Source organism: Chitinophagales bacterium (assembly GCA_019694975.1).
Classification (GTDB): Bacteria; Bacteroidota; Bacteroidia; order Chitinophagales; family UBA10324; genus JACCZZ01.
Window position 1 is genome coordinate 1 of sequence record JAIBAY010000007.1, and the last position, 115343, is coordinate 115343.

The window sequence follows — 115343 nt, forward strand, 5'->3', positions numbered from 1 at the left end:
TGGGAAGCTATGCCGAACTACAAATAAGTCATGCCGAACTTGTTTCGGCATCTTTGGAACTTCATCAGATCCCGAAACAAGTTCGGGATGACTTACCGGTAGTTGAAGTTTTTTTTCCTGATGCTTCCGTTGCGATGGCAAGAGAATTGAAATCATTCTCTTGATCCCGAAACAAGTTCTGGATGACTAATGCGTTGTTCAGTACAATCTATCCAAAGTAACAATTGACAGCGCAACGCATCGGTTTATTCCTGCCGGCAAACAATTTTGCTGCTGTACACCCTGCCTCCCACTTCCGTCCGTACAATATAAATTCCGTCTGCCAGGTTCATTGTGATTTCATGCTGCAATACTCCATCGTTGACCATAACCCGCTGAGAACAGATTTTCTGTCCGAGCGCATTAATCACTTCCACGATAGCCGATGCACTTTCATTTTCCGACAGATGCAGGTAAACATTGAATGAACCACGGTTTGGATTCGGGTAAATATTAAATGTTGCGGGAGTGATGTTATCTTCCAATTGTTTTTCCAGGCAAGTGATCCGCTTGATTTTAGTAATAGCGGAAGTACTGGAGCAATCAAAATTATTGGTCTCCGTTACTTTGAAACTACCTGCTTTTTTTGTCTTGTAAGTGGATTGCGTTTCACCGGCCAGTATCACATTATTGCGGTACCAGGTATAGGTAATGCCAGGTCCTGTGTTAGCCGTGAGTGTCACCTTCACGTCTTTGCATTCTGTTACAGTACCAGCAGGACTAATGGTTGCGGTAAGCATATTTTCATCTATCTGCCCGTCGCAGTCATCATCAATCAGGTTGCAAAGATCAGGAGCTCCGGGATATATGGCTGCATTAGCATCGCTGCAATCAGAACCATTTGCAACATAACCTGATGGCGCATCACAGGCAAGCGTTGATATGCCGGCATCTCCAAAGCCATCCTGATCGGTATCAGCATAAAATAGCTGCTGAATTCCTTCATCCACCAGTCCATCGCAATTATCATCCGTACCGTTGCAGGTCTCCGCTGCGCCGGGATAAATGGAAGGATCATTATCATTGCAGTCCGTTGATGAAGTGAATCCATCACCGTCATTATCCGGAGCACTGATGGCTGTTACTGTCCCATCGAGTGTAATATTCAATACCTGCAGTGTGCCTGTTGTAGCAGATGCACTGAATCCGTAAATCCGCACATTAACGGCGCCGGTTGTGGTAAAGCCCATATTCCAGGAATAGTTCAGCACATTACCACAACTTGCATTCTTAGGTGCATGATCGATCCCTTCATCGGTCCATGTGGCTCCGCCATCTACACTGTATGCAAAGCGCGTGAGTGCAGGGCCGGTTGAGCTCCGCCTCAATCCTACCCAAAATGTCTGAATGTTGAGCTGATAACCGGTGTTGGGCATAACAGTAAACTCAACCGCTTTCAAACCGGTATTGAATACTGTGGCATTAGAGAATTTAGTAGCGGAAAATCCGGAAGCACAAGGTGATGCCGGCACAATGGCCCCGTTTACCCTGGTTAGAGAGGATCCTGTTGCATTAACATCCACAACCGATGGCAATCCGTTTATGCTGTTGGTGTAAATATATATCTGAGCATGCGCAATAACCGGCAAAAGTGCATAGGCAAAGAACGCCATAGCGGCGACAGTTTTGTAAAAAGAGTATTTCATAGCGAGTGGGTTTAGAGATTAAATAATTCGCTGCTCAATATAATAAAATGAATATGTATTTAATGCGGCTTTCAAAAGCATGGAGCAGTTAAAGATGCAGGCACGATAGCCTGATGGGAATTGCCGGATTACTTCCGTTTCGGAGATGCTTTTGCCGTTTTGTTAAACTCCAGCGCAAGGGAAATCCAATAAGCAAGTTTCTTCCTGGTATTGAGGGCTTCTATATCTACAAAAACATAGCCCTTCATAATTCTACCGGTAAAGTCCATGGGCCGGCAACCCTCTTTTTGCATCACCTCTTCATACTTTGCAGGATCGAGGCGAACCATCAGTCTTTCTTTTTCCACACCGACGCACATCTTGTCATTGACCATGAAACAGCGTCCGCCGAACATGCTCTTCTCTTCTACATTGTCATGTGTTTCAGCAATAATTTCCCTTACACGGTCAGCTAATTTCTGGTTGTAAGCCATAGATGTTTTTTAATGGGAACAAAATAAATGAACAAAGGGCAAAAGCAGCGCAAGTAATGTACATCAATCAGTAAAAGTTCCAAAATGCCAGAGGATTCCGGAAGGATCATGCACAAAACATTCTTTGCCCCAAGGCATTTGCCTCACCGGTATGAGGCGCACGCCTTCATATCTGGCAGGTAAATCCAGCAACTGCAATTCCTGCCAGAACAAATCCACGTCACTGACCTCCAAAAAAACCATGGTGTTGTCAATCCAGTCTTTCACATCGGCATCCTGCAGGTAAAATCCAAGGCTGCCGGTTTTGAAATAGGAAAGATTGTGGCTGATGATACTTTCTTCGAATCCAAGATCATGGTAAAATTTACGCGACAGGGTAAAATTCCTGGCGCCAATGAAGGGCCGGATGGACAATGCGCTATGTTTCATGTTGTTCGGCACAGAGGATGATAAACATTTTCAATGCAAAGAAATACTACTGTTTCATAATACAAAATATTCTAAAAATCACTCCTTCTTTACGTTGTTTCAATTACGAATGAAACAACAGCCATGCCGGGCATGAAGCTTAATGCAATACCATCAGCTTTTGCATCTTTACCTCTTTGCCGGATTTTAATACACAACCATAGCAGCCATCAGGTAACGCTTCTGTGTTTATGCGCACCTGCGTGACTGTTGCATCCATAGTTGCTGCGCCGCTTATCTCCTGCAGCACCCTGCCGGATAAATCGGTTATCAGCAGGGTAAAAGGCATATTGCCTGATGAAAATGTAACCAGTGTTTCGGATGATGCAGGATTGGGATAAAGGCGCATGATATCCGGAGCGTCCGTTTCATTTTCAGCTTCCTGCTGTGCAGTCATCAAACGAAGATCCGATGGATTGTATTTACTTATTGAACAGGTATTAATGTAACCGGTGAAGACCGATCCGGACTTTGCCGTAAAACCCGGCAGCAGGTTAATGTATTCGCTGCCTTTCACCGTCACATTCGCACCCGTATTGATGATTGTATTACAGGGTGCTGCATAGGAAGCGTTGAGTACAGTGGCATTGGAAACAGCTATAATGCCTTCTACTACCTGTGTAACCGGAAATGAATAGGTTCCACAGATGGAACCCAGTGCCGTCTGTGCATAATGCGCAATGCCAACCGCTTTAAAAGCCTCGCCAACAGTAATCACCGTGGGAGAGCAGCTGCCATAGAGATCAATCGCTGACTGGATAAAACAATTGCGCGTTGTAACAAAATCATCATCACCATCAATATAATGCATCATGGCCTGCCAGGCAATATCGTACACATCCCATTTTCCACCTTCCAGTGGTATTACCGCATAGGATTCACCTAAGTCGTTGGTGCCTGATCCACCTTCGGCCATCAGGTAAAAACAATAATCCAGCACGGTACAGTTGGTATGAATGCCGCCATCATCACTGCTGCCGGTATACCAGTAGTCACCGAAATACGTGTCAGGATAGCCGTACAATTTTGGATTGTCGTAGTGCCGGACAGCGCCATCCGATTTTTCCGCTCCAAGCTTCCAATCCACCAGCCCTGACAGGTTAGAAAATTCTCCGAAGAGATCGCAGAGCGCTTCATTGACTGCGCCGGCTTCGCCTTCCATGTCTAATGCATCAGGATGTGCATCGTTGATGATGCCATGGGTAAATTCATGGCCGACGATGTCAATCGTATTAAAATCATCCTGTGAGTTGAAGTAACTTGATCCCCTGCCAAGATTGATGTTATCCAGAAAACTGTTGAAAGACGCGGAAGTGGTATAAGGCTGATTATTCTGATCATAAAAAACCACTTCATTGTAAACATCTACCACATCGCCCGTTCCGGAAAATCCTTCATGATCAAATGATATTTTGAAAGCATCCATCACCTGATCTACTGCATACAGTGAAGTGAATCCCATCTGCATGCCATTATTCCATGGAAGCAGAATGCCACTGAAGCAATACGGATCGCCGGTAGCCGCATCACGGGAATACTCTTCGCTGTTGGTGAGCACGCAGTCATCATAGCTTGCTTCTGAGACATAGCCGTCATAACAAGATTCATCGCTTACTTCGAGGAACTGCTCCCCGTTAAAGGTGGTTTCAAAATCCTCCCAATAGTTAACGCCTCCACATGCAAATACAAGATCCTGCGTACGCAGGACTTCACCGCTGATGGCATCCACATAAACAGCTTCCGTACGCACAGGCTCCTTTGCTGCAATCACCATTCGCCAGGCAAGCCGGTAGTCATTCATAGGTTGCCGTTTTGTCTTTACAAACAACAATTCAGGCTGCGGATAAAGTGTAGCGTTTTCGTCTCTTTTACGTAAACGGTAATGGCCTTCTGCAACAGGGTCTTCCCACAGGTAAACCTTAGCAGGCACCGCTTGTAAAGCATACTGAATAGCCTGCTCCGGCGAAACGGCGGGCAATATCTCTGCGGGAAGGTTTGTCGCTACCTGCCCGTTGACAAGTGAAACACTGCCATTTCGCTCATGTACTGAAAGTTCAATGCCTTCCACCCTGATGCCATGATGGTATTGCGTAAAGCGAAGGTGCCTGTTGCCTGCCTTATCAATCCGTGTATTCCACCGGCGCATTTCATCTGCTTCTGTTAAAGCAAACAACTGCGGGTGCATGCTGAAGATATGTTCAGCATCAACCGGTGCCTGATTCCTGAAGAGCCACCATCCCTCAGTGCTTCCCGGGTCGAGGAAATCAGCATATGCATCAGGGACCGTATATCCATCTGTTGATCCGGATGGCACCTGTGCTTCGCAGTGAAGCACGAAAACAATCGGTAGAAGCAGCAAAGTGGCGGAACAGTATTTCATGGGTGTTTTATTTTGAAAAAGAAAACATTCAGGCAGTTGCAACGTGAACAATTGTGTAATTGAATGCTGCCAATTTGCGCAAGTCATTTCCCGCTGCAGCAGGCATCCTTACCGTTGTGCATCCGAAGATCTCCATCCTGGCGGATGCCATGCAAAACCGTTTGGTGAACGGCGGGTTTCATTTGGTGAGCGTAGCATGCGGCATTTTAAAACAGCATTTTCTCAGCGATTATTTCTATCATGAAACTTGCTAAAAAAATAAACCTTCCGGTTTGAAGGCCGGAAGGTTTACCCGTTCTACTGCCGGATTATACTGCTTTCTTTATTCTTTAATCATCGGTAGGCTGGTCATCATTCTGCCCGGCATTATTATTTGAACCGTATAAACACCAGACGCAACAGCATGCAGGTCAACTTCTTCCATATTCATTCCACTGCTGCATGTTTTCGTCAGCGAGTATATCAGCCTCGACTGCATATCCAGCAACCGGATGCTTACCGAACCCTGATGTTCATTATTGAATGAAATATGCAGGATCTCTGATACAGGATTGGGATAGAGAACCGCATCACTCTTCGCGCTCATGCTGTTCAATTCACTCATGCGTGCTGATGTGGTGAATGACAGTTTCTTTGAATATTTGCCTGTTGACTTGTCATCATTCGCAGTATCAACCATGGCAACCTGCCATTCGTACGTTTTGCCGGCTGTCAGGTTGTTGACCGTCATGCTGCCGATGTTGCCATTTGTTTTCTTTTTGGTCCATGGCGGAGTGTCTTTCAGGCGATACCGCACAGTGTAATATTTCGCGCACGGTAAAGTATTCCATGTGAACTGAGCGCTGCTTGCCGTGATATTGGCGGTGGCTGTATTTTTCGGGCCCGGCCCTATCTCCGATTCTTTGCTCGCACCAAAACAACTGCCCGTTGCGCCATCAGCGAATGCGGTAGCTGTGTAGAGTCCGGAAGTGAGGTTAGAGAAAGTAACTGCACCACTGCCATTGGTTAGTGCAGGAATGTTGAATGGCAATCCAAATCTGTATAGCTGCACCATATACGGTCCATTGCCTCCGTCGCACTGATAAGTGATACTGCTGTTGTTGCAATTACTTCCTATATCAGGATTGGCCGTTATGGTTGTATTGCAATTCACCTGTGTAAACGAATCTGTCAGCGAATAGGTGAAGAATTCATTTGTACCGGTGGAAAATATTTTAATGTAATAATAAGCCGGCGTAAGTCCGTTAAGGTCTACCGTCAAGGTTCCGGTTTGATAATAATTGTAATAGATGGCTGCGGCAGCAGTATCCTTATAGATGGCAATGGTGAAATACCGCTGACAATTGCAGGCAAGGCCATTTGCTTCCGTCATCCTGATTCTTAAAAACCCGCTTCCTGTATAGTTGATTTTCCACCAGTCAGGCTGATCATACTGGCCGTCGTAATAGAAATTAATATGGCCGGTTACAGTACCGTATGAAGGCATCGTCCTCGCCTGAGCAGCATAATTGTTTGGTTCCGCATCTGCTGCATAAGCATAAGTGGAGAGTGTATTGGAAATAGTGTAGGTAGTGAATTCACCATTGTAATTGGTGCAATATACTTTTACAATATAAGTGCCTGCCTTCAGGCCATCCGTTACCAAGGTGTTACTGTTCAGCCAGTAGTTAACTACCTGAATAGGTGTTGCTCCATTGTTATCATAGAGAATTACCGACAGGTAGGAACCTCCTGTGTTGAGCAGCGTAATATCAAGTTTTCCATCTTCGGCAGTGGTAATGGAATACCAATCTGCCGTATCCCTTGTGAGATTGAAATAATAACCCACATGCCCGGTCAGTGAACCTCCCTGCGGTAAAGTAACCGCGTTTGTTTTGCTTCCATTAGGTTCTGCATCATTAGCACCTGTTGCACTTACCAGTGCGGCGTTGATTGTATAGGGAGCAAATGCACTATTGTAGTCGGTGCAATAGACCTTAAAATAATAAGTACCTGCAGCAAGTCCGTTGGTTGTAAGTGTTTGTGTCGAATTGTTATAGTTGAATCCATTTAATTGCTTCGTACCGTTGTTATCAAAAAGAAAGAGGGAGAGATACTGATTGTTAACGGAGGCCAGTGTCAGGTTCAGTTGCCCGTCTGCAGCTGTAGTTACTTTATACCAATCCATAGTGTCTCTTGCCACATTATAATAATATCCGGCGTGGCCCGTTTTGGTTTCTCCGATATTGATTGATAATGCTGCCGACGGACTGTTATTCGGTTCAATATCATTGGCAACGGTTGGAGTTATCAGGGTATCTTTAATGATGTATGGAGCAAAATCGTCTGGGTTGGTACAATAAATTCTAAAGTAATACGTGCCGGCTGCAAGCCCATTGGTATTAAGTGTCTGCGTGGAATTGTCGTAGTTGAACCCATTCAAAACTGTTGTGCCATTTTTATCATACAGGAAGAGAGAAAGATAATGCGCATTGCCCGAGCTCAAAGTGAGGGAAAGTTGTCCGTCACTATTGGTGGTTACTTTATACCAATCTGCAGTATCGCGCTTCGCGTTAAAGTAATAACCCACATGCCCGTTTAATGTACTGTTTTGCGCCAGGGTGATAGCCTGTACGCTTGAACCATTAGGTTCCAAATCGTTTGATTGTGATGGTACGGTGAGCAAATCCGAGATGGTATAAGATGGTTGTTCACCGATATTTGTAGCATACACTTTAACGTAGTAGGTTCCCTGCGCCAGCCCGTCTGTATTCTGCGCTGTAGTGCCATTCACATAGTTCACAATATAATTGAGCCCCGTTGTTCCATTGTTGTCATAAAGCTGGTAACTGAGATAAACGCCATTAGTGGATGTGAGTGTGAGGCTGATCATGCCGTCTGCATTGGTGCTGATTTTCCACCAGTCCACATCACCGCCCGGCGTCACAGCGCCTGTATTGTTTCCATTCAGTGCCAGTTTATTGGCTTTCGACTTTGTATCGTTCGGTTCTGTTTCGGTTCCCGCTGCAGTAAACCAAAGCAAAGAACACAAAACAATAGCGAGTAATTTATTTGTTTTCATAACCTTGTATTTAGTCAATACAAAATTATGTTTGAACTGACCGGTCAAAAAATGATCTGCATCAGTTTATCTTTTTTCAGGCGGGCGTTTCAACAACTGTGCCCGGAGAAAACCATGATGTGATTCAAAGCGATATGCTGGAGGGTTTTTATTTATATAGCATCTCGTGCAACGGCTCGTTTTATTCATCATCTGAGAAGGTATAACGGTAGTACGATATAATGTAATTGCGATCGCGTGGAGCCTTCATGAGATGCTGAAATAAATTCAGCATGACGTGTGGCAGATTCAGCATGACGTGTGGCAGATTCAACATGACGTGCGGCAAATTCAGATTCACGTGCAGCAAGTGCAGCATAGTATGCAGCAATAACGATCGCGTGGAGCCTTCATGAGATGCTGAAATAAATTCAGCATGACGTGTGGCAGATTCAACGTGACGCACGACAAATTCAGCATGAAGTGCGGCAAATTCAGATTCACGTGCAACAAGTGCAGCATGGTTTGCAGCAATAGCGATCGCGTGGAGCTTTCATGAGATGCTGAAATAAATTCAGCATGACGGGTCGCAGATTCAACGTTACGCACAGTAAATTCAGCGTGATGCACAGCATATTCAACATGACGTGTGGCAAATTCAGATTCACGTGCAACAAATGAAGCATGGTATGCAGCTATAGCGATCGCGTGGAGCCTTCATGAGATGCTGAAATAAATTCAGCATGACGAGTGGCAGACTCAACGTTACGCACGGTAAATTCAGCATGACGTGCGGCAAATTCAGATTGGCGTGCAACAAGTGCAGCATGGTATGCAGCAACAGCGATCGCATGGAGCTTTCATGAGATGCTGAAATAAATTCAGCATGACGGGTCGCAGATTCAACGTTACGCACAGTAAATTCAGCGTGATGCACAGCTAATTCAGTATGACGTGTGGTAAATTCAGATTGGCGTGCAGCAAGTGCAGCATAGTATGCAGCAATAACGATCGCGTGGAGCCTTCATGAGATGCTGAAATAAATTCAGCATGACGGGTCGCAGATTCAACGTTACGCACAGTAAATTCAGCGTGATGCACAGCAAATTCAGTATGACGTGTGGCAAATTCAGATTCGTGTGCAACAAGTGCAGCATGGTATGCAGCAATAGCGATCGCATGGAGCCTTCATGAGATGCTGAAATAAATTTAGCATGACGTGTGGCAGATTCAACGTTACGCACAGTAAATTCAGCGTGATGCACAGCATATTCAGTATGACGTGTGGCAAATTCAGATTCGTGTGCAACAAGTGCAGCATGGTTTGCAGCAATAGTGATCGCGTGGAGCCTTCATGAGATGCTGAAATAAATTCAGCATGACGGGTCGCATATTCAACGTTACGCACAGTAAATTCAGCGTGATGCACAGCAAATTCAGCGTGATGCACAGCAAATTCAGCATGACGTATGGCAAATTCAGATTCACGTGCAACAAGTGCAGCATGGTATGCAGCAATAGCGATCGCATGGAGCCTTCATGAGATGCTGAAATAAATTCAGCATGACGGGTCGCAGATTCAACATGACGCACGGTAAATTCAGCATGACGTGTGGCAGATACTTTAATGAAGCATTAGCCGCATCCTGAGCGATGCAATTTTTATTTACACTCAAAAATGAACGCTAAGATTGCCGCGAATCTATCGCACCATGTCCTAAAGCAATTCATGTTATGAAACTTCATCGCTGCAGCGGAGTTCCCATTGCCAGGCGGATCGCATCACCTCTTCCAAAGAACGGGATGGTTTCCAACCCAGCATTTTCTCTGCTTTCGTGATATCGGAATAGACTGCTATTGCATCACCTTCACGGCGGGGGCCAAGCCGGTATTTTAATGCAATGCCGGTAGCCTTTTCAAAGGCATGCACCATTTCCAAAACACTTACACCATTGCTTGTACCAAGGTTAATGATATCAAAAAAAGAAGGTGATTCCTGTTTTTTTCTTACCAGAAATTCAAGCGCCAGCACATGCGCATCTGCCACATCCATTACATGCGGATAATCACGGATACACGATCCATCCCGTGTAGGCAGGTCGCTTCCAAACACGACAAACTCCGGTTGTTTTCCAATTGCGGTTTTCGTGATGGCAGGAACGATGTTCTGTGGCTTCTCTTCCATCGGCTCACCAAGCAGTGCAGATGCATGCGATCCCACCGGATTAAAATAGCGCAGCGCAAGGGCATAGCATGGGAATGCCTTCACAAAGTCTTCTATCATCATCTCGCCCCAGAATTTGGTTCTGCCGTAGGGTGATTCCTGCTTCACGACAGAGGTATCCTCCGTCACCGGCAGCCGTGCTATGTTTCCATACACTGAACTGGAGGAAGAAAAAATGAGATGCGGAATTTGGAATTGCCGCATACATTCCATGATATGCACCTGTGAGAAAAGGTTGTTATGATAATACATCAGCGGATCAGCCACTGATTCACCCACCATTTTGTACGCGGCAAAGTGGATAATGCCTGCAATGTCTTTTTCCTGACTGAAGACGTTCGTCGTGACCTGCTGATCGCACAGATCCACTTCATAATTCCGGAAAGTTTTGCCGGTAATCTGTCTCACACGGTCGGGCACATAACTTCTGCCCCGTCGCATATTATCAATGCTGACCACATCAAACCCTTTGTTTAGCAGCGCCACAATAGTGTGCCCGCCGATGTAACCACAGCCGCCTGTCACCAGAATTTTAATGCTCATGCTTCCTGTCTTTTGCCTTCAATGATACGGAGAAAATATATGGCATGAAATGATACGTCAACTCTTCAAAACAGATAATACTCCGCCGATGCTTGCAGGATGAAGCATTAATATGCAACCACTATCGATCAGTTAAATGCATGCGCTGCTTTGCTGGAGGAGAAGGTTTTACAATCAAAAAAAGAAAGAGTGGTGCAGGATGAGTGATATTTTTCCGCATATACCGGAATCTGAAAATGAAGCATCAATCGTGTAAGGTGCTAACAGGTAACATTAGTGGCATCACTAACAGCTTTTCCATAAATGGATCAAAGCGATTTGTCATACAGCTTAAGCATGCCATGATATCTGCTTCCTTATCTTTTCCGCAGCCATTCATAAAATGCCGGAAACATTTTACGCCAGCTGCTTTCAGTATGCGTGCCCTTTTCGCTGATGCTGACGACAACTTTGCAATGCATGTTTTTCCCGATGCTGTCGCTGACGGCTTCTACCAGTTCCACCATATTTTCGCCTTCATTTCTTCCGCCATAGAAATAGTAGCGCTGATGTTCATGGCCGTTGGGCGGCGTGGCATCAATCTGCGCCAGCAAATCCGGCACGAGCCAGAAGGAAGGAGAGATTACGCCTATCGAACCAAAAACTTTGGGATAATAAAGTCCCGCATAAAATGAAATCAGCCCGCCGAGTGAACTGCCGGCAATAGCCGTATTACCCGGCCCTGGCATAGTCCTGAAATTTTTATCGATGTATGGCTTCAGCACGGTAACCAGAATATTCAGGTACACTCTTCCCAATCCAATGCCATGCTCCTCGGTGTTATTGGGATTATATTCATTGATGCGGTTTTCACCGCCATTGTCAATGCCAATCACTATGCCGGCAAAATTCACCGAATCAAGATATTCATCAATCTGCCATTCGCCGGAAAAGGATGTCTGCACATCAAAAAGATTCTGCCCGTCCTGCATATATAACACCGGATATTTTTTTTCAGTAATGGCATAATCACCCGGCAGATAAACCCATATTCTCCTGTTGATATTAAGTTCAGTGATATAAAGTGACGTATACATAAAACGCTCAATCAGGATGTTTTTACATTCCTCCTGGAAAACAAAATTACGATGGAATGCTGTTCCACACGACAAGTTTGCTGGTTATAGAATGGCGCATCGTCCCATTCACAGATATCATTAGGAGAAGGCAGTGAAGTATCAATCCAGCGTCTCCATCCCTGCCCTGCTGTTTCATGTACCGGTGGAATCTCAAATTCAAGAGCTTCGTGGTAGGTATTAAACATATAGTGAATTTCAACCGATCCGCCGATGGACAAAGTTGTAACGGCAATGGAGTGCGAAGCATCGCTCCAGTCAGGCTGATGCAGTTTCACTCCATGCCAGGTTACCAGTGGCTTATCCAGCAACTCTTTCAGGCTGAGCTTGTATTTTTTTTGCGCGGAGTCGCGGTTGTTCCTCACATCATTCAGCATCTTCACAAAGCGGAGCACATCGGCATGCTTGTCCGGCAGGCGCCAGTCGAACCAGGTAAGTTCATTGTCGTGGCAGTATGCATTGTTATTGCCGAATTGCGTCCTCCGCACTTCATCGCCCATCAGGATCATCGGAACACCCAGTGACAACAGGTTTATCGTAAGAAAATTTTTTATCTGCCTGTTACGCAGCAATTCCACCTGCGGATCATCCGACGGACCTTCTGTGCCGCAGTTCCAGCTCAGATTATAGGTTGACCCATCCCTGCCTTGTTCTCCATTTGCTTCATTATGTTTCGTGTTGTAGCTCACTAGATCATTGAGTGTAAAGCCGTCATGGCAGGTAACGAAGTTGATGCTCTGTTCGGGGCCCCTGTCCTTTGGCAGGTAGATATCGGGGCTTCCAAGGAGCCGTGATGTGAGCCGCGGAATGGTTGCATTATCACCTCTCAGTGCTGAACGTACATCATCCCTGAACTTCCCATTCCACTCCTTCCAGCTATCGCCGGTAAAAGTTCCTACCTGGTAGAGGCCGACAGCATCCCAAGCTTCCGCGATGAGTTTGACACCGGCGAGTACAGGATCAGATTCAAGGTCCCAAAGCACGGGCGGATTCTCCAGCGGCATTCCGTTTTCATCCCTCGAGAGAATAGAAGCAAGATCGAAACGAAATCCATCCACATGCATTTCTTCCACCCAGAAATGAATGGCATCAATAATCATACGCCGCACGATTGCATGATTTGCATTGAGTGTGTTGCCGGTGCCTGAATAGTTGGCATATTTTGATTTATCCTTGTCGAGGATATAATAAACACTGTTATCAATACAGCGAAAACTATAGGACGGTCCTTTCTCATCCACTTCCGCAGTATGATTAAACACTACATCCAGGATCACTTCCAAACCTGCACGATGAAATGCTTTCACCATATCACGAAAATCATCCAATGCCTGCAACGGATCATCTCCGCCTGCATACGCCTGGTGCGGCGCGAAAAAACTCACCGGGCAATAACCCCAGTAATTCACTTTGCCGGGCGGGCAATCATCTTTGTCAAACTGAAAGACAGGGAGCAGTTCCACTGCGGTGATTCCCAAATCAACGAGGTATGGAATTTTTTCTATCAGCCCTTTATAGGTACCTCTTTTTCCGGCTGTAACTCCTGAACCGGGATGTTTAGTGAATCCTGCCACATGCATCTCATAGATGATTGTTTGTGAGAATGGAAGTTCAAGTGGCTTGTCGCCTTCCCAGTCGTACCGTGACAGATCAGCCACAACGCTTTTCATGGATGGTACGCTCACCTTACCGCGTTTTTTACAGGCGGCGCGGCTGAACCCTTCCGGAACGGCTACCGCTTTGGCATACGGATCAAGTAATATTTTTTCACCATCAAACCGATGACCGTTGCCGGGATCAAACGGGCCATGGACCCTGTAACCATACAACTGTCCTGCCTTAATGCCATGCACAAACACATGCCAGTAGTGATAGGTTTTATGGTGCACGCTGTCGAGGTGAATTACCTGCGAAGGTTCCACATCATCCGCTTCGCGGAAAAACAATAACTCAACTGCAAGGGCATTTTTTGAAAACAGGGAGAAGTTGGCGCCGCCCTCTGCCAGTGTGGCACCAATTGGATGCGATAGTCCTCTTTCGCAGGTAAACCCGCCAGCTATCTTCGCAGGCATCCCGTTCACATTTAATCTTTGCTCAGCTTCACGTTCCATATTTTTTCACAGTATTCACGCACCGACCTGTCGGATGAAAAATAACCCATCGCAGCTACATTGAGAATAGACATCATCAGCCACTTTTCCTGCTGCAGATAGATGGCATCAACATTTTCCTGGCATTTGACGAATGCTTCATAGTCGGCGAGCACCAGGTAAGGATCCTGGTTCAGCAATGAGTCCACCAACGGCTGAAATACCTTGCCATCACCGCCGGAGAAAATTCCTTGCTGAATGGTATCGATCGCTTCCCTGAGTTCGGCATGCTGTTCATAGTAGTCGCGTGGCCGGTAACCCTTTGACTGCATAGCCGCTACCTCAGCGCTACTGAGGCCAAAGAGGAAAAAATTTTCATTCCCAACTGCTTCGCGCATTTCAACATTGGCGCCATCCAGTGTTCCGATCGTGAGTGCACCATTCATGGCAAACTTCATATTTCCCGTTCCTGATGCTTCTTTACCTGCTGTAGAAATCTGTACCGAAAGGTCAGCAGCACGGTAGATCCATTCACTGTTTTTTACATTGAAATCAGGATAGAAAACAACCTTCATTCTGCCTGCCACATCAAAGTCGTTGTTGATGACAGCCGCAATCGCATTGATGAGTTTAATGATCATTCTTGCGAGGAAATATCCGGGCGCCGCTTTACCGCCGAAAATATACGTGCGCGGAACGACCTCCAACTTTGGGTTTTTCTTTATGCGGTTATAGCGCGTGATGATATGCAGCAGGCTCAGGTGTTGGCGCTTGTATTCATGAATGCGCTTTGCCTGAATTTCAAAGAGTGTATCAGGATTAACCAGTACGCCCGTCGTAACGATCAGCTGATCGGCAAGGGCGCGTTTGTTTTGGTGTTTGATTTCCTTCCACCTTTTTTGAAAGGCCGCATCATCCGCCAGCTTCGAAAGTTTTTCCAGGTTAGTTTCAAGATGGGTTACCCAGCTATCGCCGAGATGTTCCGTCAGCAAAGCACTGAGCCCCGGATTATACTGCAGGATCCATCGCCTTGGCGTCACGCCATTCGTGATATTCAGGAATTTTTCCGGCGTAATAGTATTGAAATCATGCAGTACTTCCTTTGTCAGCAGCGCTGTATGCAAAGCGGAAACACCATTGATATGATGGCTGCCCACGGATGCCAGGTGCGCCATACGTATGGCCTTGCCGCCGGTTTCATCGATGATGGAAAGCCGGGAGAGCAGCTCATTGTCGCCGGGAAATTGTTCTTTTACTGCATCAAGGAATCGCTGATTGATTTCAAAAATTATTTCCAGGTGGCGGGGCAACAAGGATTGAAACAGGTACATCGGCCATGTCTCCAGTGCTTCAGGCAGCAACGTATGATTTGTGTAACTGAACACCTGTTGTGTAACCTGCCATGCTTCCACCCATTCAAACTGATGTTCATCCACGAGCAGCCGCATCAGTTCGGCAATAGCCACGGAAGGATGTGTATCATTCAGCTGCAGGGCAACATGCTCGTGCAGCTTATTCACCGGATGGCCACGCAATTTTTGCATATGGATGGCATCCTGCAACGAACAGGACACAAAAAAATACTGTTGACTCAGGCGCAGCCGCTTGCCTGCCTCAGGCTCATCATTGGGATACAACACTTTCGAGATGCTCTCTGCTCTTATCTTCTCATTTACTGCCGCCTCATAGTTGCCGCGGTTGAATTCACTGAAATCAAATGACTCCACGGCTTCCGATTTCCACAACCGCAGAAAGCTGATATGATCATTCTTATAACCCGGCACCGGCGTATCATACGCAACACCTTTCACTTCATAATCCGGTAACCAGTTTACGTGGTAATTGCCATCATCATCTGTTATTGCTTCCGTATGTCCGCCGAATTTTACCGCGTACGCAACTTCCGTTTGAGGAAACTCCCATGGATTGCCAAACCGCAGCCATTTATCCGCCACTTCAACCTGTTCACCATGTTTAATCCGTTGTTCAAACATGCCGAATTCATAACGTATGCCATAGCCGATCGCCGGTACTTTAAGCGATGCGAGTGAATCAAGATAACAGGCTGCCAGCCGGCCCAGCCCTCCGTTGCCAAGCCCGGGTTCTTCTTCCTGATGAAGCAGCTTACTGAAATCAAGCCCGAGCGATTCAACGGCATGCTTCACTGCATCATGAAGTCCAAGGTTGACCAATGCATTACCAAGGTGCGGGCCAACGAGAAATTCGGCGGAGAGGTAGCCAACCATTTTTTCTCCCGACCGGTGCAGTTTTTTTAAGGAAGGAATCCAGCCACTGAGCATCCTGCCGCGCAGCGTATAGGCAACCGCCATGTACCAGTCATTCAGGGTAGCAATTTCAGGCGACCGTCCCTGTACGTAATATAAATTATCAAGAATTGCCTTTTTGATCTCACCGGATTCAATGGTGAAATGGTTTTGATCTATACCCTTAACCACATGATTTACTTTAAACAGGATGGCTGCTAAATTATCTGTACCCGCTACGGACTTTTGATTTGCCAGGCCAACTAACAAGCCAAATATAAAAATGAATTCAGAATTCAACTCGCTGTGATCAAAACAGGACGACATTATCCTTGCTGCAATCTTTTCACCCGATTAAAATCGAATACAGGGGATAATCTTTTGTCATTGTATGAACTGATTGCAATATTGTAAATTATGCTGTCGTGATCATTTTGAAATAAAATCAAAGAGAAAGATTGCCGTAATGCAAAAAGGTTGCCCCTTGCCGTTGATTTTAATCAACGGCCAATATCTTCTCATCAACCCCATCATTTTACAGAAAAGCAACCCTTCCGGTTTTCACACCATAAAGTGCTCCAGCTATTTTTATCTCCCCTTGCTTCTCCATCTCACTCAGTATCTTGCTTCGGCTCCTGATGTTGCTTATGGTCAGTTCAACATTTTTTTGCAGACGGTATCCGGATATGCTTTGTTTTTTGCGTTTTTTTCACCGTCATACCATTGTGTGCTGTCAACAGCCGGTCTGATTTTCTTCACTAAAGCTGCGATGTTGCCAAGGCGCACATCTTCAACAGCAGATTTGATTGCGCCACATTCGGAGTGACCCATCACAACAATCAGTTTTGCCCCTGCCACTTTACAAGCATATTCCATACTGCCTAAAATATCTTCATTGACGATATTACCCGCTACCCTTGCCACGAAAATATCGCCGATCCCTTTATCGAAAACTTCTTCAACAGGAATTCTTGAATCGAGACAGGAAAGAATTACCGCTTCAGGAAATTGCCCGCTTGCAGCACTGTGCACCTGCGCCGAGTACAGCCTGGCCGTCAGTTTATCATTCAGGAACCTGGCATTCCCTTCGTTCCGCAGTTACAGCACACTGTCTTGTGTCAGGGCTGCCTGTTCTTCTTTCGTCAGCACTTTTTCCACCAGCGGCTTTTCATTTACCTGCTGTACCGAAGCTGTGCCTGCTGGCGCAGGTTTTTGAGTACTGACATTGCTGCACGAATAAAATAGCAATATCATTGACTGGAAGAGCAGAATTTTTTTCATGTTTTGTGAGATGAATGTTTGACTTGTATAATTGAATATTCATGGACAATGTAACCAATAACGGCATAAGATTTCTTCTGCAACATTTTGAAGGAAAATACACAGACTGCATTAAAACGTAAGCAGATGCATGGTATTTCCCTATTCCAATCATTCAATAAAAAATATCCGGTAGAGATTATTCTCCGGCCGCTTATTCCGTCGTCATCAATAAAGAACTTTTCCTTAATGCACTTAAGATAAAATCATGAATAGTCCGGCCAGCTATAGACATAGCTGACGGAAGGAAGTTGTCATTAAACGGAATCTTCTAAATAACTACTTTTGAGTTATTCAAACTATGCATTACCATGAAACTGAAAGAAATCATTAAAGCATCACATGAGCTGTCATCACCTTACAGAATCACCGATGGTGAAAAGTTCAAACTGAAAGATGTTGATCCCGGCGACACCGGTTCATTAGGTTCGGAAGATAAGCCCCGGGCCAAGGAAGCACTGCAGATTGGCGTGGAAGCACTTGCCACCTTACAGGACATGCTGTATGCGCAGGACCGCTGGAGTTTATTACTGATCTTCCAGGCCATGGATGCCGCCGGAAAAGATGGCGCCATCAAGCATGTGATGAGCGGCGTGAATCCGCAGGGCTGCCAGGTTTCTTCTTTCAAAGCGCCCACTTCCACGGACCTCGATCATGACTACCTATGGAGATGCCAGCGGGAATTACCGGAACGGGGACGCATCGGGATTTTTAACCGCTCTTATTATGAAGAAGTGCTCGTAGTAAAGGTGCATCCCGAATTGCTGAAATATCAGAAAATTCCACCGCACCTCATGGATAAGGATCTCTTTGACAATCGCTACAAGGAGTTACGCAACTTTGAAAAATACCTCTCCAGGAATGGGACCGTAACCGTAAAATTCTTTCTGCATCTGTCGCGTAAAGAACAGAAAAAACGATTCCTCGAACGTTTTGACATTGCCGATAAGAACTGGAAAGTTTCGCCATCGGATATTAAAGAACGTGCCTACTGGGACGAATACATGGATGCATATGAAAAAATGATTCAGCAGACTGCCACCAAACATTCACCCTGGTACGTAATTCCCGCTGATAATAAATGGTACACCCGTGTCATAGTCGCCGCGTCAATTATTGATACCCTTGCTGGCATGGATCTGCACTATCCGAAAGTGGATGAAGCAAAAATGAAGGAGATTGCCGCTGCCAAGGAACTATTGCTGGCCGAAAAATAAAGTCCATCAGCGGCGTGTCTTTCAACAGCACCGGCACTCATGGCAACAGTCAGCAAGATGTTTACAGCCACCGCCAATTGCGAGTAACATGCAAAAGTCGATGATCAACTCTTCATTTATTAATGTCAATCGCTGTAGATATTATTTCCGATGAACGAACATGCAACATTTAATGCTGAATCCGTACACCTGAAACACGGCCGTTTGCGTGCTGTAGTTCCCATCCTGGAGTGGCTTCCGCTGTATGATCGGAAATTTCTTTCCCGAGATCTGCTTGCCGGTATTACGCTTGCTTCTTTTGTTTTGCCAGAGTCGATGGCGTATGCAACACTTGCCGGGCTTCCGGTTCAGGCCGGTATTTATTGTTGTCTGGGGGCAGGGTTGTTCTTTGCCCTCTTCACGACGGCCAGGCATGTTGCCGTCGGCCCAACCTCTGCGATATCGCTGATGGTTGGAACAACAGTTGCCGTTCTCTCCGGCGGCGACCTCAGCCGGTGGGCCGCTATTGCAGGTCTCACGGCACTGGTGATTGCAGCCTTTTGTGCAATTGCCTTCATTTTTAAACTGAGCAGCCTGGTTAATTTCATCAGCGAAAGCATCCTGCTGGGATTTAAAGCAGGTGCCGCATTGTCTATTGCGGCCACACAGCTACCTAAAATCTTCGGAGTGAAAGGCGGAGGCTCCAATTTTTTTGAGCGAATCATGTTGCTCATGCAGCAACTTCCCCTCATCAACTGGACCGTTTTTGCTTTCGCAATCGCCGCGCTGGCCCTGCTGCTTACAGGTGATAAATTGTTTCCCGGAAAACCGGTTTCGCTTTTAGTAGTTATAGCTTCCATCGCTGTGGTATCAGTAACGCCGCTCTCATCACTGGGCATTCATATTACAGGTGCAATTCCGGGCGGATTGCCATCCATTGCGCGGCCCTCTTTGCGGATGCAGGATGTAGATGGCGTGCTCGAACTGGCTTTTGCCTGCTTCCTGATGGGATACATTGAAACTGTTTCCGCCGCACGAACCTTTGCCATAAAACACAATTATAACATCAATCCGCGACAGGAATTACTGGCGATGGGTGCTGCAAATTTTGCAGCGGCTTTCGCAGGTGGTTATCCTGTCGCCGGTGGCCTGTCACAATCAACGGTAAATGAAAAGTCAGGTGCTAAAACACCTATGTCGCTGATCATCTGTTCTGCTACACTCGCTGTGTTGTTGCTTTTCTGCACCGGTCTTCTGAAAAATCTGCCGGAAGTGCTGCTGGCAGTGATTGTGATACATGCTGTAGCTGGCCTGATTAAAGTGAAAGAACTTCGGCATCTGTTCCGGCTAAGCAAGCTTGAATTTACTGTTGCTATGATTGCTATTGCCGGTGTATTGGTCTTCGGCATACTCAAAGGAGTGATGATTGCGGCCCTGATGTCTATTGCTTTCCTCTTACGACGAACAGCCACACCGAATGTGGCAGTGCTTGGCCGTATCAAAAACACTGATCGGTATTCCGATATCCGTCGGCATCCCGACAACCAGGAAATAGAAGGCATTAAAATATTCAGGGTGGAATCATCCATTCTTTACTTCAATGCCGGCTATATTCAAACAGACATCTTACAGAAACTGGATAAAGAGACCAATCGTTGCAGGCTGCTAATCCTCGACTTGTCCGCCTCGCCTGCCGTTGATGTTTCCGGATCAAAAATGCTGCTGCAGCTGAGTAATGAGTTGAAGCAACGCGGCATCACCTTCAGAATTGTAGAAGCATTGTCTGATGTGCGCGACCTGCTTCGTTTACAAGGCATGGAAGAGATAACGGGACATATCAGCCGAAAGGTTTCAGTGCATAGTGTGGTAGAGGAATTTATTCCGGCATAGGACAGCCCCGGAATTCTGACTTCGAAGATGTATGCCTCCCCTGATGGTCAGCAGACTATTTACTTTCATCTTGCCAGCGCTGATTTACACAGTCCCGTTTCCTTTCAGATTAAAACACTGTGCTGAACAGCAACAATGCTGTGCCGATACAACGTTGCTACCTGCAGGTATAAGCTGCATTGGCTTCTTTGCCCTTTCCGGCAAAAATCATTATTACATACCACTCATTTTTTTAGCTTTAGACTTCATTCAACAGAAGCATCATGCCACTGATTACAGCGGAACCCGCCATAAAACATTTCGAAAACTTCCGGAAACATATCATCGGCCTCGATTTTGAATTCGATGGACCATATGGTAAAAAAAAGCTGCTCTATGCAGACTGGATTGCCAGCGGACGCCTTTATCAGCCTATCGAAGAAAAAATAATGAATGGGTTCGGTCCGGTATTGGGAAATACACATACCGAAACCAACTTCACCGGCACAAGCATGACACTGGCTTACCAGGAAGCAAAGAAGCGCATCAAGGCGCACGTTAATGCCTCCAACAATGATGCACTATTATCGGTGGGATCGGGCATGACAGGTGCTGTAACCAAACTGCAGCGTTTACTCGGCTTAAAAATACCGGAACAATGGGTGCCTTTTCTGCATGCGCCACCCGAGTTGAAACCTGTAGTCTTCATCACCCACATGGAGCACCACTCAAACCAGACATCCTGGGAAGAATCGTATTGCGATGTGGTCATTGTTCCACCGGATGAAGAAGGCATGGTGGATATATCGCTGTTTGAAGAAGCCGTGCAGCGGCATAATCATCGTCCTATTAAGTATGCAGCGATCACGGCCTGCTCCAATGTAACCGGCATCGAGACGCCTTACTATCAAATAGCTGAAGTGATACATCGCCACGGCGGATGGTGTTTCGTTGATTTCGCCTGCTCCGCACCTTATGTATCCATCAATATGCATCCGGAAAATCCGTTACAACAGTTGGATGCCATTTATTTTTCGCCGCATAAATTTCTGGGAGGACCCGGAACGCCGGGCATTCTGATATTCAATGAAGCCATTTATCATAACAGGGTACCTGATCAACCTGGCGGCGGAACGGTGAAATGGACCAATCCCTGGGGCGGCCACAGCTTTCTTGATTCTATTGAAGACCGCGAAGACGGAGGTACACCGGCCTTTCTGCAAACCATCAAAGCAGCCTTGTGCATGGACCTGAAATTGCAGATGGATCCGAAGGCTATGTCTGCCCGTGAAGCCATCATCACGGAGCGCATTTGTAATGCATTATCCGCGATTCCTCACTTGCATATTTTGGCATCACATATCCGGAAACGACTCGGTGTTATCTCATTTTATATTGATGCGGTGCATTACAACCTGGTGGTGAAACTACTCAACGATTTATATGGCATACAGGTACGGGGAGGCTGTTCCTGTGCGGGTACCTATGGACATTACCTGCTCCATGTTTCTCCGGATGTGTCAAAAAGAATCACCGATAAGATAGACCATGGTGATTTTTCCGAAAAGCCGGGATGGGTGCGCCTGTCACTCCACCCGGTGATGAGTGATGAAGAAATAGATTACATCATTGCAGCCATTGAAAAGATTGCAACGGGCACTGCAAAATGGGAAAGTGACTACACTTACGATCATCATACCAATGAATATCACCATCGCAGGGAATCACCGGGTAAAAGAAAAGCGGAGATCGAGCAGTTATTCAATAGCTGAGAAAGCAGGCACTTTAGTGTGTATATTAATGGCAAACACAGCTGCTGAAATTATTTCGGTTTGTCGTGTTCACTGACTTTGCCCGCACTTTTCCAGATGTAAATCGCCCAAAATAAGGCCGCAATATTCAGCAGCATATAACCGATAAAGGATATCACATCCATTAAGCTATACTCCCTGGAACCGCCGTAATACATTACAAGCGGGGCGATATAAAAGATACAACTAAACAGCGGCAGATAGCTCAGCCAGCGCGGGAAATCCTCATAAAAGGCAAGCAGCAGGCAGGAAGGAACAATCAGTGCTGTCGCGCTGGTGAAGATGTCATACACCTTTTCATATTCTTCAATGGTGAATTGCCGGATCTCAAAATAAATCACGAGGCTGATACCATTGGCTATCGCATACATGGTGAAACCGGCTGCCGCCAATGTCTTCTTTTCTTCTGTTAGCTTCAGCCCCATCAGCGTGGAGGAAAATATCACCAGGGCGACAGCAAGCGATTGTAGTATCAATACGATTTTAGGATAATAAGGCGGATTCTGCGACATATCCACCGGAAAGAACGGGGCTGTGCAATTCAGCAGGAAGCTCAGCACGAATCCCGCCGCAGTGATCTTTGAAACAAGTTTCATACTCTCGTGATGTTGCATGGGTTGCTTTGGGATGAATTGACTAATATAGAAATCTTTATTCTCTTCAATGAACCCCGACCGTAACAAATTCACAAGTTGCAATTGTGTATGTTTTTTTGGACCGTACTCATACAATCTGTTGTTGAGGCAATCCTTTTTACATAACCAATTTTATTTTCTCAGCTGATACGCATGAAGCACACGAAGATATCATACAGCATACCTTTTTGAAAAACCTGTCAGTACCCGTTTCTGCCAACTTCCGGACACTCATCCCTCTGCATAAACTTAGTTTTAAGAATTGAATTATCACTGTGATGGAACTTGCTTTTTTCTCCCATAAATCATAAACACAGCTTGCATGCAAATGAAAACAGATTTGTAATGCAGGATTTGCTTAAGGAGAATCATGCATACATACGACTGATACAATATCCTGCTGCCTGAAAGCTGAAGCAGTTCTTTACCCGAAATCAATGCTTTGATTGACGCGACCAAATAAATTAATCCTGAAGCAATGTCTTCACTCCTCAATTTGCTTTTATCCTGCCTGTTTATGGCCTGTTAGCAACACTGACAAGGCAAGTTTGTTTATGGCCTTCAGATCGCTGAATGTATCGGAATCAATGAACGGCATATCATTTTCAAAATACTTTTTATTTATATTCGACCACCTCAAACAATGCAACCATGAAAACACTGCTTAAAATTCTCAAATGGACGGGCATCGCACTGGGCGTTATTGTACTTGGCTTGTTCATTACCGGTTATTTTCTGTACAACAAAACCTATACGGCACCTTATCCTGATCTGCATGCTTCCACCGACAGTGCTGTGATCGCACACGGCAAACACCTCGTGGTGGCAACGGCACATTGCGTGGAGTGTCATTTCAAACCCGGCGATTCTATGCTGGTGATGAATGGTGAGGAGGTACAGCTGGCCGGAGGAGGCTTTCCTTTTATCTTTCCCGGCGGAGCATTCTACTCCAAAAATATCAGCAGCGATAAGGAAACCGGCATAGGCAGTTATACCGATCAGGAAATAGCGCGTGCCTTACGATATGGCGTAAAGCGCGATGGTACCGTCCTGATTCCTGCCATGGAATTTCAGAATCTGAGCGACGAAGACCTAACTGCCATCATCTCCTATCTCCGGACCGTTCCAGCGGTTGCCCATAAGGTGCCGGAGAATGACTTTAACCTCTTCGGCAAAGCTATCATGGCATTTTTTATCCGCCCATCTGCACCGGAAAAGGCGCCACCAAAATCCATGATGCCCGATACCACCGTTGCCTATGGTGAATACATTGCGCAGTCGGTGAGCAACTGCAAAGGATGCCATACCTACCGTAACATGAATACCGGCGCATATGAAGGGGAACCGCTTGCCGGCGGACCGGTGGAGCCATTGCAGAGCGATCCATCGAAGATGCTCGTTTCGCCCAACCTGACACCTGACCCGGAGACGGGACACATCTATTATTGGACATACGACCTCTTCAAGACACGCTTCTCTCAGGGATATGTTATCAAAGAATCCATCATGCCATGGGGACAATTCAAACATCTGAACGATACGGAACTGAAAGCGATCTGGAAGTACCTGCATTCGGTGAAACCGGTTCATAAGGTGAGCAGTCCGGCCATACAGGATGCGAAGGAGCTGGCAAAACAATCATAATGGATCCATTCGTAACGGAAAGCAGCAGGCGATAGAGGGAGGCATCAGTCATAGACCGGTAAATCAAACTGCTTCCTCACCTTTCGTATATACTCATCGTGCCAGATCGCTTTGCAGAAATCATCGCCATACATCTGCAGTGCATAGGTGGAGCGGGCTTCGATGCCTATGTCAAAATAATGATAGAAGCTTTGCAGATCACCCTGCAGCATGCACATGTAGCCGTAAAACAATCCGAAATCAGGTGTGGGTTGCTGATCGTAAATGGCTTTGAACTTTGCCATCACCACTTTTAACTTTTCAAGTTCGCCGGCATAGCCGTAGCAAGAGGCCAGGCCTGCCAGCACATACGGATGGTCACCGGCGATCTTTTGATTTTCTTCGAGAATACCGGTGCCTGCTGCGGTTTGTCCCATCTTCACTAAGGCATACCCTTTCAATTGCAGGGCAAGAAAGTTATGCGGGTTAAGTGCCAGCGACCGCTCCGCCATCTCCAGGGTTTTATCATTGTCGCCGATGCTCAGGAAAATTCTCCCTGATTCGGCAAGAGAGCGCGGGCTCATCGGATCCACTTCAGCAATGCGCATCGCTACGGCTGCCGCCTTCTTTTTGTCCAGGACCAGCACATAATATTCCCCAAGCATAAAGTAACAGGAAGGCTCACTGGGATTGATCTGATTCGCTTTCATCAGCAGCGCATGGGCGCCTTGCCAGTCCCATTCATGAAACTTCACGCTTGCCATCGCCACGAGCGCTTTAGGATTGGCGGGCTGTGAACGGATGGCAGCTTCGGCATGCTCATGAAACCTCCTCACCACTTCCTCCGCCGGAACGTCACTCACATATCCCGGAAAGAGGTAGATGTTGGCGAGCACAGCATGTGCATTGGCAAAATCAGGATCCAGCGCAACCGCTTCATGCAGCAATTGTAAGGAATGGCTGCGCACCTTTGGGTCGAGGTTATCCCAGTTGTAAGCACCTTCGAGGTATTTCTTATAAGCCTCGAGGCTCTTCGTGGGCGCTGTCGCCAGCGGCGACTCATGTTGCTCAGTGGCAAAGTTGGTTTTCAGTTTATTGGCGATGTTCCTGGCAATCTCATCCTGCACGGCAAAAATATCTTCCAGGTCGCGGTCATAATTGGCACTCCAGAAGTGATAACCGTCAGAAGCGTTGATGAGTTGCGCCGTGATGCGCACTTTGTTGCCCGCTTTGCGTACGCTGCCTTCAATCACTTTCTGTACATTCAGCCTCGCTGCAATTTCCCGCACATCTTCCTGCTTACCCTTAAAAGCAAATGCCGAGGTGCGCGATGTAACCTGGAGCCCATCAACCTGCGCCAGCACATTGATCAGCTCTTCCGTGATGCCATCACAGAAGAATTCATTTTCCGGATCTGAACTCATATTGGCGAAAGGCAATACGGCGATGCCGTTCAGCGCAGTTTTTGTTTTGCCGGTCATCTCCTCTCTCGAAGGCACCATGAGTCCCGGGTTGGTCACGGCATATACCTGAATCGGTTGTTTCACATTCTTCAGCTCGAAATAACCCAGTGGCTTGGTAGTGATGCCTTCGGTATTTTTTACTTCATCATACAGTTTTTCGGAGATGAAAACACCGCCGGGCGTAGATAGTGATTCTATGCGTGAGGCAATATTTACGCTATCGCCATACACGCCGTTTTCATCTGTCATCACATCGCCGGTATGTATGCCGATCCTGACATCAATCTTCGGCGCCGTCAGGAAGAGTGATTGCATTTCAACTGCGGCCCTCACGGCATTCACTCCGCTGTTGAACATACTCATTGTACCATCGCCATAAAACTGCAGCACTTTTCCGTCATACTTGGCAAGCATAGATTCAAAAATCTGCTTGCTGCGGTCTCTTTTCTGCACGGCCAGCTGTTCATTCTGCTGCATGAGTGCGGTATAGCCGACCATATCGGTGAACATGATAGCGGCAAGCTGACGGGTGGCTGGCATAGCATAACAAAAATGGAGAAAATAAATGAAGCGGATGCTGATATCTGTCGCAGAAAAAAAATATGATTATGAAGCGGTACAAGAAGATTTTACCTGCACTCAGGATTACAGCTGATGTGAAAGCCGGTAGCTTGAGACGCACCGGAAAGCATCACAGTTCGGTAATCATGGAAGATATCTTCTCAAAGGCTTCTTCATCCTTAATAACATATTGCTCCGCACCCTTGTAGATTGTTTCGAGGGCCACGGAATATCTCTCCAGGCTGGAAAGAATGATGATATGGATTCGCGGATAATGTTTCTTGATGGCCTGCAGGATTTCGAGTCCGCTCGCCGCATCTTTATGTCTCGCGTTTAACTCATAATCGAGGATGACGACATCCGTGCTTTCATCAATATATTTCAGGGATTCTTCACCGGTATTGAACATTTGTACCTGGTGCTGAACATGGCGTGTCAGGTAATCCGACAATGCCTGGTTCAACCGGTCATCATCATCCACTATAATAATCTTTTTTGGCTTGCTGAAGTCCATAATTTTATGCTGAACCGTAAAAATAGGAATATGGTATTAATGAAGTAAAGTAATCATAAAAAAAGCAAGTATGAAAAACCGGGCACTGACTGCTGATCGGTTCAGCCAATTGATCTGCCGGCATAAAATCAGCCGATAGTCTGCTTGCAGCATACGGGATTTACTATGGCCATTGAAATAAACATCCTTCAAAACCCGGCATGTTCAAAGGCATAAGCTGCTTCGGAAATTCCATCCTCGCCTATCTGCTGCAAGCCTGCCCTGCTCCACAGTTTAGTAGTGGAAAACAGTAGCCGGTGATTCAGCACCGCAAAGCATAGTTAACAGAAACAACACGACAGCTGAAATGGCTGATCCATTCAATCAGCAAATTACTTCCCTGCATATTATGTATCCTGTTGCCTGTTGTTTTATCAGTTTTTATTCATCCGGTGCAAACCGCGCGATATATATTTGCCGGATGAAAAAAATGTTTCCCGCATTGGCACTGATATGTGTTGTGGTCAATGGTTGTCTCTTTTACGCTAATCCTTCCGAAAATCCGCCACGTACATTTATGAAAAGCCTGGCAAAGCATGACGGCAGCTGGACGCTAACGCAGCTTTCGCTTATAGCTTATGATACAGATCCGTTTATGCCCGGCGCAGCACCGGTTATTGATACGGTCTATTTAAATACCGGGACTTTTCATTTTGATAATTATAATGGCGATATCGATGGCACCGGATCATTTACCGTAACCAGTGGTACCGAAAGCAACTTCACTTTTAAGGTGCCTGATTTTGATGAAACGATGAAGCAGTCGCCGGAGATGAGTATCTTCTTCAACGGTTATCCCGTGATGATCTGTAATGGCAATGATTACAAAGAAGCGGATACCTATACGCTTACCGGACAGGTTACGGATGTTGTTACCACCTTTCCTTTGGTGCAATCCATTCCAGCAGGGGATTATCAACTCTTAGAATTCACGATACAGATAAAAAGGAATTAGCAACAGGATAATAATTGAGAAGCTGCTAAGTGCATTGCTGCTGCAGGTAAGTACTTCCATTAATCAACCAGCCTGACTCATCTCTTTCACTTTTGTATGCATGCTGCGGATACGCAGCGAAAGCATGATTTCGAAGAGTGCGAGCACAATCATCTGAATGCCAAAAAAGATCATGAGCGTCAGGTTGGAAATCAATGGGTTCATGCTGATATACAAGCCCGCAACAATCGTCAGTGCTGCCAGTAACAGTCCGAGCCACCATTGATTGTGTCCTTTACGCTTGAATTCCAGTGCAGCCACCACGGCAATTGCACCCGACATGATGGTCCAGAATCCAAAGATGATGGTGAAGATGATGAGCGATGACACAACGGCACGGAGCACCATCCAGCCAAACAGAATATCGAGCACACCGCGGGCCACTATCCATCCTTTATGATGCATCTCACTCCAGTGCCCGATTAACTCCACCAGGTAAAGTATGCCGGCGATGATGGCAAGATAACCCACCAGCACTGTGAAACCCAAAGCAGATTCGAGCGGATTCACAATCATATAAATGCCTGCCGCAAGGAAAAGCAGTCCGCGTAACATCGGCAGGTACCAGTATTTCAAAAGGTGCTGTATCATCTGATGATTCTTTTAGTGAATGATGGTGAAATCAAATCTCATATTCCTTCACAAAAAACGAAAAGTTGTTCAGAGTTACAAGCCGGTAACACGCCCATCACAATACACCACCTGATTGTATAAACTGCCTTCACTGTTATTGTGGTGAAAACTAACCAATATCATTGTTTTTGCTACAGGCATAACTGAAACTTTGAATAGGTAATATCCTAAAAGTTATATACCATGAAAACAAAACTAATAATAGTAGTAACCGGATTGCGGCAACCGGATTTTCGCTAAATGACAAAGGTTATACCGGTACCTGCGAAGTGCCCTATCAGCACTATGAAACTGATTGGTGGGAATATATTCCTGCCCTCAATACCTGGACACAAAAAAGCGATCTCGCAGGATCAGGACGCTATATGGCAGTTGCTTTTGCTATCGAAAACAAAGGTTATCTCGCGACAGGTATTACTCATGAAGGAATTTTACTTAAAGATTACTGGTAATACATTCCAGCATCTGTTTCCACCTGTGCTGTTCCCGTCTCACTTAATACCGGTTGAGGTCTCAGCGAAGGCGGGCAATTAAAATCACTTCACTGTCGCACCGCACCAATTTAATTAAAAACACAAACGGTTGAAGTTCCGACTGAACGTCCGCTCTTGCCAAGGTCATGTTACCGGATGCCCTTCTTCTTCCTTACATGAAGGAATCTATTTTGTTTCGACTTACTTCTTGCAGAAAGGGACTGTAAGTTGTTGTAATCAAATTTGTCAAAGCAGGTTCAGATTTTAATAGTTCAATCATACGATACCTATCAATTAAAACAACATCATAAATGTCAAGTGGGTTAAACCATGCCAAGGATTCGTCTCTCAAATGTCGAGGAACAAAATGATAAGTTAGGTAACCATTTTCAAATTGAACGTATTTGCTCCATTTAGATTCATGAGCATCAAATTCTTTAGTTATCCAATCAGTGCCACACGCACATTGGCCAAAAAATGTCGGTTGTGAAAATTGGTTGTCTGTGAAGTTGTAAACACCAACCCAGTCTAGACCACCATCGCCAACATTATGAAGTCCTGAATTCTCTTCTGTAAAATTTGTCCTTGGTGCCACATGAAGCAAATTGCACAATTCTAAAACTTTGTCATAGAATTTTCCCGAAATAGACGGAGTTAAATATTCTCCTGCTCCTGAACCAAAGAAAATATTTTGAGTATTATTTGGAGTCAATTTCTTAAACGCTGGTCCACATAATTCTTCAAAATGATGCCCAAGTCTGTTAAGTCCACTTTTTGTCGCAAGTCTTAATAGGGATGAACAAAGTAATATCAAATAAAGTGTTTGACTAATTGTCAATTCTACTTTTATAGTTATGTCGTTATTTGAAACAACAAATGGATAATCATCTCCAAAGTGCTTTTGACGAGATTTCAATAATGTGAAATAGTAATTTATTTTAGATGAAATCTTATCTCTCAAAGCAGGATTGTCGCTTGTTTCATCAAAAACCTCATCTTCAATTAATTCGTCTGGAGAAGCAATAGAAGTGACCAGTTCTATTATTTCATCTTCGTCCGCTACATCTTCAATTGCAACTAGTGGATTATTTGAACTCTCATCTAAAAGTCTGTCCGCAATTTGTTGCTCGCTGATTTTCCCTTCCTGTGAAATGAAACAGAAGAATTCAATATGGTCGGCCCAATGATTAGGTTCGGAATTTAGCTTGGGCAAACTAAGGTCTTGGTATTTTAAGTATGCCATAGCCATTAAATATTGTCTTTCTCTCTAATTTTTTTTGTAATCGTCCGACTTATGAGTTCAGCAGAATCAATTATTTCATCTGCGACTTTCTTGTCGTTTTTATCTGGGTTGGAACTTCTGTGAATAATCTTTTGAGCTTCAACTAAATTTTGCAAGGCTTTTGTCAAATACAATCTAATATTTTCATCGGCTAAATCTGTTAACTCTGCTGCTTCTTTTAATGTTTTTTCTCCACTAATAAATGATTCTCTAGCTTCAATATTTTGAATTACTTTGTTTAAGACTCTAAGATTTCGATTATCTCCAATTCTTGTTTTACCGTTTGATAATTTCTCGTAAAGCCAATGAGTTACTTCTTTTAATCTTTCTTGATTGATATCCGAAAATGGAGAATCTGACTCCATATTGATGCCCATAAATTCAGCTAATGCCGTATGCATTGTAATTGCATCGGTAATTAAAGATAAGTCAAAATTTTCTTCATCAAGTTCAGGAATATTGTAATATTTTCTGCTTTGAATTATTTCAAATGCTTCATATCCTGTGAGTAACCTTCTTACATAAGGTGCTTTACTTCCGATTTCTTTTGCTAATTCTTTATAAACGCTAGGGCCACCTGACTTTTTTTGTTGATAAAGATGGTTTAGATACCTTGCTTTAGAAATTACCGGCCATTGTTTCACGCCAGTCACATGTCGGAATGCAAGGTAATTTTCTACTTCCTTCCGTTCACTTACTACATAAACCCAAAGTTTATGTGGAATATGATTTTTCTCTTTTGCATCGTTGGATAAACTTTCAACTGCTTTGGGGCTAATTATTGCTAACCCAGGGTTGGTAAGAAGTTTTATTGCTGCTAATCTTCGATTCCCTTCAATGACAATATATGTTTTGTTGTCAGGTATAACGATTATTGGCTCGCCTGAAAAAAAGCCATTCTCAGAAATTGATGCCATTAAGTCAATTAAAGTAGCATCAGACAGCATCCAATTTAACACTTCTTTATCAGAAGCCCCTTTTAAACGCTCTGGAAGTCGTGGATTACTATGGTCAAGCTTGAGATTTTCTATTTCAACCTCAACAAAATTTGTTTCAGATTTCATTGCATAAATTAAATGAATCGTTTGCAAATATACTTGAATTAGACATTGAAATATTTTCAAAAAGTCTTTGAATAATTATACTGTCGATTGATATTAGCACGGTCGTTATAGAGTTTCCGGTAACAACCTGATCACTGCATCTGCAGCGAAATTCAACTGGGCTGATGTAAACCGCGCAGCCGGCTACGTGATTCGCTACAAAGTTTCCGGAGAAAAAACTGGGTACTGAAGACGGCCACCACAAGTACAAAAAAGATTGGCGGGTTGCAGCCAGCAACGGAATATACCTGGAGTGTCAGAACATTTTGCGCCGTGACGCCGCCGCCGGTTACTTCGAAATGGTCGCCCAACCAAGTATTCACAACACCTGCGCTAAGATTGGAAACACCGGTTTCCGCTTCACTCGATGTCTACCCCAATCCGTTCCAACAAACCGCCATGATCACTTATACTACAGCAAGTGATGCACACGTGCAGATTACTTTGTACGACCTCAGCGGCAAGTTGATGAAGATGTTGCTTAATGAAAATGCTTCCTCCGGCTGCACACGCTTTCACTCAGCAGTGAAGGACTTCATCGGGGAATTTATCTCCTGAAGTTTCAGGTCAATGATGTGTTGATGGTGAAGAAAGTGGTGATGGAATAGTTTTGACTTTTGCATGAAGCCGTTCGTGCGCAACGGGCGGCTTCATTGTTTTTATAGCAATCCTTGTCTGCCAGGAAGATCATGTTGCGATTCTTCGAAATGTAAAGCGCACTGCAAAATTTCCCAGATGCTGAAAAGAATAGCACCTGGCCTCTGCCTCGCTTCGCACCTGCACCCTTGTTCTTATGACGAATATCATTTTTTAGAAGCCTGCTACTTATGATTTTTGGCTTAGCTGAAAATGCGCCTGAAAATGTTGCATCATGCTGAAAGAAAGAATCAAATATTGGGCTGCTCTGTATATCCTGTTTAGCAATGAAATGTTAGGAAGTACAAACCAGGAGCTATTCAGTTACAGATGTTTCCGGTTAAGCCGGAATATTCAGCCTCAGTTGCTATGAAAAAAATTTCCCACACGATATCGATAAGGCAGATTGCCGCAACAGCTAACACATTGAAGGCACTTACAATAACTATTCAAAATATCTGCCATGGCAGGTTTTGGCTGCAGTTTTTTGTGCTTCTTCAAATCTATTGCCTTTCTCCCATAAACATTTTTGCCAATGTTACGATCTCCACCGGAGGTGTTGCCAGCAGTTCTTACACCTTAAGCAACCTTACCTACCCTTCCTATACTGCACTTGGCACAATCGCAATCATGGAAAACGCTTCAAATGATATCTCACAGGCAGGTGGCACCTTAGTACTCAACTGCCCTGCCGGTTTTGAATTTCTTGCAGGTGCCGGTAGTGCCTACAGCACATTGGCCCCTGATATTATCAGCGCCAACATAAGTACAGTGAGCACGTCGCAGATTACCATAACAATCGCAGGTAATGGCGGAGGAACAGCATGCTGCGATCAGATAACGATCACAGGCATATTTGTAAGAGCAGCCGCGCTTTGTCCTGTTGCGGTGAACGGAATCATAACGAAAGATGCTTCGGGTTCACAAACAGTTACCGGAGTGGTGAATGGTGTTACAAGCTTTGGAACCTTATCGCAGGCAAGCACGTCTTTGGCTACGAATACCATCACCGGATCTCCGCTCTGCCAGGGAGCAACCGTCAGCGTGCCTTTCACGGCCTGCGGATTTGCCGCCGGAAATATTTTCACGGCTGAGCTTTCAGATGCAGCCGGCTCCTTTGCTGCGCCCGTTGCCATCGGCACTTTAGCGGCTACATCTTCCGGTACTATCAGCGCCACACTTCCCGGCACCATAACTGCCGGCAGTGGTTACAGGATAAGGGTAAGTGCAAGCAATCCGGCGATTACCGGCAGCGACAATGGCATCAACTTAACAATCGTTTCGCCCATCAGCACAGGAGTCATTTCTTATGCACCTGCTTGCCCGGGCGGATCCATTATGGTTCCGTACACAGTTAACGGCAGTTGTACGGCGTTTAATGCCGGAAATATTTTTACTGCTCAATTATCGGATGCAAACGGCAGCTTTGCCACGCCGGTGAATATCGGCTCGGTAGCATCCACATCAGGCGGAACAATCAATGCAGTGATTCCCGGAGGTATCAGCACCGGAACCGGTTATAGAATCAGGGTTGTCAGCTCCAATCCTTCTTTTACAGGCACCACGAACAGCAGCACCGCTACTGTAACTAAAAATCTATATGCGAGTCATTTAAACTGGCAAATCCTCTGGTCATCAGGCGATCAGTTTGATGCAGGTGACATTGGTTGCACTGTGCAGTTCGGTGCAGCTCCGCCATCCGGACAAAATGATATCATCACCACTGCTTACTGGCCTTTAACAAGCACCTCGTGCGGTACATCATTCGGTTCAGGCACCTACATCACTTTTGGCGCCACACAGGCGCGCATTGTGAATTTCAACGGACCCGCCGCATTCACCATTGCTCCATTGGCCACTTTGCCATTGAGTACATCCACGGTTTGCAACGGCAGCACGGTGAATGTAAAATACAGCGTGCCGGCTTCCTGTAATACATTCAGTGCCGGAAATGTATTCACGGCAGAACTGTCTGATGCGACCGGATCATTTGCCACACCAACGGTGATCGGCTCCTTATCATCCACTGCATCCGGCACTATTGTCGCCACCCTACCAAGCTCGACGCCAATCGGCTCCGGTTACAGGATACGGGTTAAATCATCTTCTCCGGCCATAACCGGAAACGACAATGGCACCGATCTCTCCAATCAATCCATCACTGCCACCGTCACAGGATCACCGTTTTGTGCCAACAGCTCCATTGGTGTTTCTTATGTGGTTGCATGCACCTCATCTTTAAACGCAGGCAATATCTTCACTGTTGAATTATCAAATCCTTCCGGTGGATTCACTTCAGGCGTTACGGTGCTTGGTACGCTGACATCCACAGCAGGAAGTGGAACTATACTGGCTTCTATACCGAGCGGAGCAGTTGCATCGGGATATTACAGGGTTCGGATAAAGAGTTCTGCTGTCGCTTTCACAGGAACCGATAACGGAAGCGATATCACCATTACAGCACCGTGTAATTCAGCATCCACCTCCTTTATTCAAACTATTGGTGAAGCCAATCAGTCTGCAATCTATTCCGTGCAGCTCACACCGGCAGGCGGTTATACTGTCCTGGGGAATGCAGGAAGCAGCAATACCAATCCAGGCGATTATTACCCTTCTGTTGTCTATCTCAACACCGCTGATATCTTTTTAACCAATGTTAATCCTGATGGCAGCATACTTTGGCAGAAATCCTATGGGGTGATGCAATACAATGCTTATTATCATGTGCTCCGGCATGAGAATACTGCAGATGGCGGGTTCATTATCGCCGGCGGTGTCGACAATGGTTGCAGCCCTTCCGGTTCTTCATGTTATACACGTCCTATGCTTATTAAAACCACTTCAGATGGCACCATTCAATGGAGCAAGACGTATGATTGTTATGCCAGCATCTTTGCCTGGGGAGGATGGGCTTTTTCTGTTAAGCAAACCACTGATGGAGGTTACATTGTATATGGGCCACAGATGGAAGGATATACAGTTCCTTATCTGATGAAACTCGATGCCAATGGCAATGTGACCTGGAAGTATTCTTATGGTTCCAATGGAGGAGCCATCTGCTGCACAGAAGAAGCAAGGGCTGTCCGGCAAACGAGCGACGGCGGCTATGCACTGCTGTCGCCGGGTGGCGATTACAATATGGGAGGTTCCTTTGACCTGATAAAAGTAAATGCATCCGGTGCCGTGCAGTGGTCAAATTCCTTTCATTACGGCACTGGCACAGGTGGTGGTTATGATTTACAAACTACCACCGATGGTGGATTTATCATGACAGGTAACTCCACCACCAACGGGATTTTCCTGGTGAGGGCCAATGCCAGCGGTGCGGCACTGTGGGGCAAAACCTTCAGCTATAATGGTGGTATGAGTAATGCCGTCTGTCAGACAAGTGATGGCGGATTCGTCATTACCGGTACATCCAACGGAGATATCATTCTGATAAAGACCAATAGTACGGGTTCGTTGCTATGGGCCAAAGCATTCAATCCCGGCACCACAGACCGTGGGATGGATGTTAAACAAACAGCTGACGGAGGTTACGTAATTGCAGGCTACACCGGCAGCTTTGGCAACAAAGGCATCCTGATCAAAACAGATGTTAACGGAAACAGTGTTTGCTGCGGTACAGATATAACATCTCTGATCACAACAGGTTCTGGAGTAACCACCGGCAGTATCGCCTATGGAACTACTGCAACAGCATTGCCCACAGGTGCTGCCGCTCTGTCAATAGGAACAGGCGGAACTGTTACGGCAAATATTATCTGCAGTTCATTGACCACATCACTGCCGGTAGAATTAATTTCCTTCCATGCAAAACTGCTTTCAAATAAAACAGTGCTTGCTTCCTGGTCAACTGCTTCGGAAATGAACAACGATTACTTTATAGTTGAAAGAAGTGCTGATGCGGAAACATTTGATTCGGTTGGCAATGTGGAAGGTGCGGGTATTTCTTTGCAGCAGCATGACTATTCTTTAGTGGATGAAAAACCATGTTCAGGCATCAGTTACTACCGGTTGAAGCAAATTGATTTTGACAGAACGGTTACTTATTCAAACATTGTGGCAGTAAAAAATTTCGAACCCTTCTATGTCAATGTATATCCGAATCCGGCCAGCAGCGTTTTATACTATGATGTATTTTTTGAAGAAGATGAAAACATAACGGTGCAGGTAACAGACATGGCGGGAAGAATTTTAATCAGTCAGCAACAGCTTATGTTCAAAGGCAACTCCGGCGGCACGGTGGATATTTCATCATTAACACACGGAATTTATTTCTTCAGCATAAATGCTCCACCTACAAATTATCAGGCAAGGTTCATCAAACAATAAAAAAGGATGCAATCAAAAAGCTGATTCACATACTGTTATTTACCGGCTTATTGATACACGGAAGTATTTGCCATGCGCAGATAATATCTACAGTTGCCGGAACAGGCATCGGTGGCTACAATGGTGATGGCATAGCTGCAGTTACTGCCAAATTGTATTACCCGGCAGGCGTAGCACTGGATGCGGCAGGAAATATTTATGTAGCCGATATGTCCAATGCCTGCGTTCGAAAAATAAATGCAGTCACAGGCATTATCAGTACTGTTGCAGGAAAACCGGGCATTGCACCCGGATTCTTTGCCGGTAGCGGAACACCAGCCACTTCGGCCACTTTCAGTTGGTATGTACTGGGAGTAGTTCCTGATGCAGCCGGCAATATTTATATCGCCGATGCAGGCAGCAACATCATTTGCAAAGTAGCAGCCGGCACCGGCATCATCACCATCTTCGCCGGCATCAACGGAAGTGCAGGCACAACAGGTGATGGCGGAAGTGCTGCAAGTGCCAGGTTAAATTATCCGGCGGCCATGGCGTTTGATGTGACAGAAAGCAATTTATACATCGCCGATTGCTACAACCATAAGATCAGAAAGATCGCCATCAATACAGGCATCATCAGCACCGTTGCTGGCACCGGCACTGCAGGTGCGACAGGCGATGGCGGTCCGGCCACTGCAGCAAAGCTGAATTATCCGGCAGGTATCGCCGTGGACGCGGCAGGCAACATTTATGTAGGTGATGGCGGTAACAACAAAGTGCGAAAGATAACACTGAGCACAGGCATCATTTCTACGATTGCAGGCACCGGCACAGCAGGATTTTCCGGTGATCTTGGCGTTGCGACAGCAGCTAAATTTAACGGGCCGCAGGGATTAGCCGTTGATGAATCCGGAAATGTTTACATCGCTGATCAGGGTAACAACCGTATCCGGAAAATTACTGCCGGCACCAACATCATCAGTACTATTGCCGGATCAACGGCAGGCTTTTCGGGAGACGGTGGTCTTCCTGAACTGGCCAAACTAAATGCACCCTGGTCGCTGGCTTTGCTGGCCAATTGCACTTTGATTATAGCAGACAACGTCAATAACCGTATCCGTAAAATCACAGGGCTGACAGCCTGCACATCGCTGCCCGTCGAAGTGATTGATTTTATTGCAACAAATCACGGCCATCAAAATCTTTTGCAATGGACAACAGCATCGGAACTGAACAATGATTATTTCACAGTGGAAAGAAGCAGCGATGCGAAAACATTTGAATCCATCGCATTTATTGACGGTGCCGGCAATGCAACACATCAAAATTCATATGCCTACACCGATGAAGATCCATATGACAACATCAGTTACTATCGCTTGCGACAAACAGATTTCAATGGAAGTTTTTCCTATTCCAAAACAATTTCAGTTATCAAAATCACACCTGATTCCTGTTTCAATATCAGTCCCAATCCATTTCATTTTAGTACCACCATTTCCTATGCTATACCTGAAGCTGCAATCGTGCAGATTGATATATTTGATGCTGCAGGGCATTTAGTACAGCGGGTAGTAGATGAAAATTGTTCTGCGGGGGTACACAACACAACACTCAATTGCAATCATATCTCACCTGGTGTTTACCTTCTGAAGTTTCATGCCAATGATGAAATCCTTATCAGGAAGGTAGTTTTGCTGCAATAGTTTATCGCTGATAGTATTTCAGCACTATTCAGTTTCTATGCACTGCCGTATTCGTCATAAGCGAATGCGGCAGTGCACTTTCGTGCAAATAGCTGTTTCTGCATGGCGCTGTTTTCCTTTCCTGAATTACCATGAAAGTATTTACTAAAGCTAATGCAGATCATTTTTTTCAGACCTCCCGTATCTGACCTTTGTGCAGGCTGTTAATGAAAATTCCGGGCGATGAAAAGCCGTACAACAGTTTTTATTACCGCGGCGCTGACGATGATCATCTGGTACGTCTTCTATCATAAAATGAAAACAGCACCGTATCAGGAAATTACTTCATGCAGTTAAATTCAAATACCATGAAAACGAAAATAATTTTACTAACCATACTGCTTACAAGTTTGGTAACAGGGCTATCCGCGCAAGGCACCTGGATCCAAAAAGCAAACTTCGGCGGAACAGCAAGATACTATGCCATCGGATTCAGCATCGGCGATAAAGGCTACCTGGCAACAGGTATGAAGGATGATGGCATCTATCATTTTTACAACGATCTGTGGGAATACAATCCTGCAACCAATGCCTGGGCGCAGAAAGCAGATGTTGGCGGCGCCATGCGCTGCATGGCCGTGGGTTTCAGTATTGCCGGCAAAGGATACATCGGAACAGGATGGAACGAAACCGCCGGTAACATGAATGACTTCTGGGAATACAGTCCCGAAAACAATATATGGATACAGAAATCTCCTTTCCCGGGAACCGCGCGCAGCTGTGCCATCGCTTTCAGTATCGGCAATAAAGGATATCTCGGTACCGGTTATGACGGAGGTTACCGGAATGATTTATGGGAATATAATCCCTCTACTGATACATGGGCGGCAAAAGCATCGCTGCCGGCAGCAGGCAGAATGTCGGCTGTGGCATTCAGCATCGGCGAATATGGTTATGTGACTACCGGCGCTGACTTTAGCTACGCTCAATACCTGAAAGATTGCTGGCAGTATAATCCTGCTACAGACAGCTGGCTGCAAAAAGCAGACTTCGGCGGACAACAACGCTGGATTGCTGTCGGTTTTAAGATCGGCAATAAAGGATATGCTGGTACCGGAGCGCTTACTGCTTATATGAATGATTTCTGGGAATATGATCCGTCACTGAATACCTGGACACAAAAAACGGATGCGGGAAATGTTCAGCGGTGTGCTGCCGTTGGCTTTGGCATCGGCAACAAAGGTTACCTGGTTACCGGACTCGATTATGCATGGAACGAATACAATGACTGCTGGGAATATACCTTACCGGCCGACCCGACCTTTGACCTGCTGACCTTAACCGCAGGTGACGCCAATCTGAATGTTGATACGGTGGCAACCGGTATTGATCCTGCTTCCGCCATTACCGCTGTTTTCTCCACCGCCGTGGATGCCGCTTCCGCCAACAGTGAAAACATATGGCTGATCCGCAGCTATGACGGAAATACCGCTGCCTGCTCCATCCATGTTTCCGGCAATACCATCACTATTGATCCGCCGCATCTGCTGGCTTATGGAACCGGTTATCAGCTGCATTTTGAAACCGGGCTTACCGGCACTAATGGTACGCATTCGCCCCTCATCAACCGTTATTTTACAACTGCCGGAACATTCGTGCCTGCCGGTGAAGTGGCTTACTGGAATTTCGAAAACAACACCGTGGAGCAGATAAGCGGCATGATGGCTTCAGCAGAGATTGACTTGCAGTATGCCACCTCTTACAATCCTGAGGAAGGTACAGCGGCAAGCTTCAACGGCAATACCTCCATCGTGGAATTTCCCGCCACCGACACACTCATGAACTCCCATGACTTTGCCATTTCATTTTGGGTGAATGCATCATCTGCCAATCATGAAGGGCGTAATCACTGGATCTTCGGGCTTGGCGCATACCATGGCTTCGATTTTGAAATCGCTGCACAGTTTAACTGGTGCAAGCTTGCTGCCAGCTATGAATTGGCAGACGGCACTACAGCGTCTGAAGACCTCTATTTCGCTGCAGATGGAAAAACCAAAGATAATGGCGGCTGGCAGGGCTGGATTTATTGCAAAGACCTCACCGCCAGCGGCGGCCTGGCATCGTTGCTGAAGGATAAATGGGCGCATATTACCTGCGTCTATAACAGCCTGACAAAAGTAGGGTGCATGTTTATCAACGGTGAACTGATGTTTGCGCAGGACTTTGATCTCTGGCCTATAGCTGATCCCAAATCAACAACAGTAGGTTTGAAGTACGGCGGCCTGTTGCCTGACGTAACCAATGAATTCGCCCTTGGCTTCAATCAGTCAAGAGCCGGCACACTGTGGGATGATGAAACGTGGGGAGGATATGATTTCAGCACAGCCTATCACTTTGAAGGATTGCTCGAAAATTTGCATATTTTTCATGAAGTGCTGACGGAGGCAGATGTGGTCTTACTATATGATGCGGAAGGAGAAGTGATCAGTAACAGCCCTATGCTGCATAATGTCACCGGAGGCTTTATGGTATATCCTAACCCCTGCCAGTCAACGGCTACGGTCGATTTTACAGCAGCGTCAGCCGGTGCCCTGCAGATCATTTTATATGACGCCGCAGGAAAACAACTGAAAACATTGCTGCAGGAAAATGTTTCGCAGGGACATCATGCAATCACTATAAACGTTGCTGATCTCACACCCGGCATTTACCTCCTGAAGGCATGGTTAAACAATGTGGTGATGATGAAAAAAATTGCTGTGGAATAGCTTAACAGCTGCGGAAAAACAGTCATCGCATCTTTCAGCATGCTAACAAAGCATATCTCCGCAGCGTGAAAGTAATCCTGAACCTGTTGGAGGATATTGTATGTCCGGATACAAATGCATCCGGACTTTTTTAGTCATCACTATTCAGTGCGATTTGCCCCTTCTCTGTTTTAAGCTGAGATATTAGCTGCCGCTCATGAGCTGAATGCCAGTTCATATAACCACATTTCCGGTCATTGAAACATGCGACGTTAACAATAGCTGTCTTTTGTCAGCGAAAATCATAACTTCATTGCTTCACCGCCCGCAGCAGCATGGTACACGGTAATACAAAGGTTGATTAATCCTGCACCCTGCTTCCTGTAATAACACATGACCGACTCACCTTCATCCACAGGAATGAAACAGCCACTCGATGAACTGATCAAAATGCTTCAGCAGGCAAACCCTTTGTCAGCCGGTGAGCGTGCCTTATTGGAGGATACACTGAAGCAACAACAGCGGGAACTCGACATCGAAGCATCACTGGAAAAGGTCCGCGCCATTGCCTTAGGTATGAATCAACCTGCAGACATGCTCGAAATCTGCAAGACCATCAGTAAGGAACTGACAACCCTGGGCGTGAAAGCAATACGCAATGTGCAAACGGCGATTTTTCATGAAGAGAAAGAAATCTACCTCAACTTCGAATATTACTCAAAGCACGACAAGACTGTTTTTACAGAAACGGAATACCGGAATCATCCGCTGCACAATGAATTCGCCCAACAGATGCTGAAAGGCGCCGGTGAAGTATTCATTCGCACCATCAGCAAAAAAGAGTTGCCGGATTGGATTACATATCAGAAAACAACCAATGTATTCATTGATTCATTTCTCGAATCGGCATCTTCACTCACCTATTACTGGCATTCTCTTGGTCCGGTTGCGCTGGGCATGTCAACGTATGAGCTGTTGCATGAGGAAGAGATTGCATTGTTCAGACGATTCAGGAACGTCTTTGAACTTTCTTATCGGCGCTATCTTGATATAGAGAAGGCCGAAACACAGGCACGTGAAGCGCAGATTGAAACATCCCTCGAACGCGTGCGCGCCGTTGCACTGGGTATGCGAACACCCGATGATCTGCTGAATATCTGCGAAACACTCTTTCATGAGTTGCTTGCACTCGGTTTTTCGGGGATGCGTAATGCCATGATCAACATACACAATGATGAGAAGAAATCATTCATCAACTATGATTTTTCTGATGAGATAGGAAGAAGCACGAATCACCTGACATACACGATTCATCCGCTCGTTGAAAAGCAAATCAAAAAAATCCGCAGTGCGAATGATGCATTTTCAGAAACGTATTTCACCGGAAAAGATTTAGAGGAGTGGAAGAAATTCAGAAAGCTCATTGGAGAAAAAGATGATCCGCGGTTGAATCAAAACTCAGGACTCTATTACTATTTCTATTCAATCGGCATCGGTTCAATCGGCATTTCCACATTCGGTGCCATCAGCGACGAAAAGATAGCCATGCTGAAACGGTTCAGAAACGTGTTTCATCTGTCGTATCAGCGATACACTGATATCGCAAAAGCGGAAGCGCAAGCCAAAGAAGCACGGCTCGAAGCATCACTCGAGAAAGTGCGGGCGCAGTCCATGGCTATGCATACGACAGCGGAACTGAAAACTGTAGGCGAAACAATCTACCATGAACTGAGATCACTCGGCTTCGCTGATATCCGCAACACGGAGATCATCATTAATAAAGATGAGCAGGAAGCCATAGTTAGCTACTACTGCGACTACGGAGTTTGCGGCACGATCGAGATTGGATACAAAGCAAATCCCATTCTGCAACAATGGGCAAATGATCTGAAGAAAGCAAGCGATGCCTTTGTTCCCGTAGTCATCTCAGAAAAAGAAATGCCCGGCTGGAGAAAATTCAGAGAGGAAATCGGTTACCTGCCGGATGAAAAACTCAATGCCGCTGCTTCGGTTTATTACTACTCCTGGTCAACAGGGCTTGGTGCGCTGAGTGTTTCATCCTTTGCTCCGGTCAGCGAAGAGCAAATGAAAATGCTGGCTCGCTTCCGGAATGTGTTTGCACTCGCGTATCGAAGGTATGTGGATGTGGCGCTTGCAGAAACGCAGGCGCGTGAAGCGCAGATCGAACTCGCACTGGAGAGAGTTCGTGCAAGAACGATGGCCATGCAAAGAAGCGACGAACTGAGGGAGGTCATTCAGACTGTATACGAACAACTAGTTCATCTGTCTGTTGATACTGACCATACAGGATTTATTCTGGATTACAAGGAAAGAGATGATTTCCATAGCTGGATAGCAGATCAGTTCGGAACTCCGTCAGAGGTAACGATTCCATATTTTGATTGCATCTATTACAATCGTTTTAAAGAAGCAAAAGAAAAGGGAACAGATTTTTTTGCCACCACCCTTAACCTCGAAGAAAAAAACAGTTTTTACAGAGAGCTGTTTAAACATGTTCCCGGTTTTCCGGAGGAATCAAAAAAAATCATTTTCAGCCATCCGGGTTTTTCCATTTCCACTGTGTTACTGCAGGATGTTGCCCTGTATATCGAGAACTTTACCGGCATTCCCTATTCAGAGGACGATAATGACATCTTGAAGCGATTCGGAAAAGTTTTCCAGCAGACCTACACCCGTTTCCTCGACTTGCGAAAAGCAGAAGCACAGGCGCGCGAATCACAGATTGAATTAGCGCTTGAACGCGTCCGCGCAAGAACGATGGCCATGCAGCGCAGCGATGAGCTTATAGCAACCACTGCTGTTCTCTTTGAACAATTCAGGCAGCTGGGAGAAAACGTGGAACAGATATCAATCGGAATATTCGGCGAAGAAGAAAACACCATCGAAGTATCAGCTACATATCATGCCAGTCCGTTGAAGCGGATTTTTAAAGCACATATCAATGACTGGCCGCTGTTTGAACAGATTTACACGTTATGGAAATCAGGCGCAAAATCAGGAAGTGTGGAGTTAAAAGGAAAGGAGTTGCATGACTACAACCGTTATCGCAGTGAACTTTCCGGTACGCAGTTCGGCAACGAAAATGAATCACCTGATGATCGCTGGATCATCAACATAGCGAGCTTCTCAAAAGGCATCATCTCTTTTTCAAAAGATGAACCTGCGGAGGAAGAAACCATTCAATTACTGGAGCGCTTCGCCAAAGTTTTCGATCTAACCTACACCCGTTTCCTCGATCTGCAAAAAGCAGAGGCGCAGGCGCATGAGGCGCAGATTGAGGCATCGCTGGAAAGAGTGAGAGCCAGCGCCATGGCCATGCATAACAGCGACGACCTCACCGGAGCGGCCGGCACTGTTTTTACAGAACTGAACAAGCTGGGCATCCATACCATCCGGAGCGGATTTGTGTTGCTTACCAGGGAATCGCGCAGGGCGAAACTGTATCCTGCAACATCATTCGATAAAGCCATCACACTTTCTTTCACCGGCGAATTTGATTTTATCGGTCACCCGGTTTTTGAACAGCAATATGAAAGCTGGCTGAAGCAGGAGAACTATTTTCCGGTGCTCGAGGGAGAGACGCTCGTTTCATATTACCGGATGCTTTCCGAAGCGCTGGCTGTTTCTTTTGATCAGTACCTGAAGACTGACAAGCAGTTCGGCAGTTTCCTTCCGTTCACAGACGGCTTCCTGTTTACGTGGGGTACGGTGCCGGCGTCCACAGCGGAAACCGCTATTCTCACTCGTTTCAAAACCATTCTTGACCTCACGATCCGGCGCTATGCCGATCTGAAAAAGGCGGAAGCGCTGGTGGCGCAGTCGTTGATTGAAGAACGGAAGCTGCGCGAAGAGAAAGAGCGCGCCGACAAATTACTGCTGAATATTCTCCCTGCAGAAATTGCGGAAGAACTAAAGCAGTTTGGAAAGTCCTATGCGCGTAAGCACGATGAAGTCACAATTCTCTTCGCCGACATCAAAGGATTTTCTTCCATTGCCGAAACACTCTCCGCGCAGGAACTCGTCACGCAGCTTGATGAATGTTTCCGCGCCTTCGATCATATAGTTGACAAGCACGGCCTGGAAAAAATAAAAACGGTCGGTGATGCTTACGTCTGCGCCTGCGGTCTCCCGAATCCTGTAGCAGATCACGCCACAAAAACCATCCGCGCTGCACTTGACATGATGAACTTCATCAGAGGATTTTCCATCACGCGCACTATACAGGATCTGCCGGCATTTGATTTCCGTATCGGCATTCACACCGGGCCTGTTGTTACGGGAGTAGTCGGTTTGAAAAAATTCACCTACGACATCTGGGGCGATGCCGTCAACATGGCCGCCCGCATGGAACAACATGGCGAAGCCGGAAAAATAAATATCTCGGAAAGCACGCATACGCTTGTGAAAGACAAATTCAAATGCACCGCGCGCGGCAAAATCCCGGCGAAGAACAAAGGGGAGGTGGAGATGTATTTTGTGGAAGATCTCCGTTAAACATACGCTCGTCATTCCAAGAATTCTCTCTGTTGCCGGTCTTCGCAAAACCTCATGAGTCATACAAACCAGCCACCCGTTAAGGGGTAAATAAAAAAGATGCAGGAGTGCACAGATTCCCGCGCATGAGGTTTGATACGTCTGCTCGCTCATTTGTTACCGCGACACGAAAAGTTGTCTTGTTGCTGCAGGTTGACCATCAATGAACAGCACGCATTGACAGATACCGGCGGCAAGCATGCGCGTCGGGATTTCCACGCGACCACTGCGAAGGCTGATTGGAAATACATAAATCGCAACACCAAGAGCATCCCACAATTGAAGCTCAGCAGCACCGGCATTAACCGGTAATTCATAATGGATTGATGCGCTGTGTGAAGCCGGGTTAGGGATGCATTCACTGAGATATACTTTGGCGTTTGGGTCGGAAAAACTTCAGGTTTCTTCGTTCATGGATGGTGAAAGGCCTGCAGGAGCAAGCCTGGCTTCAATCGACGCCAGTCTTTGAAGCAGACCCGCGGCGCGCTCTCATGAGGTACCACTCTTTGGGCCTGCCTGAAAGAGAAGCTACCATGCCAGCAATATGCTTGGCGTAAATCAAACCTTATTACGAGCCATCCGTTTTAACCTGAGTATTCTATAACCTCGATATAACAGTACTCCTGCCGCTGCATCGCTGGAAATTATTTCATCATTACCAGGATACCGCCGGCGTATATCCTCAACTTATTACCACATCATTACTTTCCGCTTGGTGGCCATGAAAAAATAACTTTAAAAACTGTTTTAAATCATTTTTTCCAAACCGGTGGTACAGGAACTTTACCTGCTCAATCAATGAATATGATTGACGGAAGCAATCTCCAACCGGTCGCTCAGCATATTAAGAATATATCCTGTGTTGTATCACCACTTACATCGGTGCTATCTGCTAAAAAATTAATGATGACTTCGGTGACCGGAAGGCTCCTTCCGCGGATGAATAAGTTTTTCTCACCTAAAAATCTCCGCTTATGAAAAAGTTTCTATGGTTACTTATCGTCGCAATGCTGGCAACAGTGAATTTGCTTTTTGCAGAAACTGAACCTAACGATACAAAGTCACAGGCCAGCAAGATAAACCTCAACAGCAGTGCTACCGGCGCTATCAATCCAGCTGCAGATGGTGATTGGTGGAAGGTTGCCACCAATAAGGATGGTATACTCAGCCTTTCACTTACTTCCATTTCGGGTACTTACATCTGGGTATCGCTCTACGATAATGACGGCACCTCGCTGCTTACACAGGCATATTCTTATACCGTTGCCACCATCTCCATGGATGGCCTCTCACCGGGTACTTACTACGTTTACATTCATTGCTTCTACAATACGGACGTTTGTGACTATTCGCTGTCCAATGCACTCACCCTTGCACCGCTCAGCAATGATCCGGAACCGAACGGCACATTCGCGCAGGCCATTCCCTTGTCCGTAAATGCAACCGTTACAGGGCATATTGGCTATTACTTCAATCATGTAAGGGATACATCCGACTGGTACCAGGTCACCACCGCAGCAGACGGCAGGCTGACGCTTGCATTATCTGTATCCAACGGACAATATGTTTACTGGCAGTTATTTGATGGTAATGGAACTACTTACCTCAATGGTGCATATACCAGCACTTCCGGCGCGTACAGTACCGACGGGCTGGCTGCTGGTAACTATTATGTGCGCATAATCTGCTTTTACAGCAGCTCATTCGCGCCATATACACTCACCGACAGCCTGTTCCTTCCCGCACAACAACCGGATACCGAACCCAATGGCACGATAGGACAGGCCATAGGTTTTCCTCTCAACAGCACCCTGTCAGGCCATATCGGTTATTACCATAATACCGTCCGTGATACAGTTGACTGGTATAAGATCGTAACCAACGAGGATGGCATGATTACCCTTTCACTAAATATATATAATAGTCAATATGTTTGGTGGCAGTTGTTTGACACAGATGGCATCACCTTGTTAGCCAGCACCTTTACCAGTTCCAGCGGCGTCATTTCCAAGGATGGATTGGCAGCAGGAACGTACTATGCCAGAATCATCTGCTATTACAATTCCGGCTTTGCACCCTACACGCTGAGCAATGGTTTATCGTTGTACCAGTATGCTGATGACGGGCTTTTTAATGAACATGCCCTGAATGCCTCCACCTTACCGGCGAACTATGGTACAAGCGGACATGTTGGATTCAGGTCTAACGGAGGCGCGAAAGATCTCATCGACTGGTGGAAAATAAATTACACCGGCAATGGCAATGCTACCATTACATTGAACTTCGAAAAAAGGTTAGATGCCGGTTATAGTCCATATACGTACATGCAGGTGTACAAGGATACGCTTACCAGCCCGGTCTTCAGTAGCTACAACAGTTCCGGCACGGTTACTGCCAACTTAAGTAGTTTATCACAAGGAACTTACTACATCGCCGTATTCCTCTATTACAATACGGAATGGGTTTCCTATCAGCTTACGCCGGCCTGGACGCAAACGAACTGTGTTACTGCGGTAACAGCCACCAAGGTACATTCAGGATCAACGTGTACCAACAGCTATATCACCTTCCAGGCAACAGGCGGATCAGGCCAGTTGTACCTGCAACTCTACCATTACGGCGAAGCAGTGGGAACACCTGTTGCAGCCGATGCCACCGGCTCTCATAAGTTTAATCAGCTTGAACCGGGCAGCTATACGTGCAGGGGATTTTCCGATGGTGCCACCGGCGATTGCTATGCAACAAGCGCCGTGAAGAAAGTGGTGCCGGTGGTTACCGGCTTGTCGGCAACCGACATTGGTAAAAAGAGTGTTGATCTCAGCTGGACCACTTTCAGCTGTGTTGATTACTACCTGTTGCGCTACCGCGAAGCGGGCACCAGTAAATGGACGAAAAAAACCACGGATGGCAACGTGGGCACCTTCCATGTAACACAACTCACGCCCGGCACTAACTATGAGTTCCGTGTAGCAGCGAATGATTCTGCCAACGGGCAAACAGCTAAAGGCGCCTATTCGGATTTCGGTTATTTTACCACGCTGTCATCAACAGGAAAATCCACGGACCTGTTACAGGGTGATCAGGAGTTGTTGAGTATCTATCCTAATCCTGTTACCTCCGTTTTGGAAATCACATTCGTGAATGAGACAGACGGTAATATTCTCCTGCGCCTGACCGATGTTAACGGGAAGGTTGTATTTTCCAACCGGCAAAATCTTGCAGCCGGCACGGTTCATCAGTCAGTTGATCTTACCCGCTTTCAAAGCGGAATGTATCAGTTACAGATCATCACGGCAGGTGGCCGCGTCATGCATCAATCAATCGTGAAAGTAAATGAATGAAAGATGAATTGACACTTTAGTCACCGCAGCCTCCGTACATAATACGGGGGCTGCATCGTATCACCTGCTGAAAAGCCGCGCCGGCTATTGCAATATAATGGCTCTTGGTTTTCAGGGTGATACAGCTTTTGGGTAGAATCATCCATAAACTGATATATCTCACACCTTTACCTTTCCAAAATCATTGTTTCTTTTATCAGCCAACCCGAATTTTGGTTCCTCACTTTGAACACAAAATTTCCAGTCATGAAAAGCGAAAAGAAGAAACTGACCTCTGCGTCGGGCATTCCATATACAGAACACGAAAACTCCTTAACAGCCGGTCCGCGCGGTCCCATCCTGCTGCAGGATTATATGCTTCATGAGAAGATGGCACACTTCAACCGGGAACGTATTCCTGAAAGAGTGGTACATGCTAAAGGCACCGGCGCATTCGGCAAGTTCACTGTCACCCATGATATCACGCGTTTTACAAGGGCGAAACTCTTCGATAAACCGGGCAAGGAAACAAAGGTGTTTGTCCGCTTCTCCACGGTGGGTGGTGAAAAAGGATCTGCTGATGCCGAACGTGATCCGCGTGGCTTCGCTGTAAAATTTTATACGGAAGACGGCAACTGGGATCTCGCCGGCAACAACACACCGGTCTTCTTTATCAAAGACCCGAAAAAATTCAGCGACTTCATCCATACCCAAAAAAGAGATACGAAAACAAATTGCAAGAGCCCAACGATGATGTGGGATTTCTGGTCGTTGAATCCTGAATGCATGCACCAGTTACTCATCCTCATGAGCGACCGCGGAACACCGCAGAGCTATCGTTTCATGCATGGATTCGGCAGCCATACTTTTTCATTCATCAACAACCGGCACGAAAAGTTTTGGGTGAAATTCCATTTCATCTCACAACAAGGCATTAAGAATTTCACGGATGCCGAAGCCGTGAACATGAAGGGTAAAGACCCTGACCATGCACAACGTGACCTGGTAACTGCGATTGAAAAAGGTGGTTTCCCAAGGTGGACCATGAAGGTGCAAATCATGACGGAACAGGAAGCAAAGAACTACCGGTGGAATCCTTTTGACGTCACCAAGGTTTGGCCGCATAAAGATTATCCGCTTGTGGATGTGGGCGTGCTCGAACTGAATGAGGTACCGGAAAACTATTTCCGCGATGTGGAACAAGTGGCATTCGCTCCGTCGAACGTAGTGGATGGTATCGGCTATTCACCGGATAAAATGCTGCAGGGCAGATTGCTGTCGTATCCCGATGCACAACGGTATCGCCTCGGTGTAAACTTCGAACAGATTCCAGTCAACCGCTGCCCTTATGAAGTCAACAACTATCACCGCGACGGACAGATGCGCATCGATGAAAATGGTGGTAGCACGGCCAACTACTGGCCCAACAGCTTTGATCCTTTGCCGGTTGATCATGATTACAAGCAATTACCCTTGCACCTCGACAGCACGCTGGCTGATTGGTACGACCGTAATGCACCCGGTGAAAACGATCATTATACGCAGCCGGGCATCCTGTTCCGCGCTGTATTGGACAATGAGCAGAAACTGCATACCATCAATAACATTGTGGTCGCCATGAAAGGCATCACCGGCCCGAAGAAAGAGGAAATCACGCATCGTATGCTGCACCACTGGTATATGGTCGATATAAACCTCGGATCTGCCATTGCAAAAGGGTTGGGCATGCACAATGCTCCGCTGGCTTTACCTGCAGAAAAAAAAGCGAACCTGGTTGTTGCTTAAATGTTGCGCCAGGTACGCAATGTCTGCCGGCATTTGCTGTAGCTTTCAACACCATACAGTGAGTGCCGGTAGCTCTTTTCAGCATGGAAACACAAGTTTCAATAGCACGAAGTGAATGCCTATTGCTTTTGCCGTCTTGAACTGTCGCTTGTCAACTTCATACAATAATCGCGTCTTCACCAGGCGCCACTCACTTCCCCAAGTCATAAACATCATCTCATGCACAACTTTCCTCATCATCATCAAAAAAAAAGCGGGCACGGCCCGCTCTTCATTAATAAATTCAATAAAGCTTACTTCATCCCACCCAACATTCCCAACGCTGATGTAATCGTAGCAGGGTCAAATCCGCTTTTAAAAATTTTCGGATCGAGGTTGGAAACAAGGGTAGATGCCATCGGCGCAATCTGCGAGATTGACGTTGCCTTCTTCAGGCTGTTCATCATATCCATTGGCGGCGTCCATCCGTTCAGGAATGAAGTGGACTTCAAACCACCTGCAAGCTGCACCACCGAAGTGCCTGCCGCAGCCATGTCGGTAACATTCATCGATTTCAGGCCACCGAGGTAGTCATCCAGCGATTTCTTAAAAGTTGGCGTAAACGCACTGGATTTGATGTTACCGGCCAGGTCAGACATGATGGTTCCAAAATTGGCCGAAGACACGGCCTGTCCTCCGATATTCTTTGCTGCATCCATTGGATTTTGCGCAGCTGCAATGCCGCTGATGAAAACCATCGCGAGCAGCAGGGAAACTATCTTTTTCATTTTGCTGATTTTTTTTCACAAAGATAATACACGGCACATGCAATTGCCGGTTTGATGAGTGGAACGGCAGAAAAAATATGTGGTTTGTCCACAATGCGAGTGAACAGATTAAGAATGCGGCTTGCAGCTTATGGTAGCAATCATCGCTTTTGCCTGATGAGGCGCCGGGCATTGTCCGAAGCACAAATCAACCCTGCACCCATCATAATTACATCTTTCAGAACTAATCTTCCGGCTGCGGATAAATAGGGAAAACCAAATTGCGGAGTGGGAAAGTCGCCGCCAAGGTTCGGCACAAACACCTCCGGTGTTGTGATCAAAAAAGTCAGCGTAACCATAGACATTCCAACGGTGAGCAGCGCTCCCGCCAGCCCCATTTTATTGTACCGGATACCTGACAGCGTCAGCAATCCAATCAGCACAATAACTGCACCCAGGCCATAAGCGAAAGTATAAGTTCCGTTTTCCTTATGCCATGCAATGTTTTTTGCTACCGTTTTCCCCTCCGGGTTTTTATACTGCTGATAATCCGGTGCAGGATGCGTGTAAAGGAAAGACATGAACGGACTGTTGGCAACAAACGGTACTATGCCGTCCGCTTCATACTGAAATGCTTTAAGTCCGCCAATCCACGCCATGACGATAAAAATGGATAGTCTCGTAAAATGGATAAACCATGATTGGCTTTCTGCCAGAAATTGGATAAGTGCTTTCACGGCATGAATTACTTTACAGGTTTAATGGAAATATGATTCCGGCTTTGCCTGATTCATGACAGTCATTGCCAGGCATGCATTTTAGTTCTTTAATAGTGTTTTCAACTCCATGTTGTTTTGTTGCCTGATCGTAACGAAGTAAATGCCCGGCGCATAACCGGAAATATCAAAGTCCATTGATTGCAACGCATCGTCAGCTGGTATGGAAAACTGTTGCATCACCTGTCCCATCGTGTTGGTGATGGTGATGGTAGTGGCTTCACCGAACTCACCGGAAAATTTCACCGTTTCCGCCGCCGGATTCGGACTCATCCGCCAGGGTATCGTATCGCCGATGATGACGGAATGGATAGCATCAGGATTGCACTTCACGAGATAGCATTCGCGTATTTTTTTGTCTTTCTTCAGCGTATCAAAATATTGAATCTTCAATGCCGCCAGCTCATCGCGGAGGTCATTCAGCACGCCCTGGTAATCGGGTTTGAATATCAGGTTGGTGGTTTCCAGCGGATCGGCATTGAGGTCGTACAACTCCTCGGTGAAATGATCGCACTGGCTTTTCACATATTTATAATCTTTGGTCACCACGCCGCGCATGGATGGGTTATCACTGTCCTCCACCGCATCACAGGTAGCATTTCCCAGCTTGATATTTTCAAACAGGAAAGCATCGCGTGTCACCTGCCCCGAGATAAGTTTCTGCAGCGAAGTGCCCTGCGGATGATAGCTTTCATAACTGACTTTCGCTGCGGCTAAAATGGTGGGCATGATGTCAATATTCAGGCAAAAGAAATTACCGTCCACCACGGTATTCGATGCATACCACGACGGATACCGGATGAATAGCGGCAGGTGAATGGATGGATCATACACCTTGCCCTTGCCTTTCAGCTCATGTTCGCCGTAATTGGCGCCATTGTCAGAAAGAAAAATAATCATCGTATTGTTGAGCAGGTTCCGGTTCTGCAGGATGTTGAAGATGTCGGTCACATTATCTTCCACCGCCAATATTCCTGCATAATAGTTTTTGTAATCCTTGATCAGTTCTTTGTCTTTGTCGTAGATATTGGTGCTGTCGCCATAAAGAAAGGATGGATACCAGGAAGTGAACTGGTAAAAGTTGCCAGGAATCGGCATGGTATCATTCTCAAAAATTCCATCATACTGTGGTAATGGAACCACGGGCCGGTGCGGCGACGGATGGCCAATGGTGACAAAAAACGGCGTATCTACTTCACTCAGGTATTGATGAACGGAATCATTAATGATATTTTCAACATGCCCCGTCATACTCAGTTCCGTATTGTTGAAGTAAAAAGTCGGATCCTCGTACTCAATCTTGCGTCCGGTGACAAACCAGTAATCCCAGCCATCCTGCTTCTTGGTGGTAATATGATATTTACCGATCATGCCCGTATGATATCCTTTCCCGTCTAATATCTCCGCCACGGTCTTGATGCTGGGCTTGATGAATGCACAATTATCCACGGCACCATGGCTGTGGGGATAAAGACCCGTCATCAGCGTGGCGCGCGCCGGAATGCATAAAGGATAAACACAGTAGAAATTATCAAACCTCGCTCCTTCATTGGCAATCCTATCGATGGACGGTGTATGCAGAAAAGACGGCCCGCCGGTCATGTTGAATGCATCATACCGCAGGTCATCGGCAATGATCATGATCACATTCGCGCGGCCGGTTTGTGCAGCAACCGGCAGGGCTGACAAAACCAAATACGGAAACAGGAGAAAAAAAACATACTTCATGAGTTGCATATTTCAGCAAATGTAGGAAGTCAGGCGCTAAGTATCAGCCACGAACCGCAAACGTCTCCGCTGACCCGAAAGAAAACATCCACCAGGCAGGTTGCTTAAAGCATGAAGCCAGCCGGGTGGATGCTGCAAAAGCACTATGAATATATCAACGAATCACCTGGAATTTCGCGGTAGCATGTGTGGGCCCGTCCTGTAACACCACGAAGTACATTCCTTCCTTCAGCGATGATACATCTACAAGTTGCCGGTCAAGGCCTGCCGTCCATGATTGTTGCAACAATGTTCTTCCTGATAAGTCAATAATTTGTATGGCAGCGTTTGCGCTCTGCAATGGCTGATGTTCCAGCATGATGAAATTGCTGGCCGGATTAGGATACACGGTCCATGCTGCGCCATCGGGTGAAGCGGGCGCAATGCCCACAATATAACTCGGCAGCAGCGTGCCGCCCTCATCGTGGTAACGCGCCACCCATTCCTGGTAATACTGATTGGCGATGCTTGCATTGTGCACCACGACGGTGTTTTCATCATTCTTTGTTTGCGCGGAAGTACTCCAGTTATGTGAACCGGTCAGCACAGCCGGATCCAGTCCGGGTGCATTGGCATCAACCAGCAGGTATTTATTATGCACGAGATAAGAGTGATTCGCTACAAACAAGGTACCCACCATGTCGCTTGCCAGGATGCTGTAAGCAAAGGAACCGTTGCTTGTATCGTCAATCACACCGCCGCCCCAGACGCCGGCACTGGTGCGGTCATCTATCGCATAAGAAATACTGAATCTTGTATCAGCGAATACACACAGTTCGAGATCATGATCGGCCGATGTGGCGGTGCGTTTGATGGCTGACTCTGTATCATCACTGGGGCTGAAGTACAATTCAACACGGTTACCTCCGATCACGAATTCCTTTGGTGTATTGTTAGACTTATCAGGGCCAAACAAGCCGCTCCACATCTCATTGAACTCCACGCCATAGGCCTTTGCAATACTTTGATCCTGGAAGATGATCACATTATTCGCATCCGAGTTAATCTGCTGATTGGTGAAGTTCATCGATCCAGTCCAGAGAAACACCTTGTCTGGGTCCGGGCTATTGGCATCCATGATCACAAACTTATTGTGCATGATGCCGTAATCAATGCCTGTGGGACTCAGTTTTTTATTGCCGGTGCCGATATTCAGCTGCGCCCATGCGGATGCGTCCATGTTATCGCCATCACCAATCACCCTCACATTTACACCACGGTTGTATGCCGCATTAATGGCATCCACGATACCATTGTTATTATCCATGTTGTAAATGGCAATATCCATCGTGTACACCGTTCGGTTCATGTATGCAATCAATGTATCATCGGCTGTCTGTGCCAGGTTAACGGCATTCGTCCCCTGCGCTACTGAATTATCTACCGAACGGGTGAAGTATGTTTTAATCACGCCCGATGAAAGCGACTGAGTAATCATGGTAGCCACAGCCGAATAAGAGGTGTCGCCTGTACTGCTTACGGACACTCCTTTCAAATAATAAAGTGTTGCCGGAGTTAAACCGGTTATGCTGATGGTATGATCAGTTACCAGTGATGCATAGCTCACTTCACTTCCTAAAGCAGGCGTTGTGCCGTAATAGATCACGGTAGTTCCCGGATTCAGTGTATTAAATGATACATCAAATGCCGTTGGTGTAATGTTACTCTGCGACAGTGCTGTGGTGAATACAGGAGGGTTGCCCGCGAGCACAAAATCATCGAGGTCGCGCGGTATAAGCTGATAGGTCGTTTGGTACTGACTCATAATGCCGACAATGTCGAGCGGTGTGGTTGGAATTGGAGTACCTGCTATATTGGAAGTGTGGATGGTGCGAACCTGCGCACTCGGTACACTTCCGTCAGTGGCGTCGTAGTTAACATCACTGCTGGCGGAAAAACTGCCTGTGCTGATAAAGGTGGAATTATTGAATCGCACGAGCCTGGATTCATAAGCTTCGGCATAGCCAGCGGCCATATTCACCACAAAGGGTTCCGGCAGTGCATTGCCGGAACTGATGACAGTATAACTGCTGACCGGATTTAATTCAATCAGGTTATTGTAAAAGTCTATCACACCGGTTATTTCAACACTGTCGCCACGCTGAACAGCGGCCAGCGAAGTTGAATAGGCAGCTATGCCTCCGGTAGGATCCTGCAGATAGCGTATTGTTCCCAGTTCACCTGCATTGGTCACAATGCCACGAACGGTAACGGTTGATCCTTCTGCCATCGTTCTGGCTGTGGAGATGGGGATTTCTGCCTGGGCAGCAACAAAAATGAAGAGGCAAAGAAAAACGGAGAGTAGCTTTTTTTCCATGGGAGTTTTAATGAGGGCGCAAAGATATTCAAGGTTAAAGAGATAACCAGATTAATTTCGGTTTATGGTAAGAAAGACCGGGCGATTGTTCGGGGAGAAGTTGCGAGTAGCGGGAGGGCGGGAATCAGCGCGGTGATCTTTGCATTATTTTCTGCCTGCAATCATTTCTGCTTATTCTACCAATAATTTCAGGTGTTGCTTTTCATGTATTGTTGCCACTTCAACCATGTATAAACCGGCTGCCAGCCATTCCGTATATTTCAGGACAGCTGTTCCTGCAGGAAAATTTTTTTTACTTACTAAAAATCCAGCCATGTTATAAAGCCGGACCGTCTTCTCTTCGTTCAGCAAATGACGGCTGAGCCGGATATAAAATATATCATGCGCCGGATTGGGAAAGCAGGAAGCGGAAGCAGTAACGGCGGATACACCGGGAACGCCCGTTAATGCTGCCTCCGTCACTTCAATTTGCTGATTCACCGGCACATTGATCAGCACGGTATCATTGCCCGCAGGAAAATGAACTCTTACACTGTCAATAACCGTCGCATCACCTAATCCAAAATGCGCAGTTAAACTGTTCTGTGAACAGTAACCGGACTGCGCCGTAATTTCTCTCATTTGCCAGACGGAATTTCCATTAATCGTGGCTTTCACTTTTACCCTTGCACCAATGGCTGATTTATTTGATTGCGTTCCGGCCAGTTCAATTTTGATCCAGTTGTTGCCGTTGCCATTGTTCATATAAAACAGATCAGGCGGATTGGTTCCGACGCCACTGTTCTTGCAGGTAGCAAACACGAGATCCATGAAACCATCATTGTTGGCATCGCCCCAGGCGCATCCATATGAGCATGGTGTAGTCAGATCATCAATACTGTTCAGATCCCGTTCGAAAACTCCGTTTCCATCGTTCAGGTATAAAAAATTAAGAATGGTTCCGTTGCAGAATCCATTACTCACGGCAAGATCAAGATCACCGTCGTTGTCATAATCGGCAAAGGATGAACTGAAGCTACAGCCGCCATCGGATACCGCATCACCACTTGAAATTTCAGTAAAGTTTCCGGCTCCATCATTGATGTATAACTGATTTTTTTGTGTGGCAAAAAATCCTGAATTGGCGGTGTAAACATCCAGGTCACCATCATTGTCAATGTCGCCCCAGCTCGCACTCATTGTGCTGCGGTTATCACTCACCAGCGGGCCGTTTGTAATTTTGGTAAACATTCCATCATCGTTGCGGTAGAGGTTATTTTCTTCCGAACTTTCATTTACAACATAGATATCAGGATCACCGTCATTGTCATAATCGGCCCAGGTTACTCCACGTGATGTCTGCGCATCATTTACAACAACACCAGCGGTGATTTTTGTGAAGCTCCCGTCACCGTTGTTATGAAATAAAAAATTATGAAAATCACCTTCGCTGTTACTCACATAAGCGTCTAACCATCCATCGTTATCATAGTCACCCCAGCTGGCTGTTTCAGAATATCCGTTACTGGTGCCTAATGCATTATTGCCCGCTTTCACAAAAGTGCCGTCACCATTGTTTACAAAATAGTAATCCACCTTATCATACCACGTAACAGCCAGCACATCAGGGTCACCGTCATTGTCGGCATCAGCAATCGTTGCACCATCATAAGGAGCAATCGTCGTTACGATGTCATCTCCGGAAACCTTGGTAAAACTACCGTCTCCGTTGTTGAGATAAAGAAAAGACACGCCGAAGGCAGAAGGGCCATTCGTGATAAAAATATCGTCCCATCCATCATTGTTCAGATCCGTAAAATTTACGCTGCGGCTGTCTCCTCCGGTCGTTACAACAGGACCGGCAGTCACAGCGGTAAATAATTGTCCATAGGATAAACAGTAATGAAAGATTATTGCTGTGGTGAGTATTCTTCTTTTCATGCTTTATTAATTTTCCACAAAACACGGCCGGATAAATGACAGGATTTGAAAAATGCGACGAAGCAGTGATGCTGGTTGACAGACAACCTTTTCATCAAAGACCTATTATTGACCGCTGTTAAATGGTTGTTTATCTTGCTAAAGCAGCTGTTGATCGCATTGCATCCGTTATTCACCAACTTACGCCGACCTTGCCAGCATGAAAAACCGCCTCGGGCTTCATTTGCTTTTCTGGGGGACTTACCTGTTCCTGAAAACCTATGTGGATGTATTTCTGATCAATTACTCGTATTTCAATCTTGCCTGGGAAATCCGTCTCGCTAAAGCTTTGCTGCCGGAAGCCATTCTGCTGTTGCCTAAAATACTCTTCGCCTATTTCCTGATGTACTATTTAATTCCCCGGATGGGAAAAGAAAGCAGGTGGCGGTTGACTGCAACAGTAACAGGCGTGATGGCACTCTCCCTACTGCTGTATCATGGACTGATGCAGGTGATCATCATGCCCATGATTCATCATGAAGTGCCTGAACAAAGCGCTGTTTCCGAAGGCATCTCGCGGTTCATCTGGCGCATGCTGGATATACTTACCGTGGCAGGAGCAGCCTGCACATTGTCGCTGATGCGCAAACAATTAAAGGATGCGAAACGTGAACAGCAGCTGATCAGGGAAAAACTGCAATCGGAATTAAATTTTTTACGGGCGCAGACCAATCCGCATTTTTTATTCAATACATTAAACAGCATTTATGCGCTGGCGAGAAAACAGGCGCCTGAAACCGCACAGGTGGTGATGCAATTGTCAAAATTGTTGCGTTACATGCTGCATGAATGCAAAGAAACTTTTGTGCCGCTTGACAGGGAATGGAAAGTGATTGAGGATTATATTGAGCTTGAAAAAATACGCTATGGTGTGCGCGTGGAAGTTACCTGTCAAACTTTCGTTTCCAACCTGCAGGCACCGGTTGCCCCATTGCTGCTGTTGCCGGTAGTTGAAAACGCATTCAAACACGGAGCAGGCAATAACCGTGGCAAAACAAATATTTCCATCCATCTCGAAGAACAAAAAGGCCGCCTTACTTTCGAAGTAAAAAACAATATAGAAGCAGAAAGTGAATACAAGGCCGCAGCAGCAGATTCAGGCATCGGGCTCAGCAATGTGAAACGGCAACTCGAATTGTTATATCCTGTTCATACCTTTGAATCTTCCGGGAACAATGGCATTTTTACCACGCTGCTAACCTTTCAATGGGATGACCAAACTGCATTGCCTGATCGTTGAAGATGAACCGCTGGCCGCAGAAGTGCTGACCGATTATGTGCGACAGGTTCCGTTCTTACATTTTTTGACCTGGTGCAGCGATGCGGTGCAGGCAATGCAGGTGCTTCGTGAACAACGGGTGGATGTAATTTTCCTCGACCTGCATCTGCCGGCCATCAAAGGGTTTGAATTACTGAAGACACTTACACACAAACCCCAAATCATCATCACCACGGCTTATCATGAATATGCATTGCAGGGTTATGAATGGCAGGTGACCGATTACCTTGTAAAGCCGGTTGAGTTCAGTCGCTTTTTGCAGGCGGCCAATAAACTGGTTGCACCGGTTGAGCCGCAACAACCTCTTTCAGGCTCCTTGGTAAATACTGCCGGACATATTTTTGTGACGGTTGATAAGAAGCACGTAAAAATCTTATTTGCGGAAATATTATTCATTGAAAGCCAGAAAGACTATTTAAAGCTTGTGATGAAAAACAAAACCTTGGTTATCCGTCAGACAATGTATGAGATGGAACAATTGCTTCCTGCCGGTCAGTTTATCCGCATTCACCGCTCTTACCTCATATCAAAAGATGCCGTAGAAAAGTGGGATGCTGCTGAAGTTGAAATAAGCGGCCAGACCTTGCCGATTGGAAGAAACTATCGCGGGCAGGTGCTGAAGCTGATGCGAGTCTGACATTTCAGCAATGACACCCGTGTTACCAAACGCACAAAATTCCTGAATGCAGGGATTGCTGAATTGTGCTGCCAGGGCCATCTGCGAAAACTGCGATTACTGCCGGAGATAACATGCTGCTGCAATCTTGCGCCGAAAGATCAAAAAGCGGATTGCTCCAATACAGAACCTGGAAAAAAGAGATTATCATAATTGATAAAGCACGTCTCATCGAATTTTTTTGCACCAACAAATAGAAACAAATCCGTGCAGGAGTATTGTTGACATGGGTTTAAGAATCATAGATGAAAGGTTAAGCCGGCAGGAATGGATACAAGCAGTAATAGCTGACAAAAAACAACTGCACCAAATGCATGCTCTGCCGGTTTAGCCTCTTCGCCGACCGGTTGATAATGATGCTTGCGCTTACTCAGCTGTAATAATATTTGAAACATAATCTACCTTGGCCACCTTAAACCGAATCAATACACCCACATGAATTTATCCAATCAAATCGCAAAAAACTACAGGGACGTTTATTACGGCGGCAACTGGACATGGGTCAACCTGAAAGATACGCTCGCGGGAATAACATGGGAGCAGGCAGTAGCGAAGGTGTATGATTTCAACACCATCGCTATGCTCGTTTACCATATGCACTACTATGTCCGCGTATCAGCAAAAGTATTGGAAGGCGGACCGCTTGATGGAAAGGACAGGGACAGTTTCGACGTACCAATCATCGGATCGCAGCAGGAATGGGAACAGTTGCTCCAAAACATGTGGAAGGACGTTGATCTTTACGCTGCGCTGATTGAACAATTGCCGGAGCAAAAACTATGGGAAACTTTTGTAGACGAGAAATATGGTAACTACTACCGGAACCTGCACGGAATAATTGAGCATGTTCATTATCACCTGGGTCAGATTGTACTGATTAAAAAAATCTTATTGCAAAGTAAAGTTTAAGGCGGAGACACGGGGGCGGTGTAAATACCTTAGCTTGCACTTCAGCAATAAATGAAATCACTTCCTCTTTTATTCCTGCTCCTTGTTTCAGCCGCTAAGTGCTTTGGGCAGTACCAGTTTATCTCTCCAAAGCCCGGAGCAAAAAGTCTCCCTGTGCAACACAACATCATCATCCGGCAGGGAAATGTTTTGCTGCATGCCGATTCGCAATTGTTTTCCATCACAGGCATTAAGAGCGGAAAGGTCCCTTTCAGGATGATTATCTGCGACGATAAAAAAACCCTCAACCTCAACCCTTTGCTTCCCTTTGCCACCAATGATACCATTACCGTGATTGCAGCCGAAGGTGCCGTTACCGTGGAAAACGCAGGAGCCATTCCTGTTTTGCAATTCACCTTTACAACCTCCAGCCAAAAGGCACTGGAAGAGCGGAGCGCAAATAGTCTTTGGGAAAATGAATGGGATGACGTAAATGAAATCGTGCAGAAAGATGCCGCAACCACCGATGATGATGACAGCCTTAAACTGTTTACCATTACCACCAACCTGCAGCCTTCTCCGGGCAGTATCTTCTTCGATTGCAAGCCTGCAACCGTTCTACCGGGCGACAGTGGCCTGCATGTGATAGGCATCATCCAAAACAATGGTGATTCCGTTTATCAGCAATCATTTACCGGCTTGCCTTATGATTTTCATTTGGGCGACAATGGTTATTTTATCACTTACCGGAGTGATCGTGGCTGTTACCATATGCTTGATTCCAACTTTCATGTGGTGGATTCTTTTGCCATTGTCAATGGATTTGCCATTGATCCTCATGACTGCCGGGTAACCGCTGATGGCTATGCATTTATCATCGGTGCGGAAGATCAGCCGGTAGGCGATGAAATGAGCCATGTTTACCGGGGTTCCGTAATCCAGGGATTCGACCCCCATCACAACATAATTTTCGAGTGGCGGAGCCTGGATTATGTTGATGTCAGCGAAGGCACGCACCTGAATGAGGATGCCAGCACGCTCGATTATGTGCACACCAATTCGATCGAGATGGATTTTGATGGTAATATGATCACCTCCAACCGCAATCTCGACCAGGTAAATAAGATTGATATCAATACCGGTGAATTCATCTGGCGAATGGGTGGTGTGAAGAATGAATTTACCTTCGTTAATGATCCCCAGAAATTTTCGCGCCAGCACGATTGCCGCCGCTTGCCCAATGGCAACATCACCCTGTATGACAATGGAAATTTCCATCCGCTGTCGCATTCTGCCGCGAAGGAATACAAACTGGATGAAGTGAATAAAACAGCTACCCTGGTGTGGAGCTATAAACGTCCCATGGTGGATGGCATCATTCCCTACTACCTTGCAATGGGAAATGTGCAGCGGCTGGCGAATGGAAATACATTTATCAACTGGGGCAAACGATACAACGCCAACCTGCCCAGCATGACAGAAGTTGACAGTGCCGGCAACATTGTTTGGGAAATGAAGCTGTCAGCCGATAAGCAATACATCGCTTACCGGGCGCATAAATACGACTGGAATCCCTGTGCGCGCCCTTCTGCCGATTCCATGAAGGTGCGGGATATTACAGGCCACAGTGCAAAGCTCTCCTGGGAATGCGTGGCCAATGCCAACCAGTTGTATGAAGTGCAATACAAAATTAAGGAGGCGACCACCTGGGCAACACAGACCGTTCTTGCATCTGCTGATTACCTGGTGCTTTCGTTCCTTCAACCTTCCACTACATACGACTGGCGTGTGAAATCATGGTGCGACACCGTGGCAAATACCGCTTCCGGGTTGAGCGAAACGAAATCTTTCACTACCGCTTCGGATGCTGACAATACCGTATTGCAGCTTTATCCGAATCCTGCACAAGACGAAGTGATCATTCAATCACCGGGAATGGAAACGGTGCAGGTTTTTAATATGCAGGGGCAGTTAATGAAGCAAGTTAACAACGCTCAAGGTGGCACATCAGCGATGGTGCTTTCGATCGCCGCTATACCATCCGGGTTATATCTTGTAGTAGCAGGCAATCATGATTACAGGGTGGCGGGTATGCTTTCTGTTGTGAAGTGATTAAAAAAATCTTTGCAGGTTCATGATTTCATTAATCAGGCAGGTGCATTATAATCTGCTGTTAATGATGCGGCAAAAAATCCAATACCCGGTAGGCAGTGATTTTTAAATTCCGAACCACGATCAGAGGATGTCTAGGAGGATTAAAAATCCTCTGCTCAATAAGTCCGGATTGAAATAAATCCGGACTAGCGTGGGGTCCTTATAATAACCGCTTTCCCTTCCTTGAATTACAACTCCTACACATAAGTGCAGCATTACTTAAAACACTTTTACCTCCTAATGCATAAGGTTTAATATGATCTATTGTAAAATTATCCCAGGTCAACTTCTCACCACATGATTTGCAATTCTTCGCTAATTCACTATTCCAAATTAACCTTCTTTGTTCGGTGTTGAATCCGCGTTTCTCATCTTTCCTTTCGAAGATGCCATTAAATAACTGTAAAAGAACCTGCGCTCTTCGATTTCTGGTAGTCGAACTATCGCTGTCCCCGCGTGTAGTAAATAGATAAGCTGCAAATAATTGTTGGTCTGGTTTTGCCCCTTTTGCTTTTGAAATTTGAGTTCTGAGTTCGTCGACCCCGTTTGACATCCATTCCAGCAATTTCTGCGCTTGCCAATTCCGATTTTTAACTGTTAAAATCATCTTGTCGTTGTTCAGTTGCCACACCATCATGAAAATTGAATACAATTCTGCGGAATTTCTAAACCGGGTTGAACGAATATTTGGAAAGAGCCTTTTAACAAGATTCAAGGTGGTGACAAACTCTCTACGGCATCTCTTTAATGACCGGTCATCAATAGTTTTACCACTGATAATCCTATCAAGAGCTGTTTTCTTATTCATTAATTGCTTTGTATGAAATGATGCCAATAATTCACAGATCAGCTCAATGTGCTTCATGCGTGATAAAAGGCCTGCCGATAACACCCTGTTTTCAAGAAAATATTTGTAATATCTGTTACCTAACTGCCCTGCAACTTTTAAAAACTGACTACTATAATACCGGGCATGCCTTTTTTCCTGGCCTGTAAGCCGCTTGCCAGTAGAATTAATCCTTACAAATAAATCAATTATATCAGTAAGGTCACCGCTGACTTCTACAGTTTGTAATTTATAACCGGTAATTTTATGCTCTCTCCTGGATCTTTTAAGCTGCTGCCAATCCCATAATCTATAATTTTCCTCATCACTGAAGCTATATTTAACCTGAAACCAATCTCTTTTAAACTGACGAATCCCAAGAAACATCAATATCGATTCAATTCTTTGTTTACCATCTAAAACATCATACTTTAACCTCCCTTTGTCATCCGCACTTTTATAAAGAAAAATAGATGGCACCGGATAGTTTTGCAACAATGATTGAATCAATTTCTTTCGATCGTTAAGCGACCACACTGATTGCCTTTGAAAACCAGGTTCTAGGTTTAACCTTCCTTGATTAAATAGTGAAACAAAATCTTGAACATCTTTGCTTCCATAATCAAAATCCAATGTCTTCATATAAGTAAAAGGATTTTAGTTGATTCAAGTTCTCTTATTTTTCTGGATATGGTACTGCGTTGCAGCTCGGTCTATTAATCCCGTTGGCGCGGATTTGTAATCACAAGGTACTGTCTTCATTTCCACTTTTATAACATTAGTCCTCGCTAATCACAAATCGAATTTCGTTGAATTGCTGCACAAAGCTGAAACTTAAAGAAGGGTTCGAACAGCAGTGATTTGTAATCCGTGTCTATTGAGCAAAGGGATTTTTAATCCCTTTTTTAAAAAGTATCGGCAATGATTTATACGCTCACTTGTTCGCCTCCTGCAATGCCCCGTTTGGCGCAAGCGTCCGCTTGTGCCTATAATCTGTAAGCGTCCGCTTACTATTAAAAGTAGGCAATTAAGATAACTTTTAATGGTCCCCTTTCACCGGCATAGTCTCTCGCACTGCTTTAAATCCAATCCTCCAGCTTACTCACAAATCCTGCTTCTACCGGATTGTAGTACTTATAATGCAGTGTATTGTCCGGCAGTTTATTTGTGTTCAACTCGATGGGTTCATTATTCTGCTGCCAGAATTGAAAGCCCCGGACTCGCCTCGTTTGCATACAAGCAATTGAGTGTGGTGAACGAGCGCGCTTCTCAATAACCACGCTCATCCCGGTGCGTTCATTGAAATAAATTCCGCCCAACTGACACGGCGGCGGCATAAAGTGATTGTTCGCTGATTAAAAGCGTTTCTCCGCAAAATGAGGAATCGGAAAATTGACAAGGTGCTCCTGATTCATAAAATGCAGCGCCTGAATACGGACAAGGCAAAATCGGCTACCAAATTTTTACTTGCCGCTTCAGCCTGAAAACTCTAATCACAGGCTGAAACTGGAATCCTTAACCGTTAAATTCTAATGCTGAACAATAAACTTAGTGGTCGCCGTGGTCGATCCACAACGGATAAGACAAATATATAAGCCGGGGGCAAGATCATCGGTGTTAAATTCAATCATCATTTTCCCTGGTTGGCTTACCGGCAGATCCTGTTTTTCTATGCTTACCTTACCTGTAACATCCATCACATAAAAGGAAACCGGCTGGGCTTCTGCATTCCAATATTCCACCGTGGCACTGCCATTTACCGGGTTTGGGTATATGTTCATTACCGCTGAGCTGACAGGAACCTCAGGTGTATCTCCGAGGCGACAGTTCTGCGTTTTCTTTTTCTTGGTGGCCCACGGTGTTTTGTCGTTCGTTAGATCGCAAACGGCCCGTACCGAGAAGCTGTATTGAATGTTGGGCTGTAACCCGCTAAAGAGGTAATTGTTTATATGTCCCTGGTTGCCGAGTTTGGTCCATGCAGATGCGGAGGAAATTTTATACCGTACCTCGTAGGTGCTGAACAGGTTCCCTTCCCAGGTAAGGTTGGCGCTGTTAGGTGCGCAGGAGGTAGTTACACTCAGCCCCGTGGGCTCGGTGATGGAGCATTGTGAAGGGATCTTCTTTGCGTAAGCTTGTGTTGAATTGGTTTGAAAGAAAAAAAGTGTTTCGAAGTTCGCCAGCGGAAGCATTGATCCATTATTGTACAGGTAATTAATGGGTCCTGTCACGGTCAATCCTGTTGCGCCTGCTTCAAGGGTGCCCGTTGCACTGATTAGCTGAAGCTGTCCACGAAACGCAAAGTTCGAAAAAGCTGATAACCCCACTTTTATTCCACCATTGGCACCCGGTGCCAGATCATGAATGTATGCATTGAGGGTTGACACTTTTACACCCTGTGGCGCCCATTGTTTTACACCGCTGCCATTCAGCCGTTGTGCGTAAATGTATGCCAAGCCATCCAGGGTTCTTCCGTCGAACCAACTCATAAAACATCCGCCTGCACCATCTGAAAGAAGAGCGGGTGAACTTTGTGTGCCCGCGGTATCGCAGACGATCAGTTCATTACTGCCCCATTGTTTAATTCCGTTTTTATTAAATTTTTGAGCGGCCAAACCTTCGCTGCCTCCTAAGCTGAATGCCCACGAAGCAATAAAATTGCTGTTCCCGTCGCTGATGAGACGAACAGCACCGTACAAGGCATTAACAGGATTCAGTATAATGCCGGCGGTATCAAGCTGCCGCGCTCCACTTGAATTGAGCCGTTGCATTCTTGCCTTGTGTTGTAGCCAATCGTGCCAGCAAATGATGTATCCATTATTCCCGTCGCTTACCGCTACCGGCGCCCGGTGGTCAGAATAAAAATTTCTTACAATGCTGCCCGCCGCACCCCACTGCTTGCTGCCGTTGAAGCTGATCTTTTGTGCCCGTATGCCTTCGGAACCTCCGCTTATCACACAACCGGCCGTTACAAAAACGCCGCTACCCGTATTTAACATCGATACTTCCGTCTGGCCAACGGACTGATCATAAACAAATGGTTGCACGCCGGAGCCGCTCCATAGCGCTGCACCGTTGGAATCGAAATGCTGGATCAGCACATTGAAGCCGCTGGCACCATCCTGCACGGCGACATAACAGCCACCTGATCCGTCTTCACGAATTCCCATCGGAAATTGGGAAGCGGACGCATTGTAGCATACAGCAATACCTGAACTGCCCCATTTCGCCTGTCCATTGTTATCAATACGGTTTATATAGGTATGGTTTTGGCCAGAGGAATTTTCAAGCTGGATCCAGGAATAAATTGCCCCATTGTTCCCATCCTTACAAAAAAAGAAACCGTTGTTCCAATTTTGATTTGGGTAGGCACTAAGAGCATTGTCAACCGATGGAATGGTGGACCATTGTGCATATAAAGAATTTCCGGAGTTTGAAAAAACCAACAGGGTAAAAAGAGTAGCGAGCCTGAGTTTCATTTTGAAAAGCTGTTTTAGTAAAGTGAGATGATGCAGTTTATGATCCATTAATATCAAAACTAAGGTGTTAACAGCAATTTCGCAATTTCAATGTGTATACGGCTATGATGGGTTAGTTAAAGGTGTAAAATCAATTCTTCGAAGTATGTCAACAGAAGATATGGGTATATTGAATACCTGAGATTAAATGTCGGTTTCAGCAGATTGTCATTCAGCCATACAAAAGCGGAACCTTGCGACAATCGAAGTCCCGCTCACATATTGAATTTGTATAAACTATTTATTATCTTCAGCCTGTGGTCGGTGTTTTCACCGACCACTTCATAGATGTTCCATATAATGGGTTATGAAATAAAATCTTAACTCATTCTAACGCTGGTTGGTGAAAACACCAACCAGAGCCTGAAGATTAAGTCGGAAACTGATCAGGCTGCCATATCAAACCTCATTCAACTGTCTTTTTCCAATCATCCAGCCCTGTCATGCATCAAGGCAGCCCGCAATCATTTTTCTTTACCTTTGGCTACACAAAAAGTTATTCATCCCTCGTTCTCCGCTATGTCTTTCCTTGTATTAGATAAGGTTGTAAAAAATTATGCCACCACACGGGCAGTTGATGAAGTGAGTTTCTCAGTACCTCCGCAAACGATTTTCGGGATGCTCGGCCCCAACGGGGCAGGAAAAACAACCACCATCCGCATCATCACCACCATACTCACGGCAGATGCCGGCAGTGTGCTTTTCAATGGCCGGCCACTTGAAGCCATGCATGCGGAGAAAATGGGCTACATGCCGGAAGAGCGCGGCCTCTATAAAAAGATGAAGGTATGGGAACAACTGGTGTACCTCGCACAGCTGAAAGGAATGAGCGCCCGTGATGCAAAACGCAGTGTATTCGAATGGATGGAGAAATTCAACATCAAAGACTGGTGGAATAAAAGAGTGGAAGAGCTCTCCAAAGGGATGTCGCAGAAAGTACAGTTCATTGCCACCGTTATTCACAAGCCCGGCCTCATCATCCTCGATGAACCGTTTTCCGGTCTCGATCCAATTAATTCCAACCTCATCAAAGATGAAATTGAAACGCTTCGGAAAGACGGAGCCACCATCATCTTCTCCACGCATCGTATGGAACAGGTGGAAGAAATATGCGAAAACATCATCCTGATCAATAAAGGAAAGGTGATTCTCAATGGCAGCGTAAAAGACATCAGGCAGCAATTCAAAAAGAATGAATTCAGCATTCATTACGAGGGCAGGGCACCGGCGTTACCACCCGAAAATTTCACGTTGGTCCGGGAGACAGACCATGAACTGGTGGTGAAAACAGATTCCCGCTTTTCATCCAACGACCTATTGCGCGAACTCGTGAATCAGCAGGTGCACATCAAATCGTTCAATGAACTGCTGCCATCCTTGAATGAAATTTTCATCACACAGGTAGAGGGTAAAAGCCATGAATAAAATACTGCTCATCATCCGCCGGGAATATGTTACCCGTGTAAAAAAAAGAATCTTCCTCATCACCACCATCCTTGCGCCGTTAAGCATCGGCGTGGTAACCCTGCTGCCTGTTTACCTCGCCAGTCATGGAACACAGGATGAAAAGATTGCGATTTATGATGAGTCAGGCATTTTTTCCGCGCAGCTTGAAAGCAGGGATCACCTCACCTTCGGCCATATCAATACGGCCAATGTGCCTTATGATTCACTGAAAAAAAACTATGACGCTGCTGGTTTCTCCGGCATCCTGCACATCCCTTCTTATTTCACCATCGAAAAGCCGGCCGACATTGAATACTTCAGCAGCGGGCAGCTTGGGCTGATGACGAAAGCAGCCATGGAGGATCAGCTGAATGAAATCATGCGACGTGGCCGCCTGAAAGCAGCGCATATAGCACCGGAAGTGATGGAAGGACTGAATGTGCCGGTAAATCTCGTGCAGGCCAATCATTCGATGAGTACGGCGGAAACATCCACCGTGCTGGGATATGTGATGGGTTTCATGATTTATATCGTGATGATTACCTACGGCATGATGGTGATGCGCGGCGTGATGGAAGAAAAGAATAACCGTATAGCGGAAGTCATCACTTCTTCCGTCAAACCCTTTCAGCTGATGATGGGAAAGATCATCGGCATCGCATTGGTCGGGCTCACACAATTCATCATCTGGATAGTATTATCCGGTGTGATCATCTCCGTGCTGAAAAGCCTGTATGGCGGCGGCATCAGCGATCAGCCATTGCAGGGAATGGATACGCAATACCAGCAACAGGGCTTGTCGCAAATGGGCAGCTTCATTACCGACCTCGATAAGCTGCCACTCCTGCTCATAGCAGCCGGCTTCGTCTTTTTCTTCTTAGGCGGTTACCTGCTGTACGCATCCATCTTTGCTGCCATCGGTGCAGCTTCCGGCGAAGAAGGTGACCAGTCACTCACTTTCATCGCCACGGTGCCTATCATCATTTCCATCATACTGATGATGTCAGTACTCAATCAGCCTAACAGCCGGCTGGCAGTCATCTCATCCCTTATTCCATTCTGCTCTCCCATAATAATGGTAGGCCGTTTACCGTTTGGTCCACCGGTATGGCAGATTATCTTGTCGGCGGTTTTACTCATTGCCGGTTTCATTTTTATGGTGTGGATGGCCGGCAAAATTTACCGGACAGGTATCCTCATGTATGGAAAGAAGGTGACTCTGAGAGAGATGATGAAGTGGGTGAGGTATTAATGAAGCACTAAAAACAAAACAGAAAAAGCAGGTTAGATCACCGTTCCTGTAAATAACTACCGCAATTTATGCATCTGCTGAAACCAATTGCCTTGCTGCTGTCAACCCTGATGATTATTGCCGGTTGCGGCGGAAAGAAAACAGGGAACGTAACAACTCCTGTAACTAAATCCACTGAAACGGCAGCTGCGGGCGCAGTAGTGCCCGATTTCAGCGCCGATTCAGCCTATGCCTTTGTCGCCAGGCAGGTGGCCTTCGGACCGCGTATTCCCGGAACGGCAGCACAACAAAAATGTGCGCAGTGGCTGGAAGCTAAGCTGAAATCCTATTCATCAGCTGTGGTGCTGCAGGATGTGAAGGTTACCATTTATAATGGCAGCCAGGTACCCTGTAAAAACATCATCGCTTCCTTCCATCCTGAAATCAAAAAGAGAATCCTGCTGTGTGCACACTGGGACACGCGCCCCTGGAGCGATCAGGACAGTCTTCATAAAAAAAGTCCTTTTGACGGTGCTGATGACGGCGGAAGCGGCGTTGCCGTGCTGCTGGAAATTGCACGGCTGCTGCATACACAAAGCGTGGCAACCGGAATTGACATTGCCTTATTTGATGTGGAAGATTACGGCCCGCCCTACTGGGAGGAGAAAGAAGGCAATGAGCAGCCATCGCAATATTGTATCGGCACACAACACTGGGCAAAAAATCCGCATGTGAAAGACTATCGTGCTTATTACGGTATCCTGCTGGATATGGTTGGAGCAAAAGGTGCTACTTTTCCCATGGAAGGATTGTCTATGAGATATGCTCCTTCCGTTGTAAAAAATGTATGGGATGTGGCCAATGGCCTCGGCTATGGAAATTATTTCGTTTACGCCAAAACAAATGCCATCACGGATGATCATGCATTTGTGAATTCCATAAACGGTACTCCGTGTATCGACATCATCAATATGACCGATAAGGGATTTGCCAAACACTGGCACACGCAACAGGATAACCTGTCTGTTATTGATAAAGCTACGTTGAAAGCCGTCGGCCAGACACTGCTGCAGATAATCTTTAATGAAGCACCGGGCGTATAGCGCTATCAACACTTCGGTTGCATTTACCGCTTCAACCGATCCGTATTTCCGGCTTACTATTCTTACCATCCAAGGCTTCTGTAAAATAAAAACAGGCAGCCAAGCAGTATTGCCACGCTGCAGATCTTTTTCCAATGAACGTTCCGCTTCTATTCCAATAACCATCTGCCCCGTCAGTATTATGGATGCAGATAATCAGTAACTTTAATCTGCACCGATAACTGATGGCCATGAAAACAACCCGTTTACTTTCCCTCACAGCATTTTTAGTTTGTGCAAATGTGCTGATCACTGTTGCACAAACCTCCACCGTAACCATCTCCTTCGATAACAGCCAGGTGGGCATGGAACGCAGCGGCGCACCAACGGAACCTGTTCCCGGCATGCCTGATTTCGCAGCTTATTCCTGGACCTGCAACAGCGTTCCCTGCATCGGCCGTACGCTCATGACGGTGGATCTTTCCATGATTCCCGACGGTGCGCTGATACTCGATGCACGGCTTTCCCTGTTTGCCGATCCGGCCTGTTCCTATCTCGGCTACTATGGCCAGCCCACCTACGGTGAAAACAACGGCGGCTATGTGAGAAGGATCACATCGCCATGGGATGCCGCAACACTTACGTGGCAGAATAAACCAACAGCCAGCAAACGCCATCAGCTGTTGCTGAACAGCAGCAGTACTGATGTGCAGGATTATATCAACCAGGATATAACACGCATGGTGCAGGATATGATGGATTATCCTTCTTATGGAATCCTCCTGAGAATGGGTGATGAAGAAAACCATTACAAGAGTCTCATCTTCGGCTCGGGGCTGAATGACAATCCGGCGCTGCGGCCACAGCTGACAGTTACCTATCGGGCGAACGGATTGCATGAAAGAAATACTGCTGCTGGCGATAACTTGTGGGAAGCGGAAGCATATCCGAATCCCGCGCCTGACAGGCTTACATTTGAATTCCCCTTTGTTGGTCAGCAGGATGTTGTAGCGGTCACTGTTTACTCGGTCACAGGGCAGTTGCTCCGCATAGAAAATCTTACAGCCATAAACGGATATAGCATGGATGTGTCATCACTGCATGCAGGCTGTTATTTTTTTAAAGTGGAAAACAAAACTTCACACAACTGTTTTGCCGGCAAGTTTCTCAAACAATAATTGCTGTTGCTGAACAACATTTTTCCCGCTGAAAAATCATGCAGGGAGCATCAGCTTTGCGGCAATTCAGCCGCCGGAAATTTTTCCGCAATATGCCGTGTCAGCTCCGGAAAGTATTGCCTGAAATCATCTTCTAATGCATCGTAGTTATTGCGCAAATCCCATGTCGCGTTTTCAATGCCCGGGTTATTCTTAATCCTGCGCGACATGCCGGTCAATGACCGCTGAATGCCTTCCAGGTGTCCGTAGTTCAGCAACCAGTTTTCTTTTTGCATATACGGAAACATGTGCTGATAGCGCTCCGGCATCCGGTCAATATATTTTTCAAAGACACGATAGGCGAACTCCGTAAAAAAAATAAGTGGCGCATCGGAATAATGATTCCAGTTTTTCGCCAGGAAATGATCATAAAACAAATCAATGAGCACAGGCGAATAAAGCCCGTACTTTTCGCGGAAGAAACTTTTACTGTGTCTGACTATGTCATGCGTGTCGGTAAAAGTGTCAATAGCACGGTGCATCACAATGCCTTTCGAAATCTCCCCTTCAAAATCCAGGTATTTTTTTCCCTTCACGCCGTCGGCGATAAAATTTCCCACCATCATTTTTTCTGAATGCTGCGACAGGTACAGATGGGCGAGGTGATTCATGATGCAGGTAAAACTAATTGTAAATCCGGAAGTGATGAAAAGCCGTTGCTGTACAGCGTGATTTTGCTACAGGATAAACAGCAATAAATTAAAGACCTGCATTGTTAATTGCCGATGTTCATCAGCTGCGGCAACATTTAATGGCCATGAATCATAGCCTGTTGAAGTCTCCACACAGCAACGCTTTCTCAATGCACATTAAAATCCTGCCCGTTAAAATTCCCTTCCGGCATTTGAATCACAATAAATTCATGTTTCGTTTCCCGGTGACAACTGTTGCAATGCTGAACCAGTGATTGATAAACAGGAATAAACCGCGCAGTATCATTATGCATCAAAACACTGTCAACGGATTTCAAACCAGGTTCCAGCAGCTGATGCAGCAATGCGGAAATGTCAATGCCTTCATCCGCAATTGATTTATCAGCTATCTCCCCGTAGGCCTCTTCCACTTCATGCAGGTAGAATTGCGCAAGCGGGCCATTCTTATGCTGCAGGGACAAGCCGAGTTTCAAAGTATAATACTGAATGTCGCGCATGTGCTCGCCGAGATGAATGTCCGCAGCCGTAAATGTTTGCTGCTTTGCTGCTGCCTGCTCTTTTTCAATTTGGGGAGAACAGGAGATAACCATTGTGCTGATTGCTATTGCAAATACAAAACAGCGCGCTACCTTTTTCATTTGTTCTTCATTAACACTTTCATGCAATTTAGCGGTACATCCGTAACATGAAAAATAAAATTAAAATTGAACCAAACCACTGCCATGCAGCGTTACGTACATTCATTCAATTAATTTTCGCATCATGAAAAATTTGTTCATCATCGCCCTGTCTGTCAGTTTACTTTCTTTCAGTGCCTGTGCGCAAAATGAAAGCAAACCCGCCGTCACGCAAAAAACCACCTACCCTGTTATGAAATCAGATGCCGAATGGAAAAAGATCCTCACGCCGGAGCAATATCACATCCTCCGCGAGAAAGGAACGGAACGCGCCTTTACCGGTGCCTACTACGATAATCACGAAAAAGGAATTTACTACTGCGCTGCCTGTCACCAGGCGCTTTTTAACTCCGACACCAAGTTTGAATCCGGCACCGGATGGCCCAGCTTCTGGCAACCGGTCAGCAAGTCAGCCGTTGTGATTGGCGCCGATAACAGCTATGGCATGCAACGCGATGAAGTGCTGTGCAGCAATTGCGGCGGCCACCTCGGACATGTCTTTGATGACGGGCCAAAACCAACCGGCCAGCGCTATTGTATGAATTCAGGCGCCATGAAATTTGAAAAAAGCGCCGGTAAATAAATAAGCTGCCACCGCTATCTCCGTCCTGCGCAGGTTTGAAAAAACGAAGTGCCATGCAGCATGAGATATATTCTGTGCTGCTGACCTATCTTTGCCCCGTTTTTGAAAACCGCTTCCCCCATCGTTGACGTGATCATTCCCGCTTTTAATGAGCAGGAAGCCATCGGAAAGGTAATTGCCGGCATTGACAAGCGCCTCGTGCGTGAAGTCGTGGTGGTAGATAACAATTCAACCGACAACACGGGCATCATGGCGGCGAAAGCCGGCGCAACGGTGCTGACAGAAAAACGAAAGGGCTACGGTTCAGCCTGCCTGAAAGGGATAGATTATCTCAGCGGCAAGGCAGTGCCGCCGGGCATTGTGGTTTTCATTGACGGCGATTATTCAGATTTCCCGCAGGAAATGGAAAAACTCATTACACCCATCATGCATCAGCAGGCCGATCTGGTGATCGGCTCACGTGTGCTGGGTAACAGGGAGAAAGGTGCCATGCAGCCTCAGCAGGTCTTCGGCAACTGGCTGGCCACGCGGTTGGTGTATCTGTTTTATGGCGTACGCTTCACCGATCTCGGGCCTTTCCGCGCTATAAAATGGCAGTCATTGCAACAACTTGCCATGCGTGATAAAGATTATGGCTGGACGGTGGAGATGCAGCTGAAGGCCGCGAAAAATAAACTCGCATGCACCGAAGTCGCCGTGAACTATAGGAAACGAATCGGCATTTCAAAAGTGTCGGGTACCGTGAAAGGAACTTTCATGGCCGGTTATAAAATCATCACTACTATTTTTAAATACCTGTGAATATGGAAGGTTTGGCTGTTATTATCATTATCGTCTATGGACTCTCGCTGCTTTTCATTTTCTGCTATAGCCTCATTCAGCTAAGCCTGCTGCTCAGCTACCTGCGTCATAAACGCATCGCACGCCACAGCGCGGTTGCCGCACAGCCGCTGCCTTCTTCGGTTCCGCAGGTTACCGTACAGTTGCCTGTTTACAATGAGATATATGTGGTGGAAAGACTGCTGGATGCCGTGGCGCAGTTCCGCTATCCGAAAGATAAATTACAGATTCAGGTGCTCGATGATTCAACAGATGAAACATCAGCGCTTATCAGGAAGAAAGCATTCGAGCTGCAGCAGGCCGGATTCACCGTGGAACATATTCAGCGTGAAAACAGGAAAGGCTTCAAGGCCGGCGCTTTGTCGCATGCACTGGACAGCGCCACCGGAACCTTTATCGCCATCTTCGATGCCGACTTCCTGCCGCGCCCCGATTTCCTGGTAAGTACGCTTCCCGCATTCAGCGATCAACAGGTGGGCATGGTGCAGACACGGTGGGAACACCTCAACAAAAATCATTCGCTGATCACGCGGCTGCAGGCTTTTGCCCTTGATGCACATTTCACCATCGAGCAGGCAGGCAGAAATGCCGCCGGCCATTTCATCAACTTCAACGGCACAGCCGGCATCTGGCGGAAAAAATGCATTGAAGACGCCGGCGGATGGCAGTCTGATACACTGACGGAAGACCTTGACCTTAGCTATCGCGCTCAATTGCGCGGCTGGAAATTTGTGTACCGTGAAGATCTCGGAACGCCTGCCGAGCTACCGGTGGCCATGACGGCTTTAAAAAATCAGCAGTTCAGGTGGAACAAAGGAGCGGCGGAATGTGTGCGCAAAAACCTCGCTTCCGTCTTGCAAAAAACAGGCTTGTCGTCTTCCACTAAGTTGCAGGCAACTTTTCATCTGCTCAATTCCACCATCTTTCTATTCATCATGACGGCGGCTTTGCTCAGCATACCGATGCTGTTCATCAAAAACTACTTCCCGTCTTTTGAATTCCTGTTTCTGTATGCATCCTTCTTTCTCGTCAGCCTGCTGATTCTCGGTGCTTTCTACTTTGTATCGTATGCGCAGCAGGCAAAAAAATTCCCGCGTAACATCATCGGTTTCCTTTTCATCTTTCCGCTTTTTCTATCGGTCAGCATGGGGCTTGCGCTGCACAATGCCATCGCAGTGCTGCAGGGTTATTACGGGGTAAAAAGTCCCTTCAATCGAACCCCAAAGTTTAATGTGGAAAGCGGCCATACAGGCTGGAAGCAGAACCGGTATCTCGAAAAAACAAAATCGATGATGGCCATAGCAGAAATGCTGCTCTCCGTCTATTTTGTTGCCGGCATCGTGATGTCATTTGTCTTCCATGATTACGGATTGCTGCCTTTTCATGCAATGCTGGCATTCGGGTTTGGTTTTGTCAGCCTGTCGTCTCTGATACATTCACAACAGGGAATAAAAAAATATGGTGCGCTGCGCGGAAGGTTCAAAATGGCCCGCGGCTGATGACTTGACAGGCAATATGGATGATCACAGTTTCGCGTCCTCACCCAGATTATAAGATGCCGGTCCATATTAATCGCGACGGCAGGACGGCATTGAAGAAATGTAGTATCCAATTTTCATCTTTGTCGCATCAATCATCCATGTCATAAAAAATCATATAAGCTACACCCTGCAAATACGTTATCGCTACATTAGAAGTCATCCCGAACTTGTTTCGGGACCTGATCCACATAAATAATCTCACAATGATCCTGTCCTTCCGCCATCTACCGCTATACTGATACCTGTAATATAACCTGCCGCCGGCGAGGCCAGGAAGGCCGCCGCCGCGGCCACCTCCGCGGGGTCAGCAAAGCGGCCCATCGGAATTTCCGCCAGCATTTCTTCTTCAATATCTTCAGGGCTTCTTCCCGTTTTCTGCGATTTGCCGGATATTATTTCCCGCAACCTTTCCGTATTCGTGGCGCCGGGCAATACATTATTCACCGTGATGCCGGATGATGCAAGTTCATTCGACAGCGTCTTCGACCAGCTTGCCACGGCACCGCGTATGGTGTTGGATACACCGAGGCCGCGTAACGGAATCTTTACCGAGGTAGAAATGATATTGATGATGCGTCCATACTTGCTCTTCTTCATGCCGTGCAGCAGTGCCGTCGCCAGCAGGTGGTTGCAGATCAGGTGATTGCTGAAGGCTTTCTCAAACTGCTCCGGCGTTGCATCCACAATATTGCCTGCAGCCGGGCCGCCGGTATTGTTCACGAGGATCTGATACGTTGTATCCTTTAGCTGATGAAAGATCAGCTCCTTCAGTTCATCGGGTTTTGAAAAATCAGCCAGCATAAAATCATGCTGTTGTCCCATCGTTGTGTCGAGTTCGCGGATAGCTGACAGCAACGAGTCTTCATTGCGCGCTGTGAGTGTGATGTTGGCTCCCTGTGCAGCGAGCGCAACCGCCACTGCCTTTCCAATGCCTTTGCTGCTGCCGCATACGAGGGCATTTCTGCCGGTGAGTGTTGTATTCATAAGATTTACTTTGAGAACGGTTGAAGATGCGATGCAGAATAAATTTCTAAATTTACTTAAGTTTGATGGTGATTGATGAGCTGTAAATGACTGATGCCGTGATGCCTTGATATTTCATCAGCTTTCCGCTGCTTCACTTTTCATTCCGTAACCTTGTGACCCTTTAACAACCAATTCCTCCAATGATACAACGCGCCTTCAGCTTCAAGACATGGATAGATGAAAACAGGCACCTCCTCAAACCACCCGTCGGCAACCGGCAGGTGTATGTCGGCAACGACAACTTTATTGTGATGGTGGTAGGCGGTCCCAACTCCCGCAAAGATTATCATTACAATGAAACGGAAGAATTTTATTATCAGCTCGAAGGCGACGTAGTGGTGAAAATTGTGGAAGACGGAAAGTTTGTGGACATACCCATTAAAGAAGGCGAGATTTTCCTGCTACCGAAACAAACCCCGCATTCCCCGCGGCGCGGACCCAATACCATCGGCCTTGTGATGGAAGTGTACCGCCCCGATGCCAAAGACGGCTTTCAATGGTATTGTGAAAATTGCGGCAACATGCTGCATGAAGAAAAACTGCATGTGAGGGACATCGTGAAAGACCTTCCTGTAGTGATGAATAATTTCTACGCCTCTCAGGACCTGCGCACCTGTAAGAAATGTGGCCATGTGATGGAGCCGCCTAAATAGCCGGCACTTACATTTTCAGGCAGAATCATTTGCAGCAGCTTCGCTACCGGTAAATCAATGTACGTTCACTATGTTATTTCTTGCCGGTAAAATCCCGTTTGCGGTAAGCCAGAACACTTGCACAACAGATTAATACACGCCTTCATTTTCGGTTAACGATTCCCTTTCCCGCTACATATTACTGATTTTTAACAGTAAGAAATTCACCTATTTTAGCGCGAAAAGAATAGGAGCATGCCTTAATTTTGACAGGCGGCTGTAATTCCAAACAATTTGTCCTAAATTTGGTTGATAGACAGGGAATTGTGTGACCGGCAATCGTTCATTCGTACCAAAAAACATCGCAGATGGGGATTTTTACAAACACTAACGATGGCGGTAAAATCAAAATCATACAATTGGTTGTATGGCTTTTATTGTTTCTGCCATGCTTCAGTTATGGGCAGGCGCAGACTTTTACCATGGCCAATACCACTATCACCCTTAGTGGTACTTATCCTTCGACATATACTTTTTATGATCCGGGAGGAAGCGGTGGAACAAATTCCCCATGTGCCGGAACCGGTGTAGCACCCGATTATCCAAATAATGCTAATTATGTGGAGACATTTTATGTCGGTACCGGGCAAAGCATAGTCGTTGCATTCATCACCGGCGCCATTGCTGCAAATGACTATCTGTATATTTATGACGGACCTTCTACAGCTTCAACGCTTTTAGCCACCTATACGAATGTTTCGTCAATGACTTCGTCTGTAGGTTCATCTTCCAATTCAATTACTTTTAAATTTACGTCTGATGCAACGGTAACCTGCAAAGGCTGGCAAGCTACGTTTACCCGTAATTATTTCATGCAGCCCGGCACGTATTCTTTGGATTGCAATTCTGCCTATTTCTCTGATCCTTCCACCGCACATGTGACATCAACCGGCAGTACCACTTGCAATACAGGTAGTACCAGCGGTGATTATCTCGACAGTCAGAATATGGTGCAAACCTTCTGCACCGGCGGTACGCAATACATTACGGCCACCTGGAACTCCGGGCTTAACCCGTTTTATATCTGCGCCAGTGATATCTTAAAAGTGTATGACGGTAACAGTACTTCCGCATCACTGATGCAGACGTATACAAATCTCTCGGCAGCACCTGCAGCCGTGAGTTCTTCCGGCTCCTGCATCACCTTTGAATTTGTCTCTGATGGCAGCAGTCATGAGAAGGGATGGAATGCGGCCCTGTCTTGCGGCACCATAGTGACGCCGGCAAATGATAACTGCACGGGTGCCATTTCTGTTACTGCCGGGTCACCCTGTACCTCAACACCAGGTACTACGCAAAGTGCTACAGCATCAGGCTCGCCGACAGTGGCTTCCGGTACCCCGAATGATGATGTCTGGTATTCTTTTGTAGCCACCACATCAAATCCCACTATCACCGTAACAGGTACCGGTGCCAGCATGCAGCCGGTGGCACAGTTATGCGTAGGGCCCAATACATCGCCCACACAATCTACCCTTGGCGGAACGGTGTTTATGAATTCCGGCGCAGCACTCGGCACGGCTACCTTAACACCTACCGGCCTTACCACAGGAACCACCTATTATGTAAGGGTTTTTGATGCCAGTGCATCCAATGCAGCTTACACCTTTACCATCTGTATCACCGGTGCCACGCAGCAGGATTGCGCCGGTGCCCTTAATGTTAACAGTTACTTCTCCCTTTCCGGTACTGCCACCAGTTACGGTGCGCAGGAGTACAATGCTACTTCCTTCGGCTGCCTTGTAGGCGGTGAGCACCGTTCACTCTGGTATAAGATGAAAGTAACGAGTGCCGGCAGTATTGCCTTCTCCTTAACGCCTGCCACGGGCCAGGATATTGATTTCGCCATCTGGGGGCCAACCACGCTGGCCAGCAGTTGCACGATCACGCAAAGTTCCGCTCCATTGCGTTGCACATTTGCGGCTAACGGCGGTTCTGTGGGCGGATTGAGTGACTCCTATACCGATGCAACAGAAGGGGCTGTCGGCGACGGGTGGCTGCGGTCCATCGGCTGCCCGACCTGTACCTCTTCGTATGGAGAAACTGCAGTGGCAATCGGACAATACTACACCTTCCTCATTGACGGCTGGTCGTCGTTCAATGGCAACAGCCTGACGCTTACATGGACGGGTACTTCCTCGTTACCGATCATACTGTCTGATTTTCACGGTGAGAGTTTCTTCGATTACAACCAGCTTGACTGGGCTACGGCTTCAGAGTATAACAATGATTTCTGGACGATTGAACGCTCGGCAGACGGTGAAGTGTTTGAACCGCTCACCGTGATGGAGGGTTATGATAACTCCACCACTTCCAGGACTTATCAATACTACGACCGCAGTCCGCTCAATGGTAATAACTATTACCGTTTAAAGCAGACGGATATCGGCGGCACCTATACATATTCCAACATTGTGTTGCTGAAAAATTTCGGCAAAGAAATTTCGGTGGAAGACATCTATCCAAATCCGACCAATGGATCTGTGACGCTTAATCTGTATGCCGGTGAAAACTACCAATGCATTGTGCGCGTACTGGATGAAACAGGAAAAGAGATGTTTCAATACAACGAAGAACTCATACAAGGGAATAACTTCCTGCATCTTGATGTAAGCCAGTTGCATACAGGTATTTATTTCCTGCAACTGATGAATCCGCGGACGGGGAATGTGCAGACGAAGAAACTGGTTAAGATGTAACAGGCGGAAACAGATGTAGCGGGAAGCGGAAGATCTGTTATTTTGCAGTTGGATCTTTCCTGCAGGGAGCGGGTGAAATTGTTAAACAACAATTTATGAAGAAGGGAAACCGGACGCTTGTTCCTGTTTCCCTTTTTACTTTTCTAATCTTACCTCCTATGCTTACAAGCTTATCATCTGTGACAGCCTTCAAATAATGACATTCCCTAAAGACAACTCGTACCACCTATATTCATTCTGGAAGAACCTCCTTCCAATTCGCGACTCACCCCTTTAAAGGAATCACGGAATCAACTTCATCTTTCCCGGATTCTTTGATTTTATCAATGCAACCTTCCTGTCACGTTTAAACAGTTTAATCTCCTTCTCACGCCAGATCGCAGCAGTTAGGTACGGATAACATTCATAATATACCGGTTCATAACAAAAATATCTGCCGGCAAATGTTTTACGGTTTCCGCGGTTCTGCAAATGCTCTGACATCCTTCGCTTCAAATTATTTGTTACACCGGTGTAAAATGCAGTGCGGCCCGGATTAGATGTGATGTAAGTGCAATAGGGATTTATACAATCGCTTCTCATATACAAAACCGATATGCAATTAATAAAATATAGCAATCTGTAAAAACGATCAAAACCTCGGAAGATGACTTTGACCGGTGTAACCTATTAGATAGAAATTATGAAATCAGGCCGCATAGACTTTATACTGCCAGCGAGCGATTGCCCGTGCTATAGATCAGATAAGGTTTATGTAATGTTGTTCTGAAGTATTCGCGGTTATATTACCCTATCAATTCTTTATCTGAGTTGCAGGAAGTTTCCCTCAGCATCACAACATTGAGCGTTGTCACAAATGTCAGGCGGTCATTGCATCGTAACTCTTCTATGGCAGAGTTTAAGATGGATAAAAAACGTTTTGGCATGGTGCGAACGATCATTCACTCTATCAATACAACCCTTTCCACAGAAAGTGATTTGCAAAAAAAAACTCCCCCGAAATCGAGGGAGTTTTTTCATCTGAATTTTATTCAGGACTAATGCTGCACCACAATCTGACCCTGGTAAACCTGACCATCAAAGATCACGCGTACCATGTACATACCTGCTGCATCACCTTCCTGTAAATTGATTTCCTTCATCAGGTCACCGTTGGCAACAGGAACTGTTTCACCAACCACAGATTGGCCTAAGGCGTTAAACACCTGTACTATAGCATCACCATCTGACTTATTGGTGAGGGCGAGGTGAATTACAAAGTGCCCGTCAGTAGGATTCGGGTATGTTTCGAATACTGCCTGCTCCATGCTCGCAATACCGCTTTCTTTGCAGGTATTGATCACTGCCACCGGTGCTGAAAGTGTTTGACAACCTGTGTTAAGGTTGGTTACGGTTACACGGTAGCTACCCACAACCAAAGCAATGTAATCCCTGTTGGTTGCGCCCGGAATGTCATTGCCATTATAATTCCACTGATATCCGAGTGGTATGCCTGAAGCACCATTACCACGCAACTTCACTTTACCGTTGATACAAAGATCCGGGTTGTCAGCTGGATTCACAATGATAACATTGGCATTCGGCGTGGCAAGACGGTTGATTTCAACCACATTAGATGTGGTAGAACAACCTTCCGCACTAGTCACCACCACCTTGTACTTCTTCTTGGCATTAGGTCCTACCATGTAAGTGGAATTGGTTTCACCGGCAAGAATATTACCAAATGAGTACCACTGATAAGTAAGTCCTGCACCTGTATTAGCCTGGAGGAGGAAGGTAACACCTTCGCAGGCTGCAGCCGGATTGGCCGGCGTTACATTAGCGACAGGACTCACATTGATGGTCACGTTAGCCGTTACAACACTGTCGCAGCCTGCTGCATTCGTGTAGGTGTGGCTGTAAGGTCCACTTGCAGTCACCGTTCCGCCCCATGGCAATGTATAGCTGTCGCAAGCTACTGCATTGAATGAGGTAGGTGTACTGGAGTGGTTGATCGTCACATTCGCTGTTACCACACTGTCGCATCCTTCTGCATTCGTGTAAGTATGCGTGTATGGACCGGATGCTGTGGCGGTTCCACCCCATGGCAATGCATAACTGTCGCAGGCTGTGGCATTGAACGAGGTTGGTGCGCTGGCGTGGTTAATCGTCACGTTCGCGGTTACCACACTGTCGCAGCCTTCAGCATTCGTGTAAGTATGTGTGTAAGGACCGGATGCTGTGGCTGTTCCACCCCATGGCAATGCATAACTGTCGCATGCTGTGGCATTGTATGAGGTTGGTGTGCTGGCGTGGTTAATCGTCACGTTCGCTGTTACCACACTGTCGCAGCCTTCAGCATTCGTGTAAGTATGCGTGTACGGACCGGACGCCGTGGCTGTTCCGCCCCATGGCAAGGCATAGCTTTCGCAAGCTGTGGCATTGTAAGAGGTGGGCGTACTGGAGTGGTTGATCGTCACATTCGCGGTTACCACACTGTCGCATCCTTCAGCATTTGTGTAAGTATGTGTGTACGGACCGGACGCTGTGGCGGTTCCTCCCCATGGCAATGCATAACTGTCGCATGCTGTGGCATTGAACGAGGTTGGTGCGCTGGCGTGGTTAATCGTCACGTTCGCGGTTACCACACTGTCGCAGCCTTCAGCATTCGTGTAAGTATGTGTGTAAGGACCGGATGCCGTGGCTGTTCCGCCCCATGGCAAGGCATAGCTTTCGCAAGCTGTGGCATTGTAAGAGGTGGGCGTACTGGCGTGGTTAATCGTCACGTTCGCTGTTACCACACTGTCGCATCCTTCAGCATTCGTGTAAGTATGTGTGTAAGGACCGGACGCCGTGGCTGTTCCACCCCATGGTAATGCATAACTGTCGCAAGCGGTAGCATTGTATGAAGTAGGTGTGCTGGAGTGATTGATCGTCACATTCGCGGTAACTACACTGTCGCAGCCTTCAGCATTTGTGTAAGTATGCGTGTACGGACCGGATGCTGTGGCGGTTCCACCCCATGGCAAGGCATAACTGTCGCATGCTGTGGCATTGTATGAGGTTGGTGTGCTGGAGTGATTGATGGTCACATTCGCTGTTACCACGCTATCACATCCTTCTGCATTCGTGTAAGTATGCGTGTACGGACCCGACGCCGTGACTGTTCCACCCCATGGTAATGCATAACTGTCGCAAGCCGTGGCATTATATGAGGTTGGTGTGCTGGCGTGGTTGATCGTCACATTCGCTGTTACCACGCTATCACATCCTTCCGCATTCGTGTAAGTATGCGTATACGGGCCCGACGCCGTGGCTGTTCCACCCCATGGTAATGCATAACTGTCGCAAGCGGTAGCATTGAACGAAGTTGGCGTACTGGAGTGATTGATGGTGACATTCGCAGTTACCACGCTGTCGCAACCGGTACCGTTAGTGTATGTATGTGTGTACGGACCCGATGCTGTGGCGGTTCCGCCCCATGGCAAGGCATAACTGTCGCATGCTGTTGCATCATAGGAAGTTGAAATGCTGGAGCTGTTAATCGTAACATTAGCGGTCACTACACTGTCACATCCTTCTGCATTCGTGTAAGTATGCGTGTACGGGCCGGACGCGGTGGCGGTTCCGCCCCATGGCAATGTATAGCTCTCACAGGCAGCAGCAGCAAATGATGTTGGTGTACTTGCATGGTTGATAGTTACATTGGCTGTTACCACACTATCGCAGCCTTCAGCATTCGTGTAAGTATGCGTGTATGGACCGGATACTGTGGCTGTTCCGCCCCATGGCAATGAATAGCTTTCACAAGCTGTGGCATTGTAAGAGGTGGGCGTACTGGAGTGGTTGATCGTCACATTCGCGGTTACCACACTGTCGCAGCCTTCAGCATTCGTGTAAGTATGCGTGTATGGACCGGATGCTGTGGCTGTTCCTCCCCATGGTAATGCATAACTGTCGCAGGCGGTGGCATTATATGATGTTGGCGTGCTGGCGTGGTTAATCGTCACGTTCGCTGTTACCACACTGTCACATCCTTCTGCATTCGTGTAAGTATGCGTGTATGGACCCGACGCTATGGCTGTTCCACCCCATGGCAATGCATAACTGTCGCATGCTGTGGCATTGTATGAGGTTGGTGTGCTGGCATGGTTGATCGTCACATTCGCGGTTACTATACTGTCGCAGCCTTCAGCATTCGTGTAAGTATGCGTGTACGGACCGGATGCCGTGGCTGTTCCGCCCCATGGCAATGCATAGCTTTCACAAGCTGTGGCATTGTAAGAGGTGGGCGTACTGGAGTGGTTGATGGTCACATTTGCTGTTACCACACTGTCGCATCCTTCAGCATTTGTGTAAGTATGTGTGTACGGACCGGATGCAGTGGCTGTTCCGCCCCATGGTAATGCATAACTGTCGCACGCTGTGGCATTATATGAGGTTGGCGTACTGGAGTGGTTGATCGTCACGTTCGCTGTTACTACACTGTCACATCCTTCAGCATTCGTGTAAGTATGCGTGTATGGACCGGATGCAGTGGCTGTTCCTCCCCATGGCAATGCATAACTGTCGCATGCTGTGGCATTGTATGATGTTGGTGTACTGGCATGGTTGATAGTTACATTGGCTGTTACCACACTGTCGCAGCCTTCAGCATTTGTGTAAGTATGTGTGTAAGGACCGGACGCCGTGGCTGTTCCACCCCATGGTAATGCATAGCTTTCACAAGCTGTTGCATTGTAAGAGGTTGGTGTGCTGGAGTGATTGATGGTCACATTCGCGGTTACTACACTGTCGCATCCTTCAGCATTTGTGTAAGTATGCGTGTACGGACCGGACGCCGTGGCGGTTCCACCCCATGGCAATGCATAACTGTCGCACGCTGTGGCATTGTATGAGGTTGGCGTACTGGAGTGATTGATGGTCACATTCGCTGTTACCACGCTATCACATCCTTCTGCATTCGTGTAAGTATGCGTGTACGGACCGGACGCCGTGGCTGTTCCACCCCATGGTAATGCATAACTGTCGCAAGCCGTGGCATTATATGAGGTTGGCGTACTAGCGTGGTTGATCGTCACGTTCGCTGTTACCACGCTATCACATCCTTCAGCATTCGTGTAAGTATGCGTGTATGGACCGGATGCCGTGGCTGTTCCACCCCATGGTAATGTATAGCTTTCACAAGCTGATGCATTGTAAGAAGAAGGCGCACTGGCGTGGTTGATGGTGACATTCGCCGTTACCACGCTGTCGCAACCGGATGCATTAAGGTAGGTGTGTGAATAGGGACCGGTGGCCGTAGCTGTTCCGCCCCATGGCAGGCTGTAGCTTTCACAAGCTGAGGCAGTGAAAGAAGAAGGCTCACTGGAATGGTTGATTGTTACATTCGCTGTTACGACGCTGTCGCAACCAAGATGACTGATGTAAGTATGAACGTATGCACCATTGACAGCAGCAGTTCCACCCCATGGAAGTGCATAACTGTCACAGGCAGAAGTACTGTAAGAAGTAGCTATTGGGGCAGTATTTCCAACGGTAGCTACCACACTGTTGCTGCAACCGCTTGAGGTTACCCAGGCAATAGTGTGAGCACCGGCACTAAGACCGGTAACGGTAAACGGAGAAGAAACCGGAATCGGCTGGCCTACTCCATCCACGGTAAACTGTGTAAATGGGAATCCGGCACCACCGGTGAAAGTCATAGAAACTGTTGCCGTACCGGTGTTTAACCCGAAACAGGTAACCGGTGTAGTGCCGGTAACCAGGCCGGTGCAGGTAGCTGCCGGGTTTAATGACGGATTGTTTGTACAGGCACTGCTCCCACAAAACTGCAAAGAAACCCCAGTCTGTGCAGCGGTAGGAGCCGGTGAAACGGTAAGTGATGTTGCACTATTGATAGCAGTAATGTAAGTGTTGGCAGCTATGCCAGGACCGGTTATCGGCATGCCGGGTGACAGGCCAACCGTGCTGCTTAATCCTGTAATATTAATGGATGCACCAGTTCCGGTGTTACCGGTGAGGGTGACACAACTTGTAATATCCGAAAAGGTACCCGTTGAATTAACGTTAACTGCTATACCGCCAACGTAAGCTGAAACCAGGGTGGCAGTTTTACCGGATGCGGCAACAAAGTTGAAATCAACCAAGGGTTGTTGTCCAGAAGTGTAACATTGCGATGGTGCAGTTCCTCCACTAAATCCCCAGGAAGTAGAAGTACTAGATGCCAAGCCGGAAGGAATTGGTGCTGTCAACGTAAGTGATGTGTTAGACGAAATAGTTTGTATAACCCCAAGTGCTTGTCCCAACTGATTATAAATGGTCATTCCGGCTTGTAATTGCGTGAGGAAAGAAGTCCCTACGCCGGAGATTGCAGAACTGCTGATCGTTTGCGAGATAGAGGTACCACTTCCCTTATTCACAATCTGCATGATAAAGGTCCCGTAACGGGTGCCGCCTTGTCCGCAAGGTTCAGAACCGTTGGAAATAACTGTGCCCGATCCCGCGCCCGGATTGGCACGTGCCGTAAAGTTTACGGTATTGGTACTGTTATTAAAAGTCGTGCTGGAAGTAACCGGAGACTCTGCAGCATTAAAACCCGAACTGCCGGATACGTAGGAGATGGCTACGTGATTGGTACCTTTTGCGGAAGGATTAAAGTTGATACCAAAAGCGATGTTCGCAACTTCCATGGGCGTTGTGCCTGTGCGTTGCACCCATAGATCAAACTTATATTTGTCGCAACCAATACTGGAGTCATTGGTGATGTAGACATTGTAAGTTGGGTTTTGTGCCTTGCCTTGGCCTGCAACCAAAAAAAGGACAGCGAACATCAGCAACTTGCCAATGTGTGATTTTAAAGCATTCATGCTTTTTTGATTTGGGGTTAGAAATTTATTCATTGGGACCGGGTTTTACAATTTGTTGAAATATGCAGGGAAGCCGGGCTTCCCCGCATAGGTACTACTTATTTTATTCAAAGCGTCACAATTACTCCGCGACACGCATTAAATTCCAATTAAATCTACGGATGCGCCACAAATAATCCAAAGCTCACATTTATTTCCAGCAGGTTGAAGTCTTCACCCGCCGTCGGGCCGTTGCCGGTGATGTCGGTCACATTGTATCCAAAGGCCTGTCCTGTTACATCGAATTCTACAATGTTGAAGTCATCGCCTGCTATTTGTCCATCCTGATTCACGTCGCCGCTGTAAATCGTCCAGTGTCCATCCACATAAATCATTTGCGGATTCGGATTGTTTACGTCCGGATACGCCTGCGTAACATCGGTAGAGAAGTCATATGACGACACACTCATCGGAACAGCCGCAGCACTCCACGTTTCCAGGGCATTCTTGTAATGGATGGAAATGTAGTAAGAGGCGCTGCCGGAAGCGTTATCGAATGTACAACTGATCAGCCCATTGGTATGCAGTATCCCTTTGAAGGTATCCACCGGCGCATAGCTGCCTGCATCGTGTAACACAATCATGATGGTGTCTACCTCATTCGGATCGCTGGCTCCGGCGAGGCCTTGATTCACCATTACCGGTTTCATAAAGCCAGGATTAAATTCATCCATGTAACCCTGTATGTACAACGTTACATAGAAATTAACAGCACAGCTGTTGATCGTGATGTTGGCCGTCACCACACTGTCGCATCCCGATGCATTGGTGTAGGTGTGTACATATGCACCGGAGGAAGTAACCGTTCCGCCCCAAGGCAAGGTGTAGCTGTCGCAGACCGTATCACTATACGCTGTTGGTGTGGATGGCAGGTTCACGGTAATGGAACCATTTACTGAACCGGAGCAGAATGATGAATTGGTATAGGTGTAGGTAACGAGGTGGCTACCCGAACTGTAATCAGCAGGATTAAAGATGTTTCCTGTCAGCGCTGCAGGGTTGTTGTCAATGTAATACAATCCGCCCGAAGGTGATCCGTACGTCAGCTCAAATGGGGCCGCATTCTGACAAACAGCCGGTATCGTGTCGAGCGTAGGAGTAGGATCAGCCACCACGTTAATGGTATCATTGTAACTGGCACAGCCTAAGTAGGTTGTGTAAGTAATTACATGAGGCCCGGGGTCTACACTCGGAGCAGACGCATCAAAGTAGAATGTTCCAAAGAACTCTACAATGGCGCCGGGAGCATCTGTTGTAAATACACCACCCGGTACATTGGGTACCAGGATAGCGCCACCAGCATCAGACTTGCATATTTCAGGCTGCACTTCAAAGTAGGCATCAGCTTGTATCACTTCAACGGTTACAGAGTCTACTGCTGAGCAGCCACCACCATTCGTCACAGTTACTGTATAAACAGAAGTTGCACTGATGCCGCTTGCACTGGCCGGATTAGCTGTTGTATCTACAATCGTTGCTGAAGGTGACCATGCATAAGTGAGCGAGGTAGGCGGAATCGGATTGAATCGGAATCCGTTACCATCGCCTGGCCATGCTGTGGACGTAGTGGTAGCATTACCGGTACCGGTCAATGCATTTATGTAATGGTCTGTGCCACCTGTTGCATCTTCTATACCTATGGCAGCAGCAAATGATGTGGTGCCGGCTGCAGGCCCGTATATCATCTCAATTCTGCCCGGGCTGGCGGATGCCGGTCCATAGATATTAACCTGGAAGGAAATCAGGTTGGTGGTAGTTACACTGAAGCTGGAACCTACTGCCTGATCCCACTGAAAGGCATATACATCTGTTCCGATCAATCCATGACGCATGCTGCCCGGGAACCCTGAACCAAGATTCGCTCCCATATCCTTAAACCAGGCAGCAATTGTATTGCTTGGCAGCGAAGATGTAAACAAGTTCCCGCTGGCGTGATCGAAGCTGGAAGTGATAGTTGAAATGTCTCCTGCAGCTACCCAGCCATTTGTTGACATAGACATCTGCGTGAAGGTATTTCCATTATAGGTGAAGGTAAACGGTAAAGTTATCAGAATACCTCCATCATCCTGGCTGCCTGTCGCAAAACCGGTCAACAATTGGGAAGCATCATTGATGATACTGATACCACCACCGGTCAGGGTACTGTAAGTTTGGCCTGTAAGGCTTGTTAACGAATAATTATTAACCATGGCACCTGCCTGGAATGCATTGGCAGTAAGTGTGCTGGAACCTCCTGCACAGACGGAAGGCAGATTGGCTGTAACAGAGGAAATGGTTGGTGGTGTAAGCACGGTTATGGCAACACTTGCTGTATTCACACAACCATTGCCATTGGTTCCGGTTACGGTATAGGTGGTATTCGCAGTGGGATTCGCCGTTACGGTAGCACCTGTTGTTGGAGTCAGGTTAAGCGCTGGACTCCAGGTATATGTATTGGCACCGCCCACAGTCACTTCCACACTGCCACCTGTACAAATGGTCGGGCTGGCAGGAGTAACCACGAGTACCGGCAAAGTATCAACCAGCACTGTACCGGATGCATAAGCCGTATCTCCGCATAAATCAATTACCATAACACTATAGCTTGTAGTGGTGTCGAGTGACACGGTGATAACGTCAGTAGTTGCTCCGCCCGGTGTCCATAAGTAAGTGTAAGGATATCCACCACCGGAGATACCGGCAGTTAAAGTTGCGGATTGACCTGCGCAAATGGTATCTGAATTCACAGCAACCAGCAACGGCTCACCTACATGTACCGTTATAGTATCAGTTGAACTGCAGGAGGTAATCGTATCCGAAGCAGTTACAGTATATGTTGTGGTAGCAGCCGGAGATACATTTACGGTACTGCCATTCAACGGGCCAGGAGTCCATACCCAATGATTTGAACCAGTGGAATTTACCCCTGTAACAGCATTAAACTGGAAAACAGGACGCGTACCACTGGAAGTTGGGTTACTTCCGGTTGCAACAGAACACGTGGTATTGTTTGCTACGGTTGACATGAATGGTGTAGCATAAGTTTGCAATGTAGTACCACTGCCGCTACCTGCCACTGTTAAATCACCGCAGATGTTAATCACAATGTTTGACATACCATCCCAGTAGAATGGAGTAGAGAAAGGATGATTATTCAAACCGTTAACCGGTGTCCAGGTGGCAATCGAATAAACAGGGTTTACAGGATCGGTAAGGAAAGTGGTCGTCATGGCCGAAGCGCCTGTATAACCCATCGAAATCACCATGTTACTGATAAATCCGGTAGGCGTGTTGGTAACAAATAACCCTAAACTGGTAATATCCCCCGCCGTGATGCCGGCTGTTGTAAGCTCACTGCCCAAAATCAGGTATTGGCTTCTGATCGAGATACCGGTGGTTGTACCGGTCCGATAGGGTGTGCCCACTGTGTTGATCTTGGTGGTGGCATTATCACTGCCCAGGATAACATCTGCATTGGCAAAATTACCGCTGGCCGCTGCGAGTGTTGTTGTTCCTCCGGAGCAGATATTCGAAGGTGTTGCAGTAACACTGCTGATGTTTGGATTCGGATTCACTGTTAAAGTGCCTGTCGTATCAATCGTGGCACAACCGGCTGCAGTATCAGTAGCAACTACAATGTAATGATAGCTGCCGGCAGCCGTGGGTGATATGCTCACTGACTGACCGCTTTCAGAACCGGTGATGCCACTTCCTGTTGCAGGATATGCTGTCCAGGAATATTGATAGTTATTGGTAGTACCTGTTTGCACGGCAGTCAGCACCGTACTTGCGCCAAGGCAAACCGGAGTCGGTGACACAGAGGCAGTAACAACATCAGGCTGGGTTACATTCGCAATCACCATCACCCTGTTGCTTTCGCACTGTCCGTTAGATTCAGTTACATAGAAAGTATCCGTGACATTGATGGTATGCGCTGTAAGGTGATTCATATTTTCACCGGAAAGCGCTGTACCGCCTGATGGATTCAGATACCAATGGTAAGCAGGTGAAGGTAATCCGGATGTTGATGTTACATATACTCCGGGAACGCCTAAGCCACACTGTATTGAGTCATGACCTATCGGATCGGTTGGCACAGGTATCGAGATAACATTCACCGTATCCGAAATTGTACATCCTCCAGTACTGGTTGCTGTTACGGTATAGGTCGTACTGGTAGTTACATTGGTAGCTTCAGGGTTTTGCAGACTCGAATCATTCAGGAATGCAGCAGGTGACCATGCATAAGTGAATGAAATCGGTGATGCCGGGGCAAACCGGACTGCATCATTGGTAAGCGTCCAGGTAGTGTTGGCATTACGAGCGTTATCAACAACTGCTACTCCACCGCCTGCATTTTCAATTCCTTGTGTATGAGGATTCCATAGCACTCCATTCGGATTTTGCGGCATTGAGGTCGTATGAATCTCAATAATATTGCTTGACTCATACAGGACAATCTGTGTGGTAACCGGATCACCTCCACCGCCGGTAGTTGAATGGTGGCCTACCGCATTGTATCGTACCACGAAAACATGGTTAATTCCACTTCCCTGGGTAAAGAAATCAATGTCGCCGTCAACGCCTGTGTCCAGATCTTCCCATGCAGCCGCTATCAGGTTGTTGGGAGCAGTGGCATTTGGCAGTGATTGTCCGCTGCAGCATCCTGAACCCGGAGAAGCATCAAAAGAAATAAATCCGTTAGTGGAAATGGTTACCGTAGAATAAGTTGTGCCAAAGAAAGTAAAGTTGAAGCCTATCGGTACACCGGACAGGGTTGCATCATCACCCGAAGGACCCGGGGAGGTCGCTCCAGACGGAACCACCGGAGCAAACGGTGTACTTGTCAATGAATAGCCTCCGGTAATCGGCACCGATGCCGAAGCACTCAGTTGCGAAGTTGCATTGGAACATACACTGCTGGGTGAGGCACTGGCTACTAATGAGAGTGTTGGCACAACGGTTACCGTTTGTGTAGCTGTCAGGCTGCAACCATTGGGCGTGGAACCGGTAACGGTATAGGTGGTGGTGATGAGCGGAGTTGCTACCACGTTGGTTCCGGTAGTAACATCCAATCCCGCTGCAGGTGCCCAGGTATAGGAGGTAGCTGTACCAGACGCTACCATCGTAACACTTCCGCTGCCGCAAATTCCACCGGCTGCAGGAGAAGGCGATATGGATACGGTTGGTGTCGGTATAACAGTTACCGTTGCATAAGCGGTATCCATTCCTGAACATCCGTCAGCAACCGTAATGGTGTACGATGTGGTAACCGTTGGGTTAGCGGTTACACTGGCTCCCGTGGTATCACTTAACCCATAAGCAGGATGCCAAGTGTAAACGAAAGGCGCACCGCCACCTGTTGTAACAGCCGTCAGGGTAGTGGAATATCCTTCACAGATCGTATCACTGTTCACCGTCAGGTCTGTCAAAGGATCAGCTACCACTGTTACGGATGCCGTATCGGAACATCCGCCGGCACCCGATGCTGTTACAATAAAGGTTGTAGTACCCCCTAAGGCATTCGTCGCTGTGTTCTGGCTGTTGGCGCTTACAACATCTGCAACCGGTGTCCATGAATAGCTCAGTGAATTTGGAGTGAAACTATATCCGTTACCATTGCCCGGCCAGGCTGAAGAAGTAGTGGTAGCCGTACCATTACCTGTTAAAGCATTAATATAATGATTGGTACCACCTGTACCATCTTCAATACCAATTGCAGCACCAGTAGCTGTTGTTCCTGCATTAGGTCCATAGATAATTTCAATCTTGCCCGGGTTTGAAGAAGCCGGACCATAGATATTAACCTGGAAGGAGATCAGGTTGGTTGTGGTAGTACTGAAGCTTGAACCAACTGCCTGATCCCATTGGAAGGCATATACGTCAGTTCCGATCAGCCCATGCCGCATGCTGCCCGGGAAACCGGATGCAATGTTTGCACCCATATCCTTAAACCAGGCGGCAATTGTATTATTAGGCAGTGAATTGGTGAATAAGTTACCGGCTGCATGATCGAATGTGCTGCTGATTGTTGATATGTCGCCTGCTGCTACCCATCCGTTAGTTGACATAGACATCTGGGTAAAACTATTACCCATGTAAGTGAAAGTGAACGGCAGGGTTATCAGTACACCGCCGTCATCCTGCGTACCTGATGAAAAACCAGGCAGCAGCTGTGCAACAGTATTAATGACCGTGATGCCACCGCCTGTAAGCGTTGAATAGGTCTGACCTGAAAGGCTGGCTAACGAATAGCTCAACCCGGTCTGTGTTGCAGATGATGTAAGGCTTGTTGTATTCCCGGAGCATATTGCCGAAGGTGTCGCTGCAGCTGTAACGGTTACTGTTCCACCCACCTGTATGTTGGCCGTAGCAGTATTTGTACAGGTATTGCTGCCGGTTCCGGTTACCGTATAAGTAGTTGCCGCTGTCGGGTTGGCACTAACAGAGGCACCGGTTGTTGCACTGAGTCCTGTGGCAGGTGCCCAGGTATAAGACACTGAAGTGCCGCTTGCTGTAAGGACTGCTGCCACGCCTCCACATGCTGAAGCATTGTCCGGCGTAACAATAACGGTAGGAAGTGAGTCGACCGTTACCGTACTGTAAGCGGTATCCGTCGCTCCACAATTATCCGTTACGATTACCTGGTAAACGGTAGTTGTATCGGGATTGGCATTCACGCTTGCTCCTGTTGTCGCACTTAATCCCAATGCAGGTGACCATGCGTAACTGAATGGAGCACCACCGCCAAAAGATACTGCTGTGAGTGCAGTGGTTTGTCCAACACAAATGGCAGGTGAGTTAACATCCAGGCTCAAAGGTTCACCCACGGTAACCGTTACCGTAGCTGTGGCAGTACATCCTGTGGATGCATCCAAAGCTGTTACGGTAAACGTAGTGGTAGTATCTAATGCATTCGTGGTAACCGGTGAACCGGTGGTGCTGACTAAATCTGATGCAGGTGACCAGGTGAAGTTGGTTATCGCTGTTACAGGAGGTGTAAAGGTATACACCGTACCGCTTGGGAAATTGGCACTCGATGTAACACTGAACTCTGAAACATTGCTTGCTGTAGAGGTATTTGCGGGCAACAGCGGGGTAACACTTAAGAAGTTACCTGCGTTTCCGGATATACCAATGGAAGCTGTTGGGCTCGATAAAGCTGCGCTGGTAGCACCATAAACAAATTCAATCTTACCTGTTGCTTCATACAGGATTGCCTGCATGGAAATGGTTGGATTTGAGCTTGAACCTGATCCGGCAACATGCATGTTTTTCCACTGTACGGTGAGCACATGGTTTCCAGTGCCACCGGTAGTCAGGTATTGAATGTCACCACCGGTCATGTTATTATCATCCCAAAGCGGTGCGATAAAGTTGGCATTGGAAATTAAGGCGTTACTAAAGAATCCAGAGGTAGCCGATGTGGTTTCACCCGGTTTCATCCAGCCATTTGGTGATACGGCAAATACGGTATGGCCGGTGCCGTTGTAATTGAAGGTAAAGCCGATTGGCAGGTTGCCGGTAAATCCGTCATCCTGGCTGCCTAATGTTACCGTAGTGCCGGTAATAAAACTAAATCCACTGCCTGCAGATCCTGCAAAAGTATAAGCACCCGGAGCATTTGAGCCCGGTTTTGAAGCAGTGGCCGACAAGGAAGACGTTGCACCATTGCATACTGAAGCAGGTGTAGCCGTTGCTGTTGCAGTAACTGCACTGTTTATTATGCTGAAGGTTGAAGGTGATGCCGGATCAGTGGTCACTGTATTTACATCTGTCGCTATTGCACCGCTTGCATTGGAACTGATATTCGGAGTCACCGGCACCGTATCCTGTGCAATGATGTAATAGGATATCACATCCGAAAGTGTTGCGCCTCCGAAATCTGAACTCACGATGGTAAATGACCATGTTCCGCTCGTGCCGCTGCCTGAAGTCAGAACACCCGGCTGCGAGAAGTAGGATCCTGCTCCCTTTTTATAATAAATGCGCGGCACCAATGAACCGGTAGTCCATACACCAGTGGCATCTGTAATGGTAGCTGTCAAGGTACGGTCCGCCGTACATCCATTGGAAAGGGCTGTGTAGGTAATTACCGGACTGGTATGATCACTGATAATGCCCTGGAATTCATCGGCACCGATATCAGGTGCTGTGCCGCCTGAAGGATAGCCCGGATTACCGCCGGGGTAGCCGATATTGCCAAAACGGATATGGCCGTCCCAGTCATCTGTGATACCGGTGACGTTAGCAGCACCGCTCTCCATTTGCGTGGCAATGGAAGAACTGATATGCAGATAATCAGAAGCCAATGCTGCAGGTGAAGTACTGATGAAGGGTGGATCTTCCGTTACTGACTGCTGATCACGAGTTGCGGCCGCGCTCTTGTACTTGCTCAGTGACTGTGCAGAATCCGATGTGCTGGAGAAGTAGATCAACCTGTTGGCAGAAGGACCGCCTGCATAAAAATTATTCTGGTTGGAGGCTGTTGAATATCCTGAAAATCCCGACGCGGCACGGCGGTAGGCGACCGTAAAGCTGGTTCCTGCTGAACCTGGTGTGCTGAGGTTGTCTATAATATTATTTCGCATTTCAACAATCGGCGGAGTGGTGGAGCTGGAAATACTTACGCCCGATGAACCAAAGGTGGTTCCGCCACTTGCGGCAAGCCTGATGGTATTAAAGTATAATCCAACAGCCTGTGTGGCGGTTGTACTAGACAGGCTGATACCGATCACTGCATTGGTTCCCGTAGCGGCAGGTGCCAGAAGATCGCCGATATAGTTGTTGTAAACACCGGTCTGTGTGCCGGATGTTACCGAAATACCGATTACAGTCGTGCTGGCTCCTGCACCAATCAGGTTAAAGACACGGTTCTTAGAGTAAAGCACAGTGCCGCCTGCTGAAGAGGTAATACCGGTAATGGCCGCACTTCCGGCAGAATACAAGCTGTCAACCTGATTACCGCTCACCGTCCGTGTATTTCCACTGATGGTATTATTTAAAATACCGCGAATCGTATGCGTTCCGGTAGAGGCACCCGTAACGTACAATCTGCGAATACTGTTATTGCTAATGGTTTCAATGGTAGGTGAACCGGAATTAGAATAACCTGTCACCGTAGCAGTACTTGTTCCTGTCATGGTTGAAACACCATTGTTCCTGATAGTATTCCCACTGTACGTATATATGGAAGTGGTGGATTGCGAGCAGGTAAGCGTACAAGATCCTCCACCACCGGTCATGGTATTATTGGTGATGGTGTTGGTATTCATGGTAAAGTTGGTAGCGGAGCCGGTTGACACAAGTCCGTTCATGGTACCAACCCCTGAATGCAGGTTATTGTTAATGGTATTATTGCTCATCGACAAGGTCGCCGGTGCGCCGCTGTTGGTAATCAGGGCCATCGTATGCCCAGTAGTGGACACATTGCTTGCCGTGTTTCCGGAAACGGTATTACCATTGATATTCACGGTGCCGCCACTGGGTCCTGATGTAGAAGTGATACAGGTGATGGTACCCGTACCGGCCACTGTATTGTTCTGCACCGTATTGGTATTGATGTTAATCACTGCTGATGTACCACCGGCACTGCAGGTGATGGCCGTGAAGGTGGCTGAAGTAGAAGTGGAATAGTTGATATTCTGCACCGTATTGCCGGTGATGTTGATCAGGTTCGGATTGGTGGCAGTACCGCCGCTGAATCCGCAGGTGATGCCGGTCATCGTACTCGTAGTTGCTGCAGAAGCCAGGGTGATGGTATTGTTCCTGATATTTCCCCATACACCACTGCCCATGCTGATACCGGTTACTGTGCTGGTAGAGGCAGTACCGCCATTGATGGTGTTATTATCTACCGATAGGCCGCGCTGATTTGTTTCAATGATGGCGTTCACGGCAACTGAACCGCCGCCGAAGTTGGTGATGGAGTTCGCTGCCTGCCCAATAGCACCTACCTGGTTCAGGGTATCATTCAGACTGGCGGAAGGCCCTGCAGTTGCATTACCATTCAGTGAAATACCGGTATAAGTGTTCGAAATAGTATTACCATAGAAAGTATTTCTTCCGTTACGGGAAGCATCTTCATTGCCTGCACCGTTTGAATAAGTAAGGCCGGTAGTATTCGCTGCTGTATGGTTGCCGGAATAGATCGCTACGGAAGCCGTATTTGCTTTGTTTAGCGTAATAGCGCAATTTTTAATGGTATTGCTGTTGGAACCGTTGTTGCCATCGCATTTCAGCAAGGCATAACCCCATTCCATCTGCAGCGTAGGCGTGGTATTGCTGATGATTTCCGCAACATCAATTCCATCGAAGGTGATGTAATCACCTCCCACAATTTTAACTATACCATCTACCGTGGTACTGGTGCCTGCATAGGCATTGATTTTCGGATTGGCGCCTACACCTGATTTCTGGAAGGTTACCGTACGGGTTGAACCGGATTGAATGCCAGCGGAAAGTGCGCACTGATTGTACACGACACCACCCACCGGTGCATTTTCACTGTGACCGGCTGCAACATTAAAGACTACTGATCCGGAAACACCATTCGCGCTCATGTAATTAACTGCCGCATTAATGGTCTGGAATCCGCAGTTGGAAGGAATAGCATACATGCCGGCTGCCAATGCGCCGGAGAGTGTGGTTAATACCACTGGAGGTGTTGAAGTGGTGGAGCAGCCATTGGAGTTAGTCACCACCACCGTATAAGATTCCGCTGCACTGGTAGTATAGGTTGAATTGGTAGCGCCCGCGATATTGCCAAGGCTGTTTTTCCATTGGTAACCGGTAATGGTGCCGCTGCCTGCTGTGGCATTAGCTGTCAGCGTTACACTGCCGCCCGGGAAGATGGTGCTACAGGTTGCAGTTACAGTTACAGAGGGTGATGCATTTTCATTGATCGTAGCGGTAGCCGTATCGATACAACCATTTACATCAGTAACTATTACGGAGTAAGTTCCGGCACCGGCTGTAATGGTATTCGTAGTTTCTGAACCCGGTGACCAGAGGTAAGAAGCTGCGGCAGGGGTAGCTAATGCAGTAAGGGTAACCGTACCTCCGGTGCAAACTGTCGCAGAAGAAGGGGTGATGATGGCCGAAGCGCTGTTAATGGTCACCGTGGTGATGGCTGAGGTGGATGAGCAACCCCCTGCCGTAACCGTTACCGTGATGTTGGAAGTAGAGGTAACTGTGATCGTATCCGTCGTTTCACTGGTGCTCCACAAAATGCCGGAACCACTGTATTGTGTCCAGAGTTTAACAGCTCCGGGACCGCAGAAAGTAAGCGGGCCATCGGCGCTGATAACAGGAATAGCAGGCGACGGATTTACCGTCATGGTGATTGTATTGGAAGAAGCGGGATTAGGTGTGGCACAGGCAAAGTTGGCCGTGAATTCACAACTGATCACATCGCCGTTTGACAGGCTATCGGTAGTATACGAAGCATTCGTTGCGCCGCTGATGGGTGAGGCGCCATTCATCCACTGATAGGTTCCTGCACCGCCGGTAGTAAGGCTGGTGAAGGTAACAGCCGTTCCTTCGCAGATGGTGGTAGGACTCACGGTGCTGATGGTGATACTGGCTGTAATTGCACCTGACACGGTCATGTGCAAATGGTTCGAAGTGGCAGGGCTTCCGGTAGCGCAGGTGGCATTGGAAGTCATCACTACCCACACAGAATCCTGATCAGCTATTGATGAAGTATTATACGTTGAATTGGTTTCACCACTTACCGGTGCACCATTCAGGTACCATTGGTAAGCCGGTGAACCGCCGCCGTTCGTTGGGTTAGCGGTAAAGGTAACCGCCGATCCCGCGCAGATGCTGTCGCTTGGTGTAGTGGCCGTAACAGATGCCGGCAACAATGGATTCACCGTCATGTTAACGGTGGAAGAAGTATAGGGATTTCCGCTGTAGCATCCAGCATCTGTATTGGTCAGTACAACATATATTGCATCACCATTGGCTGGTGTGTAAGCGTAAGAATTGGAGCTTCCGTTCTGAACGGAAAGGCTGTTTTTGAAGAATTCATAGTTCGGTGCAGCCCCGCCATTGGTAGGCGTTGCAGTAAAGGTAACACCGGTTCCATCGCAAACCGGGTTGGCATCGGGAGCGAGTGATACACTAACCGGCGTACTGGGTGTAACCGTTATGGCAGCACTGCCTGTTTTATCACCTGACTGAGCAGTGCATGATGTTCCGACATCCGTTAGCGTGGCAATCGTATACGTATGACTGGATCCGGGTGTAACTGAAACACTGATCGGGCTGGATGATCCGCTGAAGGCTGTTCCATCATCTAAAGTTCCATTCCAGGGACCAGTTCCGGTAACCGCAATCGAAAGCATAGCGCTGCCGCCTGCACAAATGGTATCATCGCCGCTGATAACGCCGGTTACTATGTTCACATTAACCTTGGCGGTATCGCTGGCGGAACATAAGCCATTACCGATGCTCACACTGTAGATCGTAGTGGTGGTGGGACTAACGCCGGTTGGGTTTTGTGCTGAAGAAGTGAAACCTGAAGGCACAGCCGTCCATGCATAGGTTAAGGTGGCAGGATTCGGTGTAAATGTAATGCTTTGTCCATCTACAAGACTTGCCGTATTACAGGAAAACTGCAATGCTGATGATGCACTGTAATTCAGACCAATCGTGGCGCTTGCACCACCGTCAAAGCCCGATGCACCGTAGGTAATATCCGGATAGACAATGTTAATTTTATTAGTGGTTTGTTCCAGTTGAATCTGGAAGGTAATGGTGCCGGTTCCCGTGGCATTGAAATTATCTTCATTCGTCCATTGAATGATATACAGAGAGCCGACCTGCTGCGTTACGATGGAAGTAGTAACACTGCCTGATGTTGTCATATCATCCCAATTAGCACAGATCGCCGCGAGAGAATTGCCGGTTCCGGTTATGAGACCGACAGAACCTGTTGAACTTGGTGCGATATCCTGAGGAAGGCAGGAATTGGTGTAAATGATATCGCCTGTTGTTGTACCAAACACCAGCACACCATTGTTTCCTATCCTGGCGGTGGTATAGTCAACTCCGTTAAATTTAAAAGTGAATGGTAAGGTAAGATTATGCTCGCTGTCATCAGAAGGGGTGCCCACAGAAGTACCGGTTCCACTAATGTCCGTGAAAGCAACACCGCTGTTACCATTTAAGCTGTAGCCTACGCCGGCGAGTGCGGTGGTACCGGTGGAAGTTAAATCAACCGTGCCACCATTGCAAATAGTGGAAGCGCTTGCCGATGCTACCACACCGGTTACCGCCGGATTAACAGTTACAGATACGGCAGCGGAAGTATTGCTGCAACCTGATTTGGTTACAACCACTGTATAACTGCCTGTTGTGGAAGGTGTATACGTGGAATTAGTTGCTCCGGAAATATCCGTGCCGCCCGATTTCCATTGGTAGGTTGGTGAAACAGCATCAGAGGTAGCGGTAAGCGTTTGCAATGCATCACTGCAAACCGTTATCGGACCGGCAGGTGTGATCCCTGCAGTAGGTATCGGGTTGACTGATACGGAGGCAATATTGGAAGTGTCGCTTGCTGAAGCAGCAGGGCATGTTACAACGAGGCGATAATAGGTAGTGGAAGAAATGGTACCTGTGCTGTAGGTGGCAGTGTTGTTTACACCGGCAGCGGCAGAGAACGTACCAGCATTACCGGTAGCTGACGACTGCCATAAGTAACCGATTCCTGTTCCGGAATTAACTGCAGAGGTTGATAAAACGGATGAGCCGGAAGTTCCGCAAATATTGGACGGCGCAGCAGAAACGGTGCTTGCAGACGCGCCTGAACAGGCCGGTGGTGTGAATTCATCGGCACCGATATCTGTTGAACGGGTGTTGCAATCAATATCATCGGTTATTGACACAGTGATTGCACCGTCATTCAGCGGGGCATTGGTGGCATTAGCAGCAACCAGGTGAAGGTCAGCTGGCAAAGAAGTAAATACAGGGTCAACCTGTAGCGTTGTTTGACTTGCATTAGGAGCCGAACCGGCACCATCGCGGCCCGTCTCAGAAGTCCAGTTGGCAAGTGATGTTCTTGATGTGCCAGACACTGTTCCACCGGTTATACCTATCTGGTAAGTTCCTGGACCAGCACCGGCACAAATAAAGTTGTTGTGATCAGAGGTAAGTCCCGCATAATTACCAACAGTAGAAGAATAGTTAAGTGTTACACAGGCAAACTTTACAGACGCACCCGCATTACCAATTTGTTTATTTACGAGAATATTATTCCGCATCTCTACAGATGTAGGAGCAGTTGAAGCAGTAATGGCAACGCATGGTTCAGATTGTGTAGCAGCAGTTGAGCCGGCAATCGTACCCTGCATCATAACCGTGTTGTAATATAGCTGCGTAGTAGATCCTGTTCCTCCGCCAAGAATAATACCGGCTCCAAAATCACCGGTGGTGCCATTCGCCGACACGCCGCTAATCATATTATTGGCAATCAGGTTTGTTCCGGAGGTGGCTGCTGAAACAGCAATACCAACTGCTGAGAATGTTCCTGAATTCACCACCGTACCGATCGTGTTTTTAGTAACCGTCGCATTCGTTACTTCATTCCCGGTAGCAGTTGTGGCACTCACTGAAGTTCCTATTCCAAGGGTAATCCCAAACACATCGGGACTGCTTGCCTGGGCAATATTGGAAACATTGTTTCGCGAAATTGTGATGTTGTTTTCAAACCCTACCCAGATACCGCCCTTGGTATTGGCGCTTGTATTGATGATGTTTTGATTGATAACCGTTCCCTGATTTTTGTTCCCGGCACTTGCCCCCTGTGAATAGATACCATATTGCACACCGGAAATGTTATTATTGATATAAGAATTGCTATTGTTACCGGTTCCCAAGCTGGAAGTACTGATAGTGCTTGAACCACAACCAACACCAAAGAGTGTTTGAGTGACGCCACTTCCTGTAATATTGCAGTTCCTGATAGTATTGCCGGTTGCGCCATCTGAACCAGATGTCTGCAGCCATACCACAGCACTGGAAGTGCCTGTATTGGTGTTCGTAATGGTCAAATCGCGTGATGCCGCCACATCGGGACAAACTGTATTCGAAGTGGCCGATGTAGATCCGTCTATCACCACGTTATCAGCACCATTGATGGTGATCAGTGCCCCGGCACTCGAACCGGTTAACGTGGAGGTTACTGTGGGCTTAATGATGAGTGTATATGGGCCGGAACTGCAACCATTGTAGTTAATAGCATTCAGTGTCACGGCATTGGTCTCCGTTACACTTGCGTCAATAATATTGGCTGTTACGTTGCCTGACATACCGCTTGTGTTGATCGCAAGGAAAAGGCTGCTTGCCGCACCGGTAAGACTCGTGTAGGTACCGGATGCGCCAATGGTTACCGTGCCACTCAATCCTGCAGCCACAATCGTATAACTGCTGGGAGTACCGCCGATAGAAGTGACACCCTGTGCCTGTAAATCAACCGTAGTGGGTGTGGCACCTACAAACGATCCTGCATTGATACCAACATTCGGTGAAGCGGCACTGTCTGATGCCACCACGAAATATTGAATGACATCACCTGCGGCTACTGCTGCCTGCAGCAAAGTGTAATCCGTGGTGAAGCTGAAGGGAGAAGCGGAATTAGCTGCTTCAACAAACTTCCATCCGTTGTTCGCCGATGTATTGCCTGCAAATGCATTCGCATCCGTAGATTTTTTGAAGTATAATCTTGGGCGGCTGCCGGTTGCGGTTTTCACACTGCTGGCATCGGTAATGGTGGATGACAATGTTCTGTCGTTTGTGCATGATGTGCTCCCCAATGTAGTGTATGATATAGCCGGTGGCACAAGGTCTAAACCAATTCCGCATAATTCCCAGGCTCCAACATCAGGCGCACTACCTGCAGGGGTACAAGCGACATAACTCGGATTACCAAACCGAACCGTTCCAGAATAATCATCTGTGTATGTTGCAATGTTCACCGCACCACTTTCAATCTGTTTTGCAGATGACACTTTATATTTCAGGAAATCAGCACTTGAACCGGTAGTACTTTGAAATTCAGGGTCTTCAGAAAATGAAGAACCATCTCTTGGGGCAATTGTACCTGCTGTAAACACCCCATTCTTATAGGCAGTCATCGTTTGTGCCGTAGAAGTTCCATCTGAATAGATCAGGCGGGTGGCAGATGGAGTTCCCGCATAAAAATCATTGTTATTGGAAGTGCTGGCGTAGTTGGCAAGATTGTTCGATGCACCACCACTGCGCCTGTAAGCAACAGTTAAGCCTGTTCCTGCAGGCGTGGAAATATTAATTACAATGTTATTCCTCAGATTGAGCGTGGAAGTTGTAGATACGGTAGAGATTGTGTGGAAGATACCGGTAGTACCAAAGTTGGCACCTGTGGAAGAAGCATTTAGGTTGATGGTATTGTAATAGACATTATGCGTAGTTGAAGTTGATGTAGACGTAATATTTATCCCCCTGATAGCATCCGTAGAGGCAGCCGCAGCGGCTGTTAAATTGCCGATGAGATTGTTATAAATATTATTAGGATTGGTTGAACCACCACCTGAAATACGAATTCCACTCACGATGGTTGATGTACCGGTAGCAAGTGTAGACAAGCCATGAATCCTATTTTTATACACATTGATACCGCTACCACCCGAAATCAGAATTCCGTCAATAACAGGGCTGGCAGTACTGGTAGCAGCACCGATTGAAATATTCGTAATGGTATTGTTGAATACATTAGCCAATGTTCCACCACTTATAGCAATACCGCTAACCGTTGGAGAAGCAGTAATAATGCCGGTGAAATTCATTGCTGAGAATGTATTATTTGTTATTGAATGAACACCGGAACCTGATTCATTTATACCAGTCATAGCTGTAGGTGAAGTGGTACTGGAAGAAAGTGACAGGGTATTTCCCGTAATAGTCATGGCTGTGCCCGTAGTAGTAATACCAGTTACTGTTGGTGCAGCACAAGAAATGGTAACTGAATTATTCTTGATAAAACCAGTATTTGTAAAACTACAAGTAATACCAATGGTTGTACCACTATGTGTGCCGGAAATATTGATTGTATTATTGTTCACATTTTTATTGCCGGCTGCTGGAGAACTGGGTCCACCAAGTGATGAAATTGCTGTCGCCGTTGTAGTTCCTGCAAGATTGGTAAACGTGATCGTATTGGCTGAAATGGTATCAGCAACTTCGGAAGGTGAGCCTGATGTAGATTGAAATATGATAGAACCTGATGCAGCCACCCTGTCAACATTCATTGTATTGCTCTTTATGTTCACCAGCACCGTTGCGGTTGCATCCTGGAAAACCCCAATGAGTGCGCCAGTACTCCGGATAGTAGATCCCGTTGTATTCAAATTGTTACCCGTAACATTAATAGTTCCGGAAGCTGCACTTACGTTAATGTAGGTAATTGCACCGGATCCATATGTACCTGAACCTGTTTGTGCTTGCTTAATAGTAATTGCATTAGTCGTGGTAACATTTACGGTGGTTGCGACAGCATTAGCTGCAATTCCAGTAACTGGACTTGTAACAGCACTAGTGGAAGAAGTTGTTTGATTAATTGTTATCGTATTTGTGAGCGCATTCAAAGTTGTTGAGGTACCGGCAATAGTAAGGCCGGTTATCGCACTTGATGTTGCTCCTGTACCCGAAGTCGTCTGGTTAATAACAATTATGTTTGTATTACAGGTATTCGTTGCGGATGAATAATTAGCTTTAATACCAATCACAGCAGCTGAAACTACAGCAGAAACTGTTTGATTAACCGTAACATTATTATTGCTTCCTGTAATTGTTCCTGTACTGATACCATGTCCAAAATCAATACCTGTCATTAATGCAACTCCCGTACTGGTAATGTTAACTGTATTGTCACTGATGGTGGAGGTATAGGTAACACCCGTTGGAGCTGTGCCACTGCTGATCATAATACCATTCAAGCCGCCTGATCCTACATAAGCTAAACTGGTAGAAGTAACAGAATTAAATCTGATGGTATTTCCGGCACCATTCCTAAAATAGATACCTGCCTGTACGGTTGATTGTGATCTGTTCCAGACACCTGAACTGGCTACTGCATTTCCAAAGGTAATCGTATTGGCAGTTGCTGCGGAGGATCCTCCAATATCATTACCTGTTTCAAAAACTGTAGCAGTAATAGGCGGACAGATAAATACAATACCCTGGGCCACGTTTGAAATAGTATTCTTATAAATTTTGTTGTTTGAATTGGTACCCGCCGTGCTGGTTGCGTCCAACGCTCCAAACGGAGATGATCCGTCGCTTGAGGAAGTTGAAAATATACCGACGCTATTTGTGTATGAAGCGTTCAAAGAAATGGTACAATTCTGAATAGTATTGTTCTGTGCTCCGTTAGTTGCAGTAGCATGAATAAGTAAGACACCAAATTCCGTCATTGTATTCGTGGCTCCTGTAGTTAGTACAGTATTACCCGCATTTTCCTGCATTGTAAGTCCGTCAATAGTTATATAATCACCACCAGTTATTTTAAAAACCGCATCAAATGACGCAAGTGCCGCAGTTCCTGCAGCTACCTGTAAGCCAGCAGTAATGGTAGAAGCAGCACCTGCTGCTTTTACAAACTTAATTCCGAGAGTCGATGTACCGGTTGCAGTAATATTGTAACCACCTACCGGCGCAGTTTCCGTATACCCTGCGGCAATATCAAATTGAACATCGCCGGTACCGGTTACACCATTAGTATTTATGTAATTGACGGCAGAAGCAATTGTCGCAAAGCAACCCGGTATAGCATAATTACCAACCGGCAAAGCACCCGACAATGATCCGCAATAGTTAAAAGTCGCTTTATAGTTACTGCCGCTGTTATTGAGGAACTGAGTGCCTAAGGTGGTGGCTTCCTGGGAAAAAATTTCAATGGTATAATTAGCAGGTGTCAAGCCGGAGAGTACGTTGATGCCGAGCGTGATATCCTTCCACTGCTGATCTTCCCCGCCGCAACCATTGGCACCGCCGCTGGAATAACCGATATTGCTTTGCGTGAAAGAGCCGGGCGTAGTGCCGGTCTTATAAATCCTGTAATTGAGGGTGGTACTCGTGATATCCGCTCCGCCGCATTTGTACACGTTGTGCTCCGCGCCTTTCAGCACGAGTGTATTCGCCCCGCTGAAGTTACCGAGGTTGGCACCGTTTAAGGACGGGTTGGCACCGCAACTGGTATTGCTCGGCATGCAGTAATAGCTGTCGCCACCACCGTTGATGCTGAATACGGCATACGAGCTGTTGAAGCCCGCCGACTGCGCAAAGCCCGGTTGCACCCCTGCTCCCAGCAGCATGGCCAAAACAAAAAAAGCAGCCACTACGAAGGAGACTGCTTTGCTCATCTTGCTTCCCGAAGAAGCGTTGGAAACGTTTGTCGTAGCAACAGGCATCGCCGGCATAACATTGACTGCCGCGTTGGTGTAGATATTTCTCATGGTCTGGTGGTTTTTACCGGTAGAAGTAGCGTGGGAAAGGGAGGAGTAACAATGCTTCATGTAATAAAAATTAAAGGATTGAAATGTAAAGTGGATGGTTGAAAGAAGGCGGGAAAGCAGCAGCGCATGATGAAAGGCGGGAAAGCGTTACAGCAGCACTGCAACGATGCAGGCGGCTAAAACACGCAGATGACCATGCATGAAGAGGAGTAAAGGTTAACTTCATTGAACTGTTTTACCTGGCTGTGATTGCTTGAAAAATGCATTCGTTAATGAATGCCGGTGTTTTAAAAGCCATCAAACGTAAACCTTTATTATGCTAAAAAAAATACAATTCGGTGACACTTTCTTACCAATTCATGAATTAAAATGCTATGAATTTTGCATCATTTCATAGCTATAGAATAAAAAATGCGAATAATATGAGTTGCCAGCCATGGCTTACGGCGGATACGGAGCATGAGGGAATATTGTTATAGGAAGGGCGTGTGTCGTGGGTGGCTGTAATTGTAGATTGGTTGTTGATGGTGGACTATGGATTGTTGAAAAAACTTACAATCAAGCGAATGACCTCAACAACCAACAAGTCATCCCGAACTTGTTTCGGGATCTTAATCTTAAAGATGCCGAAATAAATTCGGCATGACGCTTCCTGCTGGTATAACGATGCTCACTGTTAACAGCGTCCTAAAACATTATCCAGTCTATCAAATGGTAATTGCAAAAGCTACAGTCAGGCGAAAGACCTCCACCACCCATAAGTCATCCCGAACTTGTTTCGGGATCTTATATTGAAAGATGCCGAAATAAATCCGGCATGACGCTTCCTGCTGGTATAACGATGCTCACTGTTAACAGCGTTCTAAAACATTATCCAGTCTATCAAATGGAAATTGCAAAAGCTACAATCAGGCGAATGACCTCCACCACCCATAAGTCATCCCGAACTTGTTTCGGGATCTTATATTGAAAGATGCCGAAATAAATTCGGCATGACGCTTCCTGCTGGTATGACGATGCTCACTGTTAACAGCGTCCTAAAACATTATCCAGTCTATCAAATGGTCATTGCAAAAGCTACAATCAAGCGAATGACCTCAACTACCTATAAGTCATCCCGAACTTGGTTCGGGATCTTTATACTGAAGATGCCGAAATAAATTCGGCATGACGCTACTTACTAGTACGACGCCTAAAATTGATACTGATGCCATCTTAAATATATTTTAACATCTAATCACAAATACTCGCTTTCCATATCGATCCTGAATTGCTCGATTTCATTAACACTAAACCAATCAAAAGCCAAGTCAGCTAAATCCTTATTAGTCTCTCTCACCAGGTTCCATTTCCATTCCGCATGCCAGTTTTTCAATTGCTTTTCCCTTCGTATTGCATCAGTCATGTTTTCGAATTTTTCAAAATGAACAAGGTCCGTAAGTTGGTACTGCGAGGCAAATACGGAACCAATGCCTGCCTTGTGTTCAAGCATCCTTCTTTCAAGATTATTGGTGACGCCGATGTAAAGCGTAGTTCTCTTGTAGTTGCTGATTATATAAACAGCAGGATATTTCATAGAAAATATTGATGAATATTGAATGAAGATACAACTTAGTTTTTAGCATTTATTTGATGCGGGGCAATAGATCAAAAAGTTATTGAAGATGCCGAAATAAATTCGGCATGACCACGGCCAGCGATACAATGACTTCCATCGGTATGACGACCGCCAGCGGTGTGACATTGTTCAATGGTAACACAGCCTTTAACTATCATAATCGCAATTCAAGAGTAATAGCTAAAACTGCAATCATGCGAATGACTTCAACAACCTATAAGTCATCCCGAACTTGTTTCGGGATCTTTATACTAAAGATGCCGAAATAAATTCGGCATGACGCTTCTTGCTGGTATGACGACCGCCAGCGGTGTGACATTGTTCAATGGTAACACAGCCTTTAACCATCATAAGCGCAATTCAAGAGCAATAACTAAAACTGCAATCATGCGAATGACTTCAACAACCAACAAGTCATCCCGAACTTGTTTCGGGATCTTTTATTGAAGATGCCGAAATAAATCCGGCATGACCACGGCCAGCGATACAATGACTTCCAGCGGTATGACGACCGCCAGCAGTATGAAGCTGTTCACTGGTAACACAGCCTCAGACCATCATAATCGCAATTCAAGAGCAATAACTAAAACTGCAATCATGCGAATGAACTCAACAACCAACAAGTCATCCCGAACTTGTTTCGGGATCTTTATACTGAAGATGCCGAAATAAATTCGGCATGACGGCCTCCATTAGCCTGACGGCCTCCATTGACATTACGGCCTCCATTAGCATAACGGCCTTCACAGGCATGTTCGCAATAAGGCTTCCCTTGCGATTGAATTTATTCAACGGCTGAAGAAAGCATAAAAAACATCAGATAACATCTGCCGGATGATGAGTGCCGAAAAAGCAAGCTTACCTTCCTTCGAGGATGCGAATGTAATTCGCCCGCTCATAGGCCGTCGGGTCGGCGATATACTGTTGACTCATAATACCCTTAAAGGAATGGATAGTGGGAAAGCCGCTTTCCTGCATCCAGGCATCAAGTGCATTATTGATGGTGCTGATGGAATCAATGCCGTTTTTGTATAAGGCCGATGCTGTCATGGCGACATCGGCGCCGGCCAGCAGGTATTTGATCACTTCCACAGCGCTCTGCACTCCGGTGGTCGCGGCCAGGGAAACAGGCACCCTTCCATACAGCATGCCCAGCCATAGCAGCGGCAGCCTTATCTCATTAGGTTCGCTGTATTGCAGGTTGTGCCGGATCTTGAGTTCGGAGATGTCGAAGTCGGGCTGGTAGAAGCGGTTAAAGAGCACAAGCGCATTGGCGCCGGCCTGCTGCAGCTTCATGGCCATGTGTCCCATGGAGCTGAAATAAGGGTTCAGCTTCACCGCCACCGGAATCCTCACCGCCGTTTTCACCATTTCCACAATATGCAGGTAACGGTGTTCCACCGAAGCCGCGGCCATGTTCACATCGCCTGGAATGAAGAAGATATTGATCTCCAGCGCATCAGCGCCGGCCTGTTCCATGTCGCGGGCATAGGTGATCCATCCTTCCGGCGTGATGCCGTTGAGGCTGCCGATGACGGGTATGTCCACGCGCTCCTTCGCCTTGCGGATATGCTCCAGGTACTGATCGGTGCCGAAGTGGTATTCATCGAGATCAGGGAAGAAGCCGGAGGCCTCGGCAAACGGATGGGTGGTGGCGCCTTTGATGGAATGATAATGCGCTGTTTCCTTTTTGATCTGTTCTTCGAACAGGGAAAACAGTACTACGGCCCCGGCGCCGGCATCTTCCATCTGCACGATGTTGCCGATCTCTTCCGAAAGGCTGCAAGCCGACACCACTACCGGTGAGGAGAGGGTCAGGCCCATGTAGTTTGTTAACAGGTTCATGGTGGTGTGTTATATGTTTTTGTTCAGGCTACAGGCACAAAATCACTGGCGCTCTTGGTGGCCAGCTCTTCATAATTCTTCCAGCGCAGGTTCACCATTTCCTGTGCCAGCGACATCAGCGAGGCCGCTTCTTCAGGGTTGGTGTGGGTGAGTACTTTGTAGCGTAATTCGTTATAGGCAAATTCCTTCAGCGGTATCAGGGGCCGTGTGGAATCAAGTATGAAGGGGTTTTGCTTTTTTGTTCGCAGCACAGGATTATAGCGGAGCAACGGCCAATAGCCGCTCGACACCGCCTTGCTTTGCTGCGACAAGCCATCTTTCAGATCATATCCATGGGCGATGCAATGGCTGTAGGCAAGTATCAGCGAAGGGCCATCGTAGGCCTCGGCTTCCCGCATGGCCAGCAGTGCCTGCTGCGGGTTGGCACCAAATGCAATGCGGGCCACGTATACATTGCCGTAAGAAATAGCCTGCAAGGCCAGATCCTTCTTGCCTCCCCGTTTGCCGGCAGCGGCAAACTTGGCCGTGGCGGCGGTAGGTGTGGCCTTTGAGCTTTGGCCACCCGTATTGCTGTAAACCTCCGTATCCAGCACCAGGATGTTGATGTTTCTGCCGGTGGCCAGTGCATGATCGAGGCCGCCATAGCCGATATCATAAGCCCAGCCATCGCCGCCGACGAGCCACACGCTCCGGCGTACCAGCTGATCGGCCACCGAGAGCAGGTGGCTGGCGGTACTGCCTGGAATAGCAGCCAGCTTCACTTTCAACTCCTGCACCCTGCTACGTTGCGCCACGATCTCCGACTCCTGCAATTGCGGAGCGCTGAGGAGGTCGTGTACCATGGTGGCACCGAGCTCAGGCTCGAGCTGTTTCAGCAGTTGCTCTGCCATCACCAGCTGCTGATCGGCTGTGATGCGCATGCCAAGCCCGAACTCCGCATTGTCTTCGAAAAGAGAGTTAGACCAGGCCGGCCCTTGCCCCTGGCTGTTGGTGGTCCATGGCGTGGTGGGCAGGTTACCACCATAGATGGAAGAGCAGCCGGTGGCATTGGCAACCAGCAGCCGGTCGCCAAACAATTGCGACAGCAGCTTCAGGTAAGGTGTTTCGCCGCAGCCGGCACAGGCACCGGAGAATTCAAAGAGCGGCTCCAAGAATTGCGCGCCATGCACGGTGGAGAAATTGATGGTGGAGCGGTTGTTCCAGGGCAGCTTGTCAAAGAAGGCAATGTTCTCTTTCACCTGGCTGATGACCGGTTCTTTCTCCGCCATGTTGATGGCTTTCAGTGAATGGTTGCCGGGTGCAGTGGCCGGACATACCTCCACGCAGAGGTTGCATCCGGTGCAATCTTCCGCATATACCTGCAGCGTATATTTTGTTTCCGGGAAGCCGCGCGCATTGATCGGCGCCGACTGAAAAGATGCCGGTGAGCCTTCCAGTAAATCTGCATGATAGAACTTGGCGCGAATCACGCTGTGCGGGCAGACATAGGCGCAGTTGCCGCACTGTATGCAGATGCCGGGCTCCCACACCGGAACAAGGTCGGAGATGTTTCTCTTTTCCCACCGCGTGGTGCCGCTTGGATAGGTTCCGTCGTGCGGCATCTTGCTGACGGGTAGGTCATCACCGTGACCCGACATCATCACAGCTGTAACCTCTTTCACAAAGTCCGGCGCATCGGCGGAAACCACAGCGTGCAGGCCGGCAGTAGCCGTGACCTTGTCAGGAACCGTCACCTCATAGAGATGCGCCAACGTGGCATCTACCGCCGCGAAATTCTGCTCTACCACGGCTTTTCCCTTTTTTGAATAGGTCTTTTCAATGGCATGTTTGATCTGCGCGATGGCTTCTTCCCTCGGCAGTACACCACTCAGCGCGAAGAAACAGGTTTGCATGATGGTATTGATCCGGCCACTCATGCCGGTGTCTCTTGCCACGGCGGTGGCATCTATTACGTAACATTTCAGTTTTTTGGTGATGATCTGCGACTGCACATTAGCCGGCAGGTAGTTCCAGACAGCTGCGGCATCATAAGGACTGTTCAGCAGAAAAGTGCCGCCGGACTTAATCATCTCCAGCATCTCCACCTTCTCTACGAAGTTGAACTGATGGCAGGCGATGAAATCCGCTTTGCCGATGAGGTAAGGCGCTCGTATCGGCCGCGGCCCGAAGCGCAGATGGGAAACAGTGCGGGCGCCTGACTTCTTGGAGTCGTACACGAAATAGCCCTGTGCATACAGCGCGGTGTTTTCCCCGATGATTTTGATGGTATTTTTGTTAGCCCCTACGGTTCCATCGGCGCCAAGACCAAAAAACAAAGCCTGCCGCCATTGCGACTCATCGAGTGAGAAGGCGGGATCATACGGCAGACTCGTATGGGTGACATCGTCGTTGATGCCAATGGTAAAATGATTTTTAAGCAGGGCATTGCCGGTTGACTGTGCGGCTTTCTTCAATTCATCAAATACACCTTTCGCCATGGCCGGTGTGAACTCTTTGGATGACAACCCATAACGGCCGCCAATAACCTGCGGTATCTTTTTCAGCTTCCCTTGCTGCAGCCCTTCCACGAATGCCGACAGCACATCCTGGTACATCGGCTCGCCCGAGGCACCTGACTCCTTGGTACGGTCGAGCACGGCTACGGCTTCAACAGATGCCGGGAGCGCATTTAAGAGGTGCGTTACGGAGAAAGGCCGGTATAACCGTACCTGGATGACACCGGTTTTTTCGCCGGAAGCGTTCAGTGCATCCACGGTCTCCGCCACCGTTTCACCACCCGAACCCATGATGATGATGACCTGCTTTGCATCAGCGGCACCGCTGTATTGAAAGAGTTCATAATGCCGTCCCGCCACTTTTTCAAAATCACGCATCACCGCTTCCACTATAGCAGGCGTGCTGTCGTAGTAGCCGTTGACCGTTTCGCGGCTCTGAAAATATACATCGGGATTCTGTGCGGTGCCGCGGATAAAAGGATGGTCGGGGTTGAGTGCGCGGCTGCGGTGTGCCAGAACGAACTCATCGTCAATCATCGACCTGATTGCTTCATCGGGCAGCAACTCCACCTTATTCACCTCATGCGAGGTGCGGAAGCCGTCAAAAAAATGAATGAAAGGAATCCTCGAACGCAAAGTTGCCGCCTGCGCAATTAGCGCGAAATCATGTGCTTCCTGCACGCCGGCAGCAGCCAGCATGGCAAAGCCCGTGGTGCGTGCCGCCATCACATCCTGATGGTCGCCGAAGATGGACAAGCCCTGCGCCGCGAGCGAACGTGCCGCCACATGAAAAACACAGGCAGTGAGTTCTCCGGCAATCTTATACATGTTGGGCAACATCAGCATCAGCCCCTGTGAAGCCGTGAAAGTGGTGGTGAGCGATCCTGTCTGCAGGGCGCCATGCACCGTGCCGGCAGCACCGCCTTCACTCTGCATCTCGATGATATCAGGGACATTGCCCCAAATATTTTTAATGCCTCTGGCGCTCCATTCATCAGCCAGCTCGGCCATGGTGGAAGAGGGTGTGATGGGATAGATGGCGCAAACCTCATTCACACGATACGCCACGTACGCCGCGGCTTCATTGCCATCAATCATGGCTATATTTTTATTACTTGCTGACATGGTTTCAGAGTTTGACTGGTTCCGGGATCATTTCAATCGCATGACATGGGCATTGTTCGTAGCAAACGGCACAGCCGGTACAGAGGCTGTAGTTGAATTTATACCGCTTGCCGGCGCCGAGTTTGATAATGGCATCTTCCGGACAGGCGCCAAAGCATCCATCGCACTCGAAGCAATTGCCGCAGCTCAGGCATCGTTGCGCTTCATAACGGGCTTCCGGCTCAGTGAGCCCGCTGATGACCTCATCGAAATTCCTCACCGCCACTTTTGGCGGCAGTTTTTGCTGTGCGATCAGCGGCGCCTCCGTTTTGTACCACATCTGCAGCTTGCGATAGCCGGCCGTCGGGTGCTTCTCCCCTTTCACGAAGGTTTCGTTGCGCAGGTAAGCATCCAGGTACTTCGCCGCCTTTTTTCCATGGCCAATGGCAATAGTGGCGCTGCGCGTTTCACCCGGCAGCATATCACCGCCGGC

Annotated in this window: 61 protein-coding genes (1 of these 61 running past the window's edge); 27 read left to right on the plus strand and 34 right to left on the minus strand. The window is 47.0% G+C overall.

Annotated elements, in window-relative coordinates; all coding sequences use genetic code 11:
* Positions 1–245 precede the first annotated feature (245 nt).
* From K1X61_12820 to K1X61_12835, 4 genes are all read right to left on the minus strand, one after another.
* Positions 246–1685, minus strand: coding sequence for a T9SS type A sorting domain-containing protein (locus tag K1X61_12820; protein ID MBX7109526.1), 1440 nt, complete (start codon positions 1683–1685; stop codon positions 246–248).
* A gap of 128 nt (positions 1686–1813) precedes the next feature.
* Complete coding sequence (locus tag K1X61_12825; GenBank protein MBX7109527.1) at positions 1814–2158, minus strand: TfoX/Sxy family protein; 345 nt, start codon at positions 2156–2158, stop codon at positions 1814–1816.
* A gap of 63 nt (positions 2159–2221) precedes the next feature.
* Complete coding sequence (locus tag K1X61_12830; GenBank protein MBX7109528.1) at positions 2222–2587, minus strand: glyoxalase; 366 nt, start codon at positions 2585–2587, stop codon at positions 2222–2224.
* 139 nt (positions 2588–2726) lie between these two features.
* On the minus strand, positions 2727–5006 hold the full coding sequence (locus K1X61_12835) for a M4 family metallopeptidase (protein ID MBX7109529.1): 2280 nt from the start codon (positions 5004–5006) through the stop codon (positions 2727–2729).
* A gap of 59 nt (positions 5007–5065) precedes the next feature.
* On the opposite strand from K1X61_12835, the gene K1X61_12840 reads away from it, so the two are divergent.
* Positions 5066–5260, plus strand: coding sequence for a hypothetical protein (locus tag K1X61_12840; GenBank protein ID MBX7109530.1), 195 nt, complete (start codon positions 5066–5068; stop codon positions 5258–5260).
* A gap of 68 nt (positions 5261–5328) precedes the next feature.
* On the opposite strand, the gene K1X61_12845 is transcribed toward K1X61_12840, so the two are convergent.
* The 7 genes from K1X61_12845 to K1X61_12875 form a co-directional block, all read right to left on the minus strand.
* Positions 5329–8067, minus strand: coding sequence for a pre-peptidase C-terminal domain-containing protein (locus K1X61_12845; GenBank protein ID MBX7109531.1), 2739 nt, complete (start codon positions 8065–8067; stop codon positions 5329–5331).
* Positions 8068–9778: 1711 nt separating this feature from the next.
* On the minus strand, positions 9779–10813 hold the full coding sequence (gene galE, locus K1X61_12850; protein MBX7109532.1) for a UDP-glucose 4-epimerase GalE: 1035 nt from the start codon (positions 10811–10813) through the stop codon (positions 9779–9781).
* A 356-nt stretch (positions 10814–11169) separates the two neighbouring features.
* A complete protein-coding gene (locus K1X61_12855; GenBank protein ID MBX7109533.1) occupies positions 11170–11889 on the minus strand; it encodes a hypothetical protein in 720 nt (239 codons plus the stop codon).
* A gap of 11 nt (positions 11890–11900) precedes the next feature.
* Complete coding sequence (gene glgX, locus K1X61_12860; protein MBX7109534.1) at positions 11901–14039, minus strand: glycogen debranching protein GlgX; 2139 nt, start codon at positions 14037–14039, stop codon at positions 11901–11903.
* On the minus strand, positions 14012–16609 hold the full coding sequence (locus K1X61_12865) for a glycogen/starch/alpha-glucan phosphorylase (GenBank protein MBX7109535.1): 2598 nt from the start codon (positions 16607–16609) through the stop codon (positions 14012–14014). The genes glgX and K1X61_12865 overlap by 28 nt, the downstream gene beginning before the upstream one ends.
* A gap of 324 nt (positions 16610–16933) precedes the next feature.
* Complete coding sequence (locus K1X61_12870) at positions 16934–17314, minus strand: hypothetical protein (GenBank protein MBX7109536.1); 381 nt, start codon at positions 17312–17314, stop codon at positions 16934–16936.
* A 66-nt stretch (positions 17315–17380) separates the two neighbouring features.
* The gene (locus K1X61_12875) at positions 17381–17563 is read right to left on the minus strand and encodes a hypothetical protein (protein MBX7109537.1); all 183 of its coding nucleotides are present in this window, start codon (positions 17561–17563) and stop codon (positions 17381–17383) included.
* A gap of 350 nt (positions 17564–17913) precedes the next feature.
* Here K1X61_12875 and K1X61_12880 point away from each other — a divergent pair, with 350 nt between their 5' ends.
* From K1X61_12880 to K1X61_12890, 3 genes are all read left to right on the plus strand, one after another.
* A complete protein-coding gene (locus K1X61_12880) occupies positions 17914–18819 on the plus strand; it encodes a polyphosphate kinase 2 family protein (GenBank protein MBX7109538.1) in 906 nt (301 codons plus the stop codon).
* A 150-nt stretch (positions 18820–18969) separates the two neighbouring features.
* Positions 18970–20688 (plus strand): SulP family inorganic anion transporter, encoded by a 1719-nt coding sequence (locus tag K1X61_12885; GenBank protein ID MBX7109539.1) that lies wholly within the window; start codon positions 18970–18972, stop codon positions 20686–20688.
* A 263-nt stretch (positions 20689–20951) separates the two neighbouring features.
* Positions 20952–22439 (plus strand): aminotransferase class V-fold PLP-dependent enzyme, encoded by a 1488-nt coding sequence (locus K1X61_12890; GenBank protein MBX7109540.1) that lies wholly within the window; start codon positions 20952–20954, stop codon positions 22437–22439.
* A gap of 50 nt (positions 22440–22489) precedes the next feature.
* On the opposite strand, the gene K1X61_12895 is transcribed toward K1X61_12890, so the two are convergent.
* Positions 22490–23074, minus strand: coding sequence for a hypothetical protein (locus K1X61_12895; GenBank protein ID MBX7109541.1), 585 nt, complete (start codon positions 23072–23074; stop codon positions 22490–22492).
* Between the two features lie 690 nt (positions 23075–23764).
* Between K1X61_12895 and K1X61_12900 the strand changes: the two genes are divergently transcribed.
* A complete protein-coding gene (locus tag K1X61_12900) occupies positions 23765–24757 on the plus strand; it encodes a c-type cytochrome (GenBank protein MBX7109542.1) in 993 nt (330 codons plus the stop codon).
* 44 nt (positions 24758–24801) lie between these two features.
* Here K1X61_12900 and K1X61_12905 read toward each other — a convergent pair whose 3' ends face one another.
* On the minus strand, positions 24802–26739 hold the full coding sequence (locus tag K1X61_12905) for a guanylate cyclase (GenBank protein MBX7109543.1): 1938 nt from the start codon (positions 26737–26739) through the stop codon (positions 24802–24804).
* 151 nt (positions 26740–26890) lie between these two features.
* On the minus strand, positions 26891–27274 hold the full coding sequence (locus K1X61_12910) for a response regulator (GenBank protein MBX7109544.1): 384 nt from the start codon (positions 27272–27274) through the stop codon (positions 26891–26893).
* 460 nt (positions 27275–27734) lie between these two features.
* On the opposite strand from K1X61_12910, the gene K1X61_12915 reads away from it, so the two are divergent.
* Positions 27735–28268 (plus strand): hypothetical protein, encoded by a 534-nt coding sequence (locus K1X61_12915; protein MBX7109545.1) that lies wholly within the window; start codon positions 27735–27737, stop codon positions 28266–28268.
* A 63-nt stretch (positions 28269–28331) separates the two neighbouring features.
* Here K1X61_12915 and K1X61_12920 read toward each other — a convergent pair whose 3' ends face one another.
* Positions 28332–28898, minus strand: a complete 567-nt coding sequence (locus tag K1X61_12920) for a DUF308 domain-containing protein (protein MBX7109546.1) — start codon at positions 28896–28898, stop codon at positions 28332–28334.
* Positions 28899–29209: 311 nt separating this feature from the next.
* Here K1X61_12920 and K1X61_12925 point away from each other — a divergent pair, with 311 nt between their 5' ends.
* Positions 29210–29392: a hypothetical protein gene (locus tag K1X61_12925; protein ID MBX7109547.1), complete on the plus strand. Its 183-nt coding sequence runs from the start codon at positions 29210–29212 to the stop codon at positions 29390–29392.
* Positions 29393–29585: 193 nt separating this feature from the next.
* Here the strand turns inward: K1X61_12925 and K1X61_12930 are convergent, their stop codons facing one another.
* Together K1X61_12930 and K1X61_12935 are read right to left on the minus strand one after the other, a co-directional pair.
* Positions 29586–30656 carry a hypothetical protein gene (locus K1X61_12930; GenBank protein MBX7109548.1) on the minus strand — a complete coding sequence of 357 codons (1071 nt, stop codon included), beginning with the start codon at positions 30654–30656 and terminating at the stop codon, positions 29586–29588.
* A gap of 5 nt (positions 30657–30661) precedes the next feature.
* On the minus strand, positions 30662–31759 hold the full coding sequence (locus K1X61_12935) for a ParB/Srx family N-terminal domain-containing protein (protein MBX7109549.1): 1098 nt from the start codon (positions 31757–31759) through the stop codon (positions 30662–30664).
* Positions 31760–32023: 264 nt separating this feature from the next.
* On the opposite strand from K1X61_12935, the gene K1X61_12940 reads away from it, so the two are divergent.
* The 7 genes from K1X61_12940 to K1X61_12970 all read left to right on the plus strand — a co-directional run bounded on the left by K1X61_12940 (position 32024) and on the right by K1X61_12970 (position 50839).
* Entirely contained in the window at positions 32024–32356 is a 333-nt protein-coding gene (locus tag K1X61_12940) for a T9SS type A sorting domain-containing protein (GenBank protein MBX7109550.1), read from the plus strand.
* Positions 32357–32803: 447 nt separating this feature from the next.
* Positions 32804–36769, plus strand: coding sequence for a T9SS type A sorting domain-containing protein (locus tag K1X61_12945; protein MBX7109551.1), 3966 nt, complete (start codon positions 32804–32806; stop codon positions 36767–36769).
* A gap of 50 nt (positions 36770–36819) precedes the next feature.
* Entirely contained in the window at positions 36820–38454 is a 1635-nt protein-coding gene (locus K1X61_12950; protein MBX7109552.1) for a T9SS type A sorting domain-containing protein, read from the plus strand.
* Between the two features lie 347 nt (positions 38455–38801).
* Positions 38802–41201, plus strand: coding sequence for an Ig-like domain-containing protein (locus K1X61_12955; GenBank protein ID MBX7109553.1), 2400 nt, complete (start codon positions 38802–38804; stop codon positions 41199–41201).
* Between the two features lie 399 nt (positions 41202–41600).
* Complete coding sequence (locus K1X61_12960; GenBank protein ID MBX7109554.1) at positions 41601–45695, plus strand: adenylate/guanylate cyclase domain-containing protein; 4095 nt, start codon at positions 41601–41603, stop codon at positions 45693–45695.
* Positions 45696–46708: 1013 nt separating this feature from the next.
* Positions 46709–49075, plus strand: a complete 2367-nt coding sequence (locus K1X61_12965; protein MBX7109555.1) for a T9SS type A sorting domain-containing protein — start codon at positions 46709–46711, stop codon at positions 49073–49075.
* A 246-nt stretch (positions 49076–49321) separates the two neighbouring features.
* The gene (locus tag K1X61_12970; protein MBX7109556.1) at positions 49322–50839 is read left to right on the plus strand and encodes a catalase; all 1518 of its coding nucleotides are present in this window, start codon (positions 49322–49324) and stop codon (positions 50837–50839) included.
* Positions 50840–51132: 293 nt separating this feature from the next.
* Here the strand turns inward: K1X61_12970 and K1X61_12975 are convergent, their stop codons facing one another.
* From K1X61_12975 to K1X61_12995, 5 genes are all read right to left on the minus strand, one after another.
* Complete coding sequence (locus tag K1X61_12975) at positions 51133–51606, minus strand: hypothetical protein (GenBank protein MBX7109557.1); 474 nt, start codon at positions 51604–51606, stop codon at positions 51133–51135.
* Positions 51607–51746: 140 nt separating this feature from the next.
* Positions 51747–52322: a YkgB family protein gene (locus K1X61_12980; GenBank protein ID MBX7109558.1), complete on the minus strand. Its 576-nt coding sequence runs from the start codon at positions 52320–52322 to the stop codon at positions 51747–51749.
* 81 nt (positions 52323–52403) lie between these two features.
* A complete protein-coding gene (locus tag K1X61_12985; GenBank protein MBX7109559.1) occupies positions 52404–54089 on the minus strand; it encodes a sulfatase-like hydrolase/transferase in 1686 nt (561 codons plus the stop codon).
* A gap of 154 nt (positions 54090–54243) precedes the next feature.
* Positions 54244–56445 (minus strand): T9SS type A sorting domain-containing protein, encoded by a 2202-nt coding sequence (locus K1X61_12990; GenBank protein MBX7109560.1) that lies wholly within the window; start codon positions 56443–56445, stop codon positions 54244–54246.
* 171 nt (positions 56446–56616) lie between these two features.
* Complete coding sequence (locus K1X61_12995; GenBank protein MBX7109561.1) at positions 56617–58365, minus strand: FG-GAP-like repeat-containing protein; 1749 nt, start codon at positions 58363–58365, stop codon at positions 56617–56619.
* 199 nt (positions 58366–58564) lie between these two features.
* Here K1X61_12995 and K1X61_13000 point away from each other — a divergent pair, with 199 nt between their 5' ends.
* The 4 genes from K1X61_13000 to K1X61_13015 all read left to right on the plus strand — a co-directional run bounded on the left by K1X61_13000 (position 58565) and on the right by K1X61_13015 (position 63359).
* Positions 58565–59644 carry a histidine kinase gene (locus K1X61_13000; protein MBX7109562.1) on the plus strand — a complete coding sequence of 360 codons (1080 nt, stop codon included), beginning with the start codon at positions 58565–58567 and terminating at the stop codon, positions 59642–59644.
* Positions 59616–60320 (plus strand): LytTR family DNA-binding domain-containing protein, encoded by a 705-nt coding sequence (locus K1X61_13005; GenBank protein ID MBX7109563.1) that lies wholly within the window; start codon positions 59616–59618, stop codon positions 60318–60320. Before K1X61_13000 ends, K1X61_13005 begins: the two co-directional genes overlap by 29 nt.
* Positions 60321–60794: 474 nt before the next feature.
* Positions 60795–61268 carry a DinB family protein gene (locus K1X61_13010; GenBank protein MBX7109564.1) on the plus strand — a complete coding sequence of 158 codons (474 nt, stop codon included), beginning with the start codon at positions 60795–60797 and terminating at the stop codon, positions 61266–61268.
* A gap of 51 nt (positions 61269–61319) precedes the next feature.
* Positions 61320–63359 (plus strand): aryl-sulfate sulfotransferase, encoded by a 2040-nt coding sequence (locus K1X61_13015; GenBank protein MBX7109565.1) that lies wholly within the window; start codon positions 61320–61322, stop codon positions 63357–63359.
* 202 nt (positions 63360–63561) lie between these two features.
* On the opposite strand, the gene K1X61_13020 is transcribed toward K1X61_13015, so the two are convergent.
* Both K1X61_13020 and K1X61_13025 read right to left on the minus strand, forming a co-directional pair.
* Entirely contained in the window at positions 63562–64869 is a 1308-nt protein-coding gene (locus K1X61_13020; protein ID MBX7109566.1) for a DUF262 domain-containing protein, read from the minus strand.
* 887 nt (positions 64870–65756) lie between these two features.
* Positions 65757–67703 (minus strand): T9SS type A sorting domain-containing protein, encoded by a 1947-nt coding sequence (locus K1X61_13025; GenBank protein MBX7109567.1) that lies wholly within the window; start codon positions 67701–67703, stop codon positions 65757–65759.
* A 558-nt stretch (positions 67704–68261) separates the two neighbouring features.
* Between K1X61_13025 and K1X61_13030 the strand changes: the two genes are divergently transcribed.
* From K1X61_13030 to K1X61_13045, 4 genes are all read left to right on the plus strand, one after another.
* Positions 68262–69167 carry an ATP-binding cassette domain-containing protein gene (locus K1X61_13030; protein ID MBX7109568.1) on the plus strand — a complete coding sequence of 302 codons (906 nt, stop codon included), beginning with the start codon at positions 68262–68264 and terminating at the stop codon, positions 69165–69167.
* Positions 69160–70440 (plus strand): ABC transporter permease, encoded by a 1281-nt coding sequence (locus tag K1X61_13035; GenBank protein ID MBX7109569.1) that lies wholly within the window; start codon positions 69160–69162, stop codon positions 70438–70440. The genes K1X61_13030 and K1X61_13035 overlap by 8 nt, the downstream gene beginning before the upstream one ends.
* 68 nt (positions 70441–70508) lie before the next feature.
* On the plus strand, positions 70509–71522 hold the full coding sequence (locus tag K1X61_13040; GenBank protein ID MBX7109570.1) for a M28 family peptidase: 1014 nt from the start codon (positions 70509–70511) through the stop codon (positions 71520–71522).
* A gap of 230 nt (positions 71523–71752) precedes the next feature.
* Positions 71753–72679, plus strand: a complete 927-nt coding sequence (locus K1X61_13045) for a DNRLRE domain-containing protein (protein MBX7109571.1) — start codon at positions 71753–71755, stop codon at positions 72677–72679.
* Between the two features lie 50 nt (positions 72680–72729).
* Here K1X61_13045 and K1X61_13050 read toward each other — a convergent pair whose 3' ends face one another.
* Together K1X61_13050 and K1X61_13055 are read right to left on the minus strand one after the other, a co-directional pair.
* The gene (locus tag K1X61_13050) at positions 72730–73329 is read right to left on the minus strand and encodes an ACP phosphodiesterase (protein ID MBX7109572.1); all 600 of its coding nucleotides are present in this window, start codon (positions 73327–73329) and stop codon (positions 72730–72732) included.
* 188 nt (positions 73330–73517) lie between these two features.
* Positions 73518–74009 (minus strand): hypothetical protein, encoded by a 492-nt coding sequence (locus K1X61_13055; protein ID MBX7109573.1) that lies wholly within the window; start codon positions 74007–74009, stop codon positions 73518–73520.
* A gap of 124 nt (positions 74010–74133) precedes the next feature.
* Here K1X61_13055 and msrB point away from each other — a divergent pair, with 124 nt between their 5' ends.
* The 3 genes from msrB to K1X61_13070 all read left to right on the plus strand — a co-directional run bounded on the left by msrB (position 74134) and on the right by K1X61_13070 (position 76970).
* Positions 74134–74631: a peptide-methionine (R)-S-oxide reductase MsrB gene (msrB, locus tag K1X61_13060; GenBank protein MBX7109574.1), complete on the plus strand. Its 498-nt coding sequence runs from the start codon at positions 74134–74136 to the stop codon at positions 74629–74631.
* A gap of 102 nt (positions 74632–74733) precedes the next feature.
* The gene (locus K1X61_13065; protein MBX7109575.1) at positions 74734–75432 is read left to right on the plus strand and encodes a glycosyltransferase family 2 protein; all 699 of its coding nucleotides are present in this window, start codon (positions 74734–74736) and stop codon (positions 75430–75432) included.
* 2 nt (positions 75433–75434) lie between these two features.
* Positions 75435–76970 carry a glycosyltransferase gene (locus K1X61_13070; GenBank protein MBX7109576.1) on the plus strand — a complete coding sequence of 512 codons (1536 nt, stop codon included), beginning with the start codon at positions 75435–75437 and terminating at the stop codon, positions 76968–76970.
* Positions 76971–77210: 240 nt separating this feature from the next.
* Here K1X61_13070 and K1X61_13075 read toward each other — a convergent pair whose 3' ends face one another.
* Positions 77211–77996: an SDR family oxidoreductase gene (locus tag K1X61_13075; protein ID MBX7109577.1), complete on the minus strand. Its 786-nt coding sequence runs from the start codon at positions 77994–77996 to the stop codon at positions 77211–77213.
* A 182-nt stretch (positions 77997–78178) separates the two neighbouring features.
* Here K1X61_13075 and K1X61_13080 point away from each other — a divergent pair, with 182 nt between their 5' ends.
* Positions 78179–78691 (plus strand): 3-hydroxyanthranilate 3,4-dioxygenase, encoded by a 513-nt coding sequence (locus tag K1X61_13080; GenBank protein ID MBX7109578.1) that lies wholly within the window; start codon positions 78179–78181, stop codon positions 78689–78691.
* Between the two features lie 347 nt (positions 78692–79038).
* Positions 79039–81429 carry a T9SS type A sorting domain-containing protein gene (locus tag K1X61_13085; GenBank protein ID MBX7109579.1) on the plus strand — a complete coding sequence of 797 codons (2391 nt, stop codon included), beginning with the start codon at positions 79039–79041 and terminating at the stop codon, positions 81427–81429.
* A 282-nt stretch (positions 81430–81711) separates the two neighbouring features.
* On the opposite strand, the gene K1X61_13090 is transcribed toward K1X61_13085, so the two are convergent.
* The 7 genes from K1X61_13090 to K1X61_13120 all read right to left on the minus strand — a co-directional run.
* Positions 81712–82011 (minus strand): GIY-YIG nuclease family protein, encoded by a 300-nt coding sequence (locus tag K1X61_13090; GenBank protein MBX7109580.1) that lies wholly within the window; start codon positions 82009–82011, stop codon positions 81712–81714.
* Positions 82012–82466: 455 nt separating this feature from the next.
* The gene (locus K1X61_13095; protein ID MBX7109581.1) at positions 82467–88310 is read right to left on the minus strand and encodes a T9SS type A sorting domain-containing protein; all 5844 of its coding nucleotides are present in this window, start codon (positions 88308–88310) and stop codon (positions 82467–82469) included.
* Between the two features lie 122 nt (positions 88311–88432).
* The gene (locus tag K1X61_13100) at positions 88433–107848 is read right to left on the minus strand and encodes a hypothetical protein (GenBank protein ID MBX7109582.1); all 19416 of its coding nucleotides are present in this window, start codon (positions 107846–107848) and stop codon (positions 88433–88435) included.
* Positions 107849–109025: 1177 nt separating this feature from the next.
* Complete coding sequence (locus K1X61_13105; GenBank protein ID MBX7109583.1) at positions 109026–109364, minus strand: GIY-YIG nuclease family protein; 339 nt, start codon at positions 109362–109364, stop codon at positions 109026–109028.
* Between the two features lie 900 nt (positions 109365–110264).
* Positions 110265–111251 carry a dihydroorotate dehydrogenase-like protein gene (locus K1X61_13110; GenBank protein MBX7109584.1) on the minus strand — a complete coding sequence of 329 codons (987 nt, stop codon included), beginning with the start codon at positions 111249–111251 and terminating at the stop codon, positions 110265–110267.
* Between the two features lie 23 nt (positions 111252–111274).
* Positions 111275–114871 (minus strand): pyruvate:ferredoxin (flavodoxin) oxidoreductase, encoded by a 3597-nt coding sequence (gene nifJ / locus K1X61_13115; protein ID MBX7109585.1) that lies wholly within the window; start codon positions 114869–114871, stop codon positions 111275–111277.
* Between the two features lie 4 nt (positions 114872–114875).
* Positions 114876–115343 carry the final stretch of an NAD(P)-binding protein gene (locus K1X61_13120; GenBank protein MBX7109586.1) on the minus strand. It continues 1167 nt past the right edge of the window, so 468 of the gene's 1635 nt are visible here — the last part of the coding sequence; the start codon falls outside the window, past its right edge — the gene reads right to left on this strand; it ends in the stop codon at positions 114876–114878.

Excerpts from the sequence above, each read along its gene's own strand:
- K1X61_12900 (MBX7109542.1), top strand. The coding sequence starts at position 23,765 with ATGAAAACACTGCTTAAAATTCTCAAATGGACGGGCATCGCACTGGGC.
- K1X61_12865 (MBX7109535.1), bottom strand. The coding sequence starts at position 16,609 with ATGTCGTCCTGTTTTGATCACAGCGAGTTGAATTCTGAATTCATTTTT.
- msrB (MBX7109574.1), top strand. The coding sequence starts at position 74,134 with ATGAAAAATTTGTTCATCATCGCCCTGTCTGTCAGTTTACTTTCTTTC.
- K1X61_13040 (MBX7109570.1), top strand. The coding sequence starts at position 70,509 with ATGCATCTGCTGAAACCAATTGCCTTGCTGCTGTCAACCCTGATGATT.
- K1X61_12820 (MBX7109526.1), bottom strand. The coding sequence starts at position 1,685 with ATGAAATACTCTTTTTACAAAACTGTCGCCGCTATGGCGTTCTTTGCC.
- K1X61_13100 (MBX7109582.1), bottom strand. The coding sequence starts at position 107,848 with ATGAAGCATTGTTACTCCTCCCTTTCCCACGCTACTTCTACCGGTAAA.
- K1X61_12910 (MBX7109544.1), bottom strand. The coding sequence starts at position 27,274 with ATGGACTTCAGCAAGCCAAAAAAGATTATTATAGTGGATGATGATGAC.
- K1X61_12990 (MBX7109560.1), bottom strand. The coding sequence starts at position 56,445 with ATGGAAAAAAAGCTACTCTCCGTTTTTCTTTGCCTCTTCATTTTTGTT.
- K1X61_12930 (MBX7109548.1), bottom strand. The coding sequence starts at position 30,656 with ATGGCATACTTAAAATACCAAGACCTTAGTTTGCCCAAGCTAAATTCC.
- K1X61_13070 (MBX7109576.1), top strand. The coding sequence starts at position 75,435 with ATGGAAGGTTTGGCTGTTATTATCATTATCGTCTATGGACTCTCGCTG.
- K1X61_12960 (MBX7109554.1), top strand. The coding sequence starts at position 41,601 with ATGAAACAGCCACTCGATGAACTGATCAAAATGCTTCAGCAGGCAAAC.
- K1X61_12885 (MBX7109539.1), top strand. The coding sequence starts at position 18,970 with ATGAACGAACATGCAACATTTAATGCTGAATCCGTACACCTGAAACAC.
- K1X61_12875 (MBX7109537.1), bottom strand. The coding sequence starts at position 17,563 with ATGAAAAAAATTCTGCTCTTCCAGTCAATGATATTGCTATTTTATTCG.
- nifJ (MBX7109585.1), bottom strand. The coding sequence starts at position 114,871 with ATGTCAGCAAGTAATAAAAATATAGCCATGATTGATGGCAATGAAGCC.
- K1X61_13075 (MBX7109577.1), bottom strand. The coding sequence starts at position 77,996 with ATGAATACAACACTCACCGGCAGAAATGCCCTCGTATGCGGCAGCAGC.
- K1X61_13010 (MBX7109564.1), top strand. The coding sequence starts at position 60,795 with ATGAATTTATCCAATCAAATCGCAAAAAACTACAGGGACGTTTATTAC.
- K1X61_12825 (MBX7109527.1), bottom strand. The coding sequence starts at position 2,158 with ATGGCTTACAACCAGAAATTAGCTGACCGTGTAAGGGAAATTATTGCT.
- K1X61_13105 (MBX7109583.1), bottom strand. The coding sequence starts at position 109,364 with ATGAAATATCCTGCTGTTTATATAATCAGCAACTACAAGAGAACTACG.
- K1X61_12905 (MBX7109543.1), bottom strand. The coding sequence starts at position 26,739 with ATGCCAGCCACCCGTCAGCTTGCCGCTATCATGTTCACCGATATGGTC.
- K1X61_12965 (MBX7109555.1), top strand. The coding sequence starts at position 46,709 with ATGAAAAAGTTTCTATGGTTACTTATCGTCGCAATGCTGGCAACAGTG.
- K1X61_13035 (MBX7109569.1), top strand. The coding sequence starts at position 69,160 with ATGAATAAAATACTGCTCATCATCCGCCGGGAATATGTTACCCGTGTA.
- K1X61_13055 (MBX7109573.1), bottom strand. The coding sequence starts at position 74,009 with ATGAAAAAGGTAGCGCGCTGTTTTGTATTTGCAATAGCAATCAGCACA.
- K1X61_12985 (MBX7109559.1), bottom strand. The coding sequence starts at position 54,089 with ATGAAGTATGTTTTTTTTCTCCTGTTTCCGTATTTGGTTTTGTCAGCC.
- K1X61_12890 (MBX7109540.1), top strand. The coding sequence starts at position 20,952 with ATGCCACTGATTACAGCGGAACCCGCCATAAAACATTTCGAAAACTTC.
- K1X61_12955 (MBX7109553.1), top strand. The coding sequence starts at position 38,802 with ATGAAAACGAAAATAATTTTACTAACCATACTGCTTACAAGTTTGGTA.
- K1X61_12995 (MBX7109561.1), bottom strand. The coding sequence starts at position 58,365 with ATGAAAAGAAGAATACTCACCACAGCAATAATCTTTCATTACTGTTTA.
- K1X61_12880 (MBX7109538.1), top strand. The coding sequence starts at position 17,914 with ATGAAACTGAAAGAAATCATTAAAGCATCACATGAGCTGTCATCACCT.
- K1X61_13045 (MBX7109571.1), top strand. The coding sequence starts at position 71,753 with ATGAAAACAACCCGTTTACTTTCCCTCACAGCATTTTTAGTTTGTGCA.
- K1X61_13085 (MBX7109579.1), top strand. The coding sequence starts at position 79,039 with ATGGGGATTTTTACAAACACTAACGATGGCGGTAAAATCAAAATCATA.
- K1X61_12845 (MBX7109531.1), bottom strand. The coding sequence starts at position 8,067 with ATGAAAACAAATAAATTACTCGCTATTGTTTTGTGTTCTTTGCTTTGG.
- K1X61_12915 (MBX7109545.1), top strand. The coding sequence starts at position 27,735 with ATGAAAAAAATGTTTCCCGCATTGGCACTGATATGTGTTGTGGTCAAT.
- K1X61_12975 (MBX7109557.1), bottom strand. The coding sequence starts at position 51,606 with ATGAAAAAGATAGTTTCCCTGCTGCTCGCGATGGTTTTCATCAGCGGC.
- glgX (MBX7109534.1), bottom strand. The coding sequence starts at position 14,039 with ATGGAACGTGAAGCTGAGCAAAGATTAAATGTGAACGGGATGCCTGCG.
- K1X61_12970 (MBX7109556.1), top strand. The coding sequence starts at position 49,322 with ATGAAAAGCGAAAAGAAGAAACTGACCTCTGCGTCGGGCATTCCATAT.
- K1X61_13110 (MBX7109584.1), bottom strand. The coding sequence starts at position 111,251 with ATGAACCTGTTAACAAACTACATGGGCCTGACCCTCTCCTCACCGGTA.
- K1X61_13050 (MBX7109572.1), bottom strand. The coding sequence starts at position 73,329 with ATGAATCACCTCGCCCATCTGTACCTGTCGCAGCATTCAGAAAAAATG.
- K1X61_12935 (MBX7109549.1), bottom strand. The coding sequence starts at position 31,759 with ATGAAATCTGAAACAAATTTTGTTGAGGTTGAAATAGAAAATCTCAAG.
- K1X61_13030 (MBX7109568.1), top strand. The coding sequence starts at position 68,262 with ATGTCTTTCCTTGTATTAGATAAGGTTGTAAAAAATTATGCCACCACA.
- galE (MBX7109532.1), bottom strand. The coding sequence starts at position 10,813 with ATGAGCATTAAAATTCTGGTGACAGGCGGCTGTGGTTACATCGGCGGG.
- K1X61_13020 (MBX7109566.1), bottom strand. The coding sequence starts at position 64,869 with ATGAAGACATTGGATTTTGATTATGGAAGCAAAGATGTTCAAGATTTT.
- K1X61_12920 (MBX7109546.1), bottom strand. The coding sequence starts at position 28,898 with ATGATACAGCACCTTTTGAAATACTGGTACCTGCCGATGTTACGCGGA.
- K1X61_12835 (MBX7109529.1), bottom strand. The coding sequence starts at position 5,006 with ATGAAATACTGTTCCGCCACTTTGCTGCTTCTACCGATTGTTTTCGTG.
- K1X61_13000 (MBX7109562.1), top strand. The coding sequence starts at position 58,565 with ATGAAAAACCGCCTCGGGCTTCATTTGCTTTTCTGGGGGACTTACCTG.
- K1X61_13090 (MBX7109580.1), bottom strand. The coding sequence starts at position 82,011 with ATGAGAAGCGATTGTATAAATCCCTATTGCACTTACATCACATCTAAT.
- K1X61_12830 (MBX7109528.1), bottom strand. The coding sequence starts at position 2,587 with ATGAAACATAGCGCATTGTCCATCCGGCCCTTCATTGGCGCCAGGAAT.
- K1X61_13095 (MBX7109581.1), bottom strand. The coding sequence starts at position 88,310 with ATGAATAAATTTCTAACCCCAAATCAAAAAAGCATGAATGCTTTAAAA.
- K1X61_12855 (MBX7109533.1), bottom strand. The coding sequence starts at position 11,889 with ATGTATACGTCACTTTATATCACTGAACTTAATATCAACAGGAGAATA.
- K1X61_13015 (MBX7109565.1), top strand. The coding sequence starts at position 61,320 with ATGAAATCACTTCCTCTTTTATTCCTGCTCCTTGTTTCAGCCGCTAAG.
- K1X61_13005 (MBX7109563.1), top strand. The coding sequence starts at position 59,616 with ATGACCAAACTGCATTGCCTGATCGTTGAAGATGAACCGCTGGCCGCA.
- K1X61_13080 (MBX7109578.1), top strand. The coding sequence starts at position 78,179 with ATGATACAACGCGCCTTCAGCTTCAAGACATGGATAGATGAAAACAGG.
- K1X61_12945 (MBX7109551.1), top strand. The coding sequence starts at position 32,804 with ATGAAAAAAATTTCCCACACGATATCGATAAGGCAGATTGCCGCAACA.
- K1X61_12895 (MBX7109541.1), bottom strand. The coding sequence starts at position 23,074 with ATGAAACTTGTTTCAAAGATCACTGCGGCGGGATTCGTGCTGAGCTTC.
- K1X61_13025 (MBX7109567.1), bottom strand. The coding sequence starts at position 67,703 with ATGAAACTCAGGCTCGCTACTCTTTTTACCCTGTTGGTTTTTTCAAAC.